The organism is Herbiconiux solani NBRC 106740 (genome assembly GCF_001571005.1).
GTDB classification, from domain to species: domain Bacteria; phylum Actinomycetota; class Actinomycetes; order Actinomycetales; family Microbacteriaceae; genus Herbiconiux; species Herbiconiux solani.
Genome location: NZ_BCST01000002.1, coordinates 1 through 109058, shown reverse-complemented (window position 1 = coordinate 109058; position 109058 = coordinate 1). Strand labels below are relative to the sequence as shown.

Below are 109058 nucleotides of genomic sequence, written 5' to 3'. Positions count from 1 at the left end.
GCGTGACGGCGTCGGCGGCTCCGGTCAGCACGACGACCGGCACGCGGAGTTCGTCGAGCGCATTCGGTGCGGCGAACCAGCCGACGGTCGGCGCGAGCGCGACGACCTTGGTGATGCGCGGCTCGACGGGCACGGGGATCGGCTGACCGGCGCGGCTCCACGGTCGGGCGCCGGCGAGGCAGAGGGCGGCCCATCCTCCGACGGAGTGACCTGCCGCGACGACGGGCAGGCCCTGACGATCCACGCGGTGGCGATCCCTGTCGTGGTGATCCGTGCCGTGGCGATCCGCGTCGAGCCGATCCACCTCGCGAAGCGCCTCCGCCAGCCCGACGGCGCGCTCGCGCATCTGCTCATCCGTCACCGTTCTGCCGTCGAACCGCTCGTGGAGCGGCGCCGAGACGATGAAGCCGGCAGCGGCAGCGGCGGTGATCAAGCCGTCGTACCGGGCGGGATCGCCCCCGGCACCAGGGCCGAAGAGCAGGATGCCGCGAGGGGCGCCCGGCGGATTCACGATCATGGCTTCACTGTAGGGCTCACACGCTCACGCGCTCACCCGCTCACGCAGTCGCGCACGCGCGCTCGTGCATCGGCCGCCGCGCGGCCAAGCCACCCAGGTGGGCAAACCGATCATCGATGGGCGATGCTTGCGGCTGAGATCGAGATGCACCTGCCTGACCGGCCGGTGCCGAACAGCAACGAGCGCGGGCAGGGACTCCTCAACCAGGTCGACCCTGTTCCCGCCACGGAAAGGTTCATCCATGCGTGTCACTCCTCGGATCTGGATCGGCTTGGCGATCTGGGCCGGCTACGTGCTGGCCATCTTCGTCGTCTCGATCCTGAGCGGTGTGCCCTTCCCCGAGGTCGGCACGTCCGCCGAATCGACGTGGCGCGGGGCGGTGCTGGATCTCGCCGTCGGCGCCGTCGGTCTCGTGATCGTCGCGACGGTGCTCGGATGGTGGCGGCCCGCCCTGTTCGAGCAGCGACGGTCGCAGCACAAGTGGCCCGTGTTCGTGCCGATCATCATGCTCGTCGCCGCGGTGCTGAACCTCATCAACACGGACTGGTCGCAGTTCGATGCGTCGTTCGTACTCGCGCTGGTGGCGCTCGGAGTGCTCGTCGGGTTCAACGAGGAGCTGATGGCCCGGGGCCTGCTGCTGACCGCGTTACGGTCCCGGCTCGGTGAAGGCTGGGTCTGGTTCGTCTCGAGCGCTCTGTTCGGGGTGATGCACCTCGTCAACGCTGCGCTCGGCGCCCCGCTGGCGAGTTCGCTCCTGCAGGCAGCCCTGGCGTTCGCGTCAGGGACCGCGTTCTACATCGTGCGCCGCGTCACCGGCTCGCTGATCTGGGCGATGCTGCTGCACGGCCTCTGGGACGTGTCGGTGTTCTCCGTCGGGCACGCTCCCATCTCGACCGCGTTCGGGGCCGTTCTGGCGCCGCTCGTCGGCATCCTCTCACTCGCCGTCGTCTACTGGGTCATCAAAGGAACCGACGAACGGATGCACGCGGCCGACCCGCACCCCCGCACGGAGAGCCTCCGATGACCAGCGCGCTCGATGACACCCGCGCTGCGAGGCGGGTGCCGCAGCGGTTCTGGCTCGGGCTCGCCGCCTGACCCACTCTCAGTCGAGGACGAGCTCGAAGCCGAACGAGTGCGGCAAGACCTCGGCGTAAGGCGGGTAGACCGGGATCGGCGTGAAGCCGAGGCGGGTGTAGAGGCCGATCGCCTCGGGCTGCCGGGTGCCGACCTGCAGGATGACCCGGCGCGCCCCGCCCCGCCGAGCGACCTCGATCACCTCGTTCAGCAGCGCGCGACCCAACCCGCGTCCGCGTCGAGCGCCGTCCACGATGACCCGCTTGATCTCCCACTCGACGCCGTCGTCCGTCTGCAGCATCCGCAGGCAGGCGTGGGCAACCGGCGCGTCGTCGTCGAGGATCAGGACCGTGTCCCGGATGGTCGACTCGTCAACGGCGAACGCGCGGCTGAACCGCTCCGGCCGCTCCGGGTCCATCGAGTCGTGCGAGCCGTAGCGCGCCTCCATCTCGGCATCCATGTCATCGCGAAGCGCGACCGCGCGCGGGTCCGACCAGGCGACATGTTCGATCGTGAGTTCATCCTTCTGATGCACCCCTCAATCGTCTCAAATGTCGGCGGCGCGATTTCTCCGCCTCGAGGTGGATGCGCTCAGTCGAGCGACGTACGTAATGTGATGGTGGAGGACGACACATGCAGAGCATCTGGGCAGCGAAGATCTTCGGCGACAAGGAGGATCCGCGAGTGAGGCTGCAGGCCCTCTTCGGCGGCGCCCTTCCCGCGGCCGGCCAACCATCCGAGCCCGCTCTCGCCTGGGCCCACGAAGTACTCCGAACGAAGAATGCAGGCCCGAGCGACGTGGTCACCGACATCCGCACGCTCCGCAAAGCGGATTCCCGCCTGACCCTGAAGGCTGCGACCTTCCTGGCACATCACGTCTGACGCACCCCGCGCCCAGCCCCTTCCGCGGATGCGGTCTGCCCTCACGATGCTCTGGTGGAGGCTCAACGGCCTCGCCGCAGCCACCTACATCGGCGCCGCATCGCTCATCGGCTTCGAAGCCCTCGCGCTGGTGCTCGGCTACACGACGGCATGGCCCATCGCGATCCCGATCGTGGTCGCAGCCCTGGCGCTGCTGTTCTACGGCCGCCAGCTCGTGCGGCGAATCCTCCGGCGGCGCAGCTCGTGAGCACTCCGGATGAACGGGGCCGCGACCCCATGAACGTCGTGCGGCTCTGGCCCGGGTGGGGTCCGCGGGACATCCTCGGCCCGCTGCCGGTCTCCGACGCACTCCGCCTGCGCGTGCGCACCTGGAATCGCACCTGGCAGAGCGTGCTCGATCCCGTCCGCGAGATCCGGTGGCCGGATGCGGAGGTCGGCCGGCAGTGGATCGCCGAGGGGCACATTCTGGTGCGCGACCTGCCGGCCGAACTCGGTCCGGGCCTGCAGGTCGTCGAGGGCTTCCTGCCCTATGACCCCGACGCGGTCGAAACGCCCGGCCAATGACCAACCGCGCCCGGCTCGTCACCCCGGCAAGGCGACAGCCGCACAACAGGGCATCCTTGGACTACAGCCGCAGGGGGATCTCATGAGAAATCAACGACTCGCGCTTCCGAGCATTGCCATCGCTGCAGTCATATTCAGCTCGGCCCTGCTGTCTGCGTGCACACCCCAAGCAGCGCCGTCGGAGACGAGCGCGGCTTCGTCCCCGTCGCCGGCCACGCCCACACCGTCCGCGACGGCTCCCGCGCTGCAAGCGACGAACCCGCCCAGCGCCCCCGACGGCGCCGCCGACCCGGCGAGCGTGGCGGCTGCCCTCGACGCGGCGACCTCTGCGTGCCGCGACATCCGCGACGGGATCCTGGATGGCTCGGTCGGCGTCCCCGCCGACCCGGCAGCCCTGGCACCCGCCGTCGAAGCCGCGGGCCTCGCCGCGATGACGGATGCGACGTGGCAGCCCCTGAATCAGGCCATGACCCAGTTCGCCACAGACGCGCCCGACCCGTCAGCGCCGTCCGCGGTGAAGAACGGCGACCTCCACGCGATCAACGTGGCGTGCGAGCCGACCGGGATTCGGATGCCGAGCGCGTAGCTTCCACGGTGACCGGCCGGCGCCCCTCTGCGGGGTCGGTCCAGCGGCGCTCGGAGAAGTGCCGAACGGCGGGCTGAGTGAACATCATGACGACGAGCACCAGGAGTCCTGCGAACGGCGCGCTCACGAACGAGCCGTCGAGGATCCAGTCGATCACCATGACGATCAGCCCCGTGAGAACGCCCGCGCTGAAGTCGATGGCCCTGTTGCGCCAAAACCGCGTCCCTGCCCCCATGCGGTCACTGTAGCGGCGCAGCCCCGCCGCAACCAGCCTCTGGCCCACACCAGAGTGCGGCTACGGGCGCGCTACGCGACCAAGGTGCCCCCGTCGACGACAGCCACTGTTCCGGTGACGTAGTCCTGATCCATGAGCGCGACGAACGCCTTCGCGGCGTCATCCGGTTCGGCGACCCGGCCGAGGGGGAGCGAAGCGCCCGTGGCTTCGTACATGGCGTGGCGATCCGCCTCGCTCATCGCGCTCCAGAGCGGCGAACGCAACACCCCGGGAGCGACCGTGTTGACACGCAGCGGGGCGAGCTCGGCGGCGAGGGAGCGGGCGAGCGAGTTCATCGCGCCGCACACGGCGGTGCCGAGCGCCCATCCGGTGCCTCCTTTGAAGGCGGCCGTGCCGCTGGTGAGTGTGATCGAGCCACCACTGCGAAGATGCGGGACGGCGAGGCGCACCGCGTCGAGTGCATGGAAGAGGCGGAGGCCGAAGAACTCCGCGGCCTTCTCCGCGGTGATCTCCGGCAGGGTCAGTCCGACGAGGTTCTCCGCTGCGGTGTACACGAAGTGGTCGAACTCGCCGATCTCGTCGAAAAACGCCGCGACGGCGTTTGCCGAGGAGGCGTCGACGGCCCGGCCGATGCTCTCTGAGGGAAGCTGCTCGAGGGCGCGCTGCACCGACTCGGGGTTGCGGGAGGCGACGATGACCGTGGCGCCGGCTGCAGCTGCGCGCTGGGCGGTGGCGAGACCGATACCACTGGTGCCGCCGAGGATCACGACTCGGGATGATTCGTTGAGTGTCATGGGTCAAGGCTCGCGCCGGCATGGGCGCGGCGTCCAAGACCTATTCCGCCGCACGCCATACCTGTCGGGTATCGGGTCGTCTTCCCGCTGCTGTCTCTGGCCGGTGGGGCCGAGGTGCCGCCGGATACTCTGGGGGTATGGCGGTCGTGACGGGTGACCTGGATCTGCGGAAGCTCCGCTACTTCGTCGCGCTGGCCGAATCGCTCAACTTCGGGCGAGCCGCAGACGAACTGCACATCGCCCAGCCGGTGCTGTCCCGACAGATCCGGGTGCTCGAGAGCGAACTCGGCGCGCGCCTGTTCGACCGCGACTCCCGGGGCACGACTCTGACCGAAGCGGGCGAGCAGCTGCTCGAGAGCGGAAAGTCGATCCTGGCTGCGGCCACTGCACTGCAGCTACGGTTGTCGGCCCTCGCGGCACCGGTCCGGAGCCTCACCGTCGCCGTCATGCCGGGGCTGCTCGCCACAGCGGCCGCGACAGCCTTCGAGTCGGCGCACCCGTCCTGCCGGATCGTCGTGCGCCGGGTCGGCTGGGAAGACCAGCTCGAGGTCGTCCGGAACGGCACCGCCGACATCGCCTACGCCCGCGACCCGGAACCGGATGACGACCTCGAGGTCGTGCCGCTACTGCACGAGGGCCGAGACGTGGTTCTGCCCCTCGGGCACGACCTCGCAGCATGCACGCAGATCACGCCCGAAGACCTGCGTGACGTCCTCCTCCTGCAAGACGTGGCGGTCGCCCCCGAGTGGCATTCCGCGGCGACGGCGAAGATGCGGCGGGAGGCTGCCCGGGTGGCGCACGCCGCGACAGTGGAAGAGAAGCTCGAACTCGTCGCGAGCGGCCGCGGATTCGTGATCCTGCCGCGCTCGACGACGGCGGCCTATCGCAGACCCGACGTCGTCATCGTGCCCGCCGCTGGATTCGCTCCGAGCCGAGTCGGTCTCGTGACCAGGCGGTCCATCAACGACCCCGTCCGTGACGCTTTCATCCGGACCGCGCTGGAGCACGCCGACCGGTCGCTGAGCTCCTGACAGTCGTACCCTGCTGATCATGGATGCCCATCGACCCCTGCCCAACATCGGGGCACCAGCCACGAGGGCCTTGGCGGAGGCAGGGATCGCAGACTTGCGTGACGTCCAAAACGCAGGTCTCGACTACCTGTCGACCCTCCACGGAGTCGGCCCAAAGGCGGTTCGCCTCCTCCAGTCCGCGCTCGACGAAGGCGCTGAAGCCGAGCGCGAGTAGGCAGCCCGTCGACCGCGGTGACGACAGCTCTGTGGGCTACCGCGAGGTGGGCGTCGGGCTGCCGGAATCGACGCGGGGTGGGTCTTCCACTCGAGTCATCTCCCGCATCCGCTGCGCGGACGCTCGCCAGACCCGGCCAATGACTCGAGCGAAAGACCCACCCCGCGTCTCACCTCGCGACCCGCTACGTTTCACTCAGGGGGTTTCTACACATGAAGAATCAACGACGACTCGTCGCGCTCGCCGCAGGGGCGGCCATCATCGCGACCGCGCTGAGCGGATGCTCGCCCGCGGTCTTCTTCCCGTCGCACGGCTCCGCGCCCAAGCCGCACCACTCATCCGGCCCCAGCCCCTCCCACCCGACGCCGCCCGCCTTCGTCGAGCAGACGATCGACGAATCGTGCGACATCCTGAGCCCAGCGATGACGGCGTTCGCGACCGACCTGACGAGCTTCATGTCCGACCTCGAGAACGACCCGGTCGCGGCGGCCGCCAGCTTCGAGCTCGTCGCCGACAAGTTGAACGACGCCGTGCTGCTCGTGACCAACTCCGACGTGCATCCGCCGGCCCTCGCCCTGGGGCAGGCCGCCGACGCGGTGAACGGCGACCTCTTCGTGGCGGCCGTCTACAAGGAGCAGCTCGACCAGAACGCCTTCCTGCGCGACGTCGCAGCGTTCCAGACCGCGGCGATGGCGCTCGCCACCGTCTGCAGCCCGGGTGGTCTCGTCCAGACCTGAGAATGCGCGCCGGCGCTACTCCTCCTCTCCGAACTCGTCACCAATTCGACAAGCGGCTGGGTGATTGATGCGTCTGCATGTATCCTTCACTAAACACTCGGGGGTGCATTGGTGGACGAAGACGCCTACTGGGCTGCGGCGCGGGAGTCTCAGGGATCCGCTGTCGAGCACGTGAACGTCATCTGGTCGCTCCAGCAGATGCGGGTGCAGCTCACCGACGGCACTCGCCTCCTGCTCGACCGGTCCGGTCAGCAGATCGGCCGCTCCCTCCCGCCGACGGGCTAGCGGGCATCACTCCTCGTCGACGAACGTGTCCTTTATCCAGAGTTCGTCGGCGCAGTCCTCCGAGCAGGCGCGGGCGTCATAGACCATCTCGTGAATGGGCACTCGGATGCCGCACTGCTGGCAGCGTCGCAGCAACGAGACGGGCTCACGGCCGGCATTGGTGCGGCTCATGCGAACACCTCGTCGATACCGTCGCCGAGCGCCCGCAGAACGCACTCCTCAAGATCCTCGCCTCGTGCCGCGGCAATAAGACGAGCCGGACATTCGAGCTGACCGGAAACCCCGATCAAGCCCGTAATTGCAGTGGCTGTCATGGGCAAATTCTACCGGTGCAGCACCGACACCACTAGCCTAAAGTGAAGATTAATCGTAAAAGGCTGGACCGACTTCTGACGTGCCGAACAAGCCCAAGACCTTGATACCCGGCTCCCGTGATCCTTCGGAGATCTGCAAAGCAGCGCAGGGGAAAGCTCAGAGCGAAGGCCACATCATCAGCACGGTCGTGTGCGAGGCAGTCGTCCTCTACGCCGGCCACGAGAATCACCCGAGTCCGAGCGCACCTGTCAATATCAGTCGCCCAATCTCATCGGTGTGGCACTCAATTGACCAATGTTGCGAGCACTGGCGAAGCTGCCGACAGGCCTGCTGCGCTCATCTGCCCGATTGCGTAGCTGTGGAATTCGAAACCTAGGTGCCCAGATGGTGCAACACATAAGGCGAGATCTTTGTGGCTAGGTACTCGTGCCCCTGATTGTTCGGATGGACCCCGTCGGTCCCGACAACTCCAGCGGTTCCATCGTTGAACCAGCCTTCGGAAATGGGATCGACGAACTCGGCGCCCACAGAGTCGCTCGCAGCGCGAAGCGCTTGATTCGTGACTGCAACGTGTTCAGGGATGTCTTCCCCAAGCCATGCAGCTCCAATGACGAGGATTTCAGCGTCGGGTGCCACTGCGGACGCGGCTGAAAATGCCCGCGTTGCGGCTTCGCGCACTTGATCAGAGTCTGCGCCATCATCGCGGCCTCCAAAGAAGATGACGAGTGCGGACGATGGGTCGACCTCTCCCGCGAGCAATTCGAAAGTCACGCCCCCATCGGTGCCGACATAGCGCCCACTGGGGTCGGCCGAGACGTCCAGCACCAAGGGGCGAGTCTCGGTGGTAAGTTGCCCGCGAAGAAGGTATTCCCAAAGCCGTCGCTTCCCTGGTCCGTTCTGATCAGTGCCGGTGGTCAGAGCATCGCCCACGACCGAAATAACCGTCGGATCCGGAGCGCCGAGGCCCGTCACATGGGTAGTGCTAATCGCCGCGCCGCTCTCGCTGCCTCTAGGTGCTTGAAGCGCAAGCGAAACAAGCCCGCAGGCAAGAACTCCGAGAATGGCAACTCCGACCGCCCAGGCTCGGCGGCTTGGGTTGGTAGCTGAAGAAGACCGGCTTCTCATGAATCTCTCGAGGTGCCTGAATTGGCCCCCGAACTACAGACTTCGACTATTCGAAGCGGCGCGGCCTGCATGCGGACTCCTCGCTTCAGCAGTATTCCGGAGGAATGGGGGGTTACCTGGACGTCACATGGGTCGCCTCAAGCTTGACCCCTTGTGACCCAGATTAGATGACGGAACATCCTCTCTATTTCGACTGTGTGAACCGGAGGTCACTTTCTCATGACACCTGGGTCGCACGTTCGTTGCCGTCATGCGACCGAGGGATGCGTGTGAGAGCATGAATCTAAGCCCGGTCACTGTACGGGTCATGGTGGGGAAGGTCAGACTGCGTGGAGCTACGCGATTACATACGAGTGTTGCGCAGGGGATGGATCGTCATTCTTGCTTGCCTTCTTGTAGGGCTAGCGGTGGCGGCCGGCTACTCCATCACGCGCACGCCCGAGTATCAAGCCACGTCCAAAGTGTTTGTCTCGGTCCAGGCGTCCGGATCCATTAGTGATCTTTCGCAGGGCGGTAGCTTCTTGCAGAACCAGGTGAAGTCGTACGCCGATGTCGTTACAACCCCGGCAGTACTTCAGCCGGTCATTGCAAGTCTCGGACTTCAAACCGACGTGACATCGCTTGCGAAGCAGGTGACGGCCTCCTCCCCGATCGATACCGTGATCGTTGAGATCACTGCATCCAATCGCGACCCGGCCCTGGCCGCCGAGATCGCGAACGCTGTGGCGTCCAGTTTCGAGAACACGGTGAACTATCTTGTTCCTACGAACGCCGAGGGGACCGTGCCAGTCAAGATCACGATCCTTCAGCAGGCTCTGATTCCAAACTCACCCTTCACGCCTAACGTCCCGGTCAATCTGGTGATCGGGGCGCTCTTGGGGCTCGCTGCTGGAGTGCTCATTTCGGTGCTTCGCGAAGTCTTGGACACCCGAATTCGTAATGAGCACGACATTGAGGCAATCACCGACGCCCCGATACTCGGCGGGATCGCTTTTGATCAAAGGACTCCAGACAATCCGCTAGTGGTGAAGGACGACCCACGGTCCGCACGAGCCGAGTCGTTCCGAACCCTTCGGACAAATCTCCAATTTGTCAACGCAGGCGAGTCGACCCGGAGCCTCGTGATCACGTCCTCGGTTCAGGGGGAGGGCAAAAGCACCTCCGCTGCGAACCTTGCCATAGCGATCGCGCTTTCGGGCCAAAAGGTGATCATCGTTGACGCAGACCTTCGCAAGCCAAAGCTTGCTGAGTACCTGGGTCTTGAGGGAGGCGCCGGGCTTACCGACGTCTTGGTGGGGCGCGCTCAAGGCAACGACGTCATTCAGCGCTGGGGCGAAACGAATCTCTACGTGCTTCCCGCCGGAAAAATCCCGCCAAACCCTAGTGAGTTGCTCGGTTCCAAAGCTATGGAGCAACTGATCCGCTCGCTTGAGAACTCATTTGACACCGTATTATTTGACGCGCCGCCGCTACTACCCGTCACCGATGCCGCGATCCTGGCCGTAAACACTGGCGGAGCTCTTTTGATGGTCGCTGCCGGCCGCGCTCACAAGAACCAGGTCCGAGGAGCGGTGTCGGCAATCTCGAACGTCGGCGCGAAGGTAGCGGGCGTGGTCCTGACGATGCTGCCCACGCGCGGCCCGGATTCATACGGCTACGGCAGATATGGGTACGGCTACGAGTACGGCGACACTTCCGACACAAGCAAAAAAGGCGCGAAGAAGAGATAACGTGGCCCGGTCCGGAGGATCTAGAAGTCGGGCGAGTCTGACTAGCCTGGTGTTGCTCGCCGCCCTCGCGTTGATTGCGGTGCTCCTGGTGATCTACGCCCTGCGCAGTCCTGTGACGGCCAACGGGGGAGAAGATCCGGGTCCAGCCCCAACATGGACACGTGGCGCTCTGTCTCAGACGACTGCTCCCCCGACAGGAACGCCTGCGACCCAGCTCAAACCTGCCGTCATGTTCTTGAATGGACCCGGCGGGAGCGGCTTCCGGGTTCAGGCTGGTTCCTGCGGAGGTGCTGCGGCGCGGATGGAATCGACCTCTGACGGCGGAGACTCGTGGGCTGGCGTAAATTTCGGACCGGTTGCGCCCTCGGAAATTCTAGATGTCGAAGTTCCGAGTGATGACGTCGTCAACGTCGTTGCTCGAGTGGGGGCAGCCTGTGATTTGACCATGCTCACTTCCTTCACGGGCGGAGAATTCTGGCAGGCCTACCCTGCGCGCGTCGTCGAAGGGACTTACGTGGACCCGAGTTCCCCGACGAACATCTCCATTCGCGGACAGACAATCGCCGGTCCATGTTCTGACCCTCGTGCCATTCAGGCCAGACTGTCGCAGACATATGTCATGTGCGACGAGGGTCTATTCTTATTGCCTTCGCCAGAAGGTGCGTGGGCTCAAGTGGACGGAATTCCAATGAGTGCGTTCTCCGTCGACAGGGACTCGGGCACGATTGTGAAGGCTCGGGTCAGGGCTTCAGGTTGCGTTGGCGTCGATGTCCAGTTCCCTTCGGGCTCGGCTTCGACCGGCGCCGTTTCGGAGTCTTGCCAGATCGAAGCCACTGACATCGGTAGTTCCGTCGGTATCGCTATTTCGGGCCCGAACATCTGGGTTTGGTCAGGCGGCAGTTTTCGGCATTCCGCAGATGCAGGAGTCACATGGGAACGTGGGGACTGAGCAGTGGTGTCAGTTGCGTTGCCGGTATTGTTTCGATGAACAGCGTCGTTCTCTAGGTCAGCGAATGTCGGGGGAGACACTGTGAGCATGATGCGTAGGATTCGGGACGAACATCGAATTGGCGTGGAGCAGGCTCGGTGGCGCGAAATATACGCTCGAAGGCTCCTTGTCACTGACTTTCTGGTGCTCGCGTGGGTAGTTTTCGGTGTCCAGATTGCCTGGTTCGGGTTCGACTCGACCAACGTCGCCTTCTCCCAGAATGTGGGCGACCTAGCCGTGAGCTACACGGCTATCTCGATCATTGTCCTGGCCGCATGGATGGTCTACTTGCAGATCTATGGCACCCGCGGTTACCGGGTGATCGGCACTGGTACGCAGGAGTACCGCCTACTGGCGGACGCTACAATCCGCCTCTTCGGGTCTGTGGCGATCATCGCCTTCTTGTTCCGGATCGACTTTGCTCGCGGGTACATTTTGATTGCCTTCCCGCTTGGCCTGCTGGTGCTGATCTTCTCCCGGTGGATGTGGCGACAATGGTTGGGCGTAAAGCGCGCTCAGGGCACTTTCACGTCCCGGGTAGTGCTCGTCGGTTCCATCGCGTCGGTCGTTCACATTGCTCGTGAGCTCAACAGCCGTCCGCAGGCTGGCTACCAGGTCGTCGGGGTCTGCCTACCGAATGGGCATCTCGACGTGGATGCGAGCGATCTGCACGTTCCCGTACTGGGAGATCTAGATGGAGTGCTGTCGGCGCTGAGGACAAGCAGCGCGGACACGGTCGTCATCACGAGCGCAGATTCTCTTCCGCCCCAGCGTGTTCGAGAACTGAGTTGGTCATTGGAGCCGGGCAAGCAGCATCTGGTGGTGGCGCCTAGTTTGGTCGATATCGGTGGCCCAAGAATCCATACCCGACCCGTAGCCGGCCTGCCCCTGATTCACGTCGAGACGCCCCGTTACGACGGGGGCAAAAGGTTCGCAAAGCGAGCCTTCGATGTCATGTCCTCGGGCCTAGGGATCCTTATACTGCTCCCAGTACTAGGGCTCCTCGCGATGGTAGTGAGGCTGAACAGCGCCGGGCCGGTGCTGTTCCGACAGGAACGGATCGGGTACCACGGCGAGAACTTCAGAATGCTCAAGTTTCGTTCCATGGTCGTGGACGCAGAAGCTCGTCTGGCTGCTCTACAGGCTGCCGAACGGGACAAAGGCAATCGGGTCATGTTCAAGATGAAGGACGACCCGAGGATCACCTCTGTAGGCAGGTTTTTACGCCGATACAGTCTTGACGAGCTTCCTCAGCTGTTCAACGTCTTCGCCGGGAGCATGTCCCTCGTCGGGCCGAGACCCCCTCTACAGGCTGAGGTGGAGCAATACGAACAGCACGTGCATCGGCGATTTCTCGTGAAGCCCGGTGTGACTGGGTTATGGCAAGTCAGCGGGCGGTCAAATCTGTCTTGGGAAGACACCGTTCGGCTTGACCTCTACTATGTCGAGAATTGGTCCATCACTGGTGATCTGGTCATTCTGTGGAAGACAGTGCGAGCCGTGTTCGCCCGAGAAGGAGCGTACTAGCAGGTCCTGCAGAATTGTGTCTTTTCAAGTAATTGCAGGCGACTATTGCCCGTCTTCTGAAGCTCGGCGCAAGTCTGCGGTGAACTTCAGCCGGAGCCAGATATGACCTGCCAACCCCACTAAAACCATTCCGGCCGACAGTGCGAACGGATTGCCCGTCCCGGCCAGAAGGGCAAGAACTGACAGATTTGTCAGCGACGTGCTAGCGATAACAACCGGAAGTATCCGGGGGATAGTGCCCGCGTAATACCAGGCGAAGATCGGCTGGTTGATCGCGTTGATCCCTGCGAGAACGATGACGGCGGCAGCAATCGGCCATGCGTCGGCAAAAGCTTGACCGTATAGGACGAGAACGACTACGGGAGCGGTGACTGCGAGGATGACGATGACGACGCCGAGTGCGGTAGCGGCTCGCATCACCCGTTTCATAGTCGCCGCACGTCGCGGCAAGCTGTCGATAGCTGCCAGCGACGGAACGATCGACTGCATGATGGAGCCAGTCACGAGGTTGAGCGGCGCGCTTAGCCGTGAAGCCGATCCGAACAATCCCGCGAAATAGGGCCCGCCCAAAGAGCCAACGACGAGCGAGTCGGCCTGCTGAATATTCGAAGCGAGACTTGTCGTCATGAAGTGCAGGTTCGTGCGAATGAAATGGAACGGGTTGTGGGGTCTACCTGCCGAGCGAACTACGAGCCCCGCCCCTAGAACGTAGCCCAGCAGCCCGGTGATGCCGAGAACACCATAGGCAATGGGTTCGACTGTCTTCTCGTCAAGAAGGAGAAGTAGCGCCAGTCCAGCTGCGTTGAATACGCGGCGGGCGAGTAGCAGGACAACCGACAGCCGTTCCTTCCAGATGCCAATGAGGATCGACTGCAGCAAATTGGCAAACAGGTCGCCGGTAATGAAGATGACGATGCAGAGGGACGAGACCACTGACATCTGAGTGAACAATGGCCAGAGCGTAGTGAAGAGGACGATGACCAAGGCGTTCGTTGCCGTCCGGGTGGTCAAGATGGTCCCGATGGTTCGATGAGGTTCAGAATCCGAGGGGAGGCGCAGAGCTCGATTTCCAAGTCCAAACTCGAAAAATGACATAGCGACCACGGTCACGCTGTAGGCGATCGAGAAGAGCCCAAAATCGGCCACGCCGAGGAGACGTGCAAGCGCGCCGAAGGCAACGATTTGAAGCAGCGCCGCCACGGCCTTACTGGCAGAGAACAAGGCGAATCGGCGACCAGTGGGTGAGGCAAGGAGATTCTTGATCGAAGAGACGAGGCGACGGATCATTCGCTGATGCCTATACGCGAACTATTAGTCTTCATGCTCTCCGCTGACCTGGCACCACAACGGGTCTGGTTTGTGGTGAACCCGAGATGATTGCGTGTGATCGCGGTCGAGAGACCAGCTTCTGAACCAGGACTACCGCAAGGGTGAGGCCAACCGCCGCCCAAAGAAATCTGGAACTAGCTCGCAGGCTGTATTGGAGGAACTGCAGCGTGGAAATTGCCACCAGAACCACGGAGGCCCATTGAAGCGGGGTTGCGAGTCGATCGGGGAGTGCCCTTCTCAGAACCGATGGAACGCTTGCGAGAACCGCGATGAAACCGAGTGCGAGCACATGGTTCACCAGCGGAAGCGCCGCAATTTGGCCTATCGCGTTGGACGGTACCCCCCGCGCGATACTCAGATAGGGCGAGATTGAGTACCAGTCAGTCCATTCCCCGGGAAGAGGGCTGAGGCTCGTGAGCAGGTAAGTGGCGGGCAGCTCCATGTAGGAGGAGAGATACGTGATTGTCAGACTCGCCAGCAGGTTGTTGCGCGCCGATAGCCACCGGTCCGGAGCGAAGGACAGCTGGCCGCTGAGCACGATCTGAGCAAACGGAACTAATCCGTAGCCACCGCCGTGGCCGCCGCGGAGTTGAACGACGACGATCAGGAGAACGATCGCTGCGAACCCAGACGCCGCTAGCAGAGTGAGGCGAAACGCTAGCGGACGCCGAAGGAAGAGGAACATCACAACGCCGGCGCAGACAACGAGCAGCGCGAGGGAGCGGGACGAGCGCGAGAACTCCACCAGGAAAAGAAGCACAAAGAGAGACGCATTCACAAAGCGAGTGCTTCGCCGAGCCGCGAGGACACTGGCGAGGACAGTCCAGACGCCCAAAGGCAGGGTCAAGTTGCTGAAGAAGGCAGCTAAGCCGCCCTTTTGTATGAACTGATAAGTATCGCGCTGTACCAGCGAATCCAAGTTGAAAATCAAGTTCGCGACAATCAACACCGCAGCCAATACCGTGGCGACGGTCATCACTCGCTCGCTCAGGATGCCAGCTACCACGTCACGAAGCGATTGCCTTTGACCGCTTTGCTCAAGCGCATGCGTCCGTCGGGACGTAAACGGAACGAAGGCAATCATGAAGCAGAGAAGGAGGCCGGCGATCCGGAGGAAGAGGAGCGCGACTTCGGACGTCGACTGCTGGGAGATACTCATCGTCGTCGCTGAACCACTCGTGATGTCGACGCCAGAACTGAGAGAGATGAATGCGGCGACAGCGGCGTGAACGGAGATCACGAGAATGATCACGTAAAGCTCGACGGGGGACCGTTTTGACCGAACGAGCCACGTCGCGATACCAAGTACGAGTGCCACGCCAAGGAGTGTCAGGAGCTGCATCGGCGGTGTCCATTCTTGCGGGCGGTCGCGGCCGGGTAGGAGGGCTGTATCAATTCGCTACTCCTTACGATGGCCAGCTTGTTTGGCTACGATTCCGGAGATGACTCTTGTCGAATAACTCTCCCAGGAGTTCAGGACTGGGTCTGAACCAATTCGACTTCGGAAGGCTGCGGAGCGAGTCGTCCGGGCTTCGGCGGTCAGAACGTCAACCTCGGACATGGCGGAGCGCAAGTGCTGGACGCTTCCCGCCGGTACGACTACTCCGAGGTCCCCAGTCAGTAGGTCGGACGCGCCGACTCCGTCCGTCGATATAACCGGAAGGCCGGCCGCCAACGCTTCCAATACGACGAGCGCGAAATTATCCTCCACGCTTGCAATTACGAAAGCGTCGGCCCCATTCAAGGCGACATTCAAACTCGCCTGCGACATCGTCGCTACGTGCTGGACGTTGCTTGGCATGCCGACCAAAAGCTCTTTCGCGATGACAGGACCAACCATCGTTAGATCAATGGAAAGCGTCTTGACAGCGTCTAGGAGGAACGGCACGCCCTTCCGATAGCTAATTTGACCGACGTAAATGAGCCTAGGCCGCTTCGCTCGTCGGTCGTCCGTCCGGGTCGGGCGAAATGCCGTCAGGTCAACCCCGTAGGGCACTTCAAGGACTTTGCCCGAAGGCACTCCATTCGCCGACATCTGACGACTGACGAGGGCTGAAGGGGTCAGGATCAGATCGGCCGCTTCGAGCTCGGATTCGATACGCTCGATTTGCAGATCGCTAGCCATCTCTGCGGCTGCAGCCTTGCCGTAAGCGGCCTTAAGAGCAGCATTTCGCGCAACAGGGTGAGCATCGACCTCGTGAAAAACTCGCATCCGCGCGTTGGTCGACGTGAACGTCTGCAGGCAGGCGCCCGGCATTCCGATGACTACGTCGGAATCGAGGCTCAGACGGGAGGCCTCAAGATCGAACTTCCGTTTATTCGCCTCCATGGATACTCCCGCCAGGCGCCTCGCGATCGGCACTCGCAATAGCTGTCGGCGCAACTCGAGTGAGGGGCCGATCTCCTTTAATTCGGGTAGATCGCTCGGACCCCTCCTGAGTCGGCGCGCCCGGTCCTTCTGGCCTGGCGCCACGTCAAGGATGCGCGCCACGGTGCGCGCGAAGACTCTAGACGGGAGGACCACTTGATCCAGTAATCCCTTCTCGCTGAGATGGCCGGCAAGCTTGACAATTGCGCCTTCTGGATACGGTGCGACCAGGGAGAAGCTCGGGAGAACCGAGGGGGAGGCCGTGGCTTCGCTTTGAGGAGTCAACTCGCTTGCCCTAACTTCCTGTCTTTGAGTTCGACAACAACTCGGCAACTCGATGGCCGTACGTCGCCCAGTCCCCACCGCCGAAGTCGAGGTCACTTGTACCAGCGCTCAAGACGATCCTGGCACCCTCGTCGAGATAGAGATTCCGCAGGTGAATTCGGAGAGCCTCGGAATCGCCAGCGTCTGCGAGGAGCGCTGCCCGTGGAACAGCGCCGAGGTCGAGTATGCCGCATCGATCTGTAGACAGAACGGGGAGACCAACCGCTAGTGCTTCAGCCAAGACGTTTCCGAAACCATCCAGAAGAGTTGGGAAGACGAAAAGGTGGCTGGCAGCCATCTCCTTCCATAACTTCTCCTGAGCCAGCGATCCGGCAAATCGCACGTCCACATCAGGAAAACGCTGCTGTAACGGAATAGCCATTCCGAGTGGGTCGGGCCCGACGATGGTGAGTTCGATCTTCGCGACGCCATGAAGATCCTGCAACGCTTCGAAGAGGTAGCTGAGTCCCTTCCGCTGCGTAACTTGGCCGGCGTAAATAATGCGCAACGGCTCGTCGAGTCCCCTCGTCGTTCGGGTCGCAGCCAGCCTTAAGCCGCTTTCCTCAAATCGACGAAGGTTGATTGAAAGCGGAACGCTATGGACGTTCCCCGCGTCGACGATCCCATCGAAGGAACGTGCGGTGAACTCGCTATTGGCGACGACCCCAGACGCGTGGCTTGCCTCGAAGAGCGCATCCGGATCTGACGCGAGTTTGTCCTCGTTCCTGAATTGGAGAAATTGCGCCCATTCTGGATTCGAATTAGCCTCCGCGTCCATCATGGCCTCGGCCACAGGCGCGAAGGGAAGGGGTGTGTAAAGGAGGAAGGGAATGTTGTTTTTGACGCAGAGGCGAGAAATGCCGCTGTGGGTGTTTGTCGGGAAGAAGAACCAAGAGGTTCGATCGTGCCGACGCCAGTGACGTACTGCCCTCCGAGCGATCGCGCGATTCCGGCTATACATAATCCGACGCTCGAGGTTGATCCAGCCTTTCCTTTTCACAGCCGTCGCAACGAGGTCCCGGAGGGTTCCTGCTCGTCCGACGAAGGACGCCAACAAGGCCGGAGGGAGCGTTCTATTCTTCAGCTCGGCGCGAACCCTTACAGGGAGCAACCGAAAGGCGCGCGTCCCGACTTCGTCGCTTCTAATCTGGCCGGAAGTCCAGTACCGGGTAAGTTTGTGTTCCGCTGCAAGGCTGGCCGCAATCCACTTCGGCGCCGGATGGGAGCCGGGATTGAATACAACGAATGTTCTCGCTGCAAATCCTTCGTGTGCCATCACTCGCGAAACATCCGGACGACGCCAGCACTGAAATTCGAAACCATCTGATTCAGGGTCGGATACGACACGTTGGCCGTGGGCGACCTGCGCTCCGCGAGGAATTTTGCCACGAACAGGGCGAATTGCTCAGGATCGTCTGGGGCATCGAATCGATTGCGGCCTGGTGTCAAATATTCCGCCTCCGGAGCATGGTATGGCCAGTCGGTCGTGATGATGGGAAGACCAAGGGCCATCGCATCCACAGCGACTAGACCGATGCGGCCGGGCATCAGGAGGGCGGCGGCAACCCGGCCGATTAAAGCCATTCGATCCGGGCCGACATGTCCGAGCTCGAGAACCTGTCCTCGTGCAACCGCCACACTGAGCAAGCTGCGGGATGAGCCCTGACCCCCCAGCAACAACTTGACGGTTGGGTCGATTCGATAGAGGAAGTCGAGCGCTTCTGCAAGGAAGTCGATTCGCTTGCTTTCATCCAGGCCCCCTACAAAAGCGACGACATGACCAGGAATCAGTCCGTTGGTACCAACGAAATCAATCACGGACTCGTCGCTGAGTGAGGCTACAGCCCCTTCGAGAGCATCAGTATCGACGCTGTTCATTACTGTCGTCACTCGTTCGGCAGGGATGCCCACTGATACGGCATATTTGGTTCCGCCGGGTGTGTAAGCGAATACCTGGTCTGCGCGCCTGAGCTGAAAGCGCTCAAGAGCCTGATCGACTGCATTGCCCTTCGAGACGTAGTCGCGAACGTGCCCCCACAGCCCGACTTTGAGCTGCCCGCGGCGCCTGGCGCGCAAGGCTCGAAAGGTGTCGATCGACGTCCCCTGGGGCGGAACAATGACTCCGTCTGCTTCTCTCCATGCATCCTGCGAACCGCCGAGGACCAGCGTCCTGCCAGCAAGACGAAGAACCCTTGTCTCGATCGGTACCATCCAGGACCCGCCCCCGGCGTCCCCGCGACTTGCCATCGCTCCATCGGGCCTCGCCGCGGCGACTTTCATGTCGATGTTGTGTTCGCGGAGGCTTCGGTGAAGTCGTTCGAAAAACTCAACTCGGTAGCGCGGGACATACGGCTGCACTATTACCAGCGACTTCATGAGACCCACAGCCCTTCACGTAACCGCTTCTTCACTTGGGAGGTACCCGAGATTGAGACCGAGCGGTGGCCGCGCCGTAGAAAAGCTCTAGCTGCGCCGCGACCGCACCTATGGAGAATGATTCGTCCACTACCTTGCGGGCGCGTTCTCCGATCTCAGACCGAAGGTTTTGATCGGCTAAGAGGGAACGAACCGCCGTTGTGAGCCCTTCTAGGCTCCCGTCAGTAACGAGTGCAGCACCCGATCGGGAGAGTTCCTCCGCCAGCCCGTTACTTTTGGTGATTACGCACGGGAGGCCTAGCGACATCGCCTCAAGCAGTGACATTGGGACGACTTCGCCCACAGATGGGAGAACATACACGCTCGCTTTGGCCATGCGACTCAAAGTCGCGTCTGGCGAAATCGGGCCTTCCCACCTAACACGAGGTGAAAGCCCATACTGCCGGATTTTGGCCTCCACTAGCGGTCCTTCGCCTTCATCGGGGCCGACCAGAGCAAAGCTGGCGTCACCTTCCGCGCTTAGATCCCTCGCCATCTCGACGAACTGGGCGGCGCGCTTCCGCGGATGTAGGCGTGCGAGGAACAACACTTCTGTCGAAGTCGGTCTCGCAGTAAGACCGGGCATACGCACGCCGTTCGTGATTCTGTCCAGACGTAGGCTGCTGCGGGACACGTTCCGGAGGCTCTTCGCCTCCTTGTCGGTCAGCGCAAGGACTCGAGCGCTTGTTCGCAAGACTTTGCGCGTGTAGAAAGCGTCGATCAGTGGTGCCAACGGATTGGATGACTCGTCGATCATTCCGTGAGGTTGCACTACCAACGGAACTTGACTCTTCGAGACCCTCCGTGCAATGGGAAGCGTTACAAGGTCCCTCGCCAGGTGGATGTGGACGACGTCAAAAGCATCCAGGTTCGACCGCACGAACTTGCGCAGACCCGGAGACGAAAGCCCGGCAAAACCCGTTCCCGGCACAGTCTTCTTGACCTCGAAGAGGCGGACGGGAACGCCATCAACGACTGTCGGGACTTCTTCGAAACCCCTTGTCCCGGCAGCGAGGGTGACCTCATGGCCGAGTTCTTGAAGGGCTCGCAACTGATTAAGCGCAACCCTCACCGGGCCGCCGTAGGCTCCGTCTGGAGTGACCAGGGTCGCGACCTGAAGAATTTTCATTGCTTCGCCCTGGATGCCTTCGAGTCATCGAAACGTCTACCCAAACTGACGTTCTGTGCCGAACCCACGATGGTGTTTTCTTCGATGTCTTTGTTCACTACGGTCATTGGACTTATAAGGGCAGAACGCCCGATCCTGACACCGCCCAGAACCATGCAGCGAGACGTGACCCAGGCGCCGTCTTCAATGAAGATGGGCTTTGTAATCAGGGCCATGTCGCGACGATGGGCATGGCTACCCGTCGTGAGCATCGTCTCCTGGGAGATGACGACATCGCTGCCGATGTAGATGTGGTCCTGGTTGTGGAACCACACACCTTCTCCGATCCACGAACGGTCTCCGATGTGGAGTTTCCAGGGGAACTTCACTCGCGTTCGGGGGCGGAACACGACGCCCTCGCCGATTTCGGCGCCGAACAATCGCAGAACCCGGGTGCGGATACCTGAACTGATCTGCCACGCATTCGTTACGAATACGAGCTCGAAGAGCGCCCAGATGTAGACGACGATCTTCGGACGATCCCAGGCGGCACGTTCGCCGGGTGCTGCTGAAAGGTCGATTACCGGGACCTCAGCGTCTAGGTTTCGACCATTGGCATCGCTCTTCACTGCATTCTCCCCGTTGCAAGTTGGAAACACGGTAGCGCTATGGTCGTCGCGTGACTGAAAGTGCACTGCGTATCGCCATCCTAGGGCTCAACTACGCACCGGAGCCAACGGGCAACGCCCCGTACACATCCTCGCTCGCGGAGGGTCTGAAAGCACGCGGACACCAGGTGCGGGTACTTACTTCGCACCCCCACTACCCGGAATGGCGAGTGCGAGATGGCTACGGGGGGTGGCGTCGTCACGAGTCCGTTGAAGGTGTGCCTGTCGACCGGCTCGCCCATTACGTCCCGAAGAAACCGAACGGAATCCAGCGCCTCATCTCGGAGATCAGTTTCGGTGCGAGGCTCCTATTCGCCCGTTGGGGCCGTCCTGATGTCATCCTGCTCGTGTCGCCGGCTTTGGTGTCGTCGTGGATGGCTCTCTGGCGCATTCGATTCCCCCTCGGGCGACGTCCCGCTTCGGCCATCTGGGTGCAGGATCTCTACAGCCTGGGTATCGCGGAGACCGGGGACGGAGGCGGCATCGCCGAGCGGGTCCTCACGACCATCGAAAGAGCTACTTTCGCGAATACGGATGGTGTGGCGGTCATCCACCAGAGGTTCGCCAATCACGCTGTGAGCCGACTCGGTGTCCGCGACGAGAAGCTCGAAGTCATCCGGAACTGGACACACTTACCGCCCGCCCCGGTTGTCGATGTCGCCGCGGTGAGGTCTTCTCACGGCTGGCGCGAGGAGGACGTCATCGTGCTCCACGCGGGCAACATGGGCAAGAAGCAGGGGCTGCATAACGTGGTCGACTGCGCTCGCCTCGCCGACGAGCGTGGGGCCTCGGTTCGTTTTGTCCTGATGGGCGGGGGGAATCAGCGGGACGCTCTCGTCGAGAGCGCGGCCGGTGTGGATCGTATCCAGTTCATCGAACCGCTCCCGAACGACGAGTTCCAGGCCGCATTGGCCGCTGCCGACGTCCTCCTGGTGAACGAGCTTCCAGGCCTCGCCGAGATGGCGGTTCCTAGCAAACTCACTTCGTACTTCAGCACCGGGCGCCCGGTCATCGCGGCGACGGACGAAGGTAGCGTCACAGCTGGAGAGATCGATTCCTCGGGCGGCGGACTGAGGGTGGACGCTGGAGATCCCGAAGGGCTTCTGGACGGGGTTTTGTCGCTCGGCGTCGACGCTGACCTCGCGCGGAACCTGGGACAAAACGGTCTCGCCTACCGAGAACGGGTGCTCTCCTCGGAGTCCGCTATTGATCACTATGCTGAATGGTTAGTTGGCCTGGCAGCGGAGCGCCGCCGTTAGGCGACGCTTGTTGCGACACAAAGATGGGGATCGTGTGACGAAACGAGCATTTATTACGGGCATTACGGGCCAGGACGGCTCGTATCTTGCTGAATTGCTGTTGGCCAAGGGGTACGAGGTTCACGGCCTCATCAGGCGAGCATCCACGTTCAATACGTCCCGGATCGACCACTTGTACGTCGACCCGCACGAGCCCGACGCGAAGCTCTTCCTCCATTACGGGGACCTCAGCGACGGTGCGCGTCTGGTGACGCTCCTCTCGGAGATCAAGCCGGACGAGGTGTACAACCTCGCAGCGCAATCGCACGTGCGCGTGTCGTTCGATGAGCCGGAGCACACCGCCGACACGACCGGAACCGGGACGATTCGATTGCTCGAGGCAGTGCGACTCGCCGGAATCGACACGCGGTTCTATCAGGCGTCGTCGTCTGAGCTGTACGGTGCGACGCCCCCTCCTCAGAACGAAGACACACCGTTCTACCCGCGTTCGCCGTACGGCGCAGCCAAGCTGTATAGCTTCTGGATCACGAAGAACTACCGCGAGGCGTACGACATGTTCGCGGTGAACGGCATTCTGTTCAACCACGAGTCGCCGCGACGCGGCGAGACGTTCGTGACTCGCAAGATCACTCGCGCCGTCGCCGCGATCCAGGCCGGCAAGCAAGATCACGTCTACCTCGGCAACCTCGACGCGATTCGTGACTGGGGCTACGCGGCGGAGTACGTCGAGGGAATGTGGCGCATGCTTCAGGCAGATGAGCCTGAAGACTTCGTGCTTGCGACCGGGGGAAACTTCACGGTTCGTCACTTCCTCGAAACGGCCTTCTCTCACGCGGGTCTGGACTGGGAGAACCACGTCCGATTCGACGAGCGTTACCTTCGCCCGACAGAGGTCGACGCGCTTGTCGGCGACGCCTCGAAGGCCCGCGAGAAGCTCGGTTGGGTCGCCACTGTGGACACCGGCGAGCTGGCCAGAATCATGGTCGACGCCGACGTCGCTGCGCTCGCCCACGAAGGAAAGCCCTGGATCGACAAAGTGTCGCTGGCGAGCTGGGGAACCGCATGAGCGAGCACGACGAGGTCGAGTTCACGCCCACCCCGCTGGACCGGTCCGCTCCCTTCTACGTCGCGGGACATCGCGGACTGGTCGGTTCGGCCATCTGGCGAAAACTCGAGTCGGAGGGGTTCGAAGAGCTGATCGGGCGATCGTCGTCCGAGCTGGATCTCAAGAATCGGGAGCAGGTCTTCGAGTTCTTCCGGAAGACTCGCCCCACCAACGTCGTGCTCGCGGCGGCGAAGGTCGGTGGCATTCTCGCCAACTCGACCTACCCGGTCGACTTCTTGAGCGAGAACATGCAAATCCAGGTGAACGTCCTCGACGCTGCTCTGGAGGTGGGGGTCGACCGACTGCTCTTCCTGGGCTCCTCGTGCATCTATCCGAAGTTCGCTCCTCAGCCCATCAAGGAGGACACTCTCCTCACCGGCCATCTGGAGGAGACGAACGACGCGTATGCAATCGCGAAGATCGCGGGAATCCTCCAGATTCAGGCAGTGCGTCGCCAGTACGGCAAACCCTGGATCTCAGCAATGCCTACGAATCTCTATGGCCCGGGGGACAATTTCTCGCCCAAAGGCTCGCACGTTCTGCCCGCCCTGATTCGTCGATACGACGAAGCTGTCAAATCCGGCGCAGATATCGTGACGAATTGGGGAACCGGGACACCCAGACGGGAGTTCCTCCACGTCGATGACATGGCGGCGGCGTGTCTTCACCTGCTGGAGCACTACGACGGCCCGGCGCAGGTCAACGTCGGGACCGGCAGCGACGTGACCATCCGCGAAATCGCGGAGACAATCGCTCAGGTCGTCGGCTACGAGGGTGCCACCGAGTGGGACACGACCAAGCCCGACGGAACGCCTCAAAAACTGTTGGACGTCACCAAGCTGAAGGACGCGGGTTGGACTTCGCGTATCGGCCTTCAAGAGGGACTGCGGTCGACCGTCGATTGGTATCGAACCCATCTCGAGTCGCTTCGGCAGTAATTCTCCGCAGCTTGCGGATATGAGGTTCGGGGCTGGTGCCCTGCAGAGAAATCGAATATACGAAACAGGGGAATCATGAAGCTCTCGGTCATCGGTTGCGGTTACCTCGGCGCTGTCCACGCAGCGGCGATGGCGGAAATCGGTCACGATGTGATCGGCATCGACGTGGATAGCGCCAAGATCGAAGCGCTTCAGGAAGGTCGAGCTCCATTCTTCGAACCGGGACTCCCTGAAATTCTCACATCGGCTCGCGATTCGGGGCGACTGAAGTTCTCGACCCAGCTGTCGGACGTTCGCGGCTCCACCGTGCATTTCGTTGCCGTAGGAACTCCCCAGAAGAAGGGTGAGAATGCGGCTGACCTAACTTATGTCGATGCGGCAATCCATTCTCTTTTGCCCTATCTGGCCCCCGGCGATCTCGTCGTGGGGAAGTCGACAGTTCCGGTGGGTACCGCAGCGCGACTCGCGGAGCTCGTCGAGGCGACCGGAGCTTCGCTCGCCTGGAACCCCGAGTTCCTCCGTGAGGGTTTTGCCGTGAAGGACACGATCGCGCCCGATCGACTTGTCTATGGCGTTCCTGAGGGCGAGGCCGGGGAGAAAGCGAGAGCTCAGCTCGACGAGGTCTATGCCCGGGCCCTCTCCAACGACACGCCTCTCGTCGTCACGGACTACGCGACGGCTGAATTGGTCAAGGTGTCGGCAAATGCGTTTCTCGCCACGAAGATCTCTTTCATCAACGCGATGGCCGAGATTGCCGAGGTCACCGGTGCGGACGTAACCCAGTTGGCGGACGCCATCGGGTTTGACGCGAGAATCGGACGCCGTTTTTTGAACGCCGGCGTCGGCTTCGGTGGCGGGTGCCTCCCGAAGGACATTCGGGCGTTTTCGGCTCGTGCCGAGGAACTCGGACGCGGTGAATCGGTGGCCTTCCTCAAGGAGGTGGATGCCATCAACCTTCGTCGGCGGCAGCGCGTGGTGGACGTCGTTGTCGAGGAGCTTGGCGACAGCCCCTTCGAGAAGAAGGTCGCCGTTCTCGGCCTCGCGTTTAAGCCCGACTCGGACGACATCCGGGACTCGCCTGCTCTTGACGTTGCAGTCCAACTCCACGGACGAGGCGCCGACGTCTCCGCGTTCGATCCTGAAGCGATGGCAAACTCCGCCAAGCGCTATCCACAGCTCGCCTTTGCTGACTCCGCCGACGATGCGCTCAAGGACGCGGACATCGTCGTGGTCGTGACCGAATGGAAAGAATTTCGAGAACTCGACCCCAGCGCCGTGGCGGAACTGGTCAACGGGAAGATCGTCGTTGACGGACGCAACTGCCTGGATGCGGTCGCCTGGCGCGAAGCGGGGTGGAGATACCGGGGTATGGGGCGCCCGTAGGTTCTCAACCTTCTTCTGATTGAATCGACGACGTGAGCGACGACGGGATGAGGTACAGGGCGAGTCGGCACGATTCCGCAAGCGAAGGATTGCGGGACTCAGAACGCAGGCGGGGAAGTTCGTCTTCGAGGTCTGGCTCCTCCCGAACCGGCAGGGGACGCAGGTCAAGTTCGCGAAGTCATGCCAGGCGCCGGTCGAGGATCATCGGTTTCTCAATTCTCGGTCTGGCAGTCGTCCTGCTGGGAGCAGTCGCGTGGATCGGGATTCGCGGCTGGCTGGCCAAGGGTGAGTTGGAAGCCGCCGTTCCCCTAGCGACTCAAATACAGAACGATTTCTCCTCGGGAGATGTCGATGTCGCTACGAACCATGCGAACGAGCTGAAGGAACACGCACATTCTGCTTCGGATCTCACTAGCGATCCCGTCTGGCGGGTCGCGGAACTCGTGCCGGTTGTCGGGACGAACCTTGCTGCCTTCAGGCAAGCTGCAGCAGTTCTCAACGACGTGGCGGGCGACGCGATCGTGCCCCTAATCACGAACGTTTCGAACATTGGGGTCGATAATTTTAGGCCGACAAACGGTGCTATCGATCTCGCGCCGCTCGTCGAAGCTCGGCCCGTCGTTGCCAGTGCGCGCGAGACCTTGGACGCTGCAGTCACCGACGCAAACATGATTTCGACCGAAGGCACGCTCGACCAGATATCGTCGGCGGTCGTACAGCTGAGGGAATCGCTATCAAAAGCGGATGTCTTGATCAAAGGTGTCGACAATGCGGTGACGCTCGTTCCGCCGATGCTTGGTGTGGACGGGCCGAGAAACTACATTTTGCTTTTCCAGAACCCGGCTGAGTTGCGAGCCGGAGGTGGCGTGACGAGCGCTCTAGCCCAAATTTCAACAAATAACGGCCGCGTAGAGTTGGTGCGGCAAGCCTCGTCCACCGACTTCCAGTCAGAACGGCAGCCGGCCCTGTCCTTGCCTCCGGAGACAGAAGCTCTGTTCAGCAATCGGGCGACCCGATTCATCCAAAACACGACCCTGGTGCCACAATTCGAGCTGACTGGCCAAATTGCGGCCGCAATGTGGAAGACGCGCTTCGGTGTTGATGCCGACGGCGTCGTCTCGTTCGATCCAGTGGCGCTCAGCTATCTCCTTGACGCGACAGGGCCGATTACCCTTCCAACAACTCAAGTCGAGATCACGTCAAGCAACGCCGTGGAGTTCCTCCTCAGCGACGTCTACAAGCAATTTCCCGATCCGTCGGTTCAAGACGGAGTGTTCGCTGAAGCGGCCAGAGCCGTTTTCGACAAGGTCGCCGAAGGAAAGCTCGATCCTGCAAAGCTTCTTCAAGCCATGGTGAGAGCGGGTGACGAGGGACGCTTGAAGTTGTGGAGTGCCCATGCCGAGGACCAGGCGGTCTTGGCGAACTCTAGCCTTTCGGGAGGTCTCCCCAGTTCCTCCATTGATTCCACAGGCGTCGGAGTGTATTTCAATGATGCGACTGGCGCAAAGATGGACGTTTACCTCAAGTCGGCAGTCGAAACTAAGTCGGCACAGTGCCGCACAAACGGGCGTCCGACAGTGAGCTCTCAGGTCACCCTGACCAATACTGTGGCTGCTGACGCTGCATTACCCGAATACGTCACGGGTGGGCAGGCATTCGGCGTCCCTCGCGGCAGCATTCGAACGATCGTTTATATCTACAGTCCAGCCAATGCGGACCCCAATGAGCCCATCCTTATTGCCGGAATTGACCCAGGCACATCTGGGTCTCAACCCTTCAGCGCGCGAGACGGAGAACATCTGGTGGTTGGTTTTTCGGTCGAACTTGCGCCCGGAGAAACGAAGACCGTGTCTGCTGATTTCGCTTATGACAACGGGGCTTCGCTCGTAATATCACCTGTCATAACTCCGACGGTCAACCCAACTGTTTACTCAACCGAAATAAACAGGGGTTTCTCAGAGTGCTGAATCGGCTACTCTAGTGAGAGATTCATCTGCTTCATCGACAGCGTCAGTCGAAAGACTTGGCGCTGTTTGCATGCACTGAACCTTTCAACAACAAGGGTGGGGAACCTCAATATGATCAAAAAAGCCTTCGCCGGGATTGCGCTCGCAATTCTCGCGGTAATTTCAATCCCGGCTGCTGCCCAGGCTCAGCCCTATGCACCGGTGGCTCCTCCGAGCATCACCGTGACTGCTGGTGGAACCTTCACGGCCACCTTCACAGGGTTCGCTCCCGGTGAGCCTGTCTCCTTCACGCTGACCGGCGAGTTCGCTGCCTCGGCCACGATCGGTTCCGTGGTCACTGCCGTCGAAACCAGCCCGGCTACGGTGAAGAACGCCGATTCCTCGGGCGCGGCGTCAGTGACCGTAACGCTCCCGACGAACGCGTCCGGCAGCTACACGCTTTCGGCAACAGGTCTGGAGTCGGGCACCATTGCTCAGACCTTCGTCACCGTCGTTTCCAACGACCCGGCCGGAACGGGTTCCGGAACCGGTGTCGGCTCCGGCTCGTCTGACGGCAGCCTGCCCAACACGGGCGCCATGGACCCGACGCTCGGCATCTGGGCCGGTGGCGGACTGCTCGCACTCGGTGCGGCGTTCGTGATCGTCCTGACGGTCGTTCGTCGTCAGAAGGCAACCAACTAAGTCCTCCCGACAAACACCCGATGACGGGGCCCTCGCCGAAAGGCGGGGGCCTTGTCGTTTAAGCCGTCAATCCTTTGTGCCGACGCTGTATACAAGCGACGTAGGATGGGTTCGTGAGCACAAAGACTGTCGACGTTGCATTGATTGGCGGTGGCATCATGAGTGCCACCCTCGGCACCATGATCAAACTGCTGCAGCCCGACTGGTCGATCGTGGTCTTCGAGCGGCTGAGCGAGGTGGGGCTCGAGAGCTCGAACCCGTGGAACAACGCCGGCACCGGGCACGCCGCTCTTGCGGAGCTCAACTACATGCCTGAGGCTCCCGATGGCACGCTCGAGGCGTCGAAGGCGCTGACCATCAACGAGCAGTTCCAGGTCAGCCGCCAGTTCTGGTCGTCTCTCGTCGACCTGGGCGTCATCCCTGACCCGACGTCGTTCATCAACCCGACGCCTCACATGACGTTCGTGCGGGGCGAGGCGAACGTCGACTACCTTCGTCGCCGGTACGAGCTGCTCAAGGACGAGCCGCTGTTCAAGGGCATCGAGTTCAGCGATGACCCGCACGTGATCTACGGGTGGGCACCTCTTCTGGTGCGCGACCGCGTCAAGGGCGAGAAGATCGCCGCGACCCGCATCGAGACGGGTACGGACGTCGACTTCGGATCGCTCACCTCGCAGCTGTTCGACTACCTGCAGCGCAACGGCGCCGACCTGCACCTCGAGACTGAGGTGCGAAAGCTCAAGAAGCTGAAGAACGGAACGTGGAAGATCGGCGTGCGGGAGCTCGTCGGAAACACCCCCTACGAGATCGGCGCGAGGTTCGTGTTCGTCGGGGCCGGCGGTCACGCCCTGCCCCTTCTCCAGAAGGCGCACATCCCGGAGATCAAGGGGTTCGGTGGGTTCCCGATCAGTGGGCAGTTCTTCCGCACCGACAACCCGAAGGTCGTCGCGCAGCACCAGGCGAAGGTCTACGGCAAGGCTGCCGTCGGTGCCCCGCCCATGTCGGTGCCGCACCTCGATACCCGAGTGGTCGACGGTCAGTCGTCTCTGCTGTTCGGGCCGTACGCCGGCTTCAGTCCAAAATTCCTGAAGACGGGTTCATGGCTCGACCTGCCCGGATCCATCCGGGTGCACAACCTGTGGCCGATGCTTGCGGTCGCGCGAGACAACGGCGACTTGATGAAGTACTTGATCGGGGAGCTGCTCGCGAGCAAGAAGAAGAAGCTCGAGGCGCTGCGCGAATTCATGCCCACCGCCGAGGCGGAGGACTGGTACTTGATCACCGCAGGCCAGCGCGTGCAGGTCATGAAAAAGGATGCCAAGAAGGGCGGAGTGCTTCAGTTCGGAACTGAGGTCATCACATCTGCCGACGGGTCGATCTCGGGGCTGCTCGGAGCTTCGCCGGGAGCGTCGACCGCGGTGCCGATCATGGTCGATCTGGTCCAGCGGTGCTTCCCGGACCTCTACCCGACCTGGGAGAAGAAGCTGAACGATCTCATCCCGTCGTTAGGTACTCGCCTCAACGAGAACAAGTCGAAGGCCGCGAAAACGCTCGAGTCGACGGCAATGGTCCTCGAACTTTCGCGGGAGTAGTTCAACCTACTTGATGACCCGACTGGGCTGGTCGACGTGAATTGGGATCCGATAGCGTCACCAACCTCCATGCAACAGGGCAGTTGGCAAGGAGTCTCTCTAGGGTTGTCAGGCAGCCAAAGGAGACGCGGATTTCTGGTCCGAACGATGAACGCGATCGAATGAGGATCGCCAGCGTCGCCCAAGGCGCTCGACTGTCCACCAACTGACAATGGCGACACCGAGGGTCGTCGGTATGGTCAGCCAGATGGCCAATTCGGGAGCGGTTGCTTCCAACGTCTCTTGTATGAGGACGTTCCATAAGTAGACGGCGTACGAAATGACTCCGAGTAGCCGAAGAGGTTCAAGGTAATTGGGAACCGCAGACCATCCCTTCACCGAGAAGGCGAGCCCGATGGCAAGCGCCGCGATGAGTGGCCCGCCCACGAAATAGAACCAAGGCACATGCTTGGCGTCGGGCAGGGCGCTCAGAGCGACGAGTACAACGATAGAAGCCGTGCCTAGCGCGACCTTCCGAGCCCTGCCAGAGAGCAGGTGATCCAACTGATCGCGATACTGATAGGCCGCAGCACCGATGACCATTGCTGCTGCCCAACTCGTTGGTAGGGCGTAGATCTTATCAAGATCGCCAGCGAAGTAGAGCGCGCTTGCGGTGCACGCAGCCTCGAATAGAACGAACACGGTGACCAACATGAATCCGACCCGATTCCGTCGAACGGCGATGAGGAGCAGAACTGGCCAGACTAGGTAGAACTGCTCCTCCAGCGCGAGCGTCCAAAGTGGGTTGATCGGACCAGCCGTGGGAATGGGAAGCGGAAGGTCGGTCACGTAGAAGAGGCCGCTGAACGCCGATCCCAGGATCGTCGAGATGGAACCAAAAATACCAGTGCTCAGGCCTACGACAACAAAGACGACGATCATCAGGACTAGAGCCGGGAGGAGCCGAAATGCCCGATGCGCATAAAAGCGTCCGTAGGAGATTCGGCCTGTCCGATCGATGTCCCTCTTCAAAACACCGGTGATCAAGTAGCCACTCAGCGCGAAAAAGACCACGACCCCGACAATTCCCGCCCCAGAGAAAGTGTCGGGCCAGGAGTGGCGGAGTAGAACTAGCAAGATCGCTACACCCCGTAAGACATCCAAGCCGGGTCGACGCACGGCGATCGGTCTAGCGTTTACGGGTGCCCCAACCGTCATGCCCTGAGCATAGCGAGTCCATGGAGATTCCCTCATACAGGTATCTGCAGATGGTTGACCTTCCGGTGACCAACGTCTCGCGGCGCGAGCGCGTCAAGTACGGTTCGCGGGCCTACGGTCGTCGCCTAGCCGGTTGCTTGGTCGTCCGCGTCTGCTTCCGCGCAGTGAGCGGAGCAATAGAGGTCAACACCGTCGATCACGACCCGGGGATGCTTGTGGCAGTAGGTACATAAGGTCCTCCGATATCGGAACCAGGCTGCGATTCTGAAGACGGGCGGGGAGTACGTGACGCGTCTGTCGTCGGCATCGTCGCGGGACTGTTCAATTAGCGGGTCGTCGATCGGTTCGACCATTGAGGGCTGCACCGTCCTCGAGTTCGGGAAACACAAGGGTAGACATCAACCACAGGTGAGGAATAGCCCCTTTTCAGGTGGCAACCCGGAATCGGCGTTTCCCGCCCGGCAAGCACGAGCGTTTTCTCCCCACGGGGTCACATGCGCGAGGAGCACCGAGTCGCCATCGACCGCGTACCGTTTGTGGACGCCCCGACCGTCGACGGCGCGGGCTCAGAGAACGTTCTCTCTGCGACTCGTCAACCGAACCGATTCGGCACAGCGTGCCTAACGCCCCTTACATGTGACTCGTCTCGCGCCCACCGGCCGAGGTGGCCAAGACTTTGGAACTGACGGCTCACATTTTGCTCGCCAGCTCTTGGCTCAGCGCGAGATCATCTCGCGGGGCAGTGCCGCTAAGTCAGGCCGGGCTTCTTCAGGCGGCCGGACGGGAGAAGAGGTTGACGAGGGTGCCGTCGGGGTCTCGGAAGAGGGTGGAGCGGTTGCCCCAGGGCATGGTCGTCGGGGGGAGGGCGACGTCGGCGAGGATGCCGGGCTCGTCGTGGAGGCGGGCGAACTCGGCGTCGACGTCGGCGACGAGGAACTCGATGATGATGGAGTTGTTGCTTGCCGGCTGGGGCGCCTGGTCGCCGAGCATGGCGACCGTGGCGGTGCTCGCGATCGCCAGGGTGCCCGAGGCCGTGCGCAGTTCGGCGAAGACGGGGGCGGGGCGCGTGGCCGTGACTCCCGTCACCACCTCGTAGAAGTGGGTGAGGCGGTCGACGTCGTGGGTGATGATGCGGATCGATGCGAGGTCCATGGTTTCCCTTTCCACCGCGCCGTTCGACCCGGTGTGATTATCATCGGCCCCTCGAGCGACAACGTCCTGTCGGTGTTTAGGTCGGGTTCTCGCCCGTTCCGACAGCGCGCAGTCGTCCTTCGACGATGCCGAGATCATCCGCTCGGAGTGTTCGACGCGGCGCCCGCTCGGCGAGGGGCTCCGCCTGGGTGATGCGGTCGCCGCGGAACGCGCGGAGACCGTCGCGGAGCCGGCACCAGCCGATCAGGTACCAGTTGTCGCCCTTGCCGACGAAGCCCATCGGCTCGACGTCGCGCTCGGTCGTGCTGCCGTCGCGGGCGGTGTACGAGATCCGGAGCACCTGGCCGGTTCGGAGGGCAGCCGCCAGACCCTCGGGTGCCGCTGCCGGCTTCTCGTCGCCGAGGAGGTGGATGCGGTTCGCGAGTTCGGCGGTCTGGCTCAGGCTCCCGGCATCCGTCACCGCGACGACTTTGCGCAGGGCCGACGTCGCCGCATCCCGGAACGGGCTCGTGGCGAGCGATCCGAGCGCGACCATCACGGCGAGGGCCTCGTCGACCGTGAACCCGAGGGGTGCGAGAGTGTGCGACGTGTCGAGGCAGTAGCCGCCGGTGCGGCCTGGCTCGGCCCAGATGGGCACTCCGCTCTGCTGCAGCGCCGACAGGTCGCGCTCGATGGTACGCGAGCTGACGCCGAAACGGTCGGCGAGCCAGCGGGCGCTTCTCGGCCTCGGCGCGACGGCCCGCAGCTCCTCGACGAGGGCGTAGAGGCGGTCGGTGCGGGTCACATCTCGACCCTAGTTCGGCCGAGGGACGCTACGGGCAGGGGGTGAGGGCCTCGACCTGGGGAGTGAGGGAGTTCTTTCCGCCCAGGAGGACGACGTTCTTGACCTTCAGGGACTTGAGGGTCTCGAGGGTGGGAGCGGGGACGCAGTCGGAGTGGACCACGAAGAGGGGCGACGACGTGGAACCGGCGAGGGCGGCCCCGGACAGGGCGTCGGGGAAGTTGTAGCCGGTCGCGAGGTAGGCGGTGTCGACGGGAGTCGTGAAGGTCGCCTGGTTGATGTTGTTGCTCGCGTCGAAGCGGTCGACGCCGCCGACGCGGGTGACGGTCTTCACGCCGCCGATGGATCGGAGCTCGGACTCGATCAGGCCGGTGACGCTGTTGGGCCCGCCGACCACGACCACCCGGGTGGCGCCGAGGCGTTGGATCGCCTGCTTGGTCTCCTGCGGGAGGGCGGGGGCTGTTCCGGGCACGAGCAGTACGGGCGCCGAGACCGAGGCGGCCGACGCGGCGGCGCTCAGCGCATCCGGGAAGTTGGCTCCGGTCGAGACGTAGACGACCTCCGAGGTGCGGCCGGTGAAGCTCTGGGCCACGAAGTTGCGCGAGGCGTCGTACCGATCGGCGCCGCCCACCCTCGTCGTCGGGGCGATGCGGTTCAGCTCGTCGAAGACGCTGTCGGAGACCGAGAGGTTGCCGCCGAGCACGATGATGCGGTCGGGCTTGAGGCGGTCGAGCTCGGTTCTCGTCGCCGTCGGGATGGTGCCGGGCATGGTCAGCAGCAGGGGTGCATCCTGATCGCCGGCGACTGCCGCCGCCGACAGGGCGTCGGGGAAGTTCGTGCCGGTGGCGATGTAGACCGTCGAGGCGCGCTGCGGGTGGCCCGCGCGGGAGATGTTGGCCGAGGCTTCGTAGCGGTCGGCTCCGGCGATGCGGGTCACGGCGGGGGACCACGGCGTCGGGTTCGTCGGGTCGGTGGGGTCGGGGTCGGTGGGGTCGTTCGGGCCGGGATCCTCGGTCGGGAGTCCCGGGACCGAGATCTGAACGCTCGTCGATGAAGCGCCCCAGCCGGTCGTGTTCTGCGCCTTCACCGTCACCCGGTAGACGTCTTTCAGGGCGAGGTTGGCGAGATCCAGCTGGGTCTGAGGCGTCTGGTACGTCTTGACGCGGGTCGAGTCGGTCACCGTCACCTCGTAGCTGGTCACCGGCGAACCGGGCGAGAGCTCGGGCGCCTGCCAGGTGAGGTGGATGCTCGTGGCCGAGGTCAGCGTGACCTTCACCTCGCGAGGTGCACTGGGCACGGCCGGCACCTCGGTGCCGGGATCAGGATCGGGGTCGGTGCCGGGCTGGGGGTAGGAGGCGATGATCTCGACGGCGTAGGGCACGCCGTTGCGGTCGAGGGCGTAGCCCGATCCCATCTCGGTGGCGCCCTTGAGCATGATGTTCGCGCGGTGGTCGGGCGAGAACCACCAGGCGTCGACCATGTCGACCGGGGCGGGGTAGCCCGAGGCGACGTTCTCGCCCCAGAACGCGAAGCCCTTCGGGATCTGGGTGCCGACATCGGGATTGTGCGACAGCACTCGAACCGAGGCCATCTTCTCGGCCCAGGCTTGGGCGACGTCGTTCAGGCTGTCGTTGTTCGCGAGCATCGGGAGCCCGGACATGTGGCGGTAGTCGTTGGTGGCGTTGCGGATGTCCTGCTGGTCGAGGGTCTCGGCCGAGGCGGATGCCGCCGGCAACAGACTGCCGCCGACCAGGACGGCCCCCAGGATCAGGCCGAGGACGGCGCGCGCCCTGAATCGGTGTGTCTTCGCCATCGAGATCCCCCTTGGTGCGTTGCCCGTTGTCCCCCGCTTTCGGCCGTACGGCACGGCCTGGCCGATCTAGTTCAGGACCTGGCCGTCGTAGTAGCGGATCTCGCCGGTCAGGTGGCGCACGGCGTAGACGGCGATCGAGCGGCCGATGCCGCCGAGGAAGCCGGCGGAGAACGTGGTTTCGACGGGGGTGACGATGACGCCCACCTCTCCGGTGGTGGTGATCGTGACGGCCGTGCCGGCGCTGAAAGACATGGGGTCGAGCCTGTCATACACGTGATGAACTGCACAATCGCCCCATCCGGGGGGCGTGCGGCCCGGGGGTGGGGCGATTGTGGGTGCTGGGTGCTGGGTGCTGGGTGCTGGGTGCTCGTTGCTTACGCGCAGGCCTGGCGGGGGTCAGGCGAGGCGGCCTCCGCCGTCTACGTGGAGGGTGGTGCCGGTGATGAAGGTGTTGTCGATCGCGAGGAGCACGGCCTCGACGATGTCGGCGGGGGTGCCGACGCGGCGGGCGGGGTTCGCGGCGGCGGTCGTGGCGAAGAAGTCGCGCTTGCCGTCGTCGCCCATGAAGTCCCAGAGGCCCGAGTCGATGATGCCGGGGGAGATGGCCACCGCACGCACGGGGGCGAGTTCGACCGCGAGGGCCTCGGCCATGAACGCCACGGCACCGTTCACGATGGCCATGACGCTGAGGCTGGGGGCGGGCTTGAAGGCGGCGACGCCCGAGAAGAAGACGAAGGTGCCGCCGGGATTCATCGAGTCGGTGAGGTGCTTCGCGAGCAGCAGGGGTCCGGCCACCTTCGCGTCGAACGCGGTGTGGATGGCGGCCCGCTCGAGCGATGACACCGGGCCGTTCGCGGTGTCGGCGGCCAGGGAGACGACCGCGTCGAAGGGCCCGGACTCCGTCAGTGCCGCGATGGTGTGCTCGTCGGCGAGGTCGGCGTGCACCACCGGCACGTCGCGGAGCGCCTCCGGGAGGGTGGACGCCGTGCGCTCGGGGTCGCGGGCTCCGAGGATGGGCTGGTCGCCGCGCTCGAGGGCGGCCTGGGCGATGGCGTGGCCGATGCCTGATCCGCCGCCGATGAGGAGGATGCGCTTCTGTTCGGTGTTCGACATGGTGGGTTCCTTTGATCGTGAAGGGTGCGGCGGCTGGTGCCGCGCATCCGGTTGCTATCTGTTGTTTGAGGGTGGGGTGTCGATGGTCGGTGCCGGTGTTCGGCGTCAGGCCTGGGCGGCGGCGACCGCGGGCCGGGCCTGTGCGGCGCGACGGCCGAGCAGGATGAGCACGGCGGTGCCGAGGAGCGCGAGGATCGCGGCGAACCCGAAGTCGGAGCCGATGCCCGAGACGGTCACGGCGATTCCGCCGAGGGTGGAGCCGACGGCGAGGGCGACCTGGATGGTGGTGACGAACATCGCCAGGCCGGCCTCGGCGCCCTCGGGGCTGGCGGTGGCCATCCAGGTCTGGAGGCCGAGGGGCAGCCCGCCCCACACCAGACCCCAGACGATCAGCAGCGCGAACACCGCGACCGGGAGGTGGGCGATGAGCGGGAGCAGGGCCACCGCCCCGGCGAGCAGGAGGCCGCTGGCCACCAGCGTGCCGACGATCGTGCGGTTGAGCAGGGCGCCGGCGGCGAAGTTGCCGACGATGCCGGAGATCCCGAACACCAGCAGTGCGACCGAGACGGCGTCGGGGCTGATCATCGCGGTGTCCTGCAGGAACGAGCTGATGTAGGTGTAGGCCGCGAACTGCGCCGCGAACAGGAACGCCGCGACGATCAGCCCGAGGCGGGCGCGGGGCACGGTGAACAGGGTCGTGAGCGAGGATGCGCGGATGCGCTTCTCGGTGGGGATCGCGGGCAGGGCGATCAGTTGCAGCACGAGGGCGATCGCGCCGAGCGCGGCACCGATGACGAACGCGAGCCGCCAGGTCGACGTCGCCGCGACGAACGCGCCGAGGGGCAGGCTCACGACGGTAGCGATCGAGATGCCGGCCGTGACGAGGGAGGTCGCCTTGATCGTGTCCTTCGCCGCGACGAGCCGGGGCGCGACCCCGAGGCCGACGGCCCAGAAGCCGCCGAGGGCGACTCCGAGCAGGATGCGCGCCACGAGGAGCACGGGGAACACCACCGCGGTCGCCGCGACCACGTCGGCGAGCACGAGCACCGCGCTCAGGCCGATCAGCACCACCCGCCGGTCGAGGAGGGAGGTCGCGACGGTCACGACGGGGGCGGCGACGGCGGCGGCGAGGCCCGTCACCACGACCATGAGGCCGGCCACGCCGATCGAGACGCCGAGGTCGGCGGAGATCGACGGGAGGAGGCCGATGGGGAGGAACTCGGACAGCACGGTTCCGAAGGAACCCACTGCGACGGCTATGACGCCGAACCAGCCGTTGCGTCGTGTGCCTTTCATGGTCTTGCGCCTTTCTGAGCGGGTGTGGTGGTGGTGGTTGGGTTGCTCGTGGTGTGTTCTCGGTCGTGTCCGTCGTTGGGCGCTGGACTCAGCGTCGGCCTCGGGCGGTGGGAATGGGCTCGACGTTGGCTTCGCGTTGGCTGGTCGGTGCCTGGTCGTGGGCTTCGTGCCGTCGGCGCCCTCGTGCTTCGCGCTTCGCGCCCTCGTGGTGCCGCCGGGCGGTCAGGCGATCGTGCTGCCGCCGTCGACCGCGAGTTCGCTGCCGGTCATCCCGGAGCTCTGGTCGGAGACGAGGAAGAGCACCGCGGCGGCGACCTCCTCGGGCATCAGCAGGCGGCCGAAGGGGAGCTTGCTGGCGATCTGCGCGAGCAGCTCGTCGGGGTTGCCCGGTGCCAGGCCCTTGAGCCCGGGCGTCTCGGTGGGGCCGGGGACGACGGTGTTGATGCGGATGCCCTTCGGGGCGAGCTCGGCGGCCCAGGTGCGGGTGAGCGTCGCGACGGCCGCCTTCGAGGCGCCGTAGAGGCCGAACGCCGGCTCGGTGCCCGACGCCGACGACGATCCGGTCACGACGATCGCGGAACCCTTGTGCAGGTACGGCAGCGCGCCCTGCACCGTGAGTGTGGTCGCCCGCACGTTGGTGCTGAACGTGGTGTCGATGTCTTCGGCGGTGACGAACTCGAGCGGCTTGAACTCACCGATTCCCGCGTTGACGTGCACCGCATCCAGGCCCTCGCCCCTCGCGGCGACGGCGCGGTAGACGGTCTCGATGCCGTCGGGCTCGGTGGCGTCGGCGCGGATCGGCGTCACCGCGTCGCCGAGCTCGGCTGCGAGTGCGTCGAGTGCTTCCTGGCGCCGTCCGGTGACGAAGACGTGGGCGCCCTCGGCCACGAAGCGGCGGACGACCGCCAGCCCGATGCCCGATGTGCCGCCTGAGATGAGTGCGGTTTTTCCCTGTAGTGCTCCGGTCATGATGTCCTCCTGGTAACGTTATTGACTGCTTGATCCAAAACCATAGGTCATAATAGACGGATTGGTCAAATATTCTTTTTCTGGAGGTTCGGATGCCACGCCCACGCATGTTCGACGAGGCCGAGGTCATCGATCGCGCCCGGCGCACGTTCGCCGAGACGGGGTTCGCCGGCACGTCGCTCGACGACCTGCTCGAGGCCACCGGGCTCGCGCGGCAGAGCCTCTACAACGCGTTCGGCGGCAAGAAGGAGCTCTTCATGCGCGCCTTCCTCAGCGACACCGCGAGTGCTGTGGATGCGGTGAAGACCGTGCTGCAGAGCGCGGAGGACCCGATCGTGCGCATCCGTACGCAGCTGGTGAGCTCGGCGGTCGAGCACGGGTCGGCGCAGGCCCCGCCGTCGCTGTTCCTGCGGGCTGCGGTCGAGCTTTCGAGCCTCACCCCCGAGGTCGCCGCCACGGTCGCGACCGCGTTCGACTCCATCCGCGCCGACTACACGGCGTGCATCGTGGATGCGCAGAACGCCGGCGAGATCGACAGCTCGGCGGACGGGGAGGCGCTCGGCACGTACTTCTGCGCCGTCATCGAGGGGATGTCGACGCTCGGGCGCGCGGGGGTGCCGCGGGCGACGCTGCTGCAGATCGGGTTCACGAGCCTGGCCACCGTGCCGATCACGCCGCTGGGGCGCGAGCACCTCGGCACGGAGGACGGCGACTGGACCTGAGTCGGGCGGCGGGGGTCGGTGCTGTGTGCCGACGGCTGGCGGGTCCTGACGAGGCCATGATCTGATCGCAAGCGTCGCTTTTCAGTGGTGCGGAAAGTGTGATTGCATACGCATTGCACACGCATCTCAGAGAGGTGATAGCCATGAGCGCCAAGACTGTCGGCTTCGCGATCGCGGACGAGGACCAGCCCAAACTGCAGGCTCTGGTCGACCACTTCGGCCACGGAAACCGCTCCGAATTCCTGCGGGTGGCCATGAAACGGATGGCGCACGACATGTGGGCCGAAAAGATGCGCGGGCTCCAGGATCAGGCCCGCGAGGAGCTCGGGGGTCGTGTGGTCTCGCGGGAAGAGGTCACCGCCCTCGTGAAGAAGACGCTGCGCTCCAGTGCCGCTGCCTGAGGTCCGCAGAGCTGCCGTCTTCGATATCCATATCTAAGTCAACGCTCTTGTAGGGTCGGGCTCCGAGCTTCCCCGGATCGTCGAAGTGCCGCCGGGCACGGGCAACTCCGCGGCCGACTGCCTCTCGCTGGCGTTCGACGGCGAGGATTTCCGGCTCTTCATCTCGCCCCACATCATCCGCAACCTGACGCGGGTGCTCGGAGAGCTGTCCCTGAGCGAGCAGCTCATCGAGGGATACCTCGAGGCCGTCCTTGACCTCGTGGAGGCCTCGGGCGGGGAAGTGATCGATCCCCCGCGAAAGAGCTTCGACGTCGATGACTTCGAGAACAACCTGATCATCGATCTCTCCCTCGCCTGCGAAGCCACTCTGATCGTGAGCGACGACACGGACCTCACGGATCTGAGTCCCTGGCACGGTCGCATGCCGATCGTCCGGCCGTACGTGTTCGTCGAGCGGATGGTGCAGGCTCGTCGAGGGCTCCGGCGGTGATGCCTCGGCGCTGAGTGGGTGGGAGCTGATCGGACTCTAGACTTCGGGGGTGGTGTCTGCGTTTGCGTCTGCGCGGGTGGGGGTTCGTGGGGTGGCCGGGGCGCGCATCCAGGGGCTGGACATGCTGCGGGGCGTGGCGATTCTGCTCGTGATGCTGCGGCACTCGTTTCCGGAGGTGTTCGGGGGCGCGGGGATCGTGGGCGTCGTGATGTTCTTCGCGTTGAGCGGGTATCTGATCACGGCGATTCTGCATCGGGACATCGTGGAGCGCGGGAGGGTGAGCTACGGGCGGTTCTATCGGAATCGTGCGCTGCGGCTGTTTCCGGCGCTCGTGTTCGTCGTGGCCGGGATCGTGGTGGCGACGCTGGTGTTCGATCCGCTGGGGGATCGAGGCGTGCTGGGTCGCACGGTTCTCGTCGCGCTGAGCTACACGGGCAATCTGCCGTTCGATCACGGGGGAGGGGCGATCGGGCATCTGTGGACGCTCGCGACCGAGGAGCAGTTCTATCTGGTCTGGCCGCTGCTGCTCGTGCTGGGGGTGCGGTGGCGGAGGCTCCGGGTCGTCGTTGCGCTGGCGGGGGTGGCGATCATGGCCGCGTGCGTCGTGACGCTGGTGGTGGCCGCGCCGTCGTACTGGCTCGTGTACACGTACCCGGCGTCGTGGGCGGTGGCGATGGTGATCGGGGCCGCGGGGTTCTTGGGGCGGGATCGGGTGGCGCGGGTGCTGCCGCGTGCGGGCTCCGGTGCTTCTTCGCCGGCGGCGCTGGGGGTGGGCGTCCTTGCGGTCGCGGTGCTGCTCATCCTGTCGTTCGTGCCCGAGCTCAAGAACTTCGCGCTCGCGTATGTCGTGGCGGGGCCGGTGATCGCGGTGGTCACGGTGGTGCTGATCAATTACGTGCGGCACTGGCGGGTGCTGCCGAGCGCGGCGCTTCGGCCGCTGCTGTGGCTCGGGGTGATCTCGTACGCGGCGTACCTCTGGAACTTCCCGATCTCGCTGTGGCTGCTGGGGGCGGGGTATTGGGTGCACGCGATCGGGACGATCGTGCTGACGGTCGTGGCGGCGGGGGTGAGTCTCGTGGTGGTGGAGCGGCCGTTCCAGCGCCTGAAGGCGCGGCTCGAGGCTCGGGCGCGGCAGTCTGAGGTCGGGGCGGTCGTGGACGAGCTCTCGTCGCCTTCGTCCTCGTCCTCGTCTGCCTAAAGAAGCGTCGGCTGCGGAGCATGATCGCCAGGATCGGAAAGCGCGCACTGGGCGTGGCATCCGTTGATGTTGATTAATGTTCAGGTTAGGAGCAAGCTCGTAGATGTGCCCCAAATGGGGGCCTTCGATTTGTGGAGGCGATCATGAACGGACGGAAATCGCTAGCCGTGGCGGCAATCGCGGCAGCGGCACTCTGGATTCTTCCGATTGATTCTGCATCGGCGGGTGCAGTGGCATCAGATCCGGCAGTTGAAAAAGGGAATGGCCAGGCCGGGCTCTACTTCGCCGGCTTCAACGTCGAGCGGGCTGCGCTCTATGGATACGACGTCCGTACCGACGATGAGGGGTGGCAGTATGCGGTGCCGACCGGGACTCCTCCAGGGAGCCTCGAAGGCGCTACCCCCAGGTTCAATCCGGGGTCCGGCGAGATGGAAGCGGCACCGGGTGCGACCACCGACAACAAGGTCAACGGTGACTGCGGCAGTGCTGAACTAACTCTTTACGACAACACCACGGGCTATACGGCGTATCACTTGAACGGGTTACTCGGTCCAGCTATCAGCCACTCCTGGGGAGTCTCGCTCGAATCGAGCATCGACATGGGCAACGTTCCGTTGAATGGTTTCCCTCCGATTCCAGGCTTGAGCCTCGACTGGGGGACCGACTTCTCCCACTCCATCCAGGCGGTCCAGAAGACCATGCTGCGCGGCATCGCGGGCGGAACGGTGGAGACCGTCCTCGGCTCGTGCTTTGCCGGTAATCCATTCGATGAGATCGTCTACTCGTGATGGACATCGAGGTTCTCGAGCGGGTTGCAGGGGAGCGGCGGAACCACGGGAGGGCGCGGGCGTTTGGGGTACCGGTGCTGCGCTCGGTGCATCCGGATGCGTTTCTGGTGGGGTACTCCGTCACGGGAGGGCGAGAGGGGAGCGACCGGGCTGCGGTCGCCGTCGATCGGGTGATCGAGGCGAACCATGTGTCGCGGGCCAGCCTCGTGACTGAGGCGCCGGTGGCGTTCACGGTGCGGTCGTGGAAGTTCTTCTATGACCTCGACAACGAGCTCGTGTCGCATGCGGTCGATCACGTGATGAACGCGCATCCGGGGCCCGTGCCCGGGCGGTGGAGTCGGGGCGACCGGGAAGAGTTGCGGGCCGAGATTCGGGAGGCCGCGAGGGGGACGGTGTCGATCGAGGTCGACGGGGTGGGTGTCGAGGGAGTCGGCTACTCGCTCAGGGGGTCGATGTTCGTGACGGCCCGGGTCGGAAGCGGCGGCACGGTGGTGTCGATCGCCGCGCCGGAGGAGTTCGTGACGGGCGGGTTCTCGAGCATCGTTCCGGGGTGACGGGCGCTGCTTCTCCGCGCCACCGGTTACCCGGCGCATCCTCGTCAGGCGTAGTGGGCTCGCCTAGGCTCGGGGGATGAGTGCGGGGGTGGGTGGGACGAGGGGCGGCTCGACGAGGGCAACCCGGGTTAGGGTGGTCGTTTTTGTCGCGGGGGTCGCCGGTTGGGTGCTCGGGATGCTGCTCGTGGCGCAGCTCGCGCTCACGGCGATGAAGCCGACCTGTTATCAGGAAGGGCCGTTCGTCCCCGGGGCGGTCGCGCCCGAGAGCTCGGCGGGGGTGTCGGAAGCGCTGAGCCTCGCGCCTATTGGTCGGGTGTGCTCGTGGGTCGTGAGCGAGGCCGGAGTTGTCGTCACGGTGCAGTCCGGCTCGTGGGCGACGACCGGGTTGGCGTACGGCCTGGTTGGTGGGGGATTCGCGGCGCTGGTCGCTCTCGGGTTCACGAAGCGGGCGGAATGACTCGGGGGGCTCTCGCGGGGGCCGCGGCGCGTTGGTACTGTGAGGCGTCCGTGCAGGAGATCGAGGAGGTGGCACCCGTGAACGAATTGACGATGGTGCTCCCCTCGGGAGTCACGGTCGGGCGATAGGTCGAGGTCGCCCGGGAGCGCCGCATTGCTGCAGCACTTCCGAAAGGCACGACCATGCACCTCACTTCTGAACGACTTCTCGACGGCGACGGCGACGGGTACGGCCACGGCGACGTCAGCGAGCGCGAGTTCACCCTCGGCGACTTCTCCGGCATCCTGTGGGCGCCGGCGACCGCATCCTCGTCGGCACCCGTTCCGCTCATCCTGCTGGGCCAGCCCGGCGGGTTCGGGATGCGGCGGATGTACCCCCGGCTGCTCGCCCGGGCGCAGAGCGCCGCGGCGCTCGGCATCGCCACGGTCTGCATCGAGCCGCCCGGGGCCGGCGATCGTACCCCGCTGCCCGGTGCCGAGCAGTCCCGAGCAGACCTTCGCCGTGCGCTCGATGCGGACGAGCAGCCCACGGCTGACGTCATCGATCGACTGATCCTGCCCCTCGTCGATCGGGCAGTGCCCGAGTGGCAGATCACTCTCGACGAGGTGCTCGACCTTGGCGAGATCGGCGGCAGGGTCGGATTCTCGGGCGGGGTGATCGCGATCGGCACGCGCCTCGCCGCGATCGACCCCCGCATCACGGCAGCCGGGCTCTTCGCCGGCAGCTATGTCCCGCGCCAGACGCTGGACGAGGCGCGGCGGGTGACCATCCCGCTGCACGTCCTGCTCCAGTGGGACGACGAAGGCAACGACCGGGCCATGGCTCTCGAGCTCTTCGACGCCTTCGGGTCGACCGAGAAGACGCTCTCGGCCAACCTGGGCGGCCACACGGGCATCCCGGTCTTCGCGGGTGAGGAGGCGATGCGCTTCTTCGCGCGCCATCTCGGCGGGTGAGGGGCTGGCGGTCAGGGGCGGCCGAGGGTGGCGGCCATGCTGCCGAAGCCGGAGCCGCCCTTCCAGACGTTCGTGTTGACGAGGCGCGCGATCCGCAGCCCCGCGGGGGACCGCACGAGTGACGCCGTGATCACCGCGCCCGCGACGAAGAAGTCGTCGGGGCCGCTGATCACGCCGTTCGCGTTCTCTGCCCAGAGGTGCATCGCCACCAGGTTCGCGCGCACCGACAGGCCGTCGCCTTCCGGCTCGACGTCGTGACCCGTGAGGAGGTGCTGCGTGGCGGCGAAGCGGGCGAAGCTCACCCGGTGGCTCTCGACGATCTCGGTGGGGCCAGTCATCGACGTCCCGTTGGGCCGCAGGACGACCCCGTCGTCGGCGAACACCTCCGCGAACCGGTGCACCTCGAACGACCTCTCGTCGAGCAGTCTGAAGTACCGGTTGAGCACCTGAACGGCTTCCGCAGCCAACCCCGCGTCGATCATCACCACACCCTAGCCGAGCACCCGCGGCCCCTCCCGAGCGCGGTGGCGGTCGGCCGGGCGGCCCCGGCAGGCGACGGTTCAGTGGGCCCGGTTCAGCCGGGGAGCGCCGAGCCCGCTCGCCAGGCGGCAGCCGACTCCGCCAGAGCCGACCGCACCGCCGCGATCGCCGGCGAGCCCGACGCCGAGGCTCGGTGGGCCGTGAAGATCGTGCGGCGGGGCGCACCCGGCGGCACGACCAAGCGGCACGTTGTCGGTCGGCCCGCCCAGACGAGCTCGGGCATGAACGCCACGGCGTTGCCCGTCTCGATCAGCCTGATCTGCGTCTGCAGGTCGGCCGTCTCGTAGCGCACGTCGGGCTCGAACCCCGCGGTACGGCAGAGCTGCTCGGCGAAGTGGCGGCTCGCGGTGCCGCGCGGCTCCATCACCCAGGGCATGCTGCGTGCGTCCGTGAATCCGGCGAGCGGATGCGGGCTCTCCCGTTCACCCGGAAGCGCCAGCTCGATCGCATCGCTGGTGAGGTCGTGCCGCTCGAGACCGCCCAACCAGGGCGCCGAGTGCGCCGGGTACTCCTCGCCCACGACCAGGTCGAACTCCCGCGCCCAGGTGTCGTGCAGTGCCTGACCGGGCTCCTGCTGCGCCATCTCGATGCGCACGGCCGGATGCTCGTCGGTCATCGCGCGCAGCGCCGCCGGCATGAGGGTGAGCGCCGCCGACTGGAACACCGCCACCCGCACGGTTCCGCTCACCGTGCTCAGCGAGGCCTGCAGCGCCACGTCGGCGCGCTCGAGGGTGTCGAGGAGTTCGGCGGCCGACGCCACGAGCACCTCGGCCTGCGGTGTGAGCTGCACCCGGCGGCCGACCTTGCGGAGCAGCTCGACCCCCGTCTCGCGCTCCAGCGCGGTCAGCTGCTGCGACACCGCCGAGGGACTGAAGCTGAGCGCCTCGGCGACGGATGCGATGGTGCCGCGGATGGCCAGCTCGCGTAAGAGGACGAGTTTTCGCACATCGAGCATCCGCTCTTCTCCATTCGTCAGTTCGCCTTAGCAGTATGCGTCACAAAGCGTTGCTTTTGCTGAGGTGTCACGTGGGCTGACGATGGGCGTATGACGGATCTGACCCACCTCGCGCCCCTCGACTCCGGCACCCCCGACGACGCCGGACTGGCCGACGAGGTCGTCGCCCTGGTGCGCCGCTGGCTGACCGAGGCTGCGAAGCACGAGGCCGACGCCTCGGCCACCCGCCTGGCCGGCGTGCTCGCCGACCCGAAGGGCCTCGACTTCACGGTCGGCTTCGTCGACGGCGTGGTGCGCCCCGAAGACCTCAAGGTCGCCGCGGCGACTCTCGCGCGGATCGCGCCCGACGTCCCCGCCTTCCTGCCGCTTCCGCTGCGCGCCGCGGTGCGACTCGGCGGCGTGATGGCCCCCGTTCTGCCGGGTGTGGTGGTGCCGATCGCGCGGCGCGTGCTGCGGCAGATGGTCGGGCACCTGGTCATCGACGCCACCGACCGCAAGCTCGGTCCCGCGATCGCGAAGATCCGTCGGCCGGGCACCCGCCTCAACGTCAACCTCCTCGGCGAGGCCGTGCTCGGCGAGCAGGAGGCGGGCCGCCGCCTCGGCGGAACCGTGCGCCTGCTCGGCCGCGACGACGTCGACTACGTCTCGATCAAGGTCTCGTCGACCGTGGCCCCGCACGCGCCCTGGGCGTTCGACGACTCGGTGGCCGACGTGGTGGCGAAGCTGATCCCGCTGTTCACCGCGGCGATCAAGCCGACCCTCAGCGGCAAGCCCGCCAAGTTCATCAACCTCGACATGGAGGAGTACAAAGACCTCGACCTGACGCTCGCGGTCTTCATGCGCATCCTCGACCGGCCCGAGTTCCACCGGCTCGAGGCCGGCATCGTGCTGCAGGCCTACCTGCCCGACGCCCTCGGCGCCATGATGCGCCTGCAGACCTGGGCCGCCGAGCGCCGGGCCTCCGGAGGTGCCGGGGTTAAGGTGCGCCTGGTGAAGGGCGCCAACCTGCCGATGGAGCAGGTCGAGGCCTCGCTGCACGGCTGGCCGCTGGCCACCTGGGGCACGAAGCAGGATTCGGACACGAACTACAAGCGCGTGCTCGACTACGCCCTGCACCCCGACCGCATCGGCAACGTGCGGCTCGGCGTCGCCGGCCACAACCTCTTCGACCTCGCCTACGCCTGGATCGTCGCCGGCCGCCGCGGCGTGCGCGACGGGCTCGAGTTCGAGATGCTGCTCGGCATGGCGCAGGGCCAGGCCGAGGCGGTCAAGCGCGAGGTGGGGTCGCTGCTGCTCTACACGCCCGTGGTCTCGCCGAAGGAGTTCGACGTGGCGATCGCGTACCTGATCCGCCGGCTCGAGGAGGGCGCGTCGCAGGACAACTTCATGTCGGCCGTGTTCGAGCTGAACGACCGGCCCGAGCTGTTCGAGCGCGAGAAGAACCGGTTCCTGGCGTCGCTGGCCGCACTCGACCGTGCCGTTCCGCCGGCCCACCGGGTGGCCGACCGCTTCGCCGCCGTGCCGCACTCCGAGCCCGGGCGGTTCGAGAACACGCCCGACACCGACCCGTCGGTGGAGTCCAACCGCACGTGGGCCGCCGGCATCCTCGAGCGCGTGCCCACCTCGACCCTCGGCGAGGCCGCGGTGCGCGCCGCCGCGGTGCGCGACGAGGCCGAGCTCGAGGCCCTGATGGCCGACACCATCGAGGCCGGACGCGCGTGGGCCGAGCGGGGAGCCGCCGAGCGCGGCGCCATCCTGCACCGCGCCGGCGACGCCCTCGAGGCACGCCGGGCCCAGCTGATCGAGGTGATGGCCGCCGAAGCCGGCAAGACCGTCGACCAGGCCGATCCCGAGGTCTCGGAGGCGGTCGACTTCGCCCACTACTACGCCGAGCGCGGGCTCGAGCTCGAGGCCGTCGACGGTGCGCGGTTCGTGCCCGCCGGGCTCACGCTCGTCACGCCGCCGTGGAACTTCCCGGTCGCCATCCCCGCAGGCTCGGCCCTCGCGGCGCTCGCCGCCGGCTCGGCCGTCGTGTTCAAGCCCGCCGGCCTCACCGCCCGCAGCGGAGCCCTGGTCGCCGAGGCGCTCTGGCAGGCCGGGGTGCCCACCGACGTGCTGCGGCTCGTCGACGTCGACGAGGAGTCGCTCGGCCGCCAGCTCGTGTCGCACCCCGCGGTCGAGCGCGTCATCCTCACCGGGGCGTTCGAGACGGCCGAGCTGTTCCGCTCCTTCCGACCCGACCTGCCGCTGCTGGCCGAGACGAGCGGCAAGAACGCCGTGATCGTCACCCCTTCGGCCGACCTCGACCTCGCCGTGAAAGACGTCGTGGCCTCGGCCTTCGGCCACGCGGGCCAGAAGTGCTCGGCCGCGTCGCTCGTGGTGCTCGTGGGTTCGGTGGCGTCGTCGCCGCGGTTCCGGTCGCAGCTGATGGATGCGATCGGATCGCTCACGGTCGGCTACCCCGACCAGGCCTCGACGCGCATGGGGCCGCTGATCGAGGCGCCCGGGCCGAAGCTCCGCGAGGGGCTGACGACCCTCGGCGCCGGTGAGCGGTGGCTGATCGAGCCGAAGCCGCTCGACGCGAGCGATCGGCTCTGGAGCCCGGGCCTCCGCGACCACGTGGCCCGCGGTTCGACCTTCCACCGCACCGAGTACTTCGGCCCGGTGCTCGGCATCATGACCGCCGACACCCTCGAGGAGGCGATCGCGATCGTCAACGAGGTCGACTACGGCCTCACCTCGGGCCTGCACGCCCTCGACCGCGGCGAGATCTCGACCTGGCTCGAGACCATCGAGGCCGGCAACCTCTACGTCAACCGTGGCATCACGGGCGCGATCGTCGAGCGCCAGCCCTTCGGCGGGTGGAAGAAGTCCTCCGTCGGCGCCGGCGCGAAGGCCGGCGGACCGAACTACCTCGTGAACCTCGGCTCGTGGCGGCCGGCCGTGTCGCAGCAGGTGAGGACGGATGCGCTGCAGCCCGCGGTCGCCGCGTTACTCAGAGCGGCCGCCGGTTCGCCCCTGGTCGGGGATGACGAGCATCTGTCGCTCGCTCGAGCCGTGCAGAGCGATGCCCGGGCGTGGAGCGAGCGGTTCGGCGTGGCCGAGGACGTGTCGCAGGTCGCGGCCGAGCACAACGTGTTCCGCTACCGGCCGTTCGACGGGGTGGTCGTGCGCGCGGGGGTGTCGGCGGTGCCGGCCGACCTCGTGCGGGTCGTCGCCGCGGCGCTCCGAAGCGGGGCGGCCGCCGAGGTGAGCGTGGCCACGGCGGAGCTCGCCGAGCTGCTCGCCGGGGTTCCGCTCCCGGTGCGGGTGCAGACGCCGCCGGAGTGGCGGGCGGCGCTCGCGCAGGAGCCGGCGGCGCGCATCCGTCTCGTCGTGGGCTCGGGTGCGGCTACATCCCCCTCGACCGAGTCGCCCGAGGCCACCGAGATCGTGGCGGCGACCGATGGGCGCCCCGACGTCGCAGTGTGGAGCGGCCCGGTCACCGAGGCCGGCCGGCTCGAGCTGCTCCCGTTCCTGCGCGAGCAGGCGGTCTCGATCACGGCGCACCGCTTCGGCACCCCGGATCGCGCTCTCGCGGGCCTCGTCCGGGCGCTCTGAGAAGGGCAACTCATCCACGCAAGGGCCGGGATAGGAACGATTCGTCCAATTCCAGCCCCTCGCGAGACGAATTGCTCGACGTATTGTCGCCTCGTGCCGGACAGGTGATGAAGTGCTGCATACTCATCGACTGTGACTGAAACCCTGCGCTCCGCTCCCACCCTCGACGGACGCGAGTTCGTCATGACCTCCTCGACCAACAGCGCGGTGGATCCGGAGTCGCCCTCGCGCTTCCGCTACTCCGAACGCGACGGCGTGATCTGGGGCGACTACGAGGGCGACACGGTCACCTTCGGGCGCTTCGTCGGCACGCGCGAGGGCGACCTGCTCGCGGTCACCTTCGTGCACGTGATGCTCGCCGACGGCAGCGTCGTGGGTGGTACCGGAGCGAGCCGGGTCGAGGTCGACGGCGAGGGGCGCGTGCGTCTGGTCGAGGACTTCGAGATCGACGGCGTCGACCACGTGAGCATCTGCGTCGAGGTCTGACCGGCCCGCGTCGGTGCCCGGTCCGACGGCTGCGTCGAGGGCTGCCGGCCGCGCGTTAGCGCGGCTCAGCGCACCGAGTCGCGCCCGTTGCCCGCGGTCGTGAACCGCGTCATCCCGAGCCGGTTCGTCGATCCCGAGCGGTCGGGGATGTCCGAGGGCAGCAGATAGGCCTTCCGCACCACCTCGTCGAGCACCACCACCGACACCACCGACTTCACCTCGGGCCGCGCGGCCACCACACCCGTGACGAAGTCGTGCACCCCGCCGATGTCGAGCGAGCGCACCAGCAGCATGGCGTCGTGCTCGCCGGTGGTGATGCAGCAGTACTCGACATCCGGCATCTGCAGGATGCCCTCGCGGAAGCGGTGCCACGACTGCGGATGCACGGTCACGAAGACCAGTGCGCACACGTCGAGCCCCACCTTGCCGGGGTCGACCTGGGCCGAGAAGCCGGTGATCACCCCGGCCGCGGTGAGCTGCTCGACGCGGTTGTAGACGCTCGCACGAGAGACGTTCACACGCTCCGCGAGGGCCGACATCGAGATGCGGCCGTTCTCACGAAGAATGCCGAGGATGCGCAGATTCACCTCGTCCAGACCCGCTGCGCTTTGTCCAGCGGGCGGGGTCGCCGCCTGATCGATGATCGACATTTCCGACCCCTTCTGTGGATGGGACTGCAATTCGTCCACGATAGCGGCTCCGTGAAAAAGTACTGCGCGGAATTGTGCCAAAGTACCCCCACACCGTCCAGAAGAACCCTTCCCAGGAGGCCGCCATGGTTTTCCGCTCCACACGCACAGCCCGCACCGCGCGCTCCCGATCGACCCGGATCGCGGTCGCGGCCGCAGCGGTCTCGCTCACGCTCCTCGTCGCCGGCTGCTCCTCAGGCCGCACCGACACCGCCGACGGCGGAACCAAGACGCTCACGATCAACAAGGCGTTCGACCTCAAGACGGCCGACCCGGGCCGGATGTACGAGCCCACCGGCCAGCTGGTCGACAAGGCGCTCTACGAGACCCTCCTCACCTTCGAGGGCGGCGACGTCTCGAAGGTCGTCGACGGGCTCGCCAGCCTCGAGCAGTCCGATGACGCGATGACCTTCACGCTCACCCTGACCGGCGACCACAAGTTCTCCGACGGCACGGCGATGACCGCCGACGACGTCGTCTTCTCGCTGCAGCGCGTGATCGGCCTGAAGGGCAACCCCTCCTTCCTCCTCGACGGCGTGACCGTGACGAAGAAGGATGACAAGACCGTCGTACTCACCACCGCGACGCCCACCCCCGCGCTGCCGGCGATCCTCGCGAACCCGGCCCTGGGCATCCTGAACTCCAAGGTCGTGAAGGAGAACGGCGGCACCACCGACGAGACCGACACCGCCGAGAAGTTCCTCAACACGACCTCGGCCGGCTCGGGCCCGTACGTGCTCGACACGCTCGACCTCGCCTCGCAGGTCGTGCTCAAGGCGAACGGCAACTACGACGGCACCGCTCCCGGCTACGGCCGCGTGGTCATCCAGAACGTCGAGGGCGCGACCCAGAAGATCAACGTCGAGGGCGGCAGCGCCGACGTGGCGCTCGACCTCTCGGGCACCCAGGCCGCAGCGCTCGGCGACTCGGTCGCGGTCACCAGCGACCCGTCGGCGAACGTCATCTTCCTGCTGCTCAACCAGAACCCGAGCGTCTCGGCCGTGACGAGCAACCCTGACTTCGTCAAGGCCGTCAAGGAGGCCGTCGACTACGACGACCTCGTCTCGATCGCCGGTACCGGCACCGCGCAGGCCGCGGGCGTCGTGCCCAGCATGCTGCTCGGCGCCCTGCCCGAGAGCGACAAGCTGACGCAGGATCTCGACGCCGCCAAGGCCGACCTCGCGAAGAGCGGGTACGCCGGCGAGTCGGTGACGCTCAACTTCCCGAGCGACATCAGCCTGAACGGGATCGACTTCCCGACCATCGCGCAGCGCATCCAGTCGCAGCTGAAGGATGTCGGCATCACCGTCGAGCTCGCCCCGGCGCCGGTCGCCACCGAGCTCGACGCCTACCGCAACGGCACCGAGACGATGGGCCTGTGGTACTGGGGCCCGGACTACCCGGACCCGAGCGACTACCTGGTGTTCACCCCCGGCAACGTGGTGGGTCTCCGCTCCGGCTGGGCCGAGGGCGCGAACCCCGCGATCTCGTCCCTCGCCGACGCAGCGGCCGCCGGCGGCAGCGACGACGAGCGTCAGAGCCGCTTCGAAGACCTGCAGAAGGCGCTGAACACCGACGGCCCGTTCATCCCGCTGCTGCAGCCCGGCAACAACATCGCGGCGGCGAAGGACGTGACCGGCATCGTGTACAACGCGGTCTGGACCATCGACATCGCGGCCCTCTCCGCCAAGTAGCGAGAGCCTCGTGACCTCGAGCACCACGGCCGTCCGGCCCCCGCGCACGCGTGGGGGCCGGACGGCCCATCCCTTTCTCCGCTACGCCCTGCGCCGCGTGCTCACCTCGCTGCTGCTGGTCGTGGGCGTGACCCTGGTCACCTTCGTGCTGACCAACCTCGTGCCGGGCGACCCGGTGGCCGCGGCCCTCGGGCAGCGCGCCGCCGAGGATCCGGCGATCGTCGCCCAGTTCCGGGCGACCTACGGGCTCGACCAGCCGCTGGTCGTGCAGTACTTCACCTACCTCGGCAACCTGCTGCACGGAGACCTCGGGGTCTCGACCACCACGCACAACCCGGTGGTCGACGACCTGGCCAAGGCGCTGCCGGCCACGCTCGAGATCGCCCTCGGAGCCATCGTGCTCAGCGTGATCATCGGCGTCGTGCTCGGCACGATCGCGGCGTACCGGCGGGGCAAGGCCTCCGACCACGTGCTGCGGGTCGTCTCGCTCGCGGGGCTCAGCGTGCCCACCTTCTGGCTGGCGCTGGTGCTCTACTACGTCTTCTACTTCCAACTGCACATCGCACCCGGCTCCGGCCGGCTGAGCAGCGACTTCAGCACGCCGCCGCACGTCACCGGGCTCACCACGGTGGATGCGCTGCTGGCCGGCCAGCTCGACACCTTCCTCGATGCGGCATCGCACCTCTTCCTCCCCGTGCTCGTGCTCACCCTCTACACGGTGGGATTGCTCACGCGGTTCGTGCGCACCGCGGTGCTCGAGATCCTCGACCAGGACTACGTGCGCGCGGCCCGGGCCAAGGGCCTGCCCACCCGCACCGTCATCTGGTCGTACGTGCTGCGCGGCGCGAGCATCCCCATCCTCACCGTCGTGGGCCTCGCCTTCGGCAGCCTGCTGAGCGGCACGGTGCTGGTCGAGGCGATCTTCGCCTGGCCCGGCATCGGCTCGTACGCCTACCAGGCCGCGTCGCACCTCGACCTGCCCGGCATCATGGGCGTCGGCCTCCTGATCGGCGTGATGTACCTGCTGGTGAACCTGATCGTCGACCTGCTCTACGGCGTGCTCGACCCGAGAGTGAGGCTGGCCTCGTGAGCGAACCGCGTCTGCCCTTCGCCGACCCCCGCGACGGGGCTCCGGCCGGCCCGCGCGACGGCGTGCGCCCCGGCATGCTCGACCCGATCGAGGCGGCCGCGCCGCGGTGGCGGCGACCCCGCCTGCGACTCGGCCGGTGGTCGGCGCCCCTCGGCATCCTCGGTGCGGCGGTGGCCGTGCTGTGGATCCTGATCGCCCTGTTCGCCCCCGTGATCGCGCCGCACGACCCGCTCGCGCAGGACCTGCCGATCCTCCAGCCGCCCGGCGAGGGCACGCTGATGGGCACGGATGCGCTCGGCCGGGACGTGTTCTCCCGCGTGCTCTGGGGCGCCCAGGTCACCATCCCGCTCGCGCTGCTGCTCGTGGTGCTCTCGGTGCTGATCGGCGCGATCGTCGGCTCGGTGGCCGGGTTCTTCGGCCGCGCGGTCGACGAGGTGGCCATGCGCGTCACCGACCTGGTGATGGCGTTCCCCACGGTCATCCTGGCCATGGTGATCGCGGCGGCACTCGGGGCCTCGCTGGTCAACGCGGTGCTCGCGGCGCTGATCGTGTCGTGGCCGTCGTACGCCCGGCTCACCCGCGGGCTCGTGCTCGGGCTGCGGTCGTCGAACTACGTGGTGTCGGGGCAGCTGCTCGGCTTCTCGGCGTTCCGGTCGCTGGGGCGCGACATCGCGCCGAACATCGTCGGGCCGGTTCTGGTGCTCGCGAGCCTGGACATCGGCACGGCCATCCTGCTGCTGTCGGGCCTGTCGTTCCTCGGGCTCGGGGCCAAGCCGCCGACCGCGGAATGGGGATCGATGGTGTCGGATGCGATCAAGAACTTCGACGCGTGGTGGATCGGGGTGTTCCCGGGGCTCGCCATTCTCACGGTCGTGATCGCGTTCAACTTCGTCGGGGACGCGTTGCGGGATGCGCTCGACCCGAAGTCGGCGACGATCAAGGGCGGGGGGACGACGCTGTGAGTGGTTCTGCTTCTGCTTCTGCGTCTGCGCCTGCTCTCACCATCGAGGGGCTGCGTATTGCTACCCGCACGCACACCATCGTGGGCGGGATCGACCTCGCGTTGTCGCGGGGCGGGATCCACGGGCTCGCGGGCGAATCGGGCTCGGGCAAGACGATGACGGCCCTGGCCGTGCTGGGGCTGCTGCCCGGCGGGATGACCGCGAGCGGAAGCATCCGGCTGGCCGACACCGAGGGGCCGGGCGCTGGCTCGGACTCTGGCTTCACCGAGCTCGTCGGCGCCCCGCGGGGCGTGCTGCAGGGCGTGCGCGGGCGGCGGGTGGCGATGGTGTTCCAGGATCCGTCGACGAGCCTGCACCCGCAGCTCCCGGTGGGCCGGCAGCTCACCGACCACATGCGGCACCACCTCGGACTCGGCAAGCCCGAAGCCCGGGCGAAGGCCGAGGCGCTGCTCGACCGGGTGCGGGTTCCGGATGCACGGGGTGCGCTCTCGAAGTACCCGCACCAGTTCTCGGGCGGGCAGCGGCAGCGCATCGCGATCGCGGTGGCGCTGGCCTGCGATCCGACCGTGCTGCTGGCCGACGAGCCCACCACCGCCTTGGACGTGACCGTGCAGGCGGGAGTGCTGCAGCTGCTGCGCGAGCTGGCCGACGGGGGTGACCTGAGCATCCTGCTGGTGACGCACGACCTCGGCGTGATGAGCGCCGTGGCCGACGAGGTCACCGTGATGCGGCAGGGGCTCGTGGTGGAGTCGGCGCCGCGGCAGCAGCTGTTCACCGCGCCCCGCGACGAGTACACGCGGTCGCTGCTGGCGGCGCTGCCGGGGTCGAGTTTCGAGCAGGCAGGGGAGGACGCACGATGAGCGAGCGAATCGCAGCGGAGCGGGACGGAGCGGTGCCGTCGGGCGGGCGCCCCGTACTCGAGGCCGAGGGCATCGTGGTGGAGTACGGTCGCCGGCCGGCACTCCGGGCGGTCGACGGCGTGGGCTTCACCGTCGCCGCCGGCGAGGTGGTGGCTCTGGTGGGTGAGAGTGGCTGCGGCAAGTCGAGCCTCGCCCGCGCGATCGTCGGCATCGAGAAGCGCAAGGCCGGAACCGTGCGGCTGAAGGGCGACGACGTGCCCACGCTCGGGCTACGCCGTCGTTCGTCGGCGATGACGGGGATGCAGATGGTCTTCCAGGATCCGAATTCGTCGCTCAACCCCCGCCGACGCATCGGCGACCAGATCGGCGACGGCGTGCGGGCGGCCCTCGCGCGCGGCGACCGGGGATCCGATCCCGCCGACTGGCTGCGCCGGGTGGGGCTCGACCCGGCGATGGTGAGCCGGTTCCCGCATGAGTTCTCGGGCGGGCAGAAGCAGCGCATCGCCATCGCGCGGGCGCTCGCGGCGCGACCCGGGATGCTCGTTGCCGACGAGCCGATCTCGGCGCTCGACGCCTCGACCCAGACGAGTGTGGCGGCGCTGATGCGCTCGCTCAGCGTCGAGGCCGGTGCGGGCATGCTGTTCATCTCGCACGACCTCTCGGTGGTGCGGCGCATCGCCGACCGCGTGCTCGTGATGTACCAGGGCCGGGTCGTGGAGTCGGGCGTCACGGAGACCGTGTGGCAGAACCCGCTGCATCCGTATACCCGCGCCTTGCTGGCGGCCATCCCGTTGCCCGACGGTGCCGGGCGGCTGCCGCTCGCCCCGGCCGAGGCCGACCGGCTGGCCTGGCTCGACGAGGTGCCGGCCGCGCTCGAGCGGACCACGGCATGAGCGGGCACGACGGGGTGGGCGGGCACGGGCATCCGCATGCTCACGCGGGCTCTGCCTCTGTCTCGGCCTCGGCGTCGGCCTCGTCCGACAGCATCCCGTGGCTGATGCCGCGCGCCGTCAACCGCTCGGCGCTGCCGGGCGACGGCACCTTCATGACCGCCGGCTGGGCCGATCCGCCGCCGGTGCTCGACCCCTCCAACCCCGTGCTTGCCTACACGGCCGAGCGCCGGGCGCGGCTCGCGCAGGCGCTGCCCGCCGAGCTGCTGATCATCCCGGCCGGGCTGCCCCGGGTGCGGTCGAACGACAGCGACCACACTTTCCGGCCCGGAACCGACCACGTCTGGCTCACCGGCAACCAGGTCGCCGAGAGCGTGCTGGTGGTCGACACCACGGGGGGCGAGGCCGGGTCGATCCTGTACCTCCGCGGTCCGTCCGGCCGGAGCGGCGACGAGTTCTGGCAGGACGACGCGCTCGGCGACCTCTGGGTGGGCGCCCGCCCCACGCTGCAGGAGACCCAGGACGCGCTCGGCATCGAGACGCGGCCGCTCACCGACTTCCGCCGCGACTTCGAGCGCGCCGCGCGACGGGCCCGGCGCATCCGCGTGCTGCCCGCTCTCGACGAGACGGTCGACGAGCTGGTGCGCCAGGTGGTCGGCCCCGCGTTCGCGCCGCACTTCGCGCTCAAGTCGACCCTCGACGAACTGCGGCTGATCAAGAACGACTGGGAGATCGACCAGCTGCAGCTCGCGGTCGACGCGACGGCCCGCGGCTTCGACGACTGCCTGACCGAGTGGGATGCGGCCCGGGCCAGCGCGCGCGGCGAACGCTACATCGAGGGCACCTTCGCCCGCCGATCGCGCATCGAGGGTGAGGGGCCGGCCTACGGCTCGATCGTCGCGGCGGGCAGCCACGCGACGACCCTGCACTGGACCCGCAACACCGGCGACCTGCCCGACGGTGCGCTCGTGCTGATGGACATGGGGGTCGAGTTGCCGTCGCTCTACTCGGCCGACATCACCCGCACGGTGCCGGTGAACGGCACCTTCACCCCGCTGCAGCGCGACGTCTACGCGATCGTGCTGCGCGCGCAGCAGGCCGGCATCGACACGCTGCGGGCGGGGGTGCGCTTCCAGGACTACCAGGATGCGTGCGGCCGCTCGCTCACCGAGGGGCTGATCGAGCTCGGGCTCATCCGGTCGTCGCTCGACGAGGCGATGGCTCCGGATGCGCTGCACCACCGCCGGTGGAGCATCTCGCGGGCGGGTCACATGCTCGGCATGGACGTGCACGACTGCAACCACGCGCCGCGGGAGACGTACCTGGGCGGCACCCTCGCCGCGGGGCACACTCTGACGGTGGAGCCGGGACTGTACTTCCAGGTGAACGACCTGACCGTTCCGGCGGAGCTGCGGGGGCTCGGCATCCGCATCGAGGACGACCTCGTGGTGACGGAGACCTCGTCGATCAACCTCTCGGCGGCGATGCCGCGCACGGCGGACGGGGTCGAGGAGTGGATGGGGGCGCTGGGGCGCTGACGTCTCAGTCGTCGCGGGTGGCTGCGGCTGCGGCCCGGGCGTCGGCGGGGGAGAAGCCGCTCGACTCGAGGCGGGCGACGAGGTGCGCCTCGGCTCGGGCGTCGGCGTCGCGGCGCGACTCCGCGCGGGAGGTGCTGCGGGTGGCGCGGCGGGACTGGAGGGCGAGGGTGATCAGGCGGTAGGAGAGGAGCGCGATCAGGGTCGCCAGGGCGATGCCGACGAGGATGAGGATGGCGAATCCGAACTGGCTGACGAGCTCCATCGTGGGGCCTCCGTCCTGCTTCAGGCTGACGTGACGGCAACGATAGCCGACGTCGGCGGCGGGCGGGAGAGGCGGGGTGGAGAGGCTGGGCGGGGGCTGCGAGGGTGGCCATGGGGTGGGCCACACGCGTAGCGTTGGGGCATGAGTGAAACAACGGAGACCACTCGAGCACGACGTCGCCTGCGCATGCTGGGCGAGGTTCGTACGATTTTCGCCATGGTGATCGGTGCCGCGGCCTGCCTTGTCGTGATCGGGGTGATCGCGTTGGTGGCCGGCCGGGGAGACCCGATTCCGAGCGTGATCGCGCCCATCCTCGTGATCATCGGGGTGGTGGGCGACCTGCTCACGCGGCGACGCGCGGCGCAGGCGGCCGAGGATCTGGAGCTGGCGATTCGCAACTCGGTGCGGGAGGAGTTGGCGGGTTCCGCATCCGTCACCGCCGCATCCGGTGTTCAGCGATAGAGCGGTGACCGGGGGATGGGTCGCGCTCGGATGAGGTTCGTCGGGTTCGTGCCCCAGGATGCGCCTGACCCTCGCGTGGAGCAGGCCGAGCGGCTGGCGGCGATGCCGGTCGCGGTGGTCGGGCTGGTGCCGCAGGCGTCGCTCGAGGAGTCGCCGCTGCTGAACTCGCAGTCGTCGTCGGGCAGTGACGGCACGACGCAGATGTCGGTGAGCGTCAACTACACGCTGTGGCGGAACCCGGCCGATCGCTCGGATCCGGTCAATCTGGCCGAGATCGACGAGGCTCTGTTGCAGACGATCGACGATGCGAAGCGGGAGGCGCTCGGCGCCCCGTCGCCGCATCCGCGGCCCGCGTGGATGCTGGAGCAGATCGAGCAGATGCGGTATCCGTCGATCTGGGAGGCGGTGCGGACGGATTGGCATCGCGAGCCGTCAGAGCTGTCGGAGCCGCGTCGGCTCCTGGTCGAGCATGCGAACTATGTGCTGATGAATCGGTTCCGGAGGGAGCTGGGGCTGGGCGACATCACGACCGACCGGTTCCAGGAGCGGCTGACCGTGCGCGCGGTGAATGAGCGCGGGCCGGTGCTGCTCGACGGGGCGGAGGTGCCGGCGATCGAGATCGACACGGATCCGTTCGTGTACGCGGTGGGGTTCGAGCTGGCGCAGGGTGTGATGGTGACCGCGGTCATCCCGCGCGACGACCTCGAGTACGTGACGCTGGAGTTCGCGACGCGGGGGCCGGACGTGTTCGGGTGAGTGGGGTTCGGGTGGGGTTGCTTCGGCGGGGAGCTTCGTGAGCGGTGAGGAGATCGCAGTGACGGATGAACGGGAGCTGCCCGAGCGCAGCCGGATCGTGCAGCAGGTCGTGGCCGAGGCCGGGATCGACTCGCGGGTGCGCGAGCTACCCGACTCCACGCGCACCGCCGCCGAGGCGGCCGCCGCTCTCGGGTGCGAGGTGGGTGCGATCGCGAGCAGTCTGCTCTTCATCGCCGACGGCGAGCCGCTGCTGGTGATGACCAGCGGTGCGCACCGGGTCGACACGGAGATCCTGGCCGGCCAGGTCGGCGCGGACGCGGTGGGGATGGCGACCGCGAAGCAGGTGCGCGAGGTGACGGGGCAGGCCATCGGCGGGGTGGCTCCGGTGGGGCATCCTGCGCCGATCCGCACGGTGGTCGACGAGGCGCTCGCCGGGTACGAGACGGTCTGGGCCGCGGCGGGGACGCCGCACACCGTGATGCCGTTGACCTTCGATCAGCTCGTCGCGCTGACCGGTGGGCGACAGGTGAGGGTCGCGGCGCCGGCGGTGGGATAGGGCCAGGACCAGTCGGTCGGCTAGCCTTTCGGCATGGCTGAGGCGAGTGGTGTGGAGGACGTGTCGATCGGTGGGGAGGGCATCCGGCTGGGGCAGTTCCTGAAGTTCGCGGGGATGCTCGACTCGGGCGGAAACGTCAAGGAGGCCATCGCCGACGGCGACGTATTCGTGAACGGTGCGGTCGAGTTGCGGCGGGGGCGGCAGTTGCAGGTCGGCGACCTGGTGCGGTTCGAGGGGCGTAGCGCGCGCGTGTGCCCGTGAGCTGACCGGGGTGGTGGGGCTCTGGTGGTGCCTACGTTCGTGGTTTTGCGGCAAGGTGACCAGTAACGTCCGGAATTTCGAGGAGTGGTGCCCTATATGGGGTCGCTCCTCGAAATTCGGGACGTTACTAGTCACGAGGACCGCGCGGGCTGGGTCTGCTCCCGGGGCGGTCTCGTGCGTGAGGATGCCGGGGTGACCGCTAGCCGCTGGACGCTGGACGCTAGCCGCTCGCTGCGAGGTGCTCCGCGAAGGCCTGCGCGCCAGGGCCCTCGAACTCGGCCTCGTCGACGGGGCGTCCGGAGACGGCCAAGAGGAGAGTGAGTGCCGGCGCGCGGACGGCGGCTTCGGGAGTGCGTGACTTGTGGGTCGACCCGGGCGCGCGGTGGGTCGAGGGGAGTGCGGTCGCGGGGGCATCGGTGGGAATGAGGCGGAACCCGGCCGCGCGCTGGCGGCCTCCTCCCATCGCAACCGAAGTCTTCAGCTGATACGCGAGCGCCGGCAGCACGTGGGGGAGCGGATAGTCGCGGTGCAGGCCGAGGGGGCGGCGGATGTCCTCGCCGTGCACGACCGCCTCGACCAGGCGGGTCGCTCGAGCCGCGGGCGGGGTCGCGGTGGCGGGCACGATCCGGTCGAAGGCGGCCAGCGTCTCGGCGGGAGACGAACGGCGCTCACGGGAGACGCCCACCTCGTTGTCGCGGTCGAAGTCGAAGCGTGCGGCGAGCATCCGCCGGGCGAAGCCCAACCGGGTCGTCGTCGCCGAGTCGATGAGGTGGGCGACGACGTCGTGGATGTCCCAGCCCGAGCAGAGCGACGCATCCGCCCAGCGCGCGGGGTCGACCTGCGCCAGGTCGGCGCTCAGGGCGCGGCGCTCGTCGTGCACGGCGGCCCAGGTGTCGGCCCATTCGCGAGAACCCATGAGGCAACGTAACCACAGGCGAGGTACTGGGCGGAATGCTTGTGGGTTGGGAGGGTCGGCCCGAGTAACTTCCGAAATAGCGAGGAGTGGTGCCGTATAGGGGGTCACTCCTCGAAATTCGGGAAGTTACACGGCACCTCGAGGCGACGCGGGTGCGCCTGAGCCGGTTCTGCTGGGCGAGGACGCCGGGGTGACCGGAGTAACCCTGCGAATTTCGAGGAGTGGCGGCGTATATGGGGTCGGTCGTCGAAATTTGCAGAGTTACTCCGTGCCCTCATACGGGCGGTCGGTCCGGTGCCGAACGCGAAGGGTGGCTGGATCGAGGACTCGTTGCGATTGAACGCTCATGCGGTCGAGACCAGGCGGCGCGAGCGACACGTGTCGCCTAGGCTGGCGCCATGATACAGGGCAGGCGCGCTGGAGCCGTAGGAGCCCTGCTGGGGGCGGTGGTCTTTCTGAGTGCGTGCACCCTGTCTTCTGCGCCGTCCGCCGATCCCGGAGTCGCAAGTACGAGCGAAAGCTCCGGCACCGCCTCCGCCCCTTCGGCTGAAGCGGCCCCGGAGGCCGCGCCCGCGCCGACGCCGGCGCCCCTCGCGGCCGGGACCGAGGTGGGCTCGGCGACCTTCACGGCCCGACCGGGTTCAGAGGCGTCGGGCTCGTTCACCGTCGTCGTCGGGGCGGAGGCAGGCCAGTTCGACCTCGTCCCGCAGGGCTTCGCCGGGCCGGCCGACAGCGAGCTCACGCTGCTGCCGTACGTGATCGACGACGGCCAGACCTGCGCCGACACCGGGTTCCGATTTTCGTTCGGATCGCTCGAGACGCTCGGGACGGCCCCGCTGCCAATCCCGTCGGATCTCACCCAGGGCGACCCGAGCGTTTTCGGCTCGGCGGTGCTGACGGTCTACTCGGATGCGGACCGCGAGCAGAACGACTGCCTCGCGACCGTGGTCGCCGCGGCGCCCATCCAGTGGATGCCCGGCCTGGTGCCAAGCTGAAGCCAGCGCCTGTCAACGGGCAGGCACGAGGCGAAGCCGACCTACGAAGGTGACACTACTGGGGCCCGTCTGCCGCCGGCCCGCTGACGTTACTGTGAAGGCCATATGTCTGCCCCGACGAAAGCCCCCAGCAGCTCCGTGTCCGCTTGGGCGCCGATGGCGATCACCGCGTTCCGTGTGCTCTGGTTCGCCCAGCTCGGCAGTAACATCGGCAGCTGGATGCAGACGGTCGGCGCCCAGTGGTACCTCGTCGAGGCGGCCGCCGGCGCGACGGTGATCGCGCTCGTGCAGACCGCGAGCCTCGCACCGGCCATGCTCTTCTCGCTGCCCGCCGGCGTTCTCGCCGACTCGCTCGACCGGCGGCGGCTGCTGATAGTCGGATCGGTCGTCAGCGGCGTGGTCGCCGCGGTGCTCACCGTGATCGCGGCGCTCGGCGGGCTCACCCCGCTCACCCTCCTCGGCTTCACGTTCCTTCTCGGCGTCACCTCCACGCTCACCTCGCCGGCCTGGCAGGCGATCCAGCCCGAGCTCGTGCCGCGGGACCAGATCGGTGCGTCGTCGGCGCTCGGCGGCATCACGGTGAACGGCGCCCGCGCCGTAGGCCCCGCGCTCGCTGGCGTGGTGCTCTCCTTCGCGGGGGCGCCGGTGGTCTTCGCCGTCAACGCGCTCACCTTCGCCGGCGCCGCCGTCGCGCTGTGGTGGTGGAAGCGGCCGCCCCAGGCCGGTCTCGACGATCGGGAGCCGTTCGGCGCGGCGATGCGAGCGGGTGTGCGGTACGTGGCATCCGCTCGTCTGGTGCGGCGCATCCTGTTGCGGTCTGCCCTGTTCGCGCTGCCGGCTAGTGCGCTGTGGGCGCTGCTGCCGGTCACGGCCACGCGGCTCGGACTCGATTCGAGCGGGTACGGGCTGCTGCTCGGGGCGCTCGGGCTGGGCGCCGTGCTCGGGATCTTCGCGCTGCCCATCGCGCGCAAGCGGGTCTCGGACAACCTCGTCATCGCCGTGAGCGCCCTGCTCTTCGCGGGCGGGACGGTGGCGGCCGCGTTCGTGCCCTTCGTGCCGGCGCTGGTGCTGCTCGTGCTCGCCGGGCTCGCCTGGATCGGCACCCTCACCGTGCTGAACGCGGCCCTGCAGCTGACGCTGCCGCAGTGGGTGCGGTCGCGCGGGGCGTCGGTGTACATCCTCGTGTTCATGGGCACGATGGCGGTCGGGTCGTTCGGCTGGGGCCTCGTCGCCCAGCTGCTCGGAACGCCGGCCGCCCTGACCGTGGCCGCGGTGATGCTCGTGCTCGTCGCGGCGAGCGTGCGTGTGCTGCCGCTGCTCGCCGGCACCGGAACGATCGACCGCACGATCTCGACCACCTGGGCCACGCCGACGCTCGTGTTCGAACCCGGGCCCACCGACGGGCCGGTGCTCGTGCAGATCGCGTACACCGTGCATCCGGACAAGGCGGATGCGTTCACCCAAGCGATGCGGCTGGTCGAGGGGTCGCGGCGGCGCACCGGCGGTTCGCGGTGGCGGCTGTACCGCAGCGGCGAGGTCGACGACCAGATGCTGGAGTCGTTCGTGGTTCCGTCGTGGGGCGAGTACCGGCGGCAGCAGACCGAGCGGCTCACCGGGCGCGACCGGCAGATGCGGGATGCGGCGCTCGCCGCGGTCGACGGCCCGCCCCTCGAGCGCCACTACTTCCCGCTGCCGCCGCCTGCGGCAGCGCCGCACTCGCGCGCCACGCCGTCGGCCGCGCCGCCGGCCACTCCGCCGGCTGTGCCCCCGGCCACTCCGCCGGCCGCGCCGCCCGAGTCTTGACGACCTGAACGCCGGGGATAATCGGGGTATGGATGAACCTGTCACGCGCGTCACTCTGCTCGACCAGGCGCTGCCCGACCTGACCACCGCGGCCGTGCAGGTGCGACGGATCACGCTGCAGCCCGGCGTCGCCGGCGGCCCGCACCACCACAACGGCCCGGTCTTCGGATCGATCGAGGCGGGGTCGGTCCACTTCCAGGTCGAGGGCGGGCCTGAGGTGCTGCTGCGCGCGGGAGACGTCTTCTACGAGCCGGCGAACACCCTGATCGACTGCTTCGATGCGACCGAGGAGGGTGTCACGTTTTTGGGCTACTTCTTGTCGGGCCCCGGTGAGACCCCCGAGCTGACGCCGGGCCCCCCGCCCGCCTGATCGGGTGGGGGCGGCTCCAGGCGGCGGAGTTCGGCGAGTTCGGCGGTGAGGCGGGTCAGGGCGAAGCCGGTGGCCAGGGTCTCGGGGCGGGTGTTCGCCTTCGCGATCGAGAACGAGACGTCGAGCCGGGAGGCGATGAGGGTGGCGAACTCGTCGGGGGTGCGGCAGGCCGCCGCGTCGCGGAGGAGCTCGGGCATCAGCGGGCGCACCGCGATCAGCGTCTCGAGGATCGCGATCCGCGAGCGCAGCTGCGCCTGCGCCTGCGCCTGCTCGTCCGGAGTCTCGGTGCCAAGGTCGTCGTCGCCGGTCACATTCCGTGCCAGACACGGAAGGAGGTCGGGGTGCAGGTATAGGTGGCGCCGTTGAGCTCGTGCACACCCGTGCCGAGGCGGGCACAGGTCTGGGCCGCGTCGACGAGAGCCGGGACGGTGGCTAGAACGACGATCACGACGAAAAGGAGCCCGATCGATGCGACGATGATGCCGGCGAGGGCGAAGCCGTTCGTGATGCCGAGCCGGCGCGACTTGCGGAACGCGATGATGCTGATGACTAGCCCCGCGATGTTCAGGATGCCGATCAACGACAGGGCGAAACCGACCACGCCGAGAACGAAGTTTGGGTCTTTCACCGTGGTCGCGACGGCGGTCGGCATCGAACCGGGCGGCGTGGCCGTGGTCGCCGCGACAGCGGGGGGCATGTCACCCGCCGCCGCGCCCGCGGGCGGAACGGAGTTCGGCGTGGGCAGGCTGTTGTCGTCGGTCATCGTGTTCCCCCCTGGAGCTACGGGGTAACGATAGCGGGCCCGCGGCCGCCGGGGAGTCGCGCAGGGCTAGACCGGGGCGAGGGGCTTCGGCGGGCCGGCGGGCAGCGTCAGCGTGATCGGGTCGCCAGGGCGGATGGTGCCGCCGGCGACGACGACCCCCATCACCCCGCCCCGCCGCTCGACAGCACCGTTCGCGTCACGGCCCACGACCTCGCGGAGGAGACCCGGCTCGAACGCGTCGATCTGGCGGCACGGATTGCGGAGGCCGGTGACCCGCACGGTGGCCTCGTCGCCGAACCGGAGCAGCGCATCCGTCGGCAGGGCCAGCAGGTCGAGACCGCGCGTGGTGACGTTCTCACCCAGCTCGCCCGGCGCCACCGTATGGCCCGCGGCCGCCAGGTCGTCGAAGAGCTCGGCGTGGATGAGGTGCACCTGCCGCAGGTTCGGGCGCGACGGATCGCGTGCCACCAGGAACCGGTGCTGCACCGTGACGCCGGCGTGCGCATCCCCCTCGACACCCCAGCCCTCGACGAGCGTGATCTCGGGCGCGACGTGCTTGCTGAAGTGGTGGCGCGCATCCAGACTGACGGCGACGACGTGGGGCGGGCGCTGGTCGTCGGTCGTCATCCCTCGATTCTGCCGGATGCGGCGGGCGAGGTCGGGCGGGGTGCCGGCGACGGATGCGGTGAGCCGGTCGACCGTGCGCGGCGTTCAGCCTGCGTGGGCGGCCCGATACGCGGCGAGCACGGGCGGGAGGCCCTCGGTGAGCATCTTCTTCCGCACCGAACCGAGGAGCTTCGACATGGCGAAACCGCCCGGGCCGGTGAAGCCGGTGTGGTGCCAGGTGAACCGGGTTCCGCCGGGGATCTCCTCGAGCAGGTACGTCACGTCGGTCACGTCGTCGCTCTCCGCGTCGCCCTTCCAGGTGTAGTGCAGGGCCCGCGGCGCATCGACCGAGACGACCTCGCAGTACACGGTTCCGGCCCAGCCCATCGTCGGCTTCCCGACGAACCTGAACGCGGTGCCCGCGACGGCGGCGAACCCTTCGGGGCGACCGCCCTGACCCGTGGTGGTCCACTGCGCGACCTGGTCCGGATCGGTCAGGACGTGCCAGACGACGTCGATCGGGTACGGGTACTCGCGGACGACGGTGTACTGGCTCATGGGGCGCTCCTCAGGTCGGACGGGTTCCGATACGAGCAACCTACCGACCGGTAGGTAGACTGTCAACCGTGCGGTAGGTAGAGTGGGTGGATGAGCTCGCCCGCGCATCCGGTCACCCCGCGTCGAAGCGGTGCCGAGACGAGATCCCTCATCCAGGCCACGGCGTGGCGGCTCTTCACTGAGCACGGGTACGACACGACATCCCTCCGGCAGATCGCCGACGAACTCGGCATCAACAAGGCCTCGCTGTACTACTACTTCGACAGCAAGCAGGCCATCCTCGACTCGTTGTTCGACCGGCGCGGAGACGAGGCCGAGCAGCTGCTCGCCTGGCTGGCCGAGCAGCCCCGCAGCCCCGACCTGCTCGAGGTCGCCGTGATGCGGTGGATCGAGACGTTCTCGGCCGAGAAGCTGCAGGGCATCCGCTTCCTGGCGGCGAACCCCCGTCTGGGCCACTCGCCGGCTGCCGAGGCCGGCGGTGAGCGGATCGGCTCGGGGCTGGCGGCCGTGGCCGATCAGCTCACGACGTTGCTGCCCGACCCGTCGCCCGAAGACGCGGTTCTGGTTCGGATGGCGCTGCTGTCGATCAACGCCGCCGTGCAGGCCTCGTCTGGTTCAGGATGCTCGGACGAGCAGGTGGTCGCGGCCGCGGTTCGGGCGGGCCGGGTCATCCTCGCCGAGGTGCGGAGGCCCGGAGAGCGGGCCTGAAGCCGGCAGGCTACGCGAAGTCGCCGAGCTGCTGCGCCAAGGGCACCGTGCCCGCGACCTCGACGTCGCCGGTGTGCGCGGTCGTGACCGTCTCGATGAGTGCGATCTGCACCTCCTCGTCGGCGACGGGGTTGTGGCGCACGCCCTTCGGCACGACGTAGAACTGGCCGGGGCCGAGCTCGACGTCGTCCGCGCCCTCGAGTTGGATGCGGAGCCGCCCCGAGACCACCAGGAACAACTCGTCCTCCTCCTCGTGCGCGTGCCAGACCAGCTCGCCGAGCAGCTTCGCGACCTTGACGTACTGGTCGTTGACGCGGCCGACGACCCGCGGAGTCCAGTGCTGGGTCACGTGCTCGAGCTCGGCGGCGATGTCGGTGGCATGCGGTTCGGTCATGTTTCCAGTCTGCAACACGAAGAACAGCGACACGAAGAACAGCAACACGAAGAACAAGAAGGCGGAGAAGAGGGGCGGCAGAGCATACGGCCGAGCCCGAGAACCAGCAATGCAGCGAAGCGAAAACGACGCTCGATGACCGGTCGTTACGAGCTGTGACCGCCCTCCTGGCAGGCAGCCGAGGCGGTCTGCTTGAGTCGGATCATGAGTTCCACACGCATCTCCTTCGTCAAGTCCGTCCTCTCCGCGGCCGTCGCCGCAACCGTCCTGGTGTCGCTCGCCGCCTGCGCCGGATCCGATGCCTCGGGCGCATCCGGTGCATCCGGTGACACCGATCAGTCGCGCATCGTGATCGGCACCGACGACGGCAACGAGCCCCACTGGGCCCTCATCAAAGACAAGCTCGCCGGGGAGGGGATCGACCTCGACGTGCGTACCATCAGCGACGGCGTGCAGCTCAACCAGGGCGTGCAAGACGGCGAGCTCGACATCAACCTCTTCCAGCACCTCATCTTCCTCTCGCAGTTCAACGTCAACAACGGCGGCACCCTCGTTCCCGTGGGAGCTACGGCGGTCTACCCGCTGGCGCTCTACGCCGAGAAGTACACGGATGTGAAAGACATCCCCGATGGCGCGAAGATCGCCATCCCGAACAACCCCACGAACCTCGCCCGCGGCCTGCTCAACCTGCAGACGGCGGGGCTGCTGGAGCTGAAGGACGGCGGGAGCTCGCTCTCGACCCCGGCCGACATCGTCTCGAGCCGGATCGAGCTGCTGCCCGTCGACTCGAACCAGACGGTGACCGCCCTGAAGGACGGCAGCGCGCAGGCCGCGATCGTCAACAACACCCAGGCGCAGAAGGGCGGCCTGGGCGACGAGCTCATCATCTTCAAGGAGGATCTCGACAACCCGCAGCTGGCCCCCTACATCAACGCCTTCGTGACGACCGCCGACAAGAAGGACGACCCGCGCTGGACCAAGCTCATCGAGGCGTACCACAGCCCCGAGGTCGAGGCCGCGGTGACCGAGCTGAACCAGGGCAACCTGCAGTTCAAGGGCGACTGGACCGCCGAGAAGCTGCAGGACGAGCTCACCTCGCTCGAGGATGCGCTGAAGGCCACGAAGTAGCCGCGGGGACACGACGGATGCCTGCTGTCATCGAATTCGACGACGTCACGAAGAGCTTCGCCTCCGATCGCCGTTCCGCTCCGACGGTCGCGGTCGACGACGTGACCCTTCGCGTGAACACGGGGTCGATCGTCGGGGTGATCGGCTACTCGGGCGCCGGAAAGTCGACGCTCGTGCGGCTGATCAACGGTCTGGAGCACCCCACCTCCGGCACGGTGAACGTGCTGGGGGTGGACGTCGGGCGGGCCTCCGAGTCCGAGCTGCGGGGCCTGCGGGGCCGGGTCGGGATGATCTTCCAGCAGTTCAACCTGTTCAACTCGCGCACCGTGCGGGCGAACGTGGCCTACCCGCTGAAGGTGGCCGGGTGGAAGAAGGCCGACCGCGACCGCCGGGTCGACGAACTGCTCCGGTTCGTCGGCATCAGCGACAAGGCGAACCAGTACCCGCGCCGGCTCTCCGGCGGCCAGAAGCAGCGGGTCGGCATCGCCCGGGCGATCGCCACCGATCCCGAGATCCTGCTCGCCGACGAGGCGACCAGCGCTCTCGACCCGCAGACGACCGCCGAGGTGCTCGACCTGCTGCGCGAGGTCAACCGGCGGCTGGGCATCACGATCGTGGTGATCACGCACCAGATCTCGATCGTGCACGAGCTGTGCGACGAGGTGGTCGTGATGGATGGCGGCCGCGTCGTCGACAGCGGCGACACCTACCGGGTGTTCGCGCATCCACGGGCCGACCTCACCCGCCGGTTCGTGGCCGCCGTCACGCAGGGCGTGCCCTCGGGCGACGTGCTGACCTCGCTCGCCGCGGGCGGCGGAACGCTGCTGAGCGTCGAGATCAACGAGTTCACGAGCGAGGACGTCTCGGCCGTGTTCCACCGCCACGGTGCCCGGCACTCGGTGGTGTACGGCGGGGTCACGGACGTGCTCGGCCGGCAGATCGGCACGCTGACCTACCGGGTGCGGGTCGATGGGGCGGCGGATGCGGCGGCTGGGTCTGCGACGGATGCGGCGATCGACCGCATCGTCGCCGAGCTCGCCGCCCACACCGAGGTGCACCGGCCCGAAGCGGCAGTCAAGAAGGAGGTCGCGTCGTGAACGACTGGAAGACCCTCGCCCCGGTCCTCCTCGAGTCCGTCGGCGAGACCATCTACATGGTCGCCGTCTCGCTGGCGATCTCCGGAGTGGTCGGGCTCGTCATCGGAGCGGCCCTTTACGCGACCCGGCCCGGCAACCTGTTCGCCAACCGGGTCGTGTTCAGCGTGATGAACGTCGTCATCAACGTGGTGCGCCCCATCCCGTTCATCATCTTCCTCACCGCCGTCGCCCCCGTGACCCGCGCGGTCGCCGGCACGACCCTCGGTACCGAGGCGGCCATCGTCCCGATCACGATCATGGCGTCGGTGGTCATCGCCCGGGTGGTCGAGCAGAACCTCGTGGCGGTCGACGCCGGCACGGTCGAAGCGGCGCGGGCGGTGGGGGCGAAGCGGGTCTCGGTGCTGTTCGGCGTCGTCATCCCCGAGGCGCTCGCGCCCCTCATCCTCGGTTACACGTTCATGTTCATCGCGGTCGTCGACATGTCGGCCATGGCGGGCTACATCGGCGGCGGCGGGCTCGGCAACTTCGCGATTATCTACGGCTACCAGCAGTTCAACGCCGGGGCGACCTGGATCACGGTGGCGATCATCGTCGTGATCGTGCAGTCGGGCCAGCTGCTCGGCAACTGGCTGGCCCAGCGGGTGCTGCGCCGATGAGCGCGTTCGACGAGGCCGGGAACGGTGCGCGCCGACCGGTGACCGTGATCTCGCTTCTTCCGGAATCAGCGCTGGCGCTGCTCTCCTCGGGCGCCGGTGTATCGATCGACGGCTGGCTCGAGCGAGTCGATGCCGTCGTGCTCGCCAGGCCGCGGCCCTCCGAGCCCTCCGGCGCGTTGCGGGGTGCGGATACGACTCTTCTCGCGGCCGCCCTCATCCCGCGCCGCCCCTCGGTCCGGTGGATCGTCGGCGCGGACCTCGCCCGGGAGTACCCGTACAACCTCGCGAGGCGGGTGGCCTCGATCGCCGCGCTCTCGAGCGTCGGCGTGGGAGTGCTGCTGGAGTCGACGCCGTCGGTGATCCCGGGAGCCGAAGCGGCGACGGCGGCCGAGGTGGTGGCCGACGGGGTCGTGGTCCTGCAGAAGCTCTGGCAGTCGTGGCCCACCGACTCCGTCATCGCGGACAAGGCCGCGCGGCGGTTCGTCGATTCCTCGCAGCTCCGCCGCATCGATCACGAGGGTGTCTTCCGCGTGGCGGGGCCCCTGCAGCTGCCTGTCGACCCGTCCCGCCAGCCGCTCGTCCTGCAGCGGGACGACCTGGACGACCCGGCGGCGGATGCCTCGGCCGAGGTCCTGGTGACCCGATTGCGACCCTCCTCCTCCCCTTCATCCTCCAGTGGCGACGGACGGCCACGATTGTTCGAGGTCGACGCAGCCGAACTGACGGAGGTCGACGGCGGGCTCGACGTGCTCCTCACCGGTGATCCGGAAGACATCGTCGACGTCCTCCGCCGTCGCGCGGAGCGCGGACAGCTCCCGCCCGCTCCGCGCGACCTGCGTCGGCGACTGCGTGCCCGGCCTCCGGTGGCGCGCCTGCTCTCGGCTGCCGTCGCCTTCCCGACCGAGATCTGGTGACGACGATGACCACGACCGGACGACCGACGACTCCCGTGGCGACGGGGGACGGGGGACAGATCGACCGACGCCCCCGCGGCGCCGCGCCCACGATGGTGCTCGGAGTCAACGTACTCGGGCTCGGTCAGCGGCCCGCCGCATGGCAGGCCGAGCACCTCGCCCCGCTCTCCTTCGTCGACCGCGACTACTGGATCGGCGTCGGGCGGGAGGTCGAGCGGGGTCTCTTCGACGCACTCTTCCTGGCCGATGCGCCGCAGCTGCACGACCCGTCGGCTCGTCCCACGAGTGCGCTCGAGCCGACCACGCTCCTCGCGGCGGTCGCGGCCGAGACCGAACGCATCGGACTCGTGGCCACGCTGTCGACGAGCTACAACGATCCGGTCGAGCTCGCCGCCCGACTGCTGACGCTCGATCACCTCTCGGGTGGCCGGGCCGGCTGGAACATCGTCACCACCGCGACGAAGGAGACCGCGGCGAACTTCGGCGAGGCGGCGGGAGCCGATCGCGACGAGCGGTACCGCCGCGCCGCCGAATTCACGGGATTCGTCGAACGGCTGTGGGCGGGAGCGGGGACCGGCGGGTCCGTTCCGTCGACGGAATTCGCGGCATCCGCTTCACTCGACCTGCCGCCCTCGCCCCAGGGGCGACCGGCTCTTGTGCAGGCCGGCGCGTCACCGGCAGGGCGACAGATCGCTGCTCGGAGTGCCGACGCCGTCTTCACGGCCGAGATGACGCGCGGGGCGGCCCTGGAGAACTACCGGTCGATCAAGGCTCTGGCGGCCGAGGCGGGGCGGGATCCGAACGCCGTCGCCGTGCTGCCCGGATTCGCCCTCGTCATCGGCAGCACCGAGGAGGAAGCCGCGCGGAGGTTCGACGACTGGGAGGCGAAGGCTCCCGACGACTACACGCTCGGCCGGCTGTCGGGGATCCTCGGAGTCGATGTGGGGGCCCTCGACCTGGATCGGCCGCTGCCGGAGGAGATCGGCGAGGCGCCCGACGACATCTCGGGCTTCGGCGCCAGCCTGTCGTTCCGGGCGACGACGGTGCGGTTCGCGCGCGAGAACGGATACACCGTGCGGCAGCTGCTGCGTGCGTATGGCGGCTACGGGCATCCGATCATCGTCGGCACGCCGGGGCGCATCGCCGACACGCTGAGCGACTGGTTCCTGTCCGGCGCCGCCGACGGCTTCAACCTCATGCCCGATGTGCTTCCCGACGGGCTCACCGCCGTGATCGACGAGGTGCTGCCGATCCTGCGCCGTCGGGGACTCTTCCGGTCGGAGTGGGAGGCGGCCACGCTCCGTGGGCGGTGGGGGGGCATCCTGGTGACGATCCACGAGTACGACGACGTCGCGGAACGCTTCCGGCCGATCTTCGCGAGGATCGCGGAGGGCGAGAGTGCGCGGGAGCGCGAGCGGCAGCCGCCCCGTCGGCAACTCGCCGAGCTCATCGAGGCGGGATTCGCCGGTCTCCGGGTGCCCGAGCGCTTCGGTGGGGATGACCTCCCCCTCTCGCTCGTGTTGCGATTGATCGCCGAACTCGCCGAAGCCGACGTGAACCTCGCCCACCTCTGGCGCAATCACGTCTCGTTCATCGAGGATCGCCGGAACGACGCATCCGATCCCCGGAGCGCAGAGTGGCTGCGGCGGCTCGCGGCCGGGAACCTGGTGGGCGGTGGGTGGAGCGAGCCGGGCGTGCCTGGTGGCGAGGGGCTCACGACGACGCTCTCGCGACGCGACGGCCGCGGGGGCCTGCGGCTGGACGGCGTCAAGCTGTACGCGACGGGCAGCATCTACTCCGATTACTCGACTGTGCTCGCCATCGCGCCGGAGGGGGAGAAGGTCGTCGTGCTCGTCGACATGCGGTCGGACGGGATCGAGGTGGGCGACGACTGGGACGGCTTCGGCCAGCGACTGACCGGCAGCGGTTCGGTGACCTATCGTGACGTCGCCGTGGACGAGGGCGACGTGTTCGCCTTCGAGACCCGCTATCCGTACCAGCACCAGTTCTACCAATCCGCGCTCAACGCGCTTCTCGTCGGCATCTCGAAGGCGGTCGTGCGCGACGGGGTGGCGGCCCTCAGGGCCCGCACGCGCAACTACCCGACGGCCACGGTCGACTCGCCCGTCGCCGATCCTGAGCTGCTCGGCGTGATCGGGCGTCTCGCGGCCGAGGCCTACGCGGCCGAATCCGTCTTCCTCCGCTCGCTCGGCGAACTCGACGAGGCGATCGACCGGGGAGGCGCCGATGTGCTCGCCCGGTCGTGGATCGCCGCGTCGCACGCGCAGCTCGTCGCGTCCGATGCCGCCCTCCGGTCGGCGACCGAGATCTTCGACGCCCTGGGATCGTCGGGCACGAGCGCTCGGTTCGCTCTCGACCGGCACTGGCGCAACGCCCGCACGATCACGTCGCACAACCCACGGCCGTACCGGCGCCGGGTGATCGGCGACTGGGTCGTCAACGGAACCGATCCGGAGGCAGGATGAGCGTGCAGGGCACCCTCGAGGACGAAGCGCTGGACGAGATCCGGGCCCTCATCCGGATCCCGAGTGTGAACACCGGCGAGGCCGCGACGATCGGCGACGGCGAAGCGCGGGCCGCGCGGTACGTGCAGGAGCGTCTCGAGGAGGCCGGGTACGAGACGCACTACGTCGAGCCCGCTCTCGGTCGCGGCAGCGTGGTCGCCCGGCTGGCGGGTCGCGACCCGGACGCCGGGGCGCTCGTCGTGCACGCCCACCTGGATGTCGTGCCGGTGGAGGAGGCCGAGTGGACGCATCCCCCATTCGGTGCTGAGATCCACGACGGAGTGCTCTACGGACGCGGCGCGGTCGACATGAAGAACTTCGCCGGCACCGTGCTCGCCGTCGCCCGGGCGTTCGCCCGTGACGGGGTGCGGCCGCGGCGCGACCTGATCTTCGCCTTCTTCGCCGATGAGGAGGCGGGCGGCGTCTGGGGTGCGCGGTGGCTGGTCGAGAACCGGCCCGAGCTGTTCGCCGGAGCCACCGAGGCGCTCGGGGAGGTGGGTGGGTTCAGCGTTCCGCTCGGCGGCGATCGGCGCGGGTACCTCGTAGCGACCGCGGAGAAGGGGGTCGCGACCGCGACGCTCGTCGCGACGGGGCGCGGCGGTCACGGATCTCGACCGACTCCGGGCAACGCCGTCGTGGCGCTGGCGCGCGCCGTCGGGGCGGTCGATGCTCTGCGGTTCGAGCTCGTTCGGAGTCCGGGGCTTGAGGCGTTTCTCGCGGCAGTGCCGGGCGGCGGCGAGCCCGCGGCCTTGACCGAGGAGGCGGCTGCGGCTGCGACTTCGGCTGGGATGAGGACCGCCGACGACCTCCAGACGCGGCTCGCCCGGCTCGGAACCGCGGGGCGGCTCGTCACCGACGGAGCCCGCACCACCGCGACGCCCACGGTGCTGGCCGCGGGAGCGAAGCCGAACGTGATCCCGTCTCGGGCGGTGGCCCGGGTGGATGTGCGGGTGCTCCCGGGTGAGTACGAGTCGGTGCAGCGGACGCTGGCCGAGGCGGTCGGGCGGGACATCGCGGTGGAGTGGAGCGAACTCATCCCGCCGATCGAGTCTCCGCTCGACTCGCCGCTGCTCGCGGTGCTCGAACGCGCCGTCTCGGCCGAAGACCCGGGTGCGCGCATCCTGCCGTTCCAGCTGCCCGCCAGCACCGACAACAAGCACCTCGCGCGGCTCGGCATCCGGGGCTACGGATTCGTCCCGCTCCGGGTGCCGGACGAGTTCGACGCGTTCGGTCTGTTCCATGCGGCTGACGAGTGCGTTCCCGTCGATGCCCTCGCGTTCCTGGCGCGTGTCACCGAGCGGGTGCTGCGCGAGGCTTGACGGTGTCGGGCATCCGACGTGACCGGGTCAGGCCGGGGCGGAGCCGGGGCCGGGGGTCGCGGGGCGGGTGAGGAGGTGGCGGATGCCGTCTTCGAGGCTCGCGTAGGGCGCGGGGAGCACGAGGTTCGCCTCGGAGGGGGCGACGAAGCCCGAGGCCGACGAGTCGAGACGGGCGATGTAGCCGATGATGACGTCGTCGGAGGTGCGGACGACCTCGAGGTCGTAGTCGTGCTCGCTCGTCTTCACCTCGTACTCGGTGCCGTCGACGTCGACCGTGAGCGGCTTGCGCCCGGTCTCGTCGATGAAGCGGCCGCCTGTGTCGGTCATCGGGTCTCCTCGTGGTGGTCGTGCATCCGCTCGCCGGGCCGGCGCTCTTCGTGTTGGCTCTGTTCGTGGTCGCCGTCGTCGTGCTGCAGGTCGTCGAGCACGTCTTGGCCGGACATCCGCTCGCCGACGGCCGGCGTGCTCACGATGCTGAACATACCCGCCTCGGCGGTGGCGTGCTCGCCGGCCGGGGTGTCGTTCTGGTCGTAGGCGGTCCAGGAGTCCCCGGTGTTCTCGACGCGGCCGACGATCGTGCCGTCGTCGGAGTCGACGACGTGCCATTCGGTGTTCGAGGCCTGGGTGAAGGTGACGTTGCGGTCGAGGTGCTTGTCGGGCGCGCTGTCGGCGCGCGTGGTGTCGTCGGCCGGGCTGTCGCCGGGCGTGCGGTCGGTGGCCGTGCTGTCGTCGGTCATGCGTTCTCCGGGATGGCGGTGGGGGTGGGAATCTGGGCGTGACCCAGCGTGTGGGCGTGGTCGGGCACGTAGCGGAACCGGTCGCGCGCGGGTCGCTCGTACGAGTCCGAGGCCGGGCGCTCCGGGATGTCGATGGGCTCGGGTTCGCGATGCTCGTACGGGATCTGCGAGAGCAGATGCTTGATCGTGTTGAGGCGGGCGGAGCGCTTGTCGTCGCTCTCGATCGTCCACCAGGGGGCGTCGGCGTGGTCGGTCGCCTCGAACATCTCGTCCTTGGCTCGGGAGTAATCCTCCCAGCGGGTGATCGACTGCAGATCGGTGTCCGAGAGCTTCCAGCGCCTCATCGGGTCGTCGAGCCGGGAGCGGAAGCGATCCTCCTGCACGTCGTCCGAGACCGAGTACCAGTACTTGATGAGGGTGATGCCGTCTTCGACGAGCATCCGTTCGAAGACCGGGGTCTGGCGCAGGAACAGGCGGTACTGCTCGGGCGTGCAGTAGCCCATGACCCGTTCGACGCCGGCGCGGTTGTACCAGGAGCGGTCCATCAGCACGATCTCGCCGGTGGTCGGCAGGTGCTCGATGTAGCGCTGGAAGTACCACTGCCCCTTCTCCTGCTCGCTCGGCGTCGGCAGGGCGACGACCCGGGCCGAGCGCGGGTTGAGGTACTGGATGACGCGCTTGATCGCGCCGCCCTTGCCTGCGGCGTCGCGGCCCTCGAAGATCACCACGACCCGGGCGCCGGTCTCGATCACCCAACGCTGCATCGAGACGAGCTCGATCTGCAGTCGCTCGAGCTCGGCCTCGTAAAGGGCTTTGCGGATGCGCTTGACGGGGCGGGTGGGCGCGGATTTCTTCGACATGACACGATCCCAGCTGTCCCCGGAAGAACCTCGACGGACGCCCGACCGGCGCGCTTCGGCAACGCTACGCCTGAAGGCGGGTAACGGCACTCGGGCGTCCGGGATGCGCGTTCGCCGCTCTCGGGCTCTTTCGCTCTTGACGGGCAAGTGGATGCTTGCCTATGGTGGGCGCGTGGGTGACGTCTACAAAGCCCTGGCCGACCGGACGCGTCGTGCCCTGCTCGACGAACTGCTCGAACGCGATGAGCAGACGCTGTTCGAGCTGTGCTCGAAGCTCGCGATGAAGCACGATCTGACGCCTACGCGGCAGGCCGTCTCGCAGCATCTCGAGGTGCTCGAGGGGGCGGGGCTGGTGCGCTCGGTGCGCCGGGGGCGGTACAAATTCCACACGATCGACACGACACCGCTGTCGCAGATCTCGGAGCGATGGCCGTCGAAATCCTAGAGAAAGGCACATCATGAAGCTCCAGACCGTGAGCATCTTCGTCGACGACCAGCAGCGCGCCGTCGACTTCTACACGTCCCGACTGGGCTTCGCCGTGGCGGCGGACGTGCCGATGGGCGATCATCGCTGGCTGACCGTCGTCGACCCCGATCACCTGGACGGTACCCAGCTCTCGCTCGAGCCGAAGGCCCACCCCGCGGTCGAGCCGTTCACCTCTGCGCTGCTGGAGGATGGGATCCCCTTCCTGATGCTCGGCGTCGACGACGTGCAGGCCGAGTACGAGCGCCTCAGCGCGCTCGGCGTCGCCTTCACGCAGCCACCCACCGACCTCGGCCCCGTCATCATCGCAGTGCTCGACGACACCTGCGGCAACCTCCTCCAGCTCGCCCAGTTCCCCGTCTGACCCTTTCGACTGCGCAAACTGAGAATAACTCTACTCCCAATCGCGTCGAGATAACAGCTGTCGCGTGCCCCGTTTGGGGGTCAAGAATGGTGACGCGGTCGGTCGCTGTTCGAGAGGTAGCAACGATGAAAACGAGGAAGTCAGTCGTCGTCGGGATCGCGTGCGGTCTGATGGCGCCATTGCTTTGGTCGGCCGGTGCGGCTCACGCTGATCCCGTCGTGCCGCCGTCCGGCTGGTCCGAAACAGCCTTCATCGATGCCGCCGTGGCGCAGGGCGTGCCGGCGGATGTGGCGAAACGCGGGTGGTCGGATCCCTCTCTGATCGCGCAGATCCCGGTGAGTTCCTCTCTCGAGTCGTCCCCTGAGCAGTCGGGGGCGTCGGACGGAAGTCCCGCATCCAGTTACTCAGCGTGGTGCTCGTACACGAAGTCCAACGCCTTCGGGCAGACCCTTGCCCGCCTTCAGGTCGACTCGAGCTGGACAGCTGAAGGCGCGGCGATCACCGGGGTGGACACCACCATCGAGACCGAGGTGGGGTGGGGTTGGGCGTTCCAAGGCCTTCCGTACACTCACGACGGGTACAGCGCGGCCTACGAGAACCCGCGCGGTGCGCACACCGCCGATCGCTGGGGCAATTTCACCTGGGGTCCGGATGGCGACGCCACGACGCTCAAGGTCGCGATCACCTCGCTGGCGCTGGGGTCGCACGACTGTTCCTCCCAGGAGAACTAGGCGTCGGGGACGTGAGAGGAGTGCGTGATGAGTGATCGAGGAAGTCCTGAGACGTCGTCCGGACGTTCGAGCCACGCGAGGTGGTTGCTGCCGCTGGCGGTGGTCTTCGGGGTTCTCGCGGTGACAGGCGGCGTCGTCTTCCCGCTGCTGACGGGCGCGTGGGTGACCGCGTTGTTGCTCGTGGTCGGGCTCGCCGTGGCATTCTTCGTGATCGCGCTCGTCGCCTCGGCGCTGACGCGAGAGCGGACGCGGAGCGAGGAGCCGCCCGGGGTCTGATGGCCGGAGTTGTTGACGGCTCGAGCCCGGTGCAGCGAGGGCGGGGGCGGCTGCCGATTCGTCGGTGCTCCTGACCGAGCGTCAGCCGATGGGCGGGTTCCAGCTCCGAACTGCGGCTCGATAGCCGTCTTGGTTTTCGAGGTGGTGCACCGCACGCGTGTCGCGGTCCCAGACAACGACCCGAGTTGCGTAAAGGTGCCGCCATAGGGCGATCACCGACGAGAGCGGGAGGGCGGGAGAGAACTCTGCTGCCGATGTGACCGTGGAACCCGCGCCATCAAGGAAGACGACAGGGAAGCGGATCGCAGCAAGGTGGGCCAGGGTCACCTCGGGGTGGGCGAGCGCGTGACTCTCGTAGTCCCAGATCGGGACATCGGGGCGGTCGTGGGTCGGCGGGCCGGCGAGAACCCCTCCCGCTCGCTCCGCCAGGCCCAGTCGCTTCGCCTCGAGCATGGCGAGTATGGCTAGACGGTCCTGCTCGAGAATGCCCTCGTCGTCCATGCAGAGAATCCTTCGCCACCGTTCGGCAGAGAGCAAGGCGTACTCGATACGAAGTCGGCCGATCCGGATCGCATCCCATAGCTCGGTAGGTTGGCGGCGCGCGGGTGGCGCGGCTGGTTCGGCAGCGGAGGGGGAGCGGATGGATGTTCGGGCGATGGGGCGAGAGGTCGAAGAGGTGTCGGCGCATTACGCGGCCAGCAACGGAATCGACCGCACCGATGACTGGCTCGTGCTGAAGCTGAACGAGGAGGTCGGCGAGGTGACGCAGGCGTACCTCGCGCGGGCCGGCCAGGCACGCGACAAGGGGCGGTCGGCCGAGGAGCTCGATGCCGACTTCCGCGCTGAGCTCGCCGACGTGTTCGCTCAGGTGCTGCTCATCGCGGGCCGCTTCGGGGTCGACCTCGAGGCCGAGGTGCAGGCGAAGTGGCTCGTCTGGAAGCCCACCCGCGACTGAGGCGGGTCAGCGGATGGGGTGGCCCGGGTTGGCCGCGTCGTAGGCGCTGCGGGCGGCGGCGATGCCAGGGCGCTGCTCGAGGGACCAGTCGGCGAGGGCCTTGATCAGGTGGGTGAGGCTCGCACCGGACTCGGTCAGCGTGTACGACACCTGCGGCGGGATGGTCGGGTTGACGGCCCGGCTCACGAGGCCGTCGCGCTCGAGCCTGCGCACCGTGAGGGTGAGCATCCGCTGCGAGATGCCGTCGATCGCCCGCTGCAGCTCGCTGAAGCGGCGCGTGCCGGAAGCGAGTTCGACAACGACCAGCACCGACCACTTGTCGCCGACGCGGTCGAGCACGTCGCGGATGCCGCAGTCCGGGTGATCCTCTCGGCCGCACGGGTCGAGGGCGGCGGGCGAGCCGTCGGGCGCGCCGGCGAGCGAGCCGGGGGTAGGGTCTGCGGTCGCATCGGAATCCGGGCCGGCGAGCGAGCCGGGGGTAGGGCCTGCGGTCGCGTCGGAGTCTGGGCCGGCGAGCGAGTCGGCAATCGCGGCGGAAACCGAGCCGGAGGTCGAGCCTGCGGGGGCGGCGGGGACCGGGCCGGCGGTTACTCCGGTGTGCGTGAGTGTCATGGAAGTGCCTTCTTGTGACCGCTCCGAGGGTCGGAACAGAATCAGCCTAGTTATCCGCACGACCACCTGAACGATCACGAAAGGCGACCCGTTGATCCTCGTCACCGGCACGACCGGGCGGCTCGGCCGCGCCATCCTGAACCACCTCACCGAGCGCGGCGCATCCGTCGTCGGCAGCAGCCGGAGCGGCGCCGGAGGAACCCGCGCCATCGACTTCGACCGGCCCGAGACCATCTCCCTCGACGGGATCGACACCCTCGTGCTGGTCTCGGCGGGAGAGGCGGAGGACGACGTGGTCATCGCCCGACACGAGGCGGTGATCGCCGCCGCCGAGCGCGCCGGAGTGACGCACATCGTCTACACGAGTCTCGCGGGCGAAGGCGACCACCTCGCGTTCGCGCTGGCCCATCGGTGGACCGAGCGCCGACTGGGGCAGGGCGCGATCCCGTGGACCATCCTGCGGAACGGGCTCTACGCCGACCTGTTCGGCTCGCTGCTGCAGTGGTCCGGGCCCGAGCTGACCTCGGCGTTCGGCGACGGGGCACTCTCGGCTGTCACTCGCGAGGATCTCGCCGAAGCGGCGGCCGTCGTCGCCGAGCAGGTCGAGAGCGCATCCGCAGCTGCCCACACCGGCCGCGTCTACGAGCTCGTCGGCACGCCGATCACCGCCCACGAGGTGGCCGCGCGGGTCGGTGCGCCGCTCGTCGAGATCTCTCTCGAGGATCGTCGCCGGCAGCTTAACGCCGCGGGCCTCAAGCCGTTCCAGCCGGCGATGCTGATGTCGATCCACACCGCGGTCGCCCACGGTTTCCTCGCCGGTACCAGCCCGGATCTCGCGACGCTCCTCGGTCGGCCGCCCCGCGACGCGCTCGAGGCAGCGGCGGATGCGGCGCGTGCATCCGCGCCCTAACTGTCCGTGGGCCCGGAACGGTCGCTGGGGGCGAGCACGCGGGGCAGCCCGCGCGCGACGCGGAGGGCCTGCGCCCGCCGCTCGCGCAGGTAGTAGCGCCACGACACGACCGGGAACACCAACGAGAACAGCGTGAAGACCCACTGCACCGGGCTCAGCTGCGTGGCATCCGGCGGGGCCGCCAGGACGCCGAGGTTCTGCAGGATCCCGGCCCCGATCATCACCAGCAGGAAGACGGCCAGCGCGGTCAGGATGATCGAGATCACGAGCAGCCCACCCGCCGAGTTGACCGGCCGTATGGAGCTCAAGCCCGGGGTGTTCCCCTTGTCGACGCCGTACTCCTCGGGCGTGAGGCCGCGCCGCCGCGCATCCTCGAGCCGTCGCCGCTCGAAAGCACCCGGCCTGCGAAGACGGGCCTGCCTCAGGATGCGCACGATCACGGTCGCCGCGATGACGAGAGCGGCGAGCGGCGTGACGAGAGCGGCGATATGAGGCAGGAGTCCGAGCCGGGACACGATCGGGTCGCCGGTGTTGTACATCGTGCCGGCGATGAGGATGAAGCCGAAGAAGAGGAACGGGATGGCCAGGATCGGGAGGATCCAGGCCAGGTGCCGGGCGCCGCCCGCATCCGCCTTCTCAGCCCCTGTCATCCTCACACCGTAGCCGAGCGGGCCGCGGCCGGGAGGCGGCCAAGCCGCCGCCCGCCGGCACGCGGCCCCGCCCCCTACCGCCCCAGCGTCACGTGCAGCAGCTTCTCGTTGCTGTTGTTCGGGATGCTGTCCTTGTCGCCCTCGTTGCTGGTGGTGAGCCAGAGCCCGCCATCCGGTGCCGGCTCGACCGTGCGCAAGCGCCCGTAGGTGCCGTTGAAGAAGATCTGCACGTTCGTCAGCGACGAGCCCGAGATGACCTCGCGGTAGAGCCGCTGACCGCGCTCGCAGGCCACGTAGAGCACGTCGCGCACGATGGCGATGCCGGCGCACGAGCCGTCCGAGGTGAGGTAGGTCTGCTTCGGCGCGATGAAGCCGGCCGTGCCGCAGGTGCCGGTCGTGCCCTCGCAGGCGGGCCAGCCGTAGTTGCCGCCCTTCTGGATGAGGTTCGTCTCGTCCATCACGCTGTTGCCGAACTCCTGCTCCCAGAGGCGGCCCTGCGAGTCGAAGGCGAGGCCCTGGGGGTTGCGGTGGCCGTAGCTCCAGACGTAGTTGCCGAAGGGGTTGTCGGCGGGCACCGAGCCATCCGGGTTCAGGCGCAGGATCTTGCCGTTCAGCGATGAGAGGTTCTGTGCGTTGTCGCCGAACTGGGCATCCCCGGTGCTCGCGTAGAGCTTGCCGTCGGGGCCGAAGCGCAGGCGCCCGCCGTCGTGGAACTTGTTGCGCAGGATGCCGCTGACCAGCACCTGCTCGCTGCTCAGTACGAGCGCGTCGTTCTCGAGCTTGATGCGCACGATCCGGTTGTCGGTCGGCGAGGTGTGCATGATGTACAGCCAGTGCGTGCTGGCGTAGTCGGCCGCGATCGCGAGGCCGGTGAGACCGCCCTCGCCGTCGGTGCTCTCGACGTTGGGCACGGTGCCGACGGTGGTCTTGGCTCCGGTCGCGGGGTTCAGGTGCACGATGTCGTGCGCGTCGCGGCGGTTGTAGAGCAGGGTGCCGTCGGGCAGGGTCACGAGACCCCAGGGGATGTCGGTGTCGGTGCCGACCTGGGTCACGGCGCAGACCGACTGCGCGCATCCTGAACCCGTCGTCGCCGTGACCGAGCCGCTCTTCGGCGACGCGTTGGCCTGGCCGTCGCGGGCGACGACGTAGTAGGTGTAGCTGGTCGTGGCGGCCAGCGCGCTGTCGACGAAGGTCGTGGCGGGGATGACCGTCGCGGTGCCGGTGATCGAGCCGATCTTCGCGCCGTCGCGGTAGACGTCGTAGGCGCGCACGCCCACGTCGTCGGTGGATGCCGTCCAGTTCAGGGTCACCGTGGTGCCCGAGACGGCGGCCTTCAGCCCGGTCGGGGCGGTGGGTGCGACGGTGTCGGGCTGGCAGTTCGGGGGAGCGATCGGCACGGTCGTGCTCGCCTGCGACACGTTTCCGGATGCGTCACGCGCGTTCACGAACAGCCCCCACTTCACCCCGCCCACGACGGTGAGCTGGGTGCTGAGCGTGGTTCCGCTGACCGACTTCATCAGCTGGCCGTCGTGGTAGACGTCGTAGAAGGCGACGCCGACGTTGTCGGTCGAGGCGTTCCAGGCGAAGGTGACGCTCTCGCAGGTGAGGCCGCTGACCCGCGGGTCGCCCGGGATGCTGGGGGCGGTGGTGTCGGCGGGGGCGCCGAGCGTGGTCTTCCACTTCTGGTTGGCGCCGCCGTTGCAGGTGTAGAGCTGCGCCAGGCTGCTGTTCGCGGTCGCCGCGCCCTTCACGTCGAGGCAGAGCTTGGACTGCACCCCGCGGATCGTGCCGTCGGAGTTGATCGTGAACTTCTGGTTCGCGCCACCGTTGCAGGCGTAGATCTGCAGGCGGGCGGGCGACACGGTCGACTGCTTGTCGACGTCGAGGCAGCGGGTGCCGCCGAAGGTGGTGAGCTCACCGGCGGCGGTGAACGACCAGGACTGGTTCGGCTGGCCGACGCAGTCGTAGATGTTGATGCCGGTGCCGGGGGTGTCGACGTTGCCGGTGACGTCGAGGCAGCGGTTCGAGGGGACGCCGACGATGGTGGCGGGGGCGGCTGCGGCGGCGGGGGCTGCTGCGGCTTGTGCTTGTGCTGCGGCTGCCGGTGCCGCCGCTGGTGCTGCTGGTGCTGCGGCTGCGGCTGCCGGTGCTGCAGCGGCTGCCGCGGCCGGTACGGATGTCGGTGCCGCCGACGCGCTCACCGCCGCGACCGGTGTCACCGCCACCACGGCCGCCACGATCAGCGCCGTCATTCCGCGGCCACGCAGGCCGAATCCCTTGACCATCCCAGATCCCCATCTCGTCGTCTGGAGCACACGGTAGCCCACGGATGCGTCCCGTGTCCCTCGGAAGGGGCACATCCATCCGTAATCCCGACGATTGTCGAACTGACGTGACCGACCGGGGCGAATCCGGGTCCGGCCAGCGCCGATCAGGGCCGCGCGGTGCAGTGTCGGTAGCTGGGGCCAGACTGGAGGTAATGACCCCACACGACGCCAGCCCTGCCCGAAAGCCCGGAACCCCCTTCGATCTCGTCGAGGTGCGCGGCGCCCGCGAGCACAACCTGCAGAACGTCGACGTCGATCTGCCCCGCGACGCCCTCGTGGCCTTCACCGGCGTCTCGGGATCGGGCAAGAGCTCGCTGGCTTTCGGCACGCTCTACGCCGAGGCCCAGCGCCGGTACTTCGAGTCGGTCGCCCCCTACGCCCGCCGCCTGATCGACCAGGTCGGTGTGGCCGACGTCGACTCCATCGAAGGTCTGCCGCCGGCGGTGGCCCTGCCGCAGCAGCGCACGGGAGGCAGCGCGCGCTCGACCGTCGGCAGCGCCACCACGATCTCCAGCGTGGTGCGCATGCTCTACTCGCGGGTGGGCACGTATCCGCCCGGAGCCCCGATGCTCTACGCCGAAGACTTCTCGCCCAACACCGTGCAGGGCGCCTGCCCCACCTGCCACGGCATCGGCCGCGTGTTCGACGTGCCGCTCGAGCTGATGGTGCCCGACGACTCGCTGAGCATCCGTAACGGCGCCCTCGCCGCCTGGCCTACCGCCTGGCACGGCAAGCAGCTGCGCGACAGCCTGATCTCGCTCGGGTACGACATCGACGTGCCCTGGCGCGACCTGCCCGAGGAGCAGCGCACCTGGGCGCTGTTCACCGACGAGTCGCCGCAGGTGCCCATCTTCACCGACCGCTCGCCGGCCGAGGTGCGCAAGGCGGTGGCTGCCGGCCGTTCGCCGCGGTACATGAGCACCTTCCTCGGGGTGCGGCGGTACGTGCTCGACACCTTCGCCAACTCCAAGAGCGCCCGGATGCGCGAGCGCGCGTCGTCCTTCATGCGCAGCGTGCTCTGCCCGGCGTGCGGCGGCCGGCGGCTCAAGCCCGAGGCCCTGGCCGTGACCTTCGAAGGGCGCGCGATCACGGATGTCGCGGGGATGCCGCTCGACGAGGTCGCGGAGTTGATGGCGGTCGCGCTGGAGCCGGGGTGGGAGCCGCTCGGCGCGGGCCCGCTCGCGCCCGAGAAGCGACTGGCCGCCCAGCGGCTGGTCGCCGAGCTGCTCGCCCGGCTGTCGCCGATCACCGACCTCGGCCTCGGCTACCTGTCGCTCGACCGCACCACGATCACGCTCTCCTCGGGCGAACTGCAGCGGATGCGGCTGGCCACGCAGGTGCTCTCGCAGCTGTTCGGTGTGGTGTTCGTGCTCGACGAGCCGTCGGCGGGGCTGCACCCGGCCGACACGACAGCGCTGCTCGGCATCCTGCGCCGGCTGCGCGACAGCGGGAACACCGTGTTCTTCGTCGAGCACTCGCTCGACGTCATCCGCGAGGCCGACTGGATCGTCGACATCGGGCCCGGCCCCGGAGCGACGGGTGGGCGGGTCGTCTACTCGGGCGAGCTCGAGGGGCTTCGCGGCGCCGAGGAGTCGGTGACGCGGCGGTACCTGTTCGGTGACGGCGACGGGGATCCCTCTGCGGAGGCGCAACCCCGTTCATCCACCCCTCGCGTCGCCGAAGCGCGGCTGGAGCTCACCGACGTGACCCGCAACAACCTCACGGGGCTGTCGGTGTCGTTCCCGCTGGGCTCTCTGACGGCGGTCACCGGCGTCTCGGGTTCGGGCAAGTCGACGCTCGTCAACCAGGCGGTGCCCGACCTGCTGCGCGCCAGCCTCGCCAGCGAGGTCGACGCGCGGGACGAGAAGGAGAACGCCGAGCCGACGGCAGCGGATGCGCCTGCCGACGCTCTGCTGCTCACGCCGGCGTCCGTGGCGACGGCGGGGCGTGCCTCGGGGCCGGCCGACCGTCTGCGCCGGGTCGTGCAGGTCAGCCAGAAACCGATCGGGCGCACGCCGCGCTCGAACGTGGCGACGTACACCGGGCTGTTCGACCGCATCCGCTCGTTGTTCGCGGCGACGCCCGAGGCGCGGAGCCGCCGGTACTCGGCGAGCCGCTTCTCGTTCAACCTGCCGAGCGGGCGGTGCCCGACCTGCAAGGGCGAGGGCACGATGGAGGTCGAGCTGCTGTTCCTGCCGACGGTGCACGCGCCCTGCAGCACCTGTCACGGTGCGCGGTACAACGCCGAGACGCTCGAGATCCGGTTCGAGGGTCAGACCATCGCCGACGTGCTCGGCCTGAGCGTCACCCGGGCACGCGACCTCTTCGCCGACGACCCCGAGGCGGTGCGGCACCTGGATGCGCTGCTCGACGTCGGGCTCGGCTACGTCGCCCTCGGGCAGCCGGCCACCGAGCTGTCGGGCGGTGAGGCGCAGCGAGTGAAGCTCGCCTCGGAGCTCCGCCGCGTGCAGCGCGGCGACACGCTCTACCTGCTCGACGAGCCGACCTCAGGGCTGCATCCGGCCGACACCGACCGTCTGCTCGAGCACCTGCAGCGCCTGGTCGACGGCGGCAACACGGTCATCATGGTCGAGCACGACATGCGGGTCGTGGCGCAGGCCGACTGGGTGATCGACCTCGGCCCGGGTGCGGGCGACGCCGGCGGCCAGATCATGGCCGAGGGCACCCCGCGCGAGGTCGCGACCGTGGCCGCGAGCGTCACGGCCCCCTTCCTGGCGGCCGCCCTCCTGCCCCGCTGACCGCCTGGCTGGGGGCGAGCCTCGGCACCTCACAGTTGGCGTCGAGCCGGTTCCAAGCCGGCGGACAGCCGGGGTCGGCCACAGTGGAGCCATGAGCGGTGCGGGGGAGCGGGTCGGCCGGACGGCCGAGCGCGCGCGGGGACGGTGGGCGGCGGCGGTGGCCCGGCGCAAGTCCGTCGAGGGTCTCGAACCCCTGGGCGGTCACAAGAGACTGCGGTGGTGGGAGAAGATCGGCCTGGTCTTCGACGCGCTCGACGTCTTCTCGCTGTTCCGCTAGCCCCCAGCCTCCAGCCCGAGGCTCAGCGCCCGTCGACGATGGACATGAAGCCGGCGAAGGCGAAGACGGCCGGCACGAAGTAGAGCACGAACAGCAGCGTGTACCAGCCGATCGCCCCGATCAGCCAGCGCGCCGCCCGGCGCCCCGCGTGCATCTCGAGCCGACGGCCGTCCGAGCCGATTCGCGGCGCGGGCGGCAGGTACGGGATGCCGGGGCGCTCGCGCTCGGCGGTGAGGCGGTCGAGCAGCCGGGAGGTGTCCTGGCCGGGCACGCGCACGTCGAGGTAGCGGCCGGCGCTCGTGGCGATGCGGGCGACGACGGTCGTGAGGAGGGCGTCGACGCGCTCCCACGCTTCGGCTTGGGAGTAGTCGGCGGCGGGCTCGGTGAAGAAGACGATCGTGTCGTCGAGGATCTCGACGTTGAAGCCGCGCGCGTGGTCGAGGAGGTCGGCCATCACGTCCGGTGTCAGCACGTAGAGGGCGTCCTTGCCGTACCCGGCCGGCGTGTACACCCGGAACCACCGGTCGAAGTCCCCCTCGAGCGAGAACCGCTGCCCCTGGTCGACCCCCTGGGGGAGGTCGCCGTCGAGACCGTCGTGGGGCGCCGCATCCAGGATCAGGTGCGGCAGCGGCGCCGGCAGCTTCACCGCCAGGTAGCGCCACCCGCGTGCGCGCCGGGTGCCGGCGAGCAGCGTGCCGAACTCGACGCCCGGCGCCGAGAAGCGCGGGAACTCGCGGATGCGGCCCGCCGCCGACAGCAGGGTCGGGAAGGTCGAGTAACTCTTGGGCTCCGGCTCGAAGCCGTTGGCCAGGGCGGTGAGCTCCTGCCGGCCCTGCAGGATCCGGGCACGCGACCCCGGCGGCCTCATCGACCAGCGCCACAGCAGCACGCTTCCCGCGGCCCAGACCACGAAGATCAGCCCGGTCACCAGCATGCCTGGCACGTTCTCGGGCACGATGTCGTTGTGCTGGAACTCGTCCACCTGGATGCCGTACGTCATCAGCACGATGCAGACGTACCAGAGCAGCAGGCACTGGTTCACGTGCACGAGGATGCGGCGCCGGTTCGGCACCCACCGGGGCCGCGAGCCGCGTCGGGCGGTCACGAGGGCCGCGGCCACATCGGCGTCGGGGGCGGTCAGCCAGCGGAGGTCCACACCCCATTCTCCCGCACGCCGACGGGCCGGATGCGCGCCGCCGGCCGAGCGCGCCGGTCGCTCTTTGTTCGAACGGGCTGCTGAGCGCGCTCATACGTGCACTGTGCACGTATAGACGCTCACAGCAGTCCGTTCGTGCAGCACCGCGCGGGCGCCGCTTGTTCGAACGGGCTGAGGATCGCACTCAGACGTGCACAGTGCACGCATAGCCACGATCTTCAGCCCGTTCGTGCAGCGTGATCCGGCTCAGGCGCCCGCCACGCGGCGCTCGGCCTCGAGCCGCAGCAGGCGCAGCCGCTTGTAGTACGCCGCGAGCCGCGAGACTACGATCGCCGCGACCACGATCGAGATGCTGGAGCCGAGCAGCACCGCGAGCGTGCCCTCGTCGGCGACCTCGGGCTGCGACGCGAACGCGAGCTCGTTCATCAGCAGCGACACCGTGAACCCCACCCCGCCGAGCGCACCCGCGGCGAGCAGCCCGTGCAATGTCAGGTGCGGCCGCCGGTCGCGCGGCCCGATGAAGCTCGAGAGCCAGCCGCCGAGCGAGATGCCGATCAGCTTGCCCACGGGCAACGCGATCAGGATGCCCCAGAACGGCGCCGCGAGCTCCGTCGGCGACACCTGTGGAATCGCCACGAGCGCAGCCGAGAACGCGAACAGCGGCAGGATCACCCCGTTGCTCACCGGCTCGAGCCGGTGTCGAAGGTGCATCGCCGGCTTCCGCACCATGACGAGCCCGAGCGCGACCCCGGCGATCGTGGCGTGCACGCCCGAGAGGTAGGTGAGCGACCAGGTCACGACCGCCACGGCGACCATCAGCACCGCGACCAGCACGCGGTACCGGCTGCCGAGCAGCTTGCTCAGCAGCGCGAACGCCACCACCCCGACCGCGGCCAGCGCGATGAACAGCAGGTTCGGGTCGGCGGTGAAGAACACGGCGATGATCAGGATGGCGACGATGTCGTCGAGGATCGCGAGCGCCAGGATGAAGATCCGCAGCCGCGACGGGATGCCCTTGCCGAACACCGCGAGCACCCCGAGCGCGAAGGCGATGTCGGTGGCGGTCGGGATGGGCCAGCCGCCCTCGTACCCGGATCCCGCGGTCACCGCGAGATAGATCAGCGCCGGCACGATCACGCCGCCGAGCGCGGCGATCGCCGGCCGCACGGCCTTCCCGATGGTGTCGAGCTGCCCCACCGCGAACTCGTTCTTCAGCTCGACCGCGACGATGAAGAAGAACACGGCGAGCAGGCCGTCGCTGATCCAGTGGCCGACCGACAGGTCGAGCGGGGTGCCCGGGATCGCGAGGTCGGCATCCTGGAGCGCCATCAGGCCGGGCCCGAGCGCCGTGTTGGCGAGCACCAGGCCGAGGGCGGCGGCGATGAGGAGGAGGAACGCGGCGACGCGCTCGGATCGGATGAAGGCCATGCGGTCTCCTAGCTGCCAGCGCGAGGGATGGCGGGTCGGCGAAGCGGATAGAACGACCCCCGTGGATCATCCGCCGACCAGGCTTCCCGGCACACCAGCCTCCAGTTTACCGGACGGCCCGGCCCGCCGCCCGAGCGGGCTTTGCCCCGCGTCAGGCCCGGCCCGCCGCCCGGCCGGGCCGTACCCCGGCCTCAGGCCTGGCGGCCCTGACCCTCCTCAGGCCCGGTCGTGCAGCGTGATCCGGTACCCGTCCGGATCGGCGAACGTGAACGTGCGCCCGAACGGCCCGTCGATCGGCTCGGCCGTGATCGTGCGGCCGTCGGCGACGAGCGCGTCGTGGATCGCCTGCACGTCGGTCGCGTGCAACCAGATCGCGGCGCCGATACCCGGCTGCGACACCGTATCGAGGTCGGTGCCGGGCACGATGTCGCGCAAGGCGAACGCGATCGGGGTCGTCTCGAAGACGACGGCGTGCGGCGGGCCGGCCTGCGACCGGACCAGGCCGAGGTACTGCTCGTAGAACGCCTGCGAGGAGTCGAGGTCGCGGACCTGCAGGGAGATGAAATCGGGGCCGGTGGCGGGCATGTGTTCTCCTTCGTGTATGTCAGTTTTCTGACACAGACAACGATATGTCAGAATACTGACATGAGTCAAGACGGAGACGGCATCGACCTCGGGACCTCGCTCGGCTACCTGCTGAAGGAGGCCTCGAGCGCGCTGCGCTCCGCGATGGAGGCCGCGCTCCGCCCGCTAGGGCTGACGGTGACGCAGTACTCCTGCCTCGAACTGCTGGCGCAGCGGCCCGGGCTGTCGAACTCCGAGCTCGCGCGGGGCGCGTTCGTCACGCGGCAGTCGATGAACGTACTGCTGCAGGGGCTCGAGCGCGACGGTCTCGTCATCCGCCCCGAAGAGGATCGGGTGGGCAAGGTGCTGCCGACGCGGCTGACTCCGGCAGGGCTCCGGATGCGCGCGAAGGCGAGCGCGGCGGTGCGGTCGGTCGAGGTGCGGATGCTCGGCGGGCTCTCCGAGGGCGAGCGGCGGGCAGGGTTCGCGCTGCTCGAGAGCATGATCCACTCGTTGCGGGACGACGCCACGGCGCAAGCCCCCTCCTGACCTCGCGACTCGTGGGATCATGGGTCAGGAAGAGGAGGAGCCGACGTGCCGTTTCGCAGTAAAGAGACCCTCGAGGGCTGGGTGAAGGAGTTCCTCGAGCAGGGCCACACCGTGCTGGGCGAGCTCGACGTCCTCCGGCACGACGGCGGCGCGGGCGAAGACACCGGGCTCATCGTGATGCGCTTCAAGAACGCCTCGACCGAGTTCTACCTGCAGCCGATCGGCCCGTACGACCCGCGCTGGGAGATCATCTTCGAGCCGCGCGCGGCATCCAATCGGGCCACCCTCGCACAGGTCGTCGGCCTCGCGGAGGAGCTGATGGTCGCCTCGGCGCTGCTCGCCTACCTCGAAGGCCGGTCGCGTGGCCCCATCGAGGCGCGGAACGTGCCGGCGGCAGCGACCGCCTAGTCCTCGGGCGTCCGATCAGTCGAAGGGGATCGGGCGAGGAACGAACCTCCGCCTAGTCCTCAGGGATCGGCGCGTCGTAGATCGCCTCGCTGAGGCGGCCCAGGAACCCCGTGATCACGGCGGCCTCCTCGGCCGTCACCGTACCCAGCACCTCGGTGTGACCCGCGCTCGTGGCGTTGACGGCCTTCGACAGGGCGATACCCGTGTCGGTCGGCACCACGAGCAGCGCGCGCCGATCGGCGCTGTTGGAGGCCCGTCGCGCGAGCCCGCGTTTCTCGAGGCGGTCCATCAGCACGGTCACGGATGCGCTGCTGAGCGCGAGCCCGCGCGCCAGATCCTTCGGCCCCAGCGGGGTGCCGTTCAGCTCGGCGTCGACGATGAGGCGCAGTGCCTCCTGATCGTTGTCGCTCAGGCCGGTCATCGCGCTGACCTGCTTGCGCTGCTGCACCTCGGCGTCCCGGAGGGCGTTGAGGGCAGCCCACACGGACTGCCCCGGGGTGGTGTCTGCGGCTTCCGTCGTCACGCACGCTCCCTTTCTCGATCCCTTCCACTCAACACCTCCCCCCGCCACTCGCGCACGCACCCGCTCCGGTGTTGCCGCATCGTGATCGTCAGCCGGGCGCGGCCGGGCCGCCGCCCGCTATCCTGTTCCCGCGGCCACGGGGGTCCGCGGAACGGGGTGGATCATGGTGGGGGAGACGAGCGGCCGCACGACGGCCGGGCGGGTGCGCGCGGCGCGGATCTGGTTCGGCGGCATCGCCGTCGTGGTGGGCGCGGCCCTGATCATCCAGCTGGTGCTCGTGTTCACGAACGGTCAAGACGTGAACTCGTTCCAGCCCACCGACCAGCAGAGCCTCGGCGAACGCCTGTTCAACCTGTTCAGCTACTTCACGATCCAGAGCAACCTGTTCGTGCTCGGCACCTCGATCGCGCTCGCGGTCAGCATCCACCGCGACGGCACGCTCTGGCGGGTGCTGCGCCTGGATGCGATGCTCGGCATCATCATCACCGGCCTCGTCTACGACTTCGTGCTCGCGCAGCTCGTGCATCCGGAGGGCTGGGCTCTCGCCGCGACCATCGGCTTCCACTACATCTCGCCCTGGGCCACCCTGGTCGGCTGGCTGATCTTCGGCCCGCGGCCCCGGATGGGCCGGCGCGTGCTCCTGCTGGCCTTCATCTGGCCGCTCGCCTGGCTCGTGCTCACCTTCGTGCGCGGCGCGCTCACCGGTTGGTACCCGTACCCGTTCCTCGACGTCGACCTGATCGGGTTCAGCGACTCGGTGCGCAACTCGGCGGTCATCCTGCTGATCGCGATCGGCATCGCGGCCCTGCTGACGCTGCTCGACCGGCGGATGCCGGCGCTCGTGCAGGAGCCCGGCGAGCCGGCGGCCGCCAAGACGAACGGCGCAAACGGCGCGAACGGCGCGAACAGCTCGACCGCCCGCACGGGTCAGGCGTCCGGCTCGAAGCGGTAGCCCAGCCCCGTCTCGGTCAGGATGTGCCGGGGCCGCGAAGGATCCGGCTCGAGCTTCTTCCGCAGCTGTCCGATGTACAGCCGCAGGTACCCGGTCTCGTGCACGTTCGCCGTGCCCCAGATCTCGGTGAAGAGGTCGGCGTGAGTGAGCAGGCGGTGCGGGTTCCGCACCAACAGCTCGAGGATCTTCCACTCCGTCGGCGTCAGCCGGACGGCGTTCCGCTGCCCTTCGCGGGTCACCGCGTGCGCGATCAGGTCGACGGTCACGCCGCTCATCGTGACGACCGGGCGGCTCACCGCGACCGGCGACCGGCGGGTCAGCGCACGTACCCGGGCGAGCAGCTCGTCGATCGCGAACGGCTTCGTGACGTAGTCGTCGGCGCCGGCGTCGAGCGCGTCGACCTTGTCGGCCGCATCCGTCCGCCCAGAGACGACGAGGATGGGCAGCTGCGAGTAGCCGCGCACCGTGCGGATCACCTCCATCCCGTCCAGCTGCGGCATCCCGAGGTCGAGGATCAGCAGGTCGGGCGGATGCGTCGACGCGGCCGCGACGGTCTGCCTCCCGTCGGCGGCGGTCAGGATCTCGTGCCCCTGGGCGCCGAGCGTGACCCGAAGCGCCCGCAGCATCTGCGGGTCGTCGTCGGCGATCAGGATCCTCACGACGCCACCGCCCGGAGCGTGACCACCATCGTCGAGCCGCCGCGCGGCGTCTCCTCGAACTCGAGCGTGCCGTCCATGCCCTCCACGAAGCCCTTCGACAGGGCGAGCCCGAGGCCGAGGCCCGTGGTGTTGTCGGTGTCGCCGAGGCGCTGGAAGGGCACGAAGATGTCCTCCCGCCGATCGGCCGGAACGCCCGGCCCGCGATCGATCACCCGGATCTGCACGGTGTCCTGGAACGCCGACGCCGCGACGACGACCTTCTCACCCTCGGGGGAGTACTTCAGCGCGTTCGAGAGCAGGTTCACGATCACCCGCTCGAGCAGCCCGGGGTCGGCCTCGAGGCGCGGGAGGTCCGGCGGCAGGTCGAGGTCGACCTCGTCGGGCCCGACCGCGAGCTCCTCGAGCGCGGTGGGCACGAGGTCGACGAGATCGACCGGCTCCAGCGTGACCGCGAGGGCGCCGGCCTGCACGCGGCTCACGTCGAGCAGGTTTGTCAGCAGGTCGGTGAGCTGCTTGAGCGAGGTCTCGGCGGTGTCGAGCAGTTCGTCGCGGTCGCCCGGTGAGAGCTGCGAACCGGATGCGCGCAGCCCGGTCACGGCGGCGGTCGCCCCGGCGAGCGGCCGGCGGAGGTCGTGCCCGACGGCGGCGAGCAGGGCGCTGCGCACCCGGTCGGCGGCCGCGAGCGGAGCCATCACCCGGGCGGTCTCCTCGAGGTCGGCGTGCTCGAGCGCCGAGGCGAGCTGCGTGACGATGACGGCGAGCAGGCGGCGGTCGGAGGACTGCAGGGCGGGGCCGCTCAGCTCGAGCGTCGCCTCGTCGTCGACGGGCACGCGGTCGACGGACCCGTCGCGGGAGGTCTTGCCCGGCGTGGCCGCCGCACCGTCCGCATCCGGCCCGCCCACCGCATCCGACCCGGCTCCCGCCCCGGCTGGCTCGCCGTCGCTCGCGAGCACCCGGTCGCCTACGAGCAGCCGCACGCCGGTCAGCCCGAAGGCCTCCCGGGTGCGGGTCACGAAGGCCTGCAAGGCGTCCTGCCCTCGCAGCACCTCGCCGGCGACCCCGGCGATCAGCTCCGACTCGGCCGCCGAGCGCCTGGCCGCGCGCGACCGCCGAGCCGCCTGGTCGACCACGATCGACACCAGCACCGCGATCACGATGTAGAGCAGCAGCGCAAGCAGGTGCAGTGGTTCGTCGACGGTCACCGTGTAGAGCGGGTCGACGAAGAAGAAGTCGAGCGTCACGCCCGAAAGAACGGCGGCGAACAGCGCCGGCCAGATGCCGCCGACCAGCGCGACCACGACCACGAGCAGCTGGTAGCCGAGCACGTCCGAGGTGATCGAGTCGTCGCTCCGGAACTGGGTGAGCAGCCAGGTCAGCAGCGGCCCGCCGATCACGGCGAGGATGAAGCCGTAGACCCGCCGGCGCACGGTGAGCGACCCGTGCGGGTGCGGCAGCGAGAAGCGGGTGCCGCCCGCGGCGGCGTGGTTGACGATGTGCACGTCGATGTCGCCCGACTCGCGGATGACCGTGGCCCCGATCCCGGGCCCGGTGAACACCGCAGCGAGCCGGCTGCGGCGGCTCACCCCGATCACGAGCTGGGTGGCGTTGGACGCCTTGGCGAACTGCACCAGGGCCTCCGGGATGTCGCTGCCGACGACCTGGTGGAAGCTGCCGCCGAGGCTCTCGACCAGCGAGCGCTGCGCCGCGAGGGCGCCCGGGTCGGCCTGACGGAGCCCGTCCTGGCTCGTGACGTGCACCGCGAGCAGCTGGCCGCCGGCCGAGCGGGCGGCGATCCGGGATCCGCGGCGGAGGAGCGTCTCGCCCTCCGGGCCGCCGGTCAGGGCGACGACGACCCGTTCGCGGGCCTCCCACTTCTGGCCGATGCCGTGCTCGGCGCGGTACTTCTGCAGTGACGAGTCGACCTCGTCGGCCAGCCAGAGCAGTGCGAGTTCGCGCAGGGCGGTCAGGTTGCCGAGCCGGAAGTAGTTCGACAGCGCCGCGTCGATCCGCGCGGCCGGATAGACCACGCCCTCCGAGAGCCGGTCGCGCAGCGCCTGCGGGGCCAGGTCGACGACCTCGATCTGGTCGGCCTCGCGGAGCACCGCATCCGGGATCGTCTCGCGCTGGGGCACCCCGGTGATCTGCTGCACGACGTCGTTGAGCGACTCGATGTGCTGGATGTTGACGGTCGAGATCACGTCGATGCCCGCATCCAGCAGGGTCTCGACGTCGCGCCAGCGCTTCTCGTGGGCGAGGCCCGGCGCGTTGGTGTGGGCGAGCTCGTCGACCAGCGCGATCTGGGGCGCGCGGGCGAGCACGGCATCCAGATCCATCTCGGCCAGCTCGACGCCCCGGTACGAGACCGGGGTGCGCGGGATGATCTCGAAGCCGAGCGTCATCGCCTTGGTGGCGGCGCGGCCGTGGGTCTCGACGACAGCCACGACCACGTCCTTGCCCTGCGAGCGGAGCCGCCGGCCCTCCTCGAGCATGGCGTAGGTCTTGCCCACGCCGGGAGCGGCCCCGAGCAGCACTCGGAGCCGTCCCTGCTTCATCGCCCGTCCATCCGCGTCGTGACCCTGCCTCAGCCGGCCAGCTGCGACAGCGCGACGTTCAGCTGCAGCACGTTGACCGTGGGCTCGCCCAGGTAGCCGAGGTCGCGGCCCTGCACGAACGCGTCGACCAGGCCCTTCACATCGGTCTCGGGGAGCTTGCGTGCCTCGGCTACCCGGGCGACCTGCTCGTAGGCGTAGTCGGGGCTGATGTGCGGGTCGAGGCCCGAGCCCGAGGTGGTCAGCGCGTCGACCGGGATGGCGTCGGGGGAGACCCCGTCGCTCTCGGAGATCGCAGCCTTCCGGGCCTCGATCTCGGCGATGAAGTCCGAGTTCTCGGGGCCGTAGTTCGACCCGACCGAGGCGGCGCCGTCGTAGCCGGCCGCGGAGGGCCGCGACTGGAACCACTCGGGCAGGGCGTTGCCGTCGTCGTCGGCGAACGACTGGCCGATCAGGGACGAGCCGACGGGCTGCCCGTCGACCGTGACGACGGAGCCGTTGGCCTGGGCCGGCAGCGCGAGCTGGCCGATGCCGAGGATCGCGACGGGGTAGGCGATGCCCAGCACGATCGTGGCGACGATCATGTAACGCAGTGCGACCCAGTAGGGGCGGGCGGACCCGCGTGTGGTGGCCATGGTGGTTTCCTTCTGTTTCTGTATCGCGTATCAGGGAGGGGCGCCGGGCTCAGAAGCCCGGCAGGAGGCTGACGACGAGGTCGATGATCTTGATGCCGATGAACGGCGCGATCACTCCGCCCAGCCCGTAGATGAGGATGTTGCGGCTGAGGATGCGCGAGGCCGACATCGGCCGGTACTTCACGCCCTTCAGTGCCAGCGGGATGAGCACGATGATCACCAGCGCGTTGAAGATCACCGCCGAGAGGATGGCCGACGACGGCGAGTGCAGCTGCATGATGTTGAGCAGCCCCAGGCCCGGGAAGACGGCCGCGAACATCGCCGGGATGATCGCGAAGTACTTCGCGACGTCGTTGGCGATCGAGAACGTGGTGAGCGCTCCGCGGGTGATCAGCAGCTGCTTGCCGATCGCGACGATGTCGATGAGCTTGGTCGGGTCCGAGTCGAGGTCGACCATGTTGCCGGCCTCCTTCGCGGCGCTCGTGCCGGTGTTCATCGCGACGCCGACATCCGCCTGGGCGAGTGCCGGGGCGTCGTTCGTGCCGTCGCCGGTCATGGCGACCAAGCGGCCGCCCTCCTGCTCCTTCTTGATCAGCGCGAGCTTGTCCTCGGGGGTGGCCTCGGCGAGGTAGTCGTCGACGCCCGCCTCCGCGGCGATCGCCTTTGCGGTCAGCGGGTTGTCGCCCGTGATCATCACGGTGCGGATGCCCATCGAGCGCAGCTCGGCGAAGCGGGAGGCCATGCCCTCTTTGACGATGTCCTTGAGGTAGACGACGCCGAGGATGCGCGCGGGTGTCCCGGCCTCGCGGACGGCGACGACCAGCGGCGTGCCGCCGAGGCCGGCGATCGCGTCGGTCTGCTGCTGCAGTTCATCGAACAGCGTGCTGCCCGTGGTGCCGGTCTCGCGGGCCCAGGCGGTCACGGCCGAGCCGGCGCCCTTCCGGATCTGGCGGCCGTCGGCGAAGTCGATGCCGCTCATCCGGGTCTGGGCGGTGAAGGGCACGATCTCTCCGTCCACCGTCGAGGGGCGGCGGAAGCCCTGAGCCTCGGCCAGGTCGACGATCGACTTGCCCTCGGGGGTCGGGTCGCTGAGCGAGGAGAGCGCGGCGGCGTTCCGCAGCGCGGCCGTGTCGACACCGGTGAGGGTGCGGAACTCGGAGGCGCGGCGGTTGCCGTAGGTGATCGTTCCGGTCTTGTCCATCAGCAGCGTGGTCACGTCGCCGGCCGCCTCGACCGCGCGTCCGGACATGGCGAGCACGTTGCGCTGCACGAGCCGGTCCATGCCGGCGATGCCGATGGCCGAGAGCAGGGCCCCGATGGTGGTCGGGATCAGACACACCAGGAGGGCGACCATGACCGCGATCGAGGGCGCCGCATCCGAGTACCCGGCGATGGGGCCGAGGGTGAGGACGACGACCAGGAAGATGACCGACAGGCTCGCCAGCAGGATGTTGAGGGCGATCTCGTTGGGGGTCTTCTGGCGGGACGCGCCTTCGACGAGCCGGATCATCCGGTCGACGAAGGTCTCGCCGGGCTTGGACGTGATCTTCACCACGACCCGGTCGGAGAGCACGCGGGTGCCGCCGGTGACCGCGCTGCGGTCGCCGCCGGACTCACGCACGACCGGGGCCGACTCGCCCGTGATGGCCGACTCGTCGATCGAGGCGATGCCGTCGATGATGTCGCCGTCACCGGGGACGAGCTCGCCGGCGACCACGACGACCACGTCGCCGAGCTTCAGGTCGGCCGAGGCCACCGGAGTCGTCGTGGCGGAGAGCGCCGCCGGGTCACCGGCCGGGTCGTAGTCGACGACCTTGGCCGCCATGGTGCTGGTGCGGGTGGCGCGGAGGGTGGCGGCCTGCGCCTTGCCGCGGCCCTCGGCCACGGACTCGGCGAGGTTCGCGAACAGCACGGTCAGCCAGAGCCAGACCGCGATCGCCCAGGTGAAGGCGAGCGAGGTGGCCTGCGCGCCGGTCTCGGCGGGGAGGAAGGGCTGCGCGATCGCGATCACCGTGGTGAGCGCGGCGCCGACCTCGACGAGGAACATGACCGGGTTGTGCCACATCTCGCGCGGGTCGAGCTTGCGGAGCGCGCCGGGCAGGCCCTTGCCCAGCTGGGCGAGGCTGAAGGTGCGCGGGGCGGGCGTCTCGGAGGCGCCGCCCGCGGGCCGCGTGGACGGCTCGGGTGAACTGGTCGGGGTGATGGTGGACATTACTGGAGCCCTTCGGCGAGAGGTCCGAGTGCGAGCACGGGGAAGTAGGTGAGTGCGACGACGATCAGGATCACGCCGACGAGGAGGCCCACGAACTGCGGGCGGTGGGTGGGCAGGGTTCCCGCGGTCACGGGCACCTTGCCCTGCGAGGACAGCGAGCCGGCGAGGGCGAGCACGAGCACGATCGGGATGAACCGGCCGAGCAGCATCACCACGCCGAGCGCGGTGTTGAACCACGGGGTGTTGGCGGTGAGGCCGGCGAACGCGGAGCCGTTGTTGTTGGCGGCGCTGGTGAACGCGTAGAGCACCTCGGTGAAGCCGTGCAGCCCGGGGTTCCAGATCGACGTCGTGGTGACGTCGTCGCGGATCGCCGGGATGGCGAAGCTGAGCGCCGTGCCGACGAGCACGAGGGTGGGCGTGGCGAGGATGTAGAGGCTCGCCAGCTTGATCTCGCGCGGGCCGAGCTTCTTGCCCAGGTACTCCGGCGTGCGGCCGACCAGGAGGCCGGCGATGAACACCGTGATGATCGCGATGATCAGGATGCCGTAGAGGCCGGCCCCGATCCCGCCCGGCGCGATCTCGCCGAGCATCATGTTGAACAGGGTCATCATGCCGCCGAGCGACGTGAAGCTGTCGTGCATCGAGTTGACCGCACCGGTCGACGTGATGGTCGAGGTGGTGGCGAACAGGGTGGATGCGGCGATGCCGAACCTCTGCTCCTTGCCCTCCATGGCGCCGCCCGCGAGCTGCGGACCGGTGCCGGCCCCGGCGATCTCGAACGTCGTGAGTGCGGCCACCGAGATCACGAACAGGGCGCCCATGGCGGCGAGGATCGCGTAGCCCTGGCGGTTGTCGCCGACCATCTTGCCGAAGGCGCGGGGGAGCGAGAACGGGATGGCGAGCATCAGCACGACCTGGAACAGGCTCGTCCAGGGCGTGGGGTTCTCGAACGGATGCGCGGAGTTGGTGTTGAAGAACCCGCCGCCGTTGTTGCCCAGCATCTTGATCGCCTCCTGCGAGGCCACCGGGCCTCCCGGGATCGTCGCGGTGCCGCCGGTGAGGGTGGTCACGTCGGTGAAGCCGTTGAAGTTCTGGATGACGCCGCCGGCGATCAGCACGATCGACGCGAGCACGGCCAGCGGGAGCAGGATGCGCAGCGTGCCCCGGGTCAGGTCGACCCAGAAGTTGCCGAGCGTACCGGTGCTGCGTCGCGAGAAGCCGCGGATCAGGGCGATCGCGACCGCGAGACCGACGCCGGCGGAGACGAAGTTCTGCACCGCGAGGCCGGCGATCTGCACGGTGTAGCCCATCGTGACCTCGGGCGAGTACGACTGCCAGTTCGTGTTGGCCACGAAGGAGGCGGCCGTGTTGAACGACAGCCCCTCGGGGACGGCCGGCAGGCCGAGGGAGTAGGGGAGCACCGCCTGCAGGCGCTGCAGCGCGTAGACGAACAGCACGCCGATCAGCGAGAAGGCGATGACGCCTCGAAGATAGGCGCCCCAGGTCTGCTCGCCGGCGGGGTCGACGCCGACGACACGGTAGAGGCCGCGTTCGACCTTGAGGTCTTTGGCGGAGGTGAAGGTCCAGGCGATGAAGTCGCCGAGGGGGCGGTAGATCACCGCGAGGATGATCGCGAGGGTCGCCAGCTGGGCGACGAGAAGCCATGCTTCCATGTCAGAACTTCTCCGGCTTCACGAGGGCGACGACGAGGTAGGCCACTCCGGCCACGCCCAGTGCCGCAGCGATGAGTTCGAGAACGATCACAGCTTCCCGACCCCCCAGGCGACCAGAGCGACCACGCCGAAGACGGCGAGGATCGCGACGATGTAAACGACGTCGAGCACTGTGTTTCTCCATCCGACAGGCGCCCAGGGTGGGCGCACGGGTACGGAGGACGATCATGCTCGCCGGATCGGGCGCATCCGGCGGTCCTAACGACTTCCTGACGCGGGTGGGGGCGGGTGGGGCGAAACCCTTACGCGATCCTGTCGCGGGATGCGATCGGCGTCAGGATCCGGGGCGTTCGCGCTCGTATCCCGTTAGGAACCCCCACGGCCGGGTGCGGACGGCGTAGACCTTCCCTCGTGACTCTCACCAGCATCCTTCCCTCGCTCCGTTCGACCATCCCCGATCCGCTCGCCATCGACCGGTGGCCGGAGTGGACGCATCCCACCACCACCGATGTGATCGTCTCGGGGGTGTCGCTGCTCCGGCTCGTCGACATCTGCGAGACGCCGTGCGTGCACGTCGCCGCGGCGGTCGTGCCGGGGACGCACGGGCGGCCGTCGGACCGGGAGCAGGCGTCTGTCGTGGTGGTGCGGGTGACGGGGGTCTCGGATGCTCAAGTCGAGTCCGTCGCCCCGGTGCTGACGTTCGATGCCGAGCTGGATGCCCTGCCCGCCCACCTCGAGGAGGCCCGGTTGATCGGGCGGAGCTCGACGCGGCGCTCGCAGCCGTTCCTGGTGGGCGGGAGCATCGTGTCGCTGCCGTCGGACACTACGGTCGATGACTTGATCGCCGTGCCGTGCGCCGGGGCGGTCGGGTGCCGGCAGCTGCGGGTGGGGGCGGGCGTGGGGGTCTCGGGCTCGTGAGTCTCGTGCACACGCTCTCCTGGTACCGGCGGCACCACTCGCGGCATCCGGATCTCGCGCTCTGGCCGCGGGCGGCGGCGATCACACGTGACGACGTGACGATCGCCGGGGAGTCGCTGGCGGGGATGGCGCGGGCGGCGGGGACGCCGTGCACCCGGGTCGTGGAGGCGGCGCCGGGTCGCACTGCGGGGGAGCCGGGCCCGGGGCGGCGTGGGGACGTCCCGGGCCGGGCGGGGACGGGGGAGGTCCGAGATGGGCGGCCCTCCTCCGTGGAAGCGGTGCCGGGTCGCTACCGGGCGGTCGTCGTGAGCACGGTGGAGGCGGTGACGGGGGCTCCGGGCGGATTCGCACCCGACCTCTGGCTGGATGCCGAGCTCGACGGGTGTGAGCCGCTCGAGAGCACGTTCCGGCTGATCGGCCGGGTCTCCCGGGCCGACGACGCCGAGTTCGTGGCGCGGCCGTGCCGCCGTTACGGCGACGTGCGGTGCGTGCTGCCGGCCGATGTGCGCGGGGGCGACCTGGTCGCGTTCGTGGTCGCGCATCCGGTCGCCCTGCACGACCTCCGCCGCCGGGCGTACCACCCCGAGCGCCTGCTCTGAGGGGTCAGCGCGCGTGCCGGCGTCGGCTGCCGGGGGTGGTCGGTGGCGGCCGGTAGGGTCGTGGCATGGGATTGTTCGGGTTCGGGGGGCCGCGGAAGCAGACGCCGCTGATCACGGCCGAGGCGGTCGCGGCGGCGAGACTCACGCCGACGGCGTTCCGGCAGGGCTACGACACCGACGAGGTGGACGCGTTCCTGGCGCGCTGCGCCGCGAGCATCGCGCACCTCGAGGGCGGACCGGCGCCGGCCTATCCCGTGTCGACCGAGGACGTCGTCCAGGCGCGGTTCACGCAGACGAAGTTCAGGACCGGCTACGACCAGGATGAGGTCGACGACCTGCTCGACCGCGTGGCGGTCACGCTTCGGGGAACCGCGCCCGAGTCCTGAGCCGCCGCGGCGGGGCGGGTGCACGAGCCTCCGCTGCGGCGCCGGCTCCGGTGCCGCTTCACGCGGAGGGCGCGAGCAGGCGGGTGAGGCGGAGGCGGTGGTCGTGCAGGATGCTCGTGAGGGTGACTCCGGGCGGCCCCGCGAGCCAGGTCTCGAGCGCCAGATCGAAGAGCGCGGAGGCTGCTGAGGCGGCGAGTGCCGCATCCGGGGCCGGGGTGCCGTTCGACACGAGTGCGTCGCGCATCGCGTCGGCGAGCCCGGCCGACTTGAGCAGCTCGCGCTCGCGCAGCTGCGGCTCCGAGCGGATGATCGCCCGCCGGGCCGCGATGTCGTCGCGCCAGCGTTCGAGATCACCGGATGCGGCGCCGTCGAGGCCGTGCATCAGCAGGTCGATCGTACCGAGTCCGGCAGGAGCATCCGTCAGCAGGTGGGCGACGACCGACGGGAACTCGCGCTCGCGCAGGAAGAGCACGTCGCGCTTGTCGGCGAAGTGCCGGAAGAAGGTGCGCGTCGTGAGCCCCGCGCGCTCCGCGATGGCGGGGACGGTCGTCGCGGCGTAACCGTTCTCGGTGAACAGCTCCATCGCGGCGCGCTCGAGGCGGAGTGCGGCGTCGGGGGCCCAGCGTGCCATGGCTCCAGCGTAGCCGATGACACGATGTGACATCAGGTGCTATGGTGATGACACGACATGTCATGACTCGAAGTCCTGACTTCGCGACCTCACCCCGACCCGACTCAGCCCTGGAGGCTCTCCGTGCCGACGACCGTGCTCACCAACTCCGCCGCGTGGCTCCCCGCCGACCGGGCCGATCTCGTCGTGGGGCCGGCCGAGGTGCACGAGCCCGGCCCGGGCGAACTGCTCGTGCGGAATCGGGCCCTCGCCGTGAATCCGCTCGACGAGATCAAGCAGTGGGTCGGGCCGATGATGTACCGCTGGCTGCCGACCCCGGCAGTGCTGGGCGAAGACGTCGCGGGCGAGGTCGTGGCCGTCGGCGCGGGGGTCGAGCGCTTCCGGGTCGGCGACCGGGTCGTCGCGTTCGCGGTCGGCATGGAGCGGGGCCGCCGCCACCGGGCGGAGGGCGGCTTCCAGCAGCTCACCGTCGTACGGGAGGATCTGGCGGCGCCGCTGCCCGCCCATCTCCCCTACGAGGAGGCCGTCGTCCTGCCGCTCGCCGTCTCGACCGCGGCGACGGCCCTGTATCAGCGCGATCACCTGGGTCTGCCGCATCCGTCGGCCGTCGTCACGCCCACGGGTCGCACCGTGGTGATCTGGGGCGGGTCGACCAGCGTCGGGAGCAATGCGATCCAGCTGGCCGTCGCATCCGGTCACCGCGTCGTGACCACCGCCTCGCCGCGCAACCACGAGCGGATGCGGGAGCTCGGCGCCGACGTGGTGGTCGACTATCGCAGTCCGACTGCGGTCGCCGATCTCGTGGCCGCGATCGCGGACGACGAGGTGGCGGGGGTGCTCGCGGTGGGGACAGGCTCGGCCGAGCCGTCGGTCGCGATCGCCGCGGCCACGGGTGCGCGCCGGGTGGCGCTCGCGAGCCCCTCGGTGTCGTTCGGGTCGCTGCCGCGGCGCGGGGGTCTGAGCGGGGCGGGCGTGCGGACAATCGCGCGGCTCGTGGCCGGAAACGTCGCCCTCCAGGTTCGGGCACGGACGCGGGGCATCCGCGCTCGGTACGTGTGGGGGAGCTCGCTGATGACCAACGAGGTCGGGCCGATGCTCTGGGGCGAGTACCTGCCGGCGGCGCTCGCCGAGGGGCGGTACGTGTGCGCGCCGGAGGCCGAGGTCGTGGGTGAGGGCCTCGAGGCGATCCAGCCGGCGCTCGACCGCCTGCGCGCGGGAGTCTCGGCACGCAAGCTCGTCGTGCGCCTCTGAGGCGGCGACCACCCGGGCGTCGGTGGTCCCCGGCGCATCGCGGCGGAGGGGAGTTGACTCGGAGGATGGAGATCGTGGGGTTCGCGCCGGAGCGCATCGAGGCCATCGTGTTCGACGTGATCGGCACGCTCGTCGACGAGGAGACGGCGTGGGCGCGCTCGGCCCGGGCGGTCGCCGAGGTCGCCGGGCTGGCGGATGCGGGTCCGTTCGGCGCGCGCTGGGCCGAGCTGCTCGAGCAGCGAATGGACGCGGTCGTCTCGGGCGACGCGCCCTGGCGAGCTCATCGGCAGCTCGTGGGCGAGGCGGCCCGGCAGGCGGTGCGGGATGTCGCGGACCGGCCCGGTGTCGGGCCCTCTGCCAACGGCTCGGGCGACGGACGAGAGTTGCTCGACGCGGTCGCGGAGATCGCGGGAGCGGTCGACCGGGAGTACGCGGCGTGGCCCGAGGTGGCCGCCGCAACCGCTGCCCTCCGCCGCACCCGCGTGGTGGCCGGCGTCAGCAACGGCGACCTGGACTCGCTCGCCCGGGTGGCCAACGCCTCCGCGATCAGCTGGGACGTCGTGCTGTCGACGGGGGCCGTGCAGACGTTCAAGCCGGATCCGGCGGCGTACCGGTACGCGATCGACGCCCTCGGACTCGATCCGGCGCTCACCCTGTTCGTGGCGTCGCATCCGTGGGATCTGCGGGCCGCCGCCGAGCACGGCTTCCGCACGGCGTACGTGGCGCGCCCCGGAGCCGAGCGTCCGTCGGTCGACGACCGCTTCGACCTCGAGGTCGGCGACCTGAGCGAGCTGGCGGAGCGGCTCGGCTAGACGAAGGTCAGCGCAGGCCGGCGACCCCGGCCACGCCGATGAGCACGAACCAGGCGATGAAGCCCAGGTAGATGATCCGCTCGAACAGGCCGAACAGGCCCTTCCGCCGCGTGACGCCGAGGATCAGGATCCCGACCGCGCCGACCGCCGCCACCACTCCGAACACGGTCGACCATGTCGCGATCCCCGGGTAGCCGCCGTCGTGCAGTGCCCCGCCCGCGACGAAGGCCGCTGCGGTGACGGGCCCGAAGGCAGCGAAAGCCAGCACGTTGTGGATGCGGCCGATCGCGGTTGGGCCGGTGCCTGGCGCATCCATTCGCAGGAAGGGGATGAGGATGCGCGCGGCCGCGAAGATCCCGAGCAGGATTCCGGCGACGAGCGCCGCCCCGCCGAGCATCGCCGTCAGCTCGATGATCGCGGCGATCCCGGCGACGCCGGCCGAGATCGTCGAGACGGCGATCCACGGGCGGAAGCGGGTGAGGTGGTACTGGCTGACCGGGTTGTGCAGCGGGTCGAGGCCGGTCGGCGCCACGTGCACCACGATCAGCCCGAGGAGGGTGATCGCGATCGCCGCGAGCACGATCCAGCCGGCCCAGGTCTCCGTCGTCACGAGTCGTCCCCCATTCCGCCCCCCGGCGTCTACGTCTTGGCGCTCAGCCTAGCGGCGCGGAGGACGCCTCCGGCGTCGGGGAGGCCCGCTGCGACCCGGCGTGGCTCAGCTCAGCTCGGCGACCAGCGCCTGCACCCGGCGCTTGATGTCGTCGCGCACCGTGCGCACGACCTCGATCGGCTGGCCGGCGGGGTCGGTGAGCTCCCAGTCCTCGTAGCGCTTGCCCGGGAAGATCGGGCACGCGTCGCCGCAGCCCATCGTGATGACGACATCGGCCTGGCGCACGGCATCGGTGGTGAGGATGCGCGGGGTCGCGCCGGCCAGATCGATCCCCTCTTCGGCCATCACGGCGACCGCGGCCGGGTTCACGGCGTCGCCCGGTTCGCTGCCGGCCGAGAACACGTCGATCCGGTCGCCCGCGAGATCCCGGAGATACCCGGCCGCCATCTGCGACCGCCCCGCGTTGTGCACGCACACGAACAGCACGGCGGGCTTTGGGGTGGTGGTGCTGGCGTCGCTCACGCGGTTCTCCTGGCGTCGGGGTCCCCCGATCCTAGACGGCCGGGGTGAACGCCGCGCATGGGAGTACGAGTCCCATGCCTCTCTGGCTATGGTCGACCCAGGGGGTGCGCATGGACATGCACGATCGGGGATGGCGCAGAGCGAGGCGTTCGACGCGGGCCGCGATCGCGCTGGCGGTGGTGGTGCTGGTGGGCGTGACCGGATGCGCCGGTGACGGGGTGGGCACCTCACCCACCTCCGGCGCGGCGACCGCCGCAGCTGGAGCGACCCGTGGCTCGCCCGCCGCAGGTCCCGAGGCCGGGGCGGGCGCTGGCACGCCTGCCGACGCATCCACGCCGTCGCCCGCGACCGACAGCGGATCGGCCGGCCAGATCATCGCCGACCTCGGCCCGCGCCCAGGCGCCACCGGGCAGGTGCTGGCCGACGGCGGCGGCGAGATCACGACCTACCTCCCCGCCACGGGCGACACGCTCTCCGCCATCGCCGCTCGTTTCGCCGTGGACGCAGGCGACCTGCTCCGGCAGGACGGCACGCACTTCGCCGAGACCGGCACGCCCGTGACCCCGAACGACCTCGTGCTCTTCGAGGATGCGCGGGCGAGCGGGTCCGGCGGGTCCGGCGGGTCGGCAGCGGCCCTCGTCGACGGCGGCCCGCGTGAGCACGCGCAGGGCGAGGCGATCCTCGACGCGAGCGGCGCCCTCATCCGCTACGTCATCGCCGACGGTGACCGGGGCGACGAGATCGGCCAGCGCTTCGGCACGGATGCGCGCCACATTTACCACGACAGCGGCGACTTCGAGGGCCGCGACATCCTCGCCTGGGGCCCTACCCTCCAGCCCGGCGACGTCGTCCGTTTCGTGCCGTGACCGACGGCCCGTCGTCACGCTGAAGCGGTTGCGGCCGGCGCCCCGTCAGCGGGCGGCGTGCAGGGCTCGGCGGAGGGCGGCGTAGCGGTGCTCCTGGTAGATACCGTGTAGCACCGCCATGACCGCCGTCGTCGCCAGGCCGATCAGGATGGCCACGTTTCCGAGCGCGGTGACCTGCATCAGCACGATCGCCACCCCCGCCCCGGCCACGATCGAGTTGACCACGGCGATCGCCGTCGAGGTCGTGAAGAAGACGCCGATCCACGAGGCGCGGCGGCCGATCGGCAGCATCTCGTTCGGGGCGTGCGGCCCCACCGGGCGGGGGAAGTACTTCGCCGCCCCCGGCAGCGTCGTGGAGTAGACGGCACGGATGCGCTGGATCGAGTCGAGCGCGGCCACATCCTCGAGCGAGGTCTCGACCAGACGCTCGTAGGTGAAGATGCCGAGCAGCACGATCACGGGGATGACGACCGTCAGGAAGCCGAGGGCGTAGTCGGTCTGCGCCAGGAAGCCGAACGCGACCAGGGCGCTGGAGAGCGTCGTGAGGTAGAGCGAGGCGCGGCTGCTCGACTCGCTCACGGTGATGCCTCGGGCGGATTCGAGCACGAAGTGCTCGTTCATCAGGGCACTGTAGAAGGCGCCGGCGCGGTCGGAGAGGGCGTCGATCGCCTCGTCGGCGGTGGGGAGGGCAGCCGGGTCGTCGGGCTTCGCGGCTGGCGCGGCTGGCGCGGCCGGCGGCGCGTCGGTCGATGCGGCCTGCGGAGAAGCCGGGGGTCCCGACGGCGACGTGCTCGACGTCACACCGTCGACGGGCTCCTCGCGCGGGTCGAGGTCAGACATCCTTCGGGGCCTCGCGGATCGCGAAGAGGTTGCCGAACGGGTCGAGCAGCTGGCAGAGCCGCTCGCCCGTGAAGACGGATTTGGGGCCGCGGTGCGCGACGGCGCCGTGGGCGGTCCAGTCGGCGACCACGTCGTCGACGTCGGCGACGGTCCAATGCGGGCTCGTGCCGGCCGGGCCGGGGGAGTTGAACTCGTCGGTCTGGTGCAGCGTCAGGCGGGTGCCGTCGACGTCGAACGCCACGAGGGCGCCACCGCGTACGACCGGCTCCCGCTCGAGCCGGGCCGAGTACCATTCGACCGCGGCCTCGAGGTCGTCGACGAAGTAGAAGACGTTGCCCACGCCGCCGAGCACGCCGCTCACGACGCGACCGCCGCGCTCGCCGTGCCGGCCGCACCCGGCGTGCCGGCCGTGCCGGCCGCATCCGTCGCAACCGCCGTACCGGCAACCGCCGCATCCGTCGTGCCCGCCGCATCCGGCGCATCCGTCTCGAACACCGAGCGGAGGAACGCGAGGGTCGGCCCGATCGCCGCCTGGGTGTATCCCTCGGCATGCCGAGTACCCGGGATCAGCTGCAGCGTGCTCGGCACCCCGACCGCCGCGAGTGCCGCCTGCATCCCGGAGGCGTCGGTCACCGGCACGAACTCGGCGAGCGAGTTGGCGAGGAAGACCGGCCCGCCCTTCGCCGAGGCATGCCGGCTGGTCGACGCCTGGGCCAGCAGGCTGCGGTCGCCGCCGACCTCGTTGAGGATGGTCCAGCGGAGGAACGCGTCGTCCCGCCCGGTCTGGTTGATGTCGGCGCTCTTCATCGCGTCGAGGTCCTGGCTCGTCGGGGTCGCGGGAAGCGAGTCCGTCGCCTCGACGATGCCGAGCAGATCGAACATGCCCGACCAGCTGACGGCCGGGCGACCCGTGGCGATGCTCGCCTCGATCGAGAGGTTGCCTCCGGCCGAGCCGCCGAAGAACGCGAGCTTGCTGCGGTCGAACGCCCAGTCCGAGGCGAGGGCCCATTCGGCCGCGGTCAGCACGTCGTCGCGGCTGGCCGGGAACGTCGCATCCGGAGCCTCGCGGTAGTTCACCGCGAAGACGAGGTAGCCGGCGCAGGCGAGCATCGAGCCGAGCGAGAGCTCCTTGCTCTTGTCGCCGCGGAACCAGCCGCCGCCGTGGATGAGGATGATCGCCGCGCGCTGGGCGTCCTCCTCGGGGGTGCCCCCGCAGTCGTACACGTCGAGCAGCAGCGGCACCGGGCCGGCCGAGCCGTACTCGACGTCGGTGGTCTTCGTCGGCTGAGCTGTCACGGGGCTCTCCTTCGGTTCGGGATGCCGCGGGCTGCGGCGTCACGAGAAGGCTACGAGCGGATCCGCCCGCGAGACATGCCCTGCCGGGTGCAGTCAGCGAGAGCGGCCTGAGTCGGCGGCACGAGCGTGCGGAGGGCGGCCGGCACGAAGAACGGGGGATGCGACCCCGGGCACAGGGCCCGGGGTCGCCCCGATGCACGTGTCAACGGGTCCGGCCGCCGCCAGGATGGGGATCAGAGCGGCGACCGAAAGACATCGTAGGCAGACGCCGTGGGGAGGTCCGGCGCCTGGATCGCGCCTTCACCCGGCAATTCACCCGAGGGGTCGGGCGGCCGCACGTGCCTGGCGGGATGGCAGCGGTCCGACCTCCGTCAGTGCGCTCGCGGGACGGGGTCAGCGGTCGACGGGACGGGCGCGGCGGCGAGGGGCCGCCGAGCGGGGCGGGGTCGACCGCATCTGGTCGCGGACCCGCCCGAGCGACTCGGCCAGCGCATCCACGTCGGCCTCGTCGAGCGGAGCGAAGAACGTCTGCTTCAGCAGCGCGATGTGGCCCGGGAAGACCTTCGCCAGCAACGCGCGCCCGGCGTCGGTGATCGTCACGGTCACGCTGCGCTCGTCGTCGAGCGAGGGTGCGCGGGTCACGAGGCCGGCGGTCTCGAGGAGGCCCGCCTGGTGGGTGAGGCCGCTGCGGCTGTAGACGACGCCGTCGGCCAGATCCGTCATGCGCCGGCTGCCCGCGGGCGCATCGCCCAGGGTCGCGAGCAGCTGGAACTGCACGTAGCTCAGCCCGCCGGCCTCTCGCAGCTGCCCCTCGACCGCGTGCCGGAGCAGGCTGCTCACCTCGATCAGCGAGAAGTACGCGCTCAGCTGGGCGGGGTCGAGGGCTGCCGGTTCGTCTGCCATCCCCTCAGCGTACGTGCTTCGACCTCAAAGCACCCCGCTCACGCGGGTGGTGCGTTCCGAACGGAATGAAAAACGGGGGGGTACGAGTGCATAGTGCACTCGTACCCCCCGAATCTCATTCCATTAGCCCCCGCTGGTCGGCATCGCCCGCATCTTCCGCTTCGTGATCGTGGCGCTCAAACGCGACCGCGAACAG

121 protein-coding genes (1 of these 121 running past the window's edge) are annotated in these 109058 nt (G+C 68.1%); 65 read left to right on the top strand and 56 right to left on the bottom strand.

The genetic code is table 11. The features are described 5' to 3' along the window. Nucleotides 1–517 carry the 5' portion of an alpha/beta hydrolase family protein gene (locus HSO01S_RS03735; protein WP_066039247.1) on the bottom strand. 188 nt of this gene lie to the left of the window's left edge, so the window shows 517 of its 705 coding nt (coding positions 1–517); it begins with the start codon at nucleotides 515–517; the stop codon falls past the left edge of the window. Between the two features lie 241 nt (nucleotides 518–758). On the opposite strand from HSO01S_RS03735, the gene HSO01S_RS03730 reads away from it, so the two are divergent. After that, on the top strand, nucleotides 759–1541 hold the full coding sequence (locus tag HSO01S_RS03730) for a CPBP family intramembrane glutamic endopeptidase (protein WP_245635879.1): 783 nt from the start codon (nucleotides 759–761) through the stop codon (nucleotides 1539–1541). A gap of 78 nt (nucleotides 1542–1619) precedes the next feature. Here HSO01S_RS03730 and HSO01S_RS03725 read toward each other — a convergent pair whose 3' ends face one another. Beyond that, complete coding sequence (locus HSO01S_RS03725; protein ID WP_066039246.1) at nucleotides 1620–2126, bottom strand: GNAT family N-acetyltransferase; 507 nt, start codon at nucleotides 2124–2126, stop codon at nucleotides 1620–1622. 98 nt (nucleotides 2127–2224) lie between these two features. Between HSO01S_RS03725 and HSO01S_RS03720 the strand changes: the two genes are divergently transcribed. The 4 genes from HSO01S_RS03720 (at nucleotide 2225) to HSO01S_RS18610 (ending at nucleotide 3623) form a co-directional block, all read left to right on the top strand. Further along, nucleotides 2225–2473: a hypothetical protein gene (locus HSO01S_RS03720; protein WP_066039245.1), complete on the top strand. Its 249-nt coding sequence runs from the start codon at nucleotides 2225–2227 to the stop codon at nucleotides 2471–2473. A 28-nt stretch (nucleotides 2474–2501) separates the two neighbouring features. Beyond that, a complete protein-coding gene (locus HSO01S_RS03715) occupies nucleotides 2502–2720 on the top strand; it encodes a hypothetical protein (protein ID WP_157078890.1) in 219 nt (72 codons plus the stop codon). Then, nucleotides 2717–3037 (top strand): immunity protein CdiI family protein, encoded by a 321-nt coding sequence (locus HSO01S_RS03710; RefSeq protein WP_157078889.1) that lies wholly within the window; start codon nucleotides 2717–2719, stop codon nucleotides 3035–3037. Before HSO01S_RS03715 ends, HSO01S_RS03710 begins: the two co-directional genes overlap by 4 nt. Nucleotides 3038–3119: 82 nt before the next feature. Continuing rightward, nucleotides 3120–3623, top strand: a complete 504-nt coding sequence (locus HSO01S_RS18610; RefSeq protein WP_157078888.1) for a hypothetical protein — start codon at nucleotides 3120–3122, stop codon at nucleotides 3621–3623. On the opposite strand, the gene HSO01S_RS03700 is transcribed toward HSO01S_RS18610, so the two are convergent. Continuing rightward, a complete protein-coding gene (locus HSO01S_RS03700) occupies nucleotides 3577–3858 on the bottom strand; it encodes a hypothetical protein (RefSeq protein WP_157078887.1) in 282 nt (93 codons plus the stop codon). The two genes, HSO01S_RS18610 and HSO01S_RS03700, sit on opposite strands and share 47 nt — an antisense overlap. Nucleotides 3859–3929: 71 nt before the next feature. Further along, entirely contained in the window at nucleotides 3930–4652 is a 723-nt protein-coding gene (locus HSO01S_RS03695) for an SDR family oxidoreductase (protein ID WP_066039240.1), read from the bottom strand. A gap of 137 nt (nucleotides 4653–4789) precedes the next feature. Here HSO01S_RS03695 and HSO01S_RS03690 point away from each other — a divergent pair, with 137 nt between their 5' ends. The 4 genes from HSO01S_RS03690 (at nucleotide 4790) to HSO01S_RS18605 (ending at nucleotide 6919) form a co-directional block, all read left to right on the top strand. Continuing rightward, entirely contained in the window at nucleotides 4790–5683 is an 894-nt protein-coding gene (locus HSO01S_RS03690; RefSeq protein ID WP_066039239.1) for a LysR family transcriptional regulator, read from the top strand. A gap of 19 nt (nucleotides 5684–5702) precedes the next feature. Continuing rightward, nucleotides 5703–5897 carry a helix-hairpin-helix domain-containing protein gene (locus HSO01S_RS19700; RefSeq protein WP_084361273.1) on the top strand — a complete coding sequence of 65 codons (195 nt, stop codon included), beginning with the start codon at nucleotides 5703–5705 and terminating at the stop codon, nucleotides 5895–5897. Nucleotides 5898–6109: 212 nt separating this feature from the next. Then, a complete protein-coding gene (locus tag HSO01S_RS03685) occupies nucleotides 6110–6634 on the top strand; it encodes a hypothetical protein (RefSeq protein ID WP_066039238.1) in 525 nt (174 codons plus the stop codon). 111 nt (nucleotides 6635–6745) lie between these two features. Beyond that, entirely contained in the window at nucleotides 6746–6919 is a 174-nt protein-coding gene (locus HSO01S_RS18605) for a hypothetical protein (RefSeq protein WP_157078886.1), read from the top strand. A 6-nt stretch (nucleotides 6920–6925) separates the two neighbouring features. On the opposite strand, the gene HSO01S_RS18600 is transcribed toward HSO01S_RS18605, so the two are convergent. From HSO01S_RS18600 to HSO01S_RS18160, 3 genes are all read right to left on the bottom strand, one after another. After that, a complete protein-coding gene (locus HSO01S_RS18600; protein WP_157078885.1) occupies nucleotides 6926–7090 on the bottom strand; it encodes a hypothetical protein in 165 nt (54 codons plus the stop codon). Next, nucleotides 7087–7233, bottom strand: a complete 147-nt coding sequence (locus HSO01S_RS18595) for a hypothetical protein (protein ID WP_157078884.1) — start codon at nucleotides 7231–7233, stop codon at nucleotides 7087–7089. The genes HSO01S_RS18600 and HSO01S_RS18595 overlap by 4 nt, the downstream gene beginning before the upstream one ends. Nucleotides 7234–7606: 373 nt before the next feature. After that, on the bottom strand, nucleotides 7607–8359 hold the full coding sequence (locus tag HSO01S_RS18160; protein WP_084361272.1) for an SGNH/GDSL hydrolase family protein: 753 nt from the start codon (nucleotides 8357–8359) through the stop codon (nucleotides 7607–7609). 329 nt (nucleotides 8360–8688) lie between these two features. On the opposite strand from HSO01S_RS18160, the gene HSO01S_RS03680 reads away from it, so the two are divergent. Together HSO01S_RS03680 and HSO01S_RS03675 are read left to right on the top strand one after the other, a co-directional pair. After that, nucleotides 8689–10089: a tyrosine-protein kinase domain-containing protein gene (locus tag HSO01S_RS03680; protein ID WP_066039237.1), complete on the top strand. Its 1401-nt coding sequence runs from the start codon at nucleotides 8689–8691 to the stop codon at nucleotides 10087–10089. A gap of 1036 nt (nucleotides 10090–11125) precedes the next feature. Further along, on the top strand, nucleotides 11126–12604 hold the full coding sequence (locus HSO01S_RS03675) for a sugar transferase (RefSeq protein ID WP_066039236.1): 1479 nt from the start codon (nucleotides 11126–11128) through the stop codon (nucleotides 12602–12604). Between the two features lie 42 nt (nucleotides 12605–12646). Here the strand turns inward: HSO01S_RS03675 and HSO01S_RS03670 are convergent, their stop codons facing one another. From HSO01S_RS03670 to HSO01S_RS03655, 7 genes are all read right to left on the bottom strand, one after another. Further along, nucleotides 12647–13891: a lipopolysaccharide biosynthesis protein gene (locus HSO01S_RS03670; protein ID WP_084361271.1), complete on the bottom strand. Its 1245-nt coding sequence runs from the start codon at nucleotides 13889–13891 to the stop codon at nucleotides 12647–12649. Between the two features lie 31 nt (nucleotides 13892–13922). Beyond that, nucleotides 13923–15275, bottom strand: a complete 1353-nt coding sequence (locus HSO01S_RS03665; RefSeq protein WP_066039234.1) for a hypothetical protein — start codon at nucleotides 15273–15275, stop codon at nucleotides 13923–13925. A gap of 57 nt (nucleotides 15276–15332) precedes the next feature. After that, complete coding sequence (locus tag HSO01S_RS18155; protein ID WP_157078883.1) at nucleotides 15333–16262, bottom strand: glycosyltransferase family 4 protein; 930 nt, start codon at nucleotides 16260–16262, stop codon at nucleotides 15333–15335. 334 nt (nucleotides 16263–16596) lie between these two features. Then, entirely contained in the window at nucleotides 16597–17901 is a 1305-nt protein-coding gene (locus HSO01S_RS18150; RefSeq protein ID WP_157078882.1) for a glycosyltransferase family 4 protein, read from the bottom strand. Further along, the gene (locus HSO01S_RS18145) at nucleotides 17901–18836 is read right to left on the bottom strand and encodes a glycosyltransferase (protein WP_169799922.1); all 936 of its coding nucleotides are present in this window, start codon (nucleotides 18834–18836) and stop codon (nucleotides 17901–17903) included. The genes HSO01S_RS18150 and HSO01S_RS18145 overlap by 1 nt, the downstream gene beginning before the upstream one ends. A gap of 196 nt (nucleotides 18837–19032) precedes the next feature. Further along, nucleotides 19033–20169, bottom strand: a complete 1137-nt coding sequence (locus HSO01S_RS18140) for a glycosyltransferase (protein ID WP_084361267.1) — start codon at nucleotides 20167–20169, stop codon at nucleotides 19033–19035. Beyond that, nucleotides 20166–20777 carry an LbetaH domain-containing protein gene (locus tag HSO01S_RS03655; protein ID WP_066039232.1) on the bottom strand — a complete coding sequence of 204 codons (612 nt, stop codon included), beginning with the start codon at nucleotides 20775–20777 and terminating at the stop codon, nucleotides 20166–20168. Before HSO01S_RS03655 ends, HSO01S_RS18140 begins: the two co-directional genes overlap by 4 nt. A 50-nt stretch (nucleotides 20778–20827) precedes the next feature. Here HSO01S_RS03655 and HSO01S_RS03650 point away from each other — a divergent pair, with 50 nt between their 5' ends. From HSO01S_RS03650 to HSO01S_RS03625, 7 genes are all read left to right on the top strand, one after another. Further along, complete coding sequence (locus tag HSO01S_RS03650) at nucleotides 20828–22075, top strand: glycosyltransferase (RefSeq protein WP_245635878.1); 1248 nt, start codon at nucleotides 20828–20830, stop codon at nucleotides 22073–22075. A 34-nt stretch (nucleotides 22076–22109) separates the two neighbouring features. Continuing rightward, nucleotides 22110–23141 (top strand): GDP-mannose 4,6-dehydratase, encoded by a 1032-nt coding sequence (gmd, locus tag HSO01S_RS03645; protein ID WP_066039231.1) that lies wholly within the window; start codon nucleotides 22110–22112, stop codon nucleotides 23139–23141. Next, complete coding sequence (locus HSO01S_RS03640) at nucleotides 23138–24118, top strand: GDP-L-fucose synthase family protein (RefSeq protein ID WP_066039230.1); 981 nt, start codon at nucleotides 23138–23140, stop codon at nucleotides 24116–24118. Before gmd ends, HSO01S_RS03640 begins: the two co-directional genes overlap by 4 nt. Before the next feature lie 75 nt (nucleotides 24119–24193). Next, nucleotides 24194–25501, top strand: a complete 1308-nt coding sequence (locus tag HSO01S_RS03635; protein ID WP_066039229.1) for a UDP-glucose dehydrogenase family protein — start codon at nucleotides 24194–24196, stop codon at nucleotides 25499–25501. 290 nt (nucleotides 25502–25791) lie between these two features. Next, nucleotides 25792–27468, top strand: a complete 1677-nt coding sequence (locus HSO01S_RS18135) for a DUF4012 domain-containing protein (protein WP_169799921.1) — start codon at nucleotides 25792–25794, stop codon at nucleotides 27466–27468. Nucleotides 27469–27579: 111 nt separating this feature from the next. Next, nucleotides 27580–28149, top strand: a complete 570-nt coding sequence (locus HSO01S_RS03630) for an LPXTG cell wall anchor domain-containing protein (RefSeq protein ID WP_066039228.1) — start codon at nucleotides 27580–27582, stop codon at nucleotides 28147–28149. Nucleotides 28150–28262: 113 nt separating this feature from the next. Beyond that, on the top strand, nucleotides 28263–29741 hold the full coding sequence (locus HSO01S_RS03625) for a malate:quinone oxidoreductase (protein WP_084361265.1): 1479 nt from the start codon (nucleotides 28263–28265) through the stop codon (nucleotides 29739–29741). Between the two features lie 108 nt (nucleotides 29742–29849). On the opposite strand, the gene HSO01S_RS03620 is transcribed toward HSO01S_RS03625, so the two are convergent. From HSO01S_RS03620 to HSO01S_RS03585, 8 genes are all read right to left on the bottom strand, one after another. After that, nucleotides 29850–30938 carry an acyltransferase family protein gene (locus tag HSO01S_RS03620; RefSeq protein ID WP_169799920.1) on the bottom strand — a complete coding sequence of 363 codons (1089 nt, stop codon included), beginning with the start codon at nucleotides 30936–30938 and terminating at the stop codon, nucleotides 29850–29852. Between the two features lie 768 nt (nucleotides 30939–31706). Further along, nucleotides 31707–32090, bottom strand: a complete 384-nt coding sequence (locus HSO01S_RS03615; RefSeq protein WP_066039225.1) for a VOC family protein — start codon at nucleotides 32088–32090, stop codon at nucleotides 31707–31709. Nucleotides 32091–32166: 76 nt separating this feature from the next. Then, a complete protein-coding gene (locus HSO01S_RS03610) occupies nucleotides 32167–32874 on the bottom strand; it encodes a helix-turn-helix transcriptional regulator (protein ID WP_066039224.1) in 708 nt (235 codons plus the stop codon). Between the two features lie 28 nt (nucleotides 32875–32902). Then, nucleotides 32903–34684, bottom strand: a complete 1782-nt coding sequence (locus HSO01S_RS03605) for a cell wall-binding repeat-containing protein (RefSeq protein WP_066039223.1) — start codon at nucleotides 34682–34684, stop codon at nucleotides 32903–32905. Nucleotides 34685–34750: 66 nt separating this feature from the next. Further along, on the bottom strand, nucleotides 34751–34936 hold the full coding sequence (locus HSO01S_RS03600; RefSeq protein ID WP_066039222.1) for a hypothetical protein: 186 nt from the start codon (nucleotides 34934–34936) through the stop codon (nucleotides 34751–34753). Nucleotides 34937–35080: 144 nt separating this feature from the next. Further along, complete coding sequence (locus HSO01S_RS03595; protein ID WP_066039221.1) at nucleotides 35081–35797, bottom strand: SDR family oxidoreductase; 717 nt, start codon at nucleotides 35795–35797, stop codon at nucleotides 35081–35083. Nucleotides 35798–35902: 105 nt separating this feature from the next. After that, nucleotides 35903–37093 (bottom strand): MFS transporter, encoded by a 1191-nt coding sequence (locus HSO01S_RS03590; protein ID WP_066039220.1) that lies wholly within the window; start codon nucleotides 37091–37093, stop codon nucleotides 35903–35905. Between the two features lie 222 nt (nucleotides 37094–37315). Next, nucleotides 37316–38062 carry an SDR family NAD(P)-dependent oxidoreductase gene (locus HSO01S_RS03585; RefSeq protein WP_066039219.1) on the bottom strand — a complete coding sequence of 249 codons (747 nt, stop codon included), beginning with the start codon at nucleotides 38060–38062 and terminating at the stop codon, nucleotides 37316–37318. Nucleotides 38063–38154: 92 nt separating this feature from the next. Between HSO01S_RS03585 and HSO01S_RS03580 the strand changes: the two genes are divergently transcribed. The 8 genes from HSO01S_RS03580 to HSO01S_RS03550 all read left to right on the top strand — a co-directional run bounded on the left by HSO01S_RS03580 (nucleotide 38155) and on the right by HSO01S_RS03550 (nucleotide 43625). Further along, on the top strand, nucleotides 38155–38784 hold the full coding sequence (locus tag HSO01S_RS03580; RefSeq protein ID WP_084361263.1) for a TetR/AcrR family transcriptional regulator: 630 nt from the start codon (nucleotides 38155–38157) through the stop codon (nucleotides 38782–38784). Nucleotides 38785–38927: 143 nt separating this feature from the next. Then, on the top strand, nucleotides 38928–39185 hold the full coding sequence (locus HSO01S_RS03575; protein WP_157078881.1) for a hypothetical protein: 258 nt from the start codon (nucleotides 38928–38930) through the stop codon (nucleotides 39183–39185). An 85-nt stretch (nucleotides 39186–39270) separates the two neighbouring features. Further along, nucleotides 39271–39675, top strand: coding sequence for a PIN domain-containing protein (locus HSO01S_RS03570; RefSeq protein WP_066039216.1), 405 nt, complete (start codon nucleotides 39271–39273; stop codon nucleotides 39673–39675). Between the two features lie 49 nt (nucleotides 39676–39724). After that, nucleotides 39725–40873, top strand: a complete 1149-nt coding sequence (locus HSO01S_RS03565; RefSeq protein WP_157078880.1) for an acyltransferase family protein — start codon at nucleotides 39725–39727, stop codon at nucleotides 40871–40873. Nucleotides 40874–41016: 143 nt separating this feature from the next. Then, entirely contained in the window at nucleotides 41017–41661 is a 645-nt protein-coding gene (locus tag HSO01S_RS18590; protein ID WP_157078879.1) for a hypothetical protein, read from the top strand. After that, nucleotides 41661–42215: a hypothetical protein gene (locus HSO01S_RS03560; protein ID WP_157078878.1), complete on the top strand. Its 555-nt coding sequence runs from the start codon at nucleotides 41661–41663 to the stop codon at nucleotides 42213–42215. The genes HSO01S_RS18590 and HSO01S_RS03560 overlap by 1 nt, the downstream gene beginning before the upstream one ends. A 133-nt stretch (nucleotides 42216–42348) precedes the next feature. Continuing rightward, a complete protein-coding gene (locus tag HSO01S_RS03555; RefSeq protein ID WP_066039213.1) occupies nucleotides 42349–42672 on the top strand; it encodes a hypothetical protein in 324 nt (107 codons plus the stop codon). A gap of 182 nt (nucleotides 42673–42854) precedes the next feature. After that, nucleotides 42855–43625, top strand: coding sequence for a dienelactone hydrolase family protein (locus tag HSO01S_RS03550; RefSeq protein ID WP_066039212.1), 771 nt, complete (start codon nucleotides 42855–42857; stop codon nucleotides 43623–43625). Between the two features lie 11 nt (nucleotides 43626–43636). On the opposite strand, the gene HSO01S_RS03545 is transcribed toward HSO01S_RS03550, so the two are convergent. Together HSO01S_RS03545 and HSO01S_RS03540 are read right to left on the bottom strand one after the other, a co-directional pair. Next, the gene (locus HSO01S_RS03545; RefSeq protein ID WP_066039211.1) at nucleotides 43637–44107 is read right to left on the bottom strand and encodes a nuclear transport factor 2 family protein; all 471 of its coding nucleotides are present in this window, start codon (nucleotides 44105–44107) and stop codon (nucleotides 43637–43639) included. 92 nt (nucleotides 44108–44199) lie between these two features. Next, nucleotides 44200–45120, bottom strand: a complete 921-nt coding sequence (locus HSO01S_RS03540; protein ID WP_066039210.1) for a LysR family transcriptional regulator — start codon at nucleotides 45118–45120, stop codon at nucleotides 44200–44202. 90 nt (nucleotides 45121–45210) lie between these two features. Between HSO01S_RS03540 and HSO01S_RS03535 the strand changes: the two genes are divergently transcribed. Further along, the gene (locus tag HSO01S_RS03535) at nucleotides 45211–48720 is read left to right on the top strand and encodes a bifunctional proline dehydrogenase/L-glutamate gamma-semialdehyde dehydrogenase (RefSeq protein WP_066039209.1); all 3510 of its coding nucleotides are present in this window, start codon (nucleotides 45211–45213) and stop codon (nucleotides 48718–48720) included. 132 nt (nucleotides 48721–48852) lie between these two features. Next, nucleotides 48853–49206 carry an avidin-fold protein gene (locus HSO01S_RS03530; RefSeq protein WP_157078877.1) on the top strand — a complete coding sequence of 118 codons (354 nt, stop codon included), beginning with the start codon at nucleotides 48853–48855 and terminating at the stop codon, nucleotides 49204–49206. Nucleotides 49207–49271: 65 nt separating this feature from the next. Here HSO01S_RS03530 and HSO01S_RS03525 read toward each other — a convergent pair whose 3' ends face one another. Next, entirely contained in the window at nucleotides 49272–49856 is a 585-nt protein-coding gene (locus tag HSO01S_RS03525; protein ID WP_066039208.1) for an Lrp/AsnC family transcriptional regulator, read from the bottom strand. Between the two features lie 125 nt (nucleotides 49857–49981). Between HSO01S_RS03525 and HSO01S_RS03520 the strand changes: the two genes are divergently transcribed. The 6 genes from HSO01S_RS03520 (at nucleotide 49982) to HSO01S_RS03495 (ending at nucleotide 56929) form a co-directional block, all read left to right on the top strand. Continuing rightward, on the top strand, nucleotides 49982–51589 hold the full coding sequence (locus HSO01S_RS03520; protein WP_084361262.1) for an ABC transporter substrate-binding protein: 1608 nt from the start codon (nucleotides 49982–49984) through the stop codon (nucleotides 51587–51589). Between the two features lie 10 nt (nucleotides 51590–51599). Continuing rightward, nucleotides 51600–52679, top strand: coding sequence for an ABC transporter permease (locus tag HSO01S_RS03515; protein WP_066039207.1), 1080 nt, complete (start codon nucleotides 51600–51602; stop codon nucleotides 52677–52679). Beyond that, on the top strand, nucleotides 52676–53641 hold the full coding sequence (locus HSO01S_RS03510; RefSeq protein WP_245635877.1) for an ABC transporter permease: 966 nt from the start codon (nucleotides 52676–52678) through the stop codon (nucleotides 53639–53641). Before HSO01S_RS03515 ends, HSO01S_RS03510 begins: the two co-directional genes overlap by 4 nt. 80 nt (nucleotides 53642–53721) lie before the next feature. After that, nucleotides 53722–54501 carry an ABC transporter ATP-binding protein gene (locus HSO01S_RS03505; protein WP_245635876.1) on the top strand — a complete coding sequence of 260 codons (780 nt, stop codon included), beginning with the start codon at nucleotides 53722–53724 and terminating at the stop codon, nucleotides 54499–54501. Then, on the top strand, nucleotides 54498–55394 hold the full coding sequence (locus HSO01S_RS03500; protein ID WP_066039206.1) for an ATP-binding cassette domain-containing protein: 897 nt from the start codon (nucleotides 54498–54500) through the stop codon (nucleotides 55392–55394). Before HSO01S_RS03505 ends, HSO01S_RS03500 begins: the two co-directional genes overlap by 4 nt. Further along, nucleotides 55391–56929 (top strand): aminopeptidase P family protein, encoded by a 1539-nt coding sequence (locus HSO01S_RS03495; RefSeq protein ID WP_066039205.1) that lies wholly within the window; start codon nucleotides 55391–55393, stop codon nucleotides 56927–56929. Before HSO01S_RS03500 ends, HSO01S_RS03495 begins: the two co-directional genes overlap by 4 nt. Nucleotides 56930–56933: 4 nt before the next feature. Here the strand turns inward: HSO01S_RS03495 and HSO01S_RS03490 are convergent, their stop codons facing one another. Beyond that, nucleotides 56934–57191, bottom strand: coding sequence for a hypothetical protein (locus HSO01S_RS03490; RefSeq protein ID WP_066039204.1), 258 nt, complete (start codon nucleotides 57189–57191; stop codon nucleotides 56934–56936). 216 nt (nucleotides 57192–57407) lie between these two features. Between HSO01S_RS03490 and HSO01S_RS03485 the strand changes: the two genes are divergently transcribed. From HSO01S_RS03485 to HSO01S_RS03470, 4 genes are read left to right on the top strand one after another with little or no spacing between them, the layout of a single operon-like run. Then, nucleotides 57408–57653 carry a hypothetical protein gene (locus HSO01S_RS03485; RefSeq protein ID WP_066039203.1) on the top strand — a complete coding sequence of 82 codons (246 nt, stop codon included), beginning with the start codon at nucleotides 57408–57410 and terminating at the stop codon, nucleotides 57651–57653. A 30-nt stretch (nucleotides 57654–57683) separates the two neighbouring features. Beyond that, on the top strand, nucleotides 57684–58409 hold the full coding sequence (locus HSO01S_RS03480; RefSeq protein ID WP_157078876.1) for a hypothetical protein: 726 nt from the start codon (nucleotides 57684–57686) through the stop codon (nucleotides 58407–58409). A gap of 52 nt (nucleotides 58410–58461) precedes the next feature. Continuing rightward, on the top strand, nucleotides 58462–58965 hold the full coding sequence (locus HSO01S_RS03475; protein ID WP_373280205.1) for a YbaK/EbsC family protein: 504 nt from the start codon (nucleotides 58462–58464) through the stop codon (nucleotides 58963–58965). Nucleotides 58966–58998: 33 nt separating this feature from the next. Then, the gene (locus tag HSO01S_RS03470) at nucleotides 58999–59226 is read left to right on the top strand and encodes an RNA-binding S4 domain-containing protein (RefSeq protein ID WP_066039200.1); all 228 of its coding nucleotides are present in this window, start codon (nucleotides 58999–59001) and stop codon (nucleotides 59224–59226) included. A 220-nt stretch (nucleotides 59227–59446) separates the two neighbouring features. Here HSO01S_RS03470 and HSO01S_RS03465 read toward each other — a convergent pair whose 3' ends face one another. Beyond that, nucleotides 59447–60142, bottom strand: a complete 696-nt coding sequence (locus tag HSO01S_RS03465; RefSeq protein ID WP_066039199.1) for a maleylpyruvate isomerase family mycothiol-dependent enzyme — start codon at nucleotides 60140–60142, stop codon at nucleotides 59447–59449. Between the two features lie 608 nt (nucleotides 60143–60750). Between HSO01S_RS03465 and HSO01S_RS03460 the strand changes: the two genes are divergently transcribed. The 3 genes from HSO01S_RS03460 to HSO01S_RS03450 all read left to right on the top strand — a co-directional run bounded on the left by HSO01S_RS03460 (nucleotide 60751) and on the right by HSO01S_RS03450 (nucleotide 63310). After that, nucleotides 60751–61137 carry a hypothetical protein gene (locus tag HSO01S_RS03460; RefSeq protein ID WP_066039198.1) on the top strand — a complete coding sequence of 129 codons (387 nt, stop codon included), beginning with the start codon at nucleotides 60751–60753 and terminating at the stop codon, nucleotides 61135–61137. Nucleotides 61138–61275: 138 nt separating this feature from the next. Beyond that, on the top strand, nucleotides 61276–62940 hold the full coding sequence (locus tag HSO01S_RS03455) for an MFS transporter (protein WP_245635875.1): 1665 nt from the start codon (nucleotides 61276–61278) through the stop codon (nucleotides 62938–62940). A gap of 28 nt (nucleotides 62941–62968) precedes the next feature. After that, nucleotides 62969–63310: a cupin domain-containing protein gene (locus HSO01S_RS03450; protein WP_066039197.1), complete on the top strand. Its 342-nt coding sequence runs from the start codon at nucleotides 62969–62971 to the stop codon at nucleotides 63308–63310. On the opposite strand, the gene HSO01S_RS03445 is transcribed toward HSO01S_RS03450, so the two are convergent. The 4 genes from HSO01S_RS03445 to HSO01S_RS03430 all read right to left on the bottom strand — a co-directional run bounded on the left by HSO01S_RS03445 (nucleotide 63250) and on the right by HSO01S_RS03430 (nucleotide 65237). Next, nucleotides 63250–63621, bottom strand: coding sequence for a hypothetical protein (locus HSO01S_RS03445; protein ID WP_066039196.1), 372 nt, complete (start codon nucleotides 63619–63621; stop codon nucleotides 63250–63252). The genes HSO01S_RS03450 and HSO01S_RS03445 overlap by 61 nt on opposite strands. Next, complete coding sequence (locus tag HSO01S_RS03440) at nucleotides 63618–64073, bottom strand: hypothetical protein (RefSeq protein WP_066039195.1); 456 nt, start codon at nucleotides 64071–64073, stop codon at nucleotides 63618–63620. Before HSO01S_RS03440 ends, HSO01S_RS03445 begins: the two co-directional genes overlap by 4 nt. Nucleotides 64074–64139: 66 nt before the next feature. Further along, nucleotides 64140–64700, bottom strand: a complete 561-nt coding sequence (locus tag HSO01S_RS03435) for an MOSC domain-containing protein (protein WP_066039194.1) — start codon at nucleotides 64698–64700, stop codon at nucleotides 64140–64142. 84 nt (nucleotides 64701–64784) lie between these two features. Then, a complete protein-coding gene (locus tag HSO01S_RS03430) occupies nucleotides 64785–65237 on the bottom strand; it encodes an SRPBCC family protein (RefSeq protein ID WP_066039193.1) in 453 nt (150 codons plus the stop codon). 90 nt (nucleotides 65238–65327) lie between these two features. Here HSO01S_RS03430 and HSO01S_RS19580 point away from each other — a divergent pair, with 90 nt between their 5' ends. Further along, on the top strand, nucleotides 65328–65945 hold the full coding sequence (locus tag HSO01S_RS19580) for a TetR/AcrR family transcriptional regulator (protein ID WP_066039192.1): 618 nt from the start codon (nucleotides 65328–65330) through the stop codon (nucleotides 65943–65945). A 10-nt stretch (nucleotides 65946–65955) separates the two neighbouring features. Here HSO01S_RS19580 and HSO01S_RS03420 read toward each other — a convergent pair whose 3' ends face one another. Next, nucleotides 65956–66339 (bottom strand): cupin domain-containing protein, encoded by a 384-nt coding sequence (locus HSO01S_RS03420; RefSeq protein WP_066039590.1) that lies wholly within the window; start codon nucleotides 66337–66339, stop codon nucleotides 65956–65958. A 204-nt stretch (nucleotides 66340–66543) separates the two neighbouring features. Here HSO01S_RS03420 and HSO01S_RS03415 point away from each other — a divergent pair, with 204 nt between their 5' ends. The 6 genes from HSO01S_RS03415 to HSO01S_RS03390 are packed head-to-tail and all read left to right on the top strand — an operon-like array spanning nucleotide 66544 to nucleotide 73978. Beyond that, nucleotides 66544–67467, top strand: coding sequence for a MetQ/NlpA family ABC transporter substrate-binding protein (locus tag HSO01S_RS03415; RefSeq protein ID WP_066039191.1), 924 nt, complete (start codon nucleotides 66544–66546; stop codon nucleotides 67465–67467). A gap of 17 nt (nucleotides 67468–67484) precedes the next feature. After that, nucleotides 67485–68564 carry a methionine ABC transporter ATP-binding protein gene (locus HSO01S_RS03410; RefSeq protein WP_084361259.1) on the top strand — a complete coding sequence of 360 codons (1080 nt, stop codon included), beginning with the start codon at nucleotides 67485–67487 and terminating at the stop codon, nucleotides 68562–68564. Then, nucleotides 68561–69220: a methionine ABC transporter permease gene (locus HSO01S_RS03405; RefSeq protein ID WP_066039190.1), complete on the top strand. Its 660-nt coding sequence runs from the start codon at nucleotides 68561–68563 to the stop codon at nucleotides 69218–69220. Before HSO01S_RS03410 ends, HSO01S_RS03405 begins: the two co-directional genes overlap by 4 nt. Then, complete coding sequence (locus tag HSO01S_RS03400; protein WP_066039189.1) at nucleotides 69217–70134, top strand: hypothetical protein; 918 nt, start codon at nucleotides 69217–69219, stop codon at nucleotides 70132–70134. Before HSO01S_RS03405 ends, HSO01S_RS03400 begins: the two co-directional genes overlap by 4 nt. A gap of 5 nt (nucleotides 70135–70139) precedes the next feature. Continuing rightward, nucleotides 70140–72620 carry an LLM class flavin-dependent oxidoreductase gene (locus HSO01S_RS18130; protein ID WP_157078875.1) on the top strand — a complete coding sequence of 827 codons (2481 nt, stop codon included), beginning with the start codon at nucleotides 70140–70142 and terminating at the stop codon, nucleotides 72618–72620. Continuing rightward, nucleotides 72617–73978: a M20/M25/M40 family metallo-hydrolase gene (locus HSO01S_RS03390; protein ID WP_066039188.1), complete on the top strand. Its 1362-nt coding sequence runs from the start codon at nucleotides 72617–72619 to the stop codon at nucleotides 73976–73978. The genes HSO01S_RS18130 and HSO01S_RS03390 overlap by 4 nt, the downstream gene beginning before the upstream one ends. A 27-nt stretch (nucleotides 73979–74005) precedes the next feature. Here HSO01S_RS03390 and HSO01S_RS03385 read toward each other — a convergent pair whose 3' ends face one another. Genes HSO01S_RS03385 through ppk2 form a run of 3 tightly spaced genes read right to left on the bottom strand, consistent with a single transcriptional unit; the run spans nucleotide 74006 to nucleotide 75575 of the window. After that, on the bottom strand, nucleotides 74006–74305 hold the full coding sequence (locus tag HSO01S_RS03385) for a hypothetical protein (RefSeq protein ID WP_066039187.1): 300 nt from the start codon (nucleotides 74303–74305) through the stop codon (nucleotides 74006–74008). Then, entirely contained in the window at nucleotides 74302–74715 is a 414-nt protein-coding gene (locus HSO01S_RS03380) for a hypothetical protein (protein ID WP_066039186.1), read from the bottom strand. The genes HSO01S_RS03385 and HSO01S_RS03380 overlap by 4 nt, the downstream gene beginning before the upstream one ends. Then, complete coding sequence (gene ppk2, locus HSO01S_RS03375; RefSeq protein WP_066039185.1) at nucleotides 74712–75575, bottom strand: polyphosphate kinase 2; 864 nt, start codon at nucleotides 75573–75575, stop codon at nucleotides 74712–74714. Before ppk2 ends, HSO01S_RS03380 begins: the two co-directional genes overlap by 4 nt. 136 nt (nucleotides 75576–75711) lie before the next feature. On the opposite strand from ppk2, the gene HSO01S_RS03370 reads away from it, so the two are divergent. From HSO01S_RS03370 to HSO01S_RS03355, 4 genes are all read left to right on the top strand, one after another. Beyond that, the gene (locus tag HSO01S_RS03370; protein WP_306306967.1) at nucleotides 75712–76020 is read left to right on the top strand and encodes an ArsR/SmtB family transcription factor; all 309 of its coding nucleotides are present in this window, start codon (nucleotides 75712–75714) and stop codon (nucleotides 76018–76020) included. Nucleotides 76021–76033: 13 nt separating this feature from the next. Then, nucleotides 76034–76423: a VOC family protein gene (locus HSO01S_RS03365; RefSeq protein ID WP_066039183.1), complete on the top strand. Its 390-nt coding sequence runs from the start codon at nucleotides 76034–76036 to the stop codon at nucleotides 76421–76423. Nucleotides 76424–76548: 125 nt separating this feature from the next. Further along, on the top strand, nucleotides 76549–77154 hold the full coding sequence (locus HSO01S_RS03360) for a hypothetical protein (RefSeq protein WP_157078874.1): 606 nt from the start codon (nucleotides 76549–76551) through the stop codon (nucleotides 77152–77154). Between the two features lie 27 nt (nucleotides 77155–77181). Next, nucleotides 77182–77430 (top strand): hypothetical protein, encoded by a 249-nt coding sequence (locus tag HSO01S_RS03355; protein WP_157078873.1) that lies wholly within the window; start codon nucleotides 77182–77184, stop codon nucleotides 77428–77430. An 81-nt stretch (nucleotides 77431–77511) separates the two neighbouring features. On the opposite strand, the gene HSO01S_RS03350 is transcribed toward HSO01S_RS03355, so the two are convergent. Then, the gene (locus tag HSO01S_RS03350; protein ID WP_066039180.1) at nucleotides 77512–77931 is read right to left on the bottom strand and encodes a hypothetical protein; all 420 of its coding nucleotides are present in this window, start codon (nucleotides 77929–77931) and stop codon (nucleotides 77512–77514) included. A 139-nt stretch (nucleotides 77932–78070) separates the two neighbouring features. Here HSO01S_RS03350 and HSO01S_RS03345 point away from each other — a divergent pair, with 139 nt between their 5' ends. Further along, nucleotides 78071–78385: a nucleoside triphosphate pyrophosphohydrolase family protein gene (locus HSO01S_RS03345; RefSeq protein ID WP_066039179.1), complete on the top strand. Its 315-nt coding sequence runs from the start codon at nucleotides 78071–78073 to the stop codon at nucleotides 78383–78385. A 6-nt stretch (nucleotides 78386–78391) separates the two neighbouring features. On the opposite strand, the gene HSO01S_RS19675 is transcribed toward HSO01S_RS03345, so the two are convergent. Continuing rightward, complete coding sequence (locus HSO01S_RS19675) at nucleotides 78392–78997, bottom strand: winged helix-turn-helix transcriptional regulator (protein WP_084361257.1); 606 nt, start codon at nucleotides 78995–78997, stop codon at nucleotides 78392–78394. Between the two features lie 91 nt (nucleotides 78998–79088). Here HSO01S_RS19675 and HSO01S_RS03335 point away from each other — a divergent pair, with 91 nt between their 5' ends. Further along, nucleotides 79089–79907 carry an NAD(P)H-binding protein gene (locus HSO01S_RS03335; protein WP_066039178.1) on the top strand — a complete coding sequence of 273 codons (819 nt, stop codon included), beginning with the start codon at nucleotides 79089–79091 and terminating at the stop codon, nucleotides 79905–79907. Here HSO01S_RS03335 and HSO01S_RS03330 read toward each other — a convergent pair. Together HSO01S_RS03330 and HSO01S_RS03325 are read right to left on the bottom strand one after the other, a co-directional pair. Beyond that, nucleotides 79904–80557, bottom strand: a complete 654-nt coding sequence (locus HSO01S_RS03330; RefSeq protein WP_066039177.1) for a hypothetical protein — start codon at nucleotides 80555–80557, stop codon at nucleotides 79904–79906. The genes HSO01S_RS03335 and HSO01S_RS03330 overlap by 4 nt on opposite strands. Nucleotides 80558–80631: 74 nt before the next feature. Then, on the bottom strand, nucleotides 80632–82842 hold the full coding sequence (locus tag HSO01S_RS03325; RefSeq protein ID WP_218003762.1) for a PQQ-dependent sugar dehydrogenase: 2211 nt from the start codon (nucleotides 82840–82842) through the stop codon (nucleotides 80632–80634). Nucleotides 82843–83036: 194 nt separating this feature from the next. On the opposite strand from HSO01S_RS03325, the gene HSO01S_RS03320 reads away from it, so the two are divergent. Further along, nucleotides 83037–85643: an excinuclease ABC subunit UvrA gene (locus HSO01S_RS03320; protein WP_066039176.1), complete on the top strand. Its 2607-nt coding sequence runs from the start codon at nucleotides 83037–83039 to the stop codon at nucleotides 85641–85643. A 91-nt stretch (nucleotides 85644–85734) separates the two neighbouring features. Continuing rightward, nucleotides 85735–85920, top strand: coding sequence for a hypothetical protein (locus HSO01S_RS03315; RefSeq protein ID WP_066039175.1), 186 nt, complete (start codon nucleotides 85735–85737; stop codon nucleotides 85918–85920). A 22-nt stretch (nucleotides 85921–85942) separates the two neighbouring features. Here HSO01S_RS03315 and HSO01S_RS03310 read toward each other — a convergent pair whose 3' ends face one another. From HSO01S_RS03310 to HSO01S_RS03300, 3 genes are all read right to left on the bottom strand, one after another. Next, a complete protein-coding gene (locus HSO01S_RS03310; RefSeq protein WP_066039174.1) occupies nucleotides 85943–87076 on the bottom strand; it encodes a hypothetical protein in 1134 nt (377 codons plus the stop codon). A gap of 246 nt (nucleotides 87077–87322) precedes the next feature. After that, entirely contained in the window at nucleotides 87323–88504 is a 1182-nt protein-coding gene (locus HSO01S_RS03305; protein WP_066039173.1) for a Na+/H+ antiporter NhaA, read from the bottom strand. Nucleotides 88505–88720: 216 nt separating this feature from the next. Next, nucleotides 88721–89089, bottom strand: coding sequence for a VOC family protein (locus HSO01S_RS03300; protein ID WP_066039172.1), 369 nt, complete (start codon nucleotides 89087–89089; stop codon nucleotides 88721–88723). A 60-nt stretch (nucleotides 89090–89149) separates the two neighbouring features. On the opposite strand from HSO01S_RS03300, the gene HSO01S_RS03295 reads away from it, so the two are divergent. Both HSO01S_RS03295 and HSO01S_RS03290 read left to right on the top strand, forming a co-directional pair. Next, on the top strand, nucleotides 89150–89617 hold the full coding sequence (locus tag HSO01S_RS03295) for a MarR family winged helix-turn-helix transcriptional regulator (protein ID WP_066039171.1): 468 nt from the start codon (nucleotides 89150–89152) through the stop codon (nucleotides 89615–89617). Nucleotides 89618–89662: 45 nt separating this feature from the next. After that, nucleotides 89663–90025 (top strand): hypothetical protein, encoded by a 363-nt coding sequence (locus HSO01S_RS03290; RefSeq protein ID WP_157078872.1) that lies wholly within the window; start codon nucleotides 89663–89665, stop codon nucleotides 90023–90025. Nucleotides 90026–90077: 52 nt separating this feature from the next. Here the strand turns inward: HSO01S_RS03290 and HSO01S_RS03285 are convergent, their stop codons facing one another. Continuing rightward, nucleotides 90078–90548 (bottom strand): MarR family winged helix-turn-helix transcriptional regulator, encoded by a 471-nt coding sequence (locus HSO01S_RS03285; RefSeq protein WP_066039169.1) that lies wholly within the window; start codon nucleotides 90546–90548, stop codon nucleotides 90078–90080. 163 nt (nucleotides 90549–90711) lie between these two features. Here HSO01S_RS03285 and HSO01S_RS03280 point away from each other — a divergent pair, with 163 nt between their 5' ends. After that, nucleotides 90712–91500 carry a Pr6Pr family membrane protein gene (locus HSO01S_RS03280; protein ID WP_169799917.1) on the top strand — a complete coding sequence of 263 codons (789 nt, stop codon included), beginning with the start codon at nucleotides 90712–90714 and terminating at the stop codon, nucleotides 91498–91500. Here HSO01S_RS03280 and HSO01S_RS03275 read toward each other — a convergent pair. From HSO01S_RS03275 to HSO01S_RS19385, 6 genes are read right to left on the bottom strand one after another with little or no spacing between them, the layout of a single operon-like run. Then, nucleotides 91476–92159, bottom strand: coding sequence for a response regulator (locus HSO01S_RS03275; RefSeq protein WP_066039168.1), 684 nt, complete (start codon nucleotides 92157–92159; stop codon nucleotides 91476–91478). The genes HSO01S_RS03280 and HSO01S_RS03275 overlap by 25 nt on opposite strands. Further along, nucleotides 92156–94711, bottom strand: coding sequence for a DUF4118 domain-containing protein (locus HSO01S_RS03270; RefSeq protein ID WP_066039167.1), 2556 nt, complete (start codon nucleotides 94709–94711; stop codon nucleotides 92156–92158). The genes HSO01S_RS03275 and HSO01S_RS03270 overlap by 4 nt, the downstream gene beginning before the upstream one ends. 29 nt (nucleotides 94712–94740) lie before the next feature. After that, nucleotides 94741–95343, bottom strand: coding sequence for a potassium-transporting ATPase subunit KdpC (gene kdpC, locus HSO01S_RS03265; protein ID WP_066039166.1), 603 nt, complete (start codon nucleotides 95341–95343; stop codon nucleotides 94741–94743). 49 nt (nucleotides 95344–95392) lie between these two features. Further along, a complete protein-coding gene (kdpB, locus tag HSO01S_RS03260) occupies nucleotides 95393–97555 on the bottom strand; it encodes a potassium-transporting ATPase subunit KdpB (RefSeq protein WP_066039165.1) in 2163 nt (720 codons plus the stop codon). Then, nucleotides 97555–99228, bottom strand: coding sequence for a potassium-transporting ATPase subunit KdpA (kdpA, locus tag HSO01S_RS03255; protein WP_066039164.1), 1674 nt, complete (start codon nucleotides 99226–99228; stop codon nucleotides 97555–97557). The genes kdpB and kdpA overlap by 1 nt, the downstream gene beginning before the upstream one ends. 1 nt (nucleotide 99229) lies before the next feature. Beyond that, nucleotides 99230–99319, bottom strand: a complete 90-nt coding sequence (locus HSO01S_RS19385; protein ID WP_066039163.1) for a potassium-transporting ATPase subunit F — start codon at nucleotides 99317–99319, stop codon at nucleotides 99230–99232. Nucleotides 99320–99639: 320 nt separating this feature from the next. Between HSO01S_RS19385 and HSO01S_RS03245 the strand changes: the two genes are divergently transcribed. The 3 genes from HSO01S_RS03245 to HSO01S_RS19670 all read left to right on the top strand — a co-directional run bounded on the left by HSO01S_RS03245 (nucleotide 99640) and on the right by HSO01S_RS19670 (nucleotide 101131). Continuing rightward, a complete protein-coding gene (locus tag HSO01S_RS03245; RefSeq protein ID WP_066039162.1) occupies nucleotides 99640–100146 on the top strand; it encodes a hypothetical protein in 507 nt (168 codons plus the stop codon). Beyond that, entirely contained in the window at nucleotides 100143–100745 is a 603-nt protein-coding gene (locus tag HSO01S_RS18580) for a hypothetical protein (protein WP_157078871.1), read from the top strand. The genes HSO01S_RS03245 and HSO01S_RS18580 overlap by 4 nt, the downstream gene beginning before the upstream one ends. 65 nt (nucleotides 100746–100810) lie before the next feature. Then, the gene (locus HSO01S_RS19670) at nucleotides 100811–101131 is read left to right on the top strand and encodes a DivIVA domain-containing protein (RefSeq protein WP_066039160.1); all 321 of its coding nucleotides are present in this window, start codon (nucleotides 100811–100813) and stop codon (nucleotides 101129–101131) included. A 58-nt stretch (nucleotides 101132–101189) separates the two neighbouring features. Here the strand turns inward: HSO01S_RS19670 and HSO01S_RS03230 are convergent, their stop codons facing one another. Then, nucleotides 101190–101762, bottom strand: coding sequence for a TetR/AcrR family transcriptional regulator (locus tag HSO01S_RS03230; protein WP_066039159.1), 573 nt, complete (start codon nucleotides 101760–101762; stop codon nucleotides 101190–101192). Between the two features lie 123 nt (nucleotides 101763–101885). Here HSO01S_RS03230 and HSO01S_RS03225 point away from each other — a divergent pair, with 123 nt between their 5' ends. Both HSO01S_RS03225 and HSO01S_RS03220 read left to right on the top strand, forming a co-directional pair. After that, complete coding sequence (locus HSO01S_RS03225; RefSeq protein WP_245635874.1) at nucleotides 101886–103013, top strand: zinc-binding alcohol dehydrogenase family protein; 1128 nt, start codon at nucleotides 101886–101888, stop codon at nucleotides 103011–103013. Nucleotides 103014–103078: 65 nt separating this feature from the next. Continuing rightward, on the top strand, nucleotides 103079–103825 hold the full coding sequence (locus HSO01S_RS03220; protein ID WP_066039158.1) for an HAD-IA family hydrolase: 747 nt from the start codon (nucleotides 103079–103081) through the stop codon (nucleotides 103823–103825). A 7-nt stretch (nucleotides 103826–103832) separates the two neighbouring features. On the opposite strand, the gene HSO01S_RS03215 is transcribed toward HSO01S_RS03220, so the two are convergent. Continuing rightward, entirely contained in the window at nucleotides 103833–104435 is a 603-nt protein-coding gene (locus tag HSO01S_RS03215; RefSeq protein WP_066039157.1) for a DUF998 domain-containing protein, read from the bottom strand. 105 nt (nucleotides 104436–104540) lie between these two features. Continuing rightward, nucleotides 104541–104957: an arsenate reductase ArsC gene (locus HSO01S_RS03210; protein WP_157078870.1), complete on the bottom strand. Its 417-nt coding sequence runs from the start codon at nucleotides 104955–104957 to the stop codon at nucleotides 104541–104543. Nucleotides 104958–105067: 110 nt separating this feature from the next. Here HSO01S_RS03210 and HSO01S_RS03205 point away from each other — a divergent pair, with 110 nt between their 5' ends. Continuing rightward, the gene (locus HSO01S_RS03205) at nucleotides 105068–105823 is read left to right on the top strand and encodes a hypothetical protein (protein WP_066039156.1); all 756 of its coding nucleotides are present in this window, start codon (nucleotides 105068–105070) and stop codon (nucleotides 105821–105823) included. Between the two features lie 45 nt (nucleotides 105824–105868). On the opposite strand, the gene HSO01S_RS03200 is transcribed toward HSO01S_RS03205, so the two are convergent. From HSO01S_RS03200 to HSO01S_RS03185, 4 genes are all read right to left on the bottom strand, one after another. Next, entirely contained in the window at nucleotides 105869–106663 is a 795-nt protein-coding gene (locus tag HSO01S_RS03200) for a hypothetical protein (protein WP_066039155.1), read from the bottom strand. After that, nucleotides 106656–107024, bottom strand: a complete 369-nt coding sequence (locus HSO01S_RS03195) for a VOC family protein (protein WP_066039154.1) — start codon at nucleotides 107022–107024, stop codon at nucleotides 106656–106658. The genes HSO01S_RS03200 and HSO01S_RS03195 overlap by 8 nt, the downstream gene beginning before the upstream one ends. Continuing rightward, nucleotides 107021–107959, bottom strand: a complete 939-nt coding sequence (locus HSO01S_RS03190) for an alpha/beta hydrolase (protein ID WP_066039153.1) — start codon at nucleotides 107957–107959, stop codon at nucleotides 107021–107023. The genes HSO01S_RS03195 and HSO01S_RS03190 overlap by 4 nt, the downstream gene beginning before the upstream one ends. 393 nt (nucleotides 107960–108352) lie before the next feature. Then, entirely contained in the window at nucleotides 108353–108862 is a 510-nt protein-coding gene (locus tag HSO01S_RS03185; RefSeq protein WP_066039152.1) for a MarR family winged helix-turn-helix transcriptional regulator, read from the bottom strand. Between the last annotated feature and the right edge of the window lie 196 nt (nucleotides 108863–109058).

Excerpts from the sequence above, each read along its gene's own strand:
- HSO01S_RS03315 (WP_066039175.1), top strand. The coding sequence starts at position 85,735 with ATGAGCGGTGCGGGGGAGCGGGTCGGCCGGACGGCCGAGCGCGCGCGG.
- HSO01S_RS03550 (WP_066039212.1), top strand. The coding sequence starts at position 42,855 with ATGCACCTCACTTCTGAACGACTTCTCGACGGCGACGGCGACGGGTAC.
- HSO01S_RS03440 (WP_066039195.1), bottom strand. The coding sequence starts at position 64,073 with ATGACCGACGACAACAGCCTGCCCACGCCGAACTCCGTTCCGCCCGCG.
- HSO01S_RS03350 (WP_066039180.1), bottom strand. The coding sequence starts at position 77,931 with ATGGACGACGAGGGCATTCTCGAGCAGGACCGTCTAGCCATACTCGCC.
- HSO01S_RS18130 (WP_157078875.1), top strand. The coding sequence starts at position 70,140 with ATGACCACGACCGGACGACCGACGACTCCCGTGGCGACGGGGGACGGG.
- HSO01S_RS03595 (WP_066039221.1), bottom strand. The coding sequence starts at position 35,797 with ATGTCGAACACCGAACAGAAGCGCATCCTCCTCATCGGCGGCGGATCA.
- HSO01S_RS03715 (WP_157078890.1), top strand. The coding sequence starts at position 2,502 with ATGCGGTCTGCCCTCACGATGCTCTGGTGGAGGCTCAACGGCCTCGCC.
- HSO01S_RS18600 (WP_157078885.1), bottom strand. The coding sequence starts at position 7,090 with ATGAGCCGCACCAATGCCGGCCGTGAGCCCGTCTCGTTGCTGCGACGC.
- HSO01S_RS03590 (WP_066039220.1), bottom strand. The coding sequence starts at position 37,093 with ATGAAAGGCACACGACGCAACGGCTGGTTCGGCGTCATAGCCGTCGCA.
- HSO01S_RS03670 (WP_084361271.1), bottom strand. The coding sequence starts at position 13,891 with ATGATCCGTCGCCTCGTCTCTTCGATCAAGAATCTCCTTGCCTCACCC.
- HSO01S_RS03365 (WP_066039183.1), top strand. The coding sequence starts at position 76,034 with ATGAAGCTCCAGACCGTGAGCATCTTCGTCGACGACCAGCAGCGCGCC.
- HSO01S_RS03545 (WP_066039211.1), bottom strand. The coding sequence starts at position 44,107 with ATGATCGACGCGGGGTTGGCTGCGGAAGCCGTTCAGGTGCTCAACCGG.
- HSO01S_RS03205 (WP_066039156.1), top strand. The coding sequence starts at position 105,068 with ATGGACATGCACGATCGGGGATGGCGCAGAGCGAGGCGTTCGACGCGG.
- HSO01S_RS03325 (WP_218003762.1), bottom strand. The coding sequence starts at position 82,842 with ATGGTCAAGGGATTCGGCCTGCGTGGCCGCGGAATGACGGCGCTGATC.
- HSO01S_RS03400 (WP_066039189.1), top strand. The coding sequence starts at position 69,217 with ATGAGCGCGTTCGACGAGGCCGGGAACGGTGCGCGCCGACCGGTGACC.
- HSO01S_RS03465 (WP_066039199.1), bottom strand. The coding sequence starts at position 60,142 with ATGGGTTCTCGCGAATGGGCCGACACCTGGGCCGCCGTGCACGACGAG.
- HSO01S_RS18160 (WP_084361272.1), bottom strand. The coding sequence starts at position 8,359 with ATGAGAAGCCGGTCTTCTTCAGCTACCAACCCAAGCCGCCGAGCCTGG.
- HSO01S_RS03435 (WP_066039194.1), bottom strand. The coding sequence starts at position 64,700 with ATGACGACCGACGACCAGCGCCCGCCCCACGTCGTCGCCGTCAGTCTG.
- HSO01S_RS03615 (WP_066039225.1), bottom strand. The coding sequence starts at position 32,090 with ATGGACCTCGCATCGATCCGCATCATCACCCACGACGTCGACCGCCTC.
- HSO01S_RS03380 (WP_066039186.1), bottom strand. The coding sequence starts at position 74,715 with ATGACCGACGACAGCACGGCCACCGACCGCACGCCCGGCGACAGCCCG.
- HSO01S_RS03450 (WP_066039197.1), top strand. The coding sequence starts at position 62,969 with ATGGATGAACCTGTCACGCGCGTCACTCTGCTCGACCAGGCGCTGCCC.
- HSO01S_RS03280 (WP_169799917.1), top strand. The coding sequence starts at position 90,712 with ATGGTGGGGGAGACGAGCGGCCGCACGACGGCCGGGCGGGTGCGCGCG.
- HSO01S_RS03690 (WP_066039239.1), top strand. The coding sequence starts at position 4,790 with ATGGCGGTCGTGACGGGTGACCTGGATCTGCGGAAGCTCCGCTACTTC.
- HSO01S_RS03700 (WP_157078887.1), bottom strand. The coding sequence starts at position 3,858 with ATGGGGGCAGGGACGCGGTTTTGGCGCAACAGGGCCATCGACTTCAGC.
- HSO01S_RS19580 (WP_066039192.1), top strand. The coding sequence starts at position 65,328 with ATGAGCTCGCCCGCGCATCCGGTCACCCCGCGTCGAAGCGGTGCCGAG.
- HSO01S_RS03420 (WP_066039590.1), bottom strand. The coding sequence starts at position 66,339 with ATGACCGAACCGCATGCCACCGACATCGCCGCCGAGCTCGAGCACGTG.
- HSO01S_RS03720 (WP_066039245.1), top strand. The coding sequence starts at position 2,225 with ATGCAGAGCATCTGGGCAGCGAAGATCTTCGGCGACAAGGAGGATCCG.
- ppk2 (WP_066039185.1), bottom strand. The coding sequence starts at position 75,575 with ATGTCGAAGAAATCCGCGCCCACCCGCCCCGTCAAGCGCATCCGCAAA.
- HSO01S_RS03295 (WP_066039171.1), top strand. The coding sequence starts at position 89,150 with ATGAGTCAAGACGGAGACGGCATCGACCTCGGGACCTCGCTCGGCTAC.
- HSO01S_RS18595 (WP_157078884.1), bottom strand. The coding sequence starts at position 7,233 with ATGACAGCCACTGCAATTACGGGCTTGATCGGGGTTTCCGGTCAGCTC.
- HSO01S_RS03630 (WP_066039228.1), top strand. The coding sequence starts at position 27,580 with ATGATCAAAAAAGCCTTCGCCGGGATTGCGCTCGCAATTCTCGCGGTA.
- HSO01S_RS03490 (WP_066039204.1), bottom strand. The coding sequence starts at position 57,191 with ATGGAGCTCGTCAGCCAGTTCGGATTCGCCATCCTCATCCTCGTCGGC.
- HSO01S_RS03520 (WP_084361262.1), top strand. The coding sequence starts at position 49,982 with ATGGTTTTCCGCTCCACACGCACAGCCCGCACCGCGCGCTCCCGATCG.
- HSO01S_RS03540 (WP_066039210.1), bottom strand. The coding sequence starts at position 45,120 with ATGCTCGATGTGCGAAAACTCGTCCTCTTACGCGAGCTGGCCATCCGC.
- HSO01S_RS03320 (WP_066039176.1), top strand. The coding sequence starts at position 83,037 with ATGACCCCACACGACGCCAGCCCTGCCCGAAAGCCCGGAACCCCCTTC.
- HSO01S_RS03495 (WP_066039205.1), top strand. The coding sequence starts at position 55,391 with ATGAGCGGGCACGACGGGGTGGGCGGGCACGGGCATCCGCATGCTCAC.
- HSO01S_RS03390 (WP_066039188.1), top strand. The coding sequence starts at position 72,617 with ATGAGCGTGCAGGGCACCCTCGAGGACGAAGCGCTGGACGAGATCCGG.
- HSO01S_RS03430 (WP_066039193.1), bottom strand. The coding sequence starts at position 65,237 with ATGAGCCAGTACACCGTCGTCCGCGAGTACCCGTACCCGATCGACGTC.
- HSO01S_RS19700 (WP_084361273.1), top strand. The coding sequence starts at position 5,703 with ATGGATGCCCATCGACCCCTGCCCAACATCGGGGCACCAGCCACGAGG.
- kdpA (WP_066039164.1), bottom strand. The coding sequence starts at position 99,228 with ATGGAAGCATGGCTTCTCGTCGCCCAGCTGGCGACCCTCGCGATCATC.
- HSO01S_RS03580 (WP_084361263.1), top strand. The coding sequence starts at position 38,155 with ATGCCACGCCCACGCATGTTCGACGAGGCCGAGGTCATCGATCGCGCC.
- HSO01S_RS18145 (WP_169799922.1), bottom strand. The coding sequence starts at position 18,836 with ATGGTACCGATCGAGACAAGGGTTCTTCGTCTTGCTGGCAGGACGCTG.
- HSO01S_RS03560 (WP_157078878.1), top strand. The coding sequence starts at position 41,661 with ATGGACATCGAGGTTCTCGAGCGGGTTGCAGGGGAGCGGCGGAACCAC.
- HSO01S_RS03470 (WP_066039200.1), top strand. The coding sequence starts at position 58,999 with ATGGCTGAGGCGAGTGGTGTGGAGGACGTGTCGATCGGTGGGGAGGGC.
- HSO01S_RS03695 (WP_066039240.1), bottom strand. The coding sequence starts at position 4,652 with ATGACACTCAACGAATCATCCCGAGTCGTGATCCTCGGCGGCACCAGT.
- HSO01S_RS03600 (WP_066039222.1), bottom strand. The coding sequence starts at position 34,936 with ATGTCTTTCAGCGCCGGCACGGCCGTCACGATCACCACCACCGGAGAG.
- kdpB (WP_066039165.1), bottom strand. The coding sequence starts at position 97,555 with ATGTCCACCATCACCCCGACCAGTTCACCCGAGCCGTCCACGCGGCCC.
- HSO01S_RS03385 (WP_066039187.1), bottom strand. The coding sequence starts at position 74,305 with ATGACCGACACAGGCGGCCGCTTCATCGACGAGACCGGGCGCAAGCCG.
- HSO01S_RS03635 (WP_066039229.1), top strand. The coding sequence starts at position 24,194 with ATGAAGCTCTCGGTCATCGGTTGCGGTTACCTCGGCGCTGTCCACGCA.
- HSO01S_RS03605 (WP_066039223.1), bottom strand. The coding sequence starts at position 34,684 with ATGGCGAAGACACACCGATTCAGGGCGCGCGCCGTCCTCGGCCTGATC.
- HSO01S_RS03345 (WP_066039179.1), top strand. The coding sequence starts at position 78,071 with ATGGATGTTCGGGCGATGGGGCGAGAGGTCGAAGAGGTGTCGGCGCAT.
- HSO01S_RS03620 (WP_169799920.1), bottom strand. The coding sequence starts at position 30,938 with ATGACGGTTGGGGCACCCGTAAACGCTAGACCGATCGCCGTGCGTCGA.
- HSO01S_RS19675 (WP_084361257.1), bottom strand. The coding sequence starts at position 78,997 with ATGACACTCACGCACACCGGAGTAACCGCCGGCCCGGTCCCCGCCGCC.
- HSO01S_RS18610 (WP_157078888.1), top strand. The coding sequence starts at position 3,120 with ATGAGAAATCAACGACTCGCGCTTCCGAGCATTGCCATCGCTGCAGTC.
- HSO01S_RS03585 (WP_066039219.1), bottom strand. The coding sequence starts at position 38,062 with ATGACCGGAGCACTACAGGGAAAAACCGCACTCATCTCAGGCGGCACA.
- HSO01S_RS18155 (WP_157078883.1), bottom strand. The coding sequence starts at position 16,262 with ATGGAGGCGAATAAACGGAAGTTCGATCTTGAGGCCTCCCGTCTGAGC.
- HSO01S_RS03305 (WP_066039173.1), bottom strand. The coding sequence starts at position 88,504 with ATGGCCTTCATCCGATCCGAGCGCGTCGCCGCGTTCCTCCTCCTCATC.
- HSO01S_RS03640 (WP_066039230.1), top strand. The coding sequence starts at position 23,138 with ATGAGCGAGCACGACGAGGTCGAGTTCACGCCCACCCCGCTGGACCGG.
- HSO01S_RS03270 (WP_066039167.1), bottom strand. The coding sequence starts at position 94,711 with ATGAAGCAGGGACGGCTCCGAGTGCTGCTCGGGGCCGCTCCCGGCGTG.
- HSO01S_RS18590 (WP_157078879.1), top strand. The coding sequence starts at position 41,017 with ATGAACGGACGGAAATCGCTAGCCGTGGCGGCAATCGCGGCAGCGGCA.
- HSO01S_RS03200 (WP_066039155.1), bottom strand. The coding sequence starts at position 106,663 with ATGTCTGACCTCGACCCGCGCGAGGAGCCCGTCGACGGTGTGACGTCG.
- HSO01S_RS03685 (WP_066039238.1), top strand. The coding sequence starts at position 6,110 with ATGAAGAATCAACGACGACTCGTCGCGCTCGCCGCAGGGGCGGCCATC.
- HSO01S_RS03415 (WP_066039191.1), top strand. The coding sequence starts at position 66,544 with ATGAGTTCCACACGCATCTCCTTCGTCAAGTCCGTCCTCTCCGCGGCC.
- HSO01S_RS03535 (WP_066039209.1), top strand. The coding sequence starts at position 45,211 with ATGACGGATCTGACCCACCTCGCGCCCCTCGACTCCGGCACCCCCGAC.
- HSO01S_RS03220 (WP_066039158.1), top strand. The coding sequence starts at position 103,079 with ATGGAGATCGTGGGGTTCGCGCCGGAGCGCATCGAGGCCATCGTGTTC.
- HSO01S_RS03575 (WP_157078881.1), top strand. The coding sequence starts at position 38,928 with ATGAGCGCCAAGACTGTCGGCTTCGCGATCGCGGACGAGGACCAGCCC.
- HSO01S_RS18150 (WP_157078882.1), bottom strand. The coding sequence starts at position 17,901 with ATGGCACACGAAGGATTTGCAGCGAGAACATTCGTTGTATTCAATCCC.
- HSO01S_RS03300 (WP_066039172.1), bottom strand. The coding sequence starts at position 89,089 with ATGCCCGCCACCGGCCCCGATTTCATCTCCCTGCAGGTCCGCGACCTC.
- HSO01S_RS03360 (WP_157078874.1), top strand. The coding sequence starts at position 76,549 with ATGAAAACGAGGAAGTCAGTCGTCGTCGGGATCGCGTGCGGTCTGATG.
- HSO01S_RS03330 (WP_066039177.1), bottom strand. The coding sequence starts at position 80,557 with ATGACAGGGGCTGAGAAGGCGGATGCGGGCGGCGCCCGGCACCTGGCC.
- HSO01S_RS03525 (WP_066039208.1), bottom strand. The coding sequence starts at position 49,856 with ATGTCGATCATCGATCAGGCGGCGACCCCGCCCGCTGGACAAAGCGCA.
- HSO01S_RS03230 (WP_066039159.1), bottom strand. The coding sequence starts at position 101,762 with ATGGCACGCTGGGCCCCCGACGCCGCACTCCGCCTCGAGCGCGCCGCG.
- HSO01S_RS03730 (WP_245635879.1), top strand. The coding sequence starts at position 759 with ATGCGTGTCACTCCTCGGATCTGGATCGGCTTGGCGATCTGGGCCGGC.
- HSO01S_RS03500 (WP_066039206.1), top strand. The coding sequence starts at position 54,498 with ATGAGCGAGCGAATCGCAGCGGAGCGGGACGGAGCGGTGCCGTCGGGC.
- HSO01S_RS03665 (WP_066039234.1), bottom strand. The coding sequence starts at position 15,275 with ATGCAGCTCCTGACACTCCTTGGCGTGGCACTCGTACTTGGTATCGCG.
- HSO01S_RS03485 (WP_066039203.1), top strand. The coding sequence starts at position 57,408 with ATGGTGATCGGTGCCGCGGCCTGCCTTGTCGTGATCGGGGTGATCGCG.
- HSO01S_RS19670 (WP_066039160.1), top strand. The coding sequence starts at position 100,811 with ATGGGATTGTTCGGGTTCGGGGGGCCGCGGAAGCAGACGCCGCTGATC.
- kdpC (WP_066039166.1), bottom strand. The coding sequence starts at position 95,343 with ATGGCCACCACACGCGGGTCCGCCCGCCCCTACTGGGTCGCACTGCGT.
- HSO01S_RS03480 (WP_157078876.1), top strand. The coding sequence starts at position 57,684 with ATGAGGTTCGTCGGGTTCGTGCCCCAGGATGCGCCTGACCCTCGCGTG.
- HSO01S_RS03675 (WP_066039236.1), top strand. The coding sequence starts at position 11,126 with ATGATGCGTAGGATTCGGGACGAACATCGAATTGGCGTGGAGCAGGCT.
- HSO01S_RS03410 (WP_084361259.1), top strand. The coding sequence starts at position 67,485 with ATGCCTGCTGTCATCGAATTCGACGACGTCACGAAGAGCTTCGCCTCC.
- HSO01S_RS03355 (WP_157078873.1), top strand. The coding sequence starts at position 77,182 with ATGAGTGATCGAGGAAGTCCTGAGACGTCGTCCGGACGTTCGAGCCAC.
- HSO01S_RS03185 (WP_066039152.1), bottom strand. The coding sequence starts at position 108,862 with ATGGCAGACGAACCGGCAGCCCTCGACCCCGCCCAGCTGAGCGCGTAC.
- HSO01S_RS18140 (WP_084361267.1), bottom strand. The coding sequence starts at position 20,169 with ATGAAAATTCTTCAGGTCGCGACCCTGGTCACTCCAGACGGAGCCTAC.